The organism is Polaromonas sp. 39-63-25, assembly GCF_002278925.1.
In the GTDB taxonomy this organism is placed as follows: Bacteria; Pseudomonadota; Gammaproteobacteria; order Burkholderiales; family Burkholderiaceae_C; genus Polaromonas.
Genome location: NZ_NCJH01000004.1, coordinates 53,576 through 145,667, shown reverse-complemented (window position 1 = coordinate 145,667; position 92,092 = coordinate 53,576). Strand labels below are relative to the sequence as shown.

Sequence of the window (92,092 nt, the reverse complement as noted above, 5' to 3'; positions counted from 1 at the left end):
CATCGGGTCGCCTTCTCTTTGCTTACTTTCTCTTGGCGACGCAAGAGAAAGTGAGTCGCCCGCCGGGGCGAGACCCGGCTTGTCTGAAGCACCGCCAACTTTCAAGCTGGCACAGGCTTCGACCCTTCGACAAGCTCTGGACAGACCAAGCTCAGCCCGAACGGTGGTGGTCTTCGAACATGGATCCCGGATCAAGTCCGGGATGACAACCCGCGGAAGGAGGAGGGTGTTCACACCGAAGCCCTCCGCCTGAACCTCTGCCCCATCCGGTCAAACGCCAGATAAATCACCGGCGTGGTGAACAGCGTGAGCACCTGGCTGACGATGAGCCCGCCGAAGATGGCCAGCCCCAGCGGCCGGCGCAGTTCGGCCCCTTCGCCCCATCCGAGCATCAGCGGCACGGCGGCAAACAGGGCGGCCAGCGTGGTCATGAGGATGGGCCGGAAGCGCAGCAGCGCCGCCTGATGAATCGCTTCCTGCGGCGACTTGCCTTCGCTGCGTTCGGCGTCGATGGCGAAGTCGATCATCATGATCGCGTTCTTTTTCACGATGCCGATCAGCAAAATGATGCCGATGATGCCGATCACCCCAAGGTCGGAGCCGCTGATCATCAGCATCAGCAGCGCACCCACGCCGGCCGAAGGCAGGGTCGAGAGAATCGTCAGCGGGTGGATATAACTTTCATACAACACGCCGAGCACGATGTAGACGCAGATCACCGCCGCCAGGATCAGCCACAGCTGGCTGGACAGCGAGGTCTGGTAGGCCCCCGCCGCGCCGAGGAAGGTCAGGGTCACGCTGGCGGGCAGGGCGATGTCCTTCGCTGCCTGCTTGACCTCGCCCACCGCCTTGCCGAGCGAGACGCCCGGTGCTGTGTCGAAACCCAGCGTCGTCGCCGGGTACTGGGCCACGCGGGTGATCTGCAGCGGTGCGGGCTGCTCGGTGATGGTGGCGATGCTGGCCAGCGGGGTGGTGACGCCCGAGCCGGTTTTGAGCGGCAGGCTGCCCAGCGAGGCCGCGGTCATCAGGGGGTCGGGCAGGGCCTCGAGGATCACGCGGTACTGGTTGGTCTCGGTGAAAATCGTCGAGACGATGCGCTGGCCAAAAGCGCTGTACAGCGCGTCGTCAATCGCCGAGGTTGTCACGCCCACGCGTGAGGCGGTGTCGCGGTCCACCGAGATGTAGGCCGAGGTGCCGGTGGCACCGGCGTCCGAGGCGATGTTGCGCAGCGCCGGCAGCTCCTGCATGCGCTGCGCCAGCTTGTTGGCCCACAGCGTCACCGTGGCCGTGTCCGAACCTTCGAGCGAAACGCGGAACTGCGTCGGGCCGGTCTCGGCGTCGATGGTCAGGTCCTGCGTCGGCTGCAGATACATGGTGACGCCCGCCACCGCCCCGGCCCGGCGCTGCAGCCGGTCCATGGTCTCCTGCTGGCTGGTGCTGCGGCTGCTTTTCAGGTTGATCAGCATGCGGCCGGTGTGCAGCATGGTGTTGGAGGTCTCGATGCGGGCCTGCAGCTGGCCAGTGTCCTGCGTCGGGAACAGACCCTTGGGAATCAGCACATAGAGCAGCACGGTGAGCAGCAGCGTGGCCAGTGCCACCAGCAGCGTGGCGCCCTGGTGCCGCAGCACCCAGCTGAGCCAGCCGTCGTAACGCGTGATCACGCCATCGAAAAACTTCTGCAGTTTCGCGCCGGTCGGGCTGCCGCCGGTGTCCGGTTCATGTCTGAGCCAGCGCGCTGACATCATGGGCACAAGGGTCAACGAGACCACCGCCGAGATCAGGATGGTGATGGCCAGCGTGACCGCGAACTCGCGAAACAGCCGGCCGACCACGTCACCCATGAAGAGCAGCGGAATCAGCACGGCGATCAGCGAGACCGTCAGCGAGATGATGGTGAAGCCGATCTGCTGCGCGCCCTTGAGCGCGGCGGCCATCGGGGCCTCGCCTTTTTCGATGTAGCGCGAGATGTTTTCTATCATCACGATCGCGTCGTCCACCACAAAACCGGTGGCAATCGTCAGCGCCATCAGGCTCAGGTTGTTCAGGCTGTAGCCCAGCAGGTACATGGCGCCGCAGGTGCCTATCAGCGAAATCGGCACGGCCAGGCTGGCGATCACGGTGGCGCGGAGGTTGCGCAAAAACGCAAAAATCACCAGCACCACCATGACCACGGCCAGCAGCAGCTCGATCTCCACATGCAGCACCGAGGCGCGTATGCCGGTGGTGCGGTCGCTCAGCACATCGACCTTCATGGCGGTCGGCAGGCCGGCCTGCAACTCGGGCAGGCGTGCCTTGATCGCGTCCACGGTGGCAATCACGTTGGCGCCGGGCTGGCGCTGCACGTTCAGGATGATCGCCGGCTTCAGACCCGACCAGGCGCCGAGCTTGACGTTTTCAGCGCTGTCCACCACCTGCGCCACATCGGCCACACGCACCGCCGCGCCGTTGCGAAAGGCAATGATCAGGTTCTTGTACTCCGCCGCTGCCAGCAGCTGGTCGTTGGAATTGATGGAATATGAACGCGTCGGGCCGTCGATGCTGCCCTTGGCGCCGTTGGCATTGGCCGCCGCAATCGCCGTGCGCAGCGAATCGAGCCCGAGGCCGTAAGAAGCCAGGGCGCGCGTGTCCGCCTGGATGCGCACGGCGGGCCGCTGGCCGCCGCTCAGCGAGACCAGGCCGACGCCGCTGACCTGGCTGATCTTGAGCGCCAGCCGGGTGTTGACGATGTTCTGCACCTCGGTGAGCGGCAGGCTGTCGGAGGTGATCGCGAGCGTGAGCACCGGCGCGTCGGCCGGGTTGACCTTGGCGTACACCGGCGGCGCCGGCAGGTCGGCCGGCAGCAGCGAGCCGCCGGCATTGATGGCCGCTTGCACCTGCTGCTCGGCCACGTCCAGGCCCAGGCCGAGGCCGAACTGCAGCGTGACGATGGAGACGCCGGCCGCGCTGGTCGAACTCAGGCGCTGCAGCCCGGCCATCTGGCCGAACTGGCGCTCCAGCGGCGCGGTCACGGTCTGCGCCATCACCTCGGGGCTGGCGCCGGGGTACAGCGTCTGCACCTGGATGGTCGGGTAGTCCACCTGCGGCAGGGCCGACAGCGGCAAAAATTTGAACCCGACCAGGCCGGCCAGAACGATGGCCACCATCAGCAGCGCGGTGGCAACCGGCCGCTGAATGAAGGGACTCGACGGGCTCATGCGGGCAGTCGTCCGGGGGCCGTCATTGAGCCGGCGCCTGGGCGCCCTGGCGCCGCCGTTCCATGATCTGGTGCCAGCGCGCCAGCGCGGCGGCATCACCCCGGTCTATCGCTGCGAGCAGGCCGGTGCGCCGCGCCAGCGCTTCGGGGTCGTCTTTGACCTGTTCCAGAAAACGCTTGCGCTGCTCAGCGCCAGGCGGCGCGCCTGCGCTGACGGCTGGGGGTGCCGGCGGGGCCAGCGCAACCGGCGGGCCTGCCGTCGCCGGGGCAGCAGAAGCAGGTGCACCAGAGGCAGACCCAGCGGGCCGGGGTATCGGTGCGGCGCCGGGCGCGGGGTTGTCAGCGCGCGGTGCCGATGCGGCGCCCTGCGGCCTGCGCCCACCAGCCCGGCCAGCGCCGGGCGCATCGCCAGGCAGCACCACACGGGCGCCGTCCTTGAGCCGGTCGGCGCCTTCGGTGATGACGCGTTCGCCCACCTGCAGGCCGGAGGCGATCACGATTTTGTCCACCGTGGCCGGCCCGCGTTTGACGGGGCGCAGGCTCACGGTGCGCTCCGCCGCATTGAGCACATACACATAGTCGCCGCTGGCGCCCAGGCGTACGGCGGTGACCGGCACCACCACGGCGTTGTCGATGGTACGCACCAGCAGCTGCACATTGACGAACTGGCTGGGAAACAGCGTGAGCTTGCTGTTGGCAAAACGCGCCTTGGCCTTGACCGTGCCGGTGGTGGTGTCGATCTGGTTGTCGAGCGAGGCAAACACGCCGGTGTCCAGCGTGCCCGAGCGGGTGCGGTCCAGCGCGGTGACCTTCATCACGGTGCCGGCGCTGACGGCCTGCTGCAATTCGCCGACCTGGTCCTGCGGAATGGAAAACACCACGTCAATCGGGGTGACCTGGGTGATCAGGGCAATGCCATTGGCATCGCTGGGGTTCACCACATTGCCCACGTCCACCGCGCGCAGGCCGACGCGGCCGCTGACCGGTGCGACCACGCGGGTGTAGCCCAGGTTCAGGCGCGCCGCGCCTTCGTTGGCCTTGTCGATCACGACCGTGCCCTCGAGCTGCTTGACCAGCGCGGCCTGGGAGTCGACCTCCTGGCGGGCAATCGAGTCCTGGTCCAGCAGAGTCTTGAAACGCTGCAGCGTCACGCGCGCGCTGTCGAGTTGGGCTTCGTCGCGCTGGCGCTGGCCGCTGGCTTGCTGCAGGGCGAGCTCAAACTGGCGCGGGTCGATGGTGGCCATCAGTTCGCCCGCGCGCAGCATCTGCCCTTCCTTGAACAGCACTTTCTGCAACACGCCGGAGACCTGTGGACGCACCTTCACCGTGGCTTGCGGTGTGACCGTGCCCAGGGCGTCCAGAAGAATGGGAATGCTGGCCCGCTCGGCGGTGGCAACACCAACCGTGGTGGCTGGCGGTCCGCGGCGGGCTGCGCCGCCAGGGGCGGCGGTGCTGGCGTCTGCCGCGGGGTGGGTCAGGCGCCAGGCGAGCCAGCCGGTGCCGGCGAGAAGCAGCACCGCGATCAGGCTGCCAATCAGGATCGCGCGTCGGCTCAGGCGTTTGCGGGGGAGGGTCTCGGGGCCGACGGTCGGCGCCTCAGATTTCGGGTCCATCAGCTGTCCTTGTTGCCCACTGCACCAGCGGTCCGGCGCGGCACTTTTTTGTGTTTGATGGGTGTTGTCGCCAGCGGCGCCTTGGCGCTGCCAGCGTGTATTTTTCAGCTCGCTGAAGAATTATCACTGCAAGGCTTCGCGCTCAGGTGTAGCGCCGGAAAGGGCTTCGTAAATGTCCGGTAAAGAGCGGCGGCCCAGCATTCACCATGGCGGAAAGTGCTGGGGGCAACTGTCTGCCAGCGTACATTGCTCTGTTTTTGATAGCTGCCGGCGCTTTACCTGTCTGGGCTGGCGACCATTTTTATTGGTGATTCCAGAAGTGGTACTGCGCCGGACTCGTGGGTTGGCTGCTTAAAATCACCACATCCACCTTTCCACAGGGCTCCCCGCATGACAGCTATCGCCGCTTCCGGCCTGCGCATCAGCCGCGCTGACTACCGCAACCCCGCACACGCCGACGCGCTGGTAGCCCTGCTCGACGCCTACGCACGTGACAAGGCCGGCGGCGGGCAGCCCCTGAGCGACTTCGCCAGAACCCACCTGGTGGCGGAACTTGCCGCGCGGCCCCAGGCCTTCAGCGTGCTGGCCTTCGACGGCACGCAGCCGGTCGGGCTGGTCAACTGCATCGAGGGGTTTTCAACGTTTGCCTGCCGCCCGCTGGTCAATGTGCACGACGTGGTGGTGCTGGCCAGCCACCGCGGCCGGCGTGTCGGTGAGCTGATGCTGGCCGAGGTCGAGGCCATCGCGCGCGAGCGTGGCGCCTGCAAACTCACGCTGGAAGTGCTGCAGGGCAATGCGTCCGCCATCCGTCTGTATGAACGCATCGGTTTTGCCGCCTACCAGCTCGACCCGGCCATGGGTCAGGCGCAGTTTCTGCAGAAGTGGCTGGCCTGAGGGCGCGCTGAATCAGGCGGGCCGGACCGGTGCCCCGCGCGGGCCCTGCAGCAGCATCAAGGCCCCAAAAGCCAGCGCGCCCAGCGCCGCTGAAAACCACAAGGCGCCCGCGCCGAAGCGGTCAATCGCCAGGCCGAACAGCCAGGGCGAGAGAGCTTGCGCAAAACGCGCCGGCACCATCAGCAGGCCCTGGCGCGCGCCATAGTTCTTGGCGCCGAACAGCACCAGCGGCAGCGTGCCCTTGGCAATCGTCAGCACGCCGTTGCCGGCACCGTGCAGCACGGTGAACACCGCCCCCGCCGGCACACCGACAGCCAGGAACACCAGGGCGCCCAGCGTGTGCATGGCGCCGGCGACGCGCGCCGAGATCAGCGGATGGATGTTGCGCAGCAGCCCGTACTCGAGCAGCCGCCCGGCCACCTGCGCCGGGCCGACCAGCCCGGCAAACACCAGCGCGGTGGCCAGCGGCACGCCGTGCACCTGCAGCAGGCGCGGCAGGTGTGCGGCCATGGCGGTGCTGATGAACCAGGTCGCGGCAAACACAAAGGCCAGCAGCGCCACCATGCGCGTCGGGTTTTGTACGGACGCGGTTTCAGATGCGGAGAGGGTGCCGGCCGGCGCCGGTTCTGCTGGCATGGCCTGTACGGCCGGCGGCTCAGCTGGCGCTACCGGTGTGGAAGGCAGCATCAGGTTCAGCGGCAGCGCCACCAGCAGGTGCAGGCCGGCCCACACCCCGCAGGCGGCACGCCAGCCCCATTCGAGTTCCAGCCAGGCCGACAGCGGCCAGCCCACGGTGCTGGCAAAACCGGCCAGTAGCGTGATGCCGGTGATGGCGCCGCGCGCGTCCTTGCCGTACAGGTGCACCAGCGTGGCAAAGGCGGCTTCATACAGGCCGGCGGCCATGGCCACACCCAGAATGGCCCAGGCCACGAACAGGCCGACCGGTCCCTGCGCCAGGGCCAGGGCCGCCAGCCCGCCGGCAAAAATGAAGCTGGTGGCGGCCAGCACCGGCCGGCCGCCATAACGGTCAATCGCCTTGCCGGCAAAGGGGCCGAGCAGGGCGGACACCACCAGCGCTACGGAGAACCCGAGGAATACCGTCGGCGTGCTGACACCGAGGTCGCGCGCCATCGAGTTCGCGAGCATGGCCGGCAGGTAGTAGCTCGACGCCCACGCCAGGGTCTGGGCGATGCCGAGGCTGGCGACGGTGACGCTGCGGGGTTGGCTCATGGCGTGGCGAGGGTTTGCGTGCTATCAAAAACAGAGCTGTTGCCGCAGGTGGATAAAGGGCTGGAGGCCGATTTGATATGAAGAAATGGCCATGCAGCAGCAACGCCGCCGCCGGCCAGCCCCTCAAGCGCGCTGCGGTGCAAACCAGTGCTGCGTGCGGTTGATGATGGCCACCAGCGACAGCATCACCGGCACTTCGACCAGCACGCCGACCACCGTGGCCAGTGCCGCGCCCGATTGCAGGCCGAACAGCGAAATCGCCACGGCGACCGCCAGCTCGAAGAAGTTGGAGGTGCCGATCAGGCAGGCCGGGCCGGCCACGTTGTGCGGCAGGCTCAAGGCTTTGGCCGCGATGTAGCTGATGATGAAGATGCCGTAGCTCTGCACGATCAGCGGCACCGCGATCATGGCGATCACCAGCGGTTTGGCCACAATCGTTTCGGCCTGGAAGCCGAACAGCAGCACCACGGTGGCAATCAGCCCGATCACCGACCAGGGCTTGAGCTTGGCCACGAAGTCGGCCACCGCGTGGCTGGAGCGGCGCTGCAGCAGATGCCGCGTCGCCATGCCGGCCGCCAGCGGCAGCACCACGTACAGCACGGTGGAAAGCACCAGCGTTTCCCAGGGTACGGTGATGTTGGTCACGCCGAGCAGGAAGGCGGCGATGGGCGCAAAAGCCACCACCATGATCAGGTCGTTGACCGAGACCTGCACCAGCGTGTAGTTGGCGTCGCCCTTGACGAGCTGGCTCCAGACAAACACCATGGCCGTACAGGGCGCCACACCGAGCAGAATCATGCCGGCGATGTATTCGCTGGCCGATTGCGGATCGACCCAGGGCGCAAAAATGTACTGGAAGAACAGCACACCCAGCGCGGCCATGGTGAAGGGCTTGATCAGCCAGTTGACCACCAGCGTGAGGATCAGGCCGCGCGGTTTCTTGCCCACGTCTTTCACGGCCGACCAGTCGATCTGGATCATCATCGGGTAAATCATCACCCAGATGAACACGGCAACCACCAGGTTGACGTGGGCGATCTCCAGCGCGGCAATGCCCTGAAAGGCGGTTGGTGCCAGCAGGCCCAGGCCCACGCCGGCGGCGATGCCCAGTGCCACCCAGACGGTGAGGTAACGTTCAAACAATCCCATGACACTTCCTTTTTTTTGTGAATGGCTTTGCTCAGGCCTGCTTGGCCAGGTCCCGCGCGGCTTGCTGCACCATGGCCCGCGCGAGTTTTTCGGGCGGCAGGTTGATCAGGAGCTCCAGGCGGCGGCGTATCGCGAACAGGGTCTGACGGAAGGCTTCGAGTTTTTTCGCCTCATCACCCTCGACGTCCGAGGGATCGGCGTAACCCCAGTGCGCGGTGGCCGGCTGGCCGGGCCAGTACGGGCAGACCTCACCGGCAGCGTTGTCGCAGACCGTGATCACCAGATCCATCAAAGGTACGGCCCCCACGCTTTTCACTTCGTGTAATGCGCTGCCCCCCGAGGGGGCTGCGCTTGCTTGGGGCGGCCCGGCGCGGCGCGCGCGTGAATCCGGCTGGCCAAACTCGTCCCAGCTTTTACTGCGCAGGCCTTCGGTCGCGATGCCGGCGTTCTGCAGCACCTGCAGCGCCAGCGGGTTCGGCTGCTGGTTCTCACGCGGGCTGCTGCCGGCCGAAAAGGCCTGGAAGCGCCCCTTGCCGATGTGGTTCAGCGTGGCCTCGGCCAGGACGCTGCGGGCCGAATTGTGGGTGCATAAAAACAGGACGTTGAGGGGGCGCGCGGACATTGAAAGTTCTCCAGAAGAAAAGTTTTTGGGGCAGGACGATGGTTCAGAGACAGAGATGCCCTTCGCCCAAGCTGTCATTCCGGACCTGATCCGGAATCCACGGTGGGGGCATGGTGCAGGGCGAAGGCCTGGTGTGGCATGGATGGCGGGTCAGGCCCGCGGTGACAAGGAGGTGTGGCGTTTTCATGACCGTGCGGTGTCCCTGACTTGCTGGCGCTCTTGGGTTCAGCAAGGCGCGCCGGCTGTCGTGACGCACGTGTCCGCACCCGTGGGCCCGGCCAGGCCCGGCGCAGGCAGGCGACCCTCCAGCGCCGGCAGCACCACCACCGGCGAAAAGCCGCCGCCGGCCGTGCGGAAGTTGGTGGTCTGGCCGGTGTAGGTGCGTGCGGCCAGTAGTTGCACCCGGCCGCGGAAGGTGTAGGCGCGCAAGTCCAGCTTCAGGCGGGTGGCCACGCCATCGACATCGACCAGGCGTTCACTGGGCGGCACCAGCGCCTGCGCGATAAAGCCACCGGCCAGGATGTTGCTCCACACACCACGTGTAAGTTTGTCGCCGCGGTAGGCGGCCTTGGCGCCGTAACCCGCCACGGGTTTGAAGAAGAGTTGCCGGCGACGTGCCCAGAGGTCGTCCGCATGGTCGGCGGTAACGAGTTCGGTGTGCGGAACCACGGCTTGCAGCAGGCGCCGGTGTTCAGCCGACACGCCCCAGGAGGCCAGCAGCGCATCGTCACCGAGGGTGATGAGGTTGCGCTTGTCCGCATACAGCGCGTGGGCGCGCGGGTGCGGCGTGACCACCGCCGCGCCGGCCACATACGCGCTGCGCAGGGCTTCATGCGTTGGTTCGGACAGGCTGAAATCGGTCAGGCGGTTGTAGACCAGATCCACCGCCAGGCCCGCGGGCAGGGCGGGGTGCCACAGTGCGCCGTCTTTCCATTGAAGCTCGCACGCGTCGCCCACGGCGGCCGTGATGCCGTGCGCCAGAAAAAGCTGCCGTGCCAATGCAAATTCAGGTGCCAGGTATTGGGCCTCCGGCGCGTCGTCGGTGATCAATACGCTGCGCAGTGGCTGCGCGCCACGCTGGGCTTGCCACTCGGCGCGGAACATCGCCACAAAGGTCTGGTCGATTTGCGCCAGGTCGCTCGAAACATCCATCAGGCCCTGCATCGGTTCGCAGCATTCGCGGTGCGCACGTGCCAGCGCGGCGTTGAGCAGCGCGCCCCCGGCGTTGGTGTTGATCTCGATCAGGCGCGGGCCGTCGGCACCCAGGTGAAAGTCGTACGCCATGAAGACGCCGGCGGGGCCGAAATTCTGGCGGGCAATCCCGGGCGCGCTGGCCAGTGCCGCCTGCTGGTAAGCGGGCAGGGCGATCACGCCTTCAATCGCTGCAATCGCCTGGCCCAGGGTCGCGCGTATGGCCGGGTCCAGAAACACCGCCGTCTCGGAAAACAGGTGCGGGTGTGTCGTGGCCAGTCCGGCCAACATGCCTTGCAGGCTGGGGTCGGTTTCCAGCTGCTGGCGCAGGCGCTCGGGGTTCAGGGTGCGGCACAGGCAGCCCAGATTCAGGGCCTCGGCGAGGTTCATGGCGGTGCCCCGTTCAGCAGGCCGCGCAGGAGGCGGCGTCGGAGACTGCGCAGGCTTCGCCCTGGCAACAGTGTTTGGTCATGTAATTCATGAGCTCCACCATGTGGTCAAAGTTCGCGCGGTAAATCAGGTTGCGGCCGCGCGGCTCGCTGCTGACCAGGCCGGAATGCGCGAGTTCTTTCAGGTGAAAAGACAGCGCGCTGGGCGCTACTTCGAGCTGTTCGGCAATCGCGCCCGGTGTCAGCCCGTCGGGCCCGGCGACCACCAGCGCGCGGAAGGTGCGCAGGCGCTGCGTCTGCGCCAGTGCCGCCAGGGCTTTGACGGCGCCGGTATCATCGAGAGGTTTTGTTTCCATGTTTCAAATATAATTGAATAATCGAAACGAGGCAAGCCCAACCAGGAAAACAGCAATGGCCGACATCACGATTTACCACAACCCCCAGTGCGGCACCTCGCGCAACACGCTGGCGCTGATCCGCAACAGCGGGGTCGAACCCGAAGTCATCGAGTACCTGCAAACTCCGCCCAGCCGGGAAACCCTGGTCGCGCTGGTGGCCCGGACCGGGCAGCCGCTGCGCGCGCTGATCCGCAGCAAGGAAAAGCGCTACGCCGAACTCCAGCTCGACAACCCGGCGCTGACGGACGACCAGCTGCTGGACGCCATGCTGGCCCACCCCCTCCTGATCAACCGGCCCATCGTCGTGACGCCGCTGGGCACACGCCTGTGCCGGCCTTCTGAAGCCGTGCTCGACATCCTGCCTGCGCCGCAGCAGGGCGCTTTCACCAAGGAAGACGGCGAGCCGGTCATCAATGCCAAGGGAGAACGTGTTGCCGGCGCTTGAAGACCTTCCCAACGTAGATAAAGACCTGTTCGCGCTGCCCACAGCCAGCGCACTGCAGGCCTTCCGGCCGTCAGCGCACGCGCCGCGCATTTTGCTGCTCTACGGCTCGGTACGCGAGCGCTCCTACAGCCGCCTGCTCAGCGAGGAGGCCGCGCGCCTGCTGCAGGCCATGGGCGCCGAAACCAGAACCTTTGACCCGAGCGGCCTGCCGCTGCCCGACGACGCGCCCGACAGCCACCCCAAGGTGCAGGAGCTGCGGCAACTCGCGCAGTGGGCCGAAGGCATGGTCTGGACCTCGCCCGAGCGCCACGGCGCCATGACCGGCATCATGAAATCACAGATCGACTGGATCCCGCTGGCCGAGGGCGCGGTACGGCCGACCCAGGGCAAAACCCTGGCCGTGATGCAGGTCAGCGGCGGCTCGCAGTCCTTCAACGCGGTGAGCCAGCTGCGCGTGCTGGGCCGCTGGATGCGCATGCTGACCATTCCCAACCAGTCCTCGGTGGCCAAGGCCTTCCTGGAGTTCGACGAAGCCGGGCGCATGAAGCCTTCCGCCTATTACGACCGCGTGGTCGATGTGATGGAAGAACTCGTGAAGTTCACCTTGCTCACGCGTGATGTGGCGCCTTATCTGGTGGACCGGTACAGCGAGCGCAAGGAGAGTGCGGAGGCACTGTCGAAGCGGGTGAATCAGCGGAGTTTGTGAATCAAATCGGCCTCCAGCCCATGCCGGACAAGCGCAGGCAGCTATTGAATTAATAGCGACCGGTCAGTCTCTCTTTGAAGCAGGGCCTGCTGCTCCCTCCGCTTGCAGAAGGCTGCGAACCAGCCGGCGCGCCACAGGCGAAACCACCAGCACCGCCGGGAAGGCAAACAACCACGCCGTGAGCCAGGAAGTGATCCACAGTGACAGAAAGCCCGGCCCCATCCCGGCGGCGCGCAGCGTGGATATTCCTGCGACCAGCAGCGACATCAGGCCTGACAGAAAGAAGCCGAACAACATGGACTCAAATTTTCGGGGAATCATTGCGTCACCTCCAGATTGGCATTCGCTGCCATGCGCTGCAGTGCTTCAGCAACATTCGTGCCGAACATCCGCGCCGTCTTGATGTCCCCGGGTGCGAACGAATCCGCAGGCGCCGAATGCCCGGCCTGCGCCATCATTCCCGACCAGGAGCCGAGCCGGTTGGCGGCTTCTTCATACGGCACGCCGCTGTGCTGCTCGGGCAGGATGGCGTTGCCGACCCAGACCATGCCGTGTTGCATCGCGAAGACGAAGATGGACAGCAGCGTGGATTGCTTGTCGCCTGCCGGCAGGGACGACACGGTGAAGGCCGATGCCAGTTTTCCCTTGAGGGCGTGGCTTTTCCAGAGCCGGCCCGTCGAATCCATGAAGGTCTTGAAGGTGCCGGAGACACCGCCCAGGTAGGTGGGGGAACCGAAGACGAAGCCGTCATAGTCCAGCAGGTGTTCGGGAGTCTTTGCGAGTTCTTCGGCTTTCAGCAAATGCGCATCGATGCCGGGAACAGATCGCACACCCGCCAGGATGTGCCCGGCAATGTGGCCGGTATGGCCGTGGGCGCTGTGATAGATGACGGCAAGTTGTTTGTTCTTCATGGTGTGGTGTCCAGTTCAAGTTGAGTGAAGTTGAGTGAGTGAATCTCTGAAAAAAGGCTTCATCGCGAGATCCAGGCGATGACGACGGCGGCCAGGTACAGGCCGAGTCCAAAAACGCTGTGATTTACCAGGCTCCTGAGCCGGTTTTTTGCCGGTGCCGGCGTGCGCGACGACGCGATGCCCGCCCCCATGGCGGGCTGCATGACGAGCCAGGGCGCTGCGACTGTGGCTATGCCCACGCACAGCGCCGGCAGCAGCGTCGGGCTGTGCACCCAGTTCATGCCAAAGATGCCGGCCAGAAGGCCCGCGAAGCCGATGCCGGTTGCGTAGTGGACGAACCACCCCAAAACGCGTTCGCCTGGCACCGGCGCGGCCTTCGCGATCGCGTCATGCGTCCAGGTGCCGTTGCGCCAGTGGCCGACCCAGCGGCCGATCATTGCGAAGTTGAGCGTGGGCACGCCCAGGCGCTGGAGAAGCAGCAGCCAGGCGTCCATGACTGCGGTGGCGCCCATGCCGATGAGCAGGATGTGCGCCGCGCCTGCAGTAAATGTGTTCATGTGATTCCTCGTTGACAAAAAGTGACGGTGAGGGCACTCTACAAGTTCAAGTCAACTTGAAGTCAAGAGGTTTTTTCATGGACATCGCCGAAGTCGCCAAAAAGTCAGGCCTGCCTGCCTCCGCGCTGCGCTACTACGAAGAAAAAGGGCTGATCACCTCGGCCGGCCGGCAGGGCCTGCGCCGAACATTTGCACCGGGCGTGCTGGACCAGCTGGCACTGATTGCGCTCGGGCAGGCCGCCGGGTTTTCGCTGGACGACATCGGCGCCATGTTCTCGCCCGACGGTCAGGCCAGCATCGACAGGCAGTCGCTCAGCGCCAAGGCCGACGAGCTGGACAACACGATCAAGCGCCTGAAGGCGATGCGCAACGGGCTCAGACATGCGGCGGTGTGTCCCGCGCCCAGCCACGCCGAGTGCCCGACCTTTCAGCGACTGCTGCGCTCAGCGGCGGCCGGCGAGTTGACGCCACGCGTGAGGAAGCCCGTGCGCGTGCGGTCGAAGGCGTGAGCGCGCTGGCCAGGCTGGACGCGAGCTGCCGCGTTGGTGGGGCAACCAGGCTCATGGACCGACGCTTGCATGAGAAACAGGCCTGCAGCCCTTATGGATCGGTCGGTGTCAGCTATTGAATTGGTAGCGAATGGCCGTGCGCCTTGTTTTGCCAGCTGCGCGAGTGGCTCAGACCTCAGTCAAATAAATACTCCACCTCACCCAACCAGCGCTCCTCGATGCGCGTGAGGTTGGCCCGCTTTCCAACCTGCACCCGGTGGCCCACCGAGCTGCGAAAAGCGGTCCCCTCGATTTCTTCCAGCCACCTGTCGGCCGTCTCCTCGGGAAAGTCCAGGCCAAGCGCTTCAGCCGCGTCAATGCCGCTTTCGTACCCTTTGGCATAAGCGTACAGAAGTGACATCGTGTCGCGATGACGGCCTGGAACGCAGTAAAAAACGCCAAACGCCCTGTCGTAAACAAACGGACGGCTCAGGTCGGCAAGATGGAGCGGCTCCGGTTCGGAGGCGCCGGTTCTCTCGAGGGCCTGCAATTGTTGAGAGGTCAAACTTCGCATGGCTGTCTGGTTCAGGCCGCAGCCCGGTACTTCAAATCAAGCCGGGATGGGCGCTTGTGGTTCATGGCCTTTATCTTTTACACAACGATATATTCAGCCGCTGGGCGCGTCAACGTCTGGGGACGGTGCATTCGGTTTCATGCTAGTCCGCTTTGGAGGCGTTTGCACGGGTTCTGGGGATGTAAATAAGTCACACCAAAGTTGGGTGTGCGGCGGATCAACCTGCTGCGCGTGCTGACGATTCCCGATCAGTCGTCGGTGGTCGGTGTGGTGGACGTGATGGAAGAACTCGTCAAGTTCACGTTGCTTACTCGCGATGTCGCGCCCTACCTGGTGGACCGGTACAGCGAGCGCAAGGAGAGTGCGGAGGCGCTGTTCTGGCGGGTGAAGCAGCGGAGTTTGTGAATCTTATAAGTCTTACAGGGCGCTGGTTTTGCCCTTGGCGGGCGGGCGTTAGTAGCTATTGAGGTAGTAGCATACTGATTCATCCATGCTAAAGGATAAGGCGCAACAACCTCATCTGGATGGCGTAGTTAATGCGGCTTGAAACTATTGCCCGCTCTGCGTGTCCTGTCATAGGATACAACTACGAAATTGGTTCTCCGATTACGCAAGAAGCCGTCGTGAGCCTTTCGCAGCTTCAAATCGATCATTTCATATACCTTCTGGGTTTCGACGCTCACGGGTGCCACTATTGCACTTTCCCGGACTTCGCCGAACGCGCTGACAGCTTCCGGCATCCGGTCGTTGACCTCCCCGGCGCATAGTGCAATAAGTTTGCCTGGGTTAAATTGCAACTTCGCGGCGTCGAGCTTCCCCTGCATCGCAAAAACCTTCTCTACGGTGTGACCAAGCCACTTTGCGGAGAAATCGAATTGTTTCGCTTCGATCGAGAGGGCAGACGGATCAGATTCCGGACGGGCGCGACGTAAGCATCGTTCGATTAGACCCCCTACAAGTGCGAGCAGCATGGGTGATGAAAAACGACTCTGTTGCCTTTGGAGAAGGGCCAATGTCGCAGTGGCGGCAGCATCGTCTTGGCCCAATCTCAATACCTGTAAAAGAAATGCATCGAGTTGAGCTAACGTGGGGGAGCCGGGGGTCTTCGACTGGTGAGCCAGCACGATGATCGCCACCGTCCACATATCTACTTGCGCAGGTTGTCTAAGGGCGGTTTGTTCGATATTTTCAATTAGACGAGGGAACCTCGAGTAAAACAAAAGGTACGAAGGTGACAGTAGACCGGGGCTGGAACGCAGTGTGTCGTACCAGTCCATGACGTAGTCCAGATCTGGCGTTTGATTCAAAAATGAGATGATGTCCGGGGTGATATGTGCCGAGTACTCAGCGTGTGCATTCGGGTCGGGTTTTGCCAATCGTAGTCGTTCAGCTACCAAAAATTCCTGGAAAGAACGGTGTGCGAAGTACAAAACTCCAGAGTCTTTCTCCTCTGTAAGAGTGGAAACGATGTACTCGTTTCGCTTGCCCTCAAGATCAGTTGCGTTTCCGTCAGGCAACTCGGCCAACAAGGAGTTGGGTATTTCCTCTCGCCCGAAGCTGCCTTGCACTTTGCCTATGCGTCGCCAAGCCCACCAAGCCACATCACGCTGGAATTGCAAGCGATCACCGAGCGGAATAGCCTTGCGGGCACGCTTTTGCGTCGTGTCCCGCTCCACCATGGAACGAATGAAGTGATCGTAAAGTCGATATCGGGTGAAGTCGCCGAAATCAAAGCTTGGGTCAGCTGCAAGTTCGGAGATCAGTTGCACGTGAACTGGGCGCGCGAGCAGATCAGGTGGTACGCGATCCAACACTTCGGCCGTCCGTTCCTCCACGAACGAGCTCTTGTACGTAAAGCGTCCGGCTACCTGATAGCGACTAACGATATTTTTGAGATTGCTAAAAAGAAGGTCTTGGCGTTCGGCTTCATTGAAGAAGGCAAGTGTCAACTCCTGCCACTGATTGAACTCCGTGCTGGCGACGCTCTGTCCTCCGACCCTCCTAATGCCGCGAAAGACCAAATCTTGCGCATCTGAGGGGAGCGCATTGGGCCGGCCAAGCAAAATCACCTTGCTTTGGCCTTTTAACAGGCGATTGAATTCTCGAAAGTTTGAGAAGAAGTCAGAGGCCGTCATTGCGTGCTTCATTTCGTCGAAGCCGTCCAGAATCACTAGCAATCGTCCTGTCTGGTTTAGGTAGTCGAAGGTCTTGAACTGGTACCCGGGTGCCGGACTGTCGGCGGTAAATTCGGCTCCGAAGAGCGCTTCCAGGCGCGTTTCATGCACAACCTCGCCGAGTTTTTTGATGATGGGGATACGCTGAGTCGGATCAGCCAAGTAGGCATTGGCGTAATAACCCGCGACTCGTCGTGCCAAGCTGGTCTTTCCCTGACCATAGCTCCCCAAGATTGCAAGTCCGTTGCCTGCTGGCGAGGACACCCACGCTTGCAGTTTCTCAAGCGCGGCTCCATCGTGCCCATCGAATCGGGCTTCGACATACGACGCCTCCTCAATGGGCTGCAGACCTGCAAGCGTCTGGACGTACTTGCGTATCCCAAGAAGCGACTCTTCTAGTTCTTGAATGGTTAAGTGGCGCGCATACCGCCAGCCTTTAATGGAATCTGCTGCGGCGCTTCCAACAGGCTTTCTGCTGACGATAAGTACGCCGTCAATGTACCCGGCGTCAAGCAGTCGCTGGTACTTTGGCCAAATTTTCTCTTCGATGTACGTCTTGGTCAGAGGGGTCTCATAGCTCTTGCACTCGACGGCCATCCGATCAGTGCGACCGAAATCCACACGAGTGAAAAGCACGTCGACCTTCGTGCCATTCACGTACTGTTCTGGCTGTGCATCGGGGAACTGAGTGCGCAGTAGCTCGCAAACCAAGTCGCGGAAAGAGTCTCCAACTTCGGTCGTCGATGGTGATTTTTTATGTGTCACAACGGGGACTGTAACAGCGCGTGTTTATAACGTCTTGTGGTGCGTTTTTTTTCTTCGAGTTGTCTCTATATGCGAGGGAAGGCTATGGCAAGTGGTTTTGCTTTCACCCTAATCTCCAGTTCTCCAGATTGGTGCGAGCCGCCTTGTACTCAGTCTGGATCACACGTTCCTGCGAATCCCTGGCTGACATGTCAGGGGCGCTGGCTGTCGTTGCAATCAGCAGATCTGCCATCACCATTTCCGCCGTGACGACCCAGCAGCCCTGGGTGCGCATGTCCATCACTCACTTCCGGGCGAGCGAGACCGCGTCAGCACCCGCCGGATACCGCTGCGGCGCGGCCGAATCGTTCGCGGCGCGCCACACGGCTTCGGCCGCGTCGGCGGCCGTGGTCATGGCCGCCGGGTTGCCCAGCGTTACCGAATAAAATCAGCCTCCAGTCCTTGCTGCGAAAGCGCAAGCAGCTATCTATTTGGTAGCGGATGAAGTCACTGCAGCAGTGGCAGCACCACGCGTAGCGAGCAAGGCACCATGGCGTACCGCCACCAGATCCCCTTCGGCCAGCGGCTGCCAGGCCTCGTCGGTGAGCGGCACGCTTGCGATAAACAGGGCGTGGCGCTCCTCCTGCACGATCGCGACGCCGGCTTCGCGGGCTGTCGCCGGCTCCTCGGGTGGGCAATGCCGTTGCAGCATCCACAGGCCTGGCGGCCCGGGACGGCCGAGGTCGGGTTGCAGGCGCTTGTGGCCGTGTGCAAACAGGGTGTCGCCGTCGGCGTAAAGAAAGTTGGCCGGGCCGAGCGCGCGCAGGTCGGCGGCGAAGGACGCCAGCAGCGACAGGCGTGCGTCCAAGGATGGAGGCTCGGCCCCGTCCCACAGTGGCCGCAGGCGTTCCATCAGGGCGCAGAAAGCATGTTCCGAATCGGTCTGCCCCACGGGCCGGTAGGCGCCGAGCGTCAGCGTTTTGCAGCTTTCGATGCCGGGCAGGTCGCCGTTGTGGGCAAACACATGGGTGCGGCCACCCAGTTCCCGAACAAAGGGCTGCGTGTTCGAGAAGCTCACCGCGCCACGCGTGGCATGGCGGATGTGCGAGATGGCCAGTTGGGTGCTCGGCCCCTGGGTTTCGAGGTAGCGAACCAAGGGGCTGTCTCCGGCGGCCAGCGGTTCGCGGAACAGCGCCACGTCTTCGCCCTGGTAGAAGGCAACGCCCCAGCCGTCGCGCGAGCTGCCGGTTGCGCCGCCGCGCGAAGCCAGGGTGTGGAGCGAAAATGTCAGCCGGGTCGGCCCGGAAGTCGAGAGGGCCAGGAGCTCACACATCAGGTGGGGCGCAAGGCGCGGTGAAGGCTTGCTGCATGACCTGCAGCGTCACGTGCGTGATGTCGAAACGGTCGTGCAACTGGTCGGTCGCGTGTTTCAGGAAAGCGTCGTCTGCGTGTCCCTGCGGCATCACCAGATGCGCCGTCAGCGCGACTTGCGACGTGCCCATCGCCCAGATGTGCAGGTCGTGCACCCGTGTCACGCCTGGCAGCGCCGCCAGACATGCCTGAACGGCCTGCGGGTCCACGCTGTCGGGGACGCCGTCAAACAGCATGTGAAGCGACTGCTTGAAAAGGCTCGCGGTTCCCGCCAGGATGACGCCCGCAATCAGCAGGCTGACCACCGGGTCCAGCCACACCCAGCCCATCCACAATGTCAGCGCCCCCGCGACCACCACCCCGGCAGACACCAGGGCGTCGGCGGCCATGTGCATGAAGGCGCCGCGGATATTGAGGTCGTGCTCGCGCCCGCGCATGAACAGCAGGGCGGTGGCGGTGTTGATCACAATGCCGATGCCGGCCACCACCATGATGGTCACGCCCTCGGCACCGGCCAGCGGCTCGGGCGAGAAAAGGCGGCCCACCGCTTCCCAGGCCAGTGCACCCATCGCCATCAGGAGCAGCAGGGCATTGGCAAAAGCCGCCAGAATGGTGCCGCGCTTCCAGCCGTAGGTGTGGCGCGCGTTGGGGCGCAGCTTGCTGGCCAGTGCGCCGCCCCACGCCAGGACCAGACCCGCCACGTCGCTCAGGTTGTGCCCGGCGTCGGCCAGCAGGGCCAGCGAGTTGATTTTCCAGCCGTAAAACGCCTCGATCGCCACAAAGACGATGTTGAGCACAATGCCGATGGCAAAAGCCCGGTTGAAGTTGGCGGGCGCGTGCCCATGGTCGTGGTCGTGGTCAGCGCTCATGCGGCGGGGGCCTCCGGCATCACCGCGACACTGCCCGGCGGGAAATAGGCGGGTGGGTCCGACGCATCGAAGGATTCCTCGAATGCACGGCCCCAGGCGGCCATCATGGACTCGCGTTGACTGCCGGCTTCCTCACACATCCACGCCCTGATTTCTTTTGCGTATCCCATGCACATGTCGCTTGTCCTCTCGTTGCGATGTCGATGTTGCTTGCGGTTCAGCGCCGCCGCAGGACACCACTCAAGTCAGTTCCCGGCGCAACGGTATTGAACACCGTGCCGTATTTCTTCACATTTTCATGCAGCAAGTCCAGTCGCTGGTCCGACTCGTCGGTATCCACGATGATTTCGTAACGGATGGACTCCATTCGGGGCGGCACGTCCTGCCGCACGCCATCGACGATGACTTCAATACCGCGCATCCTGAACTTCAGAATAGGCGCCACCCGCTCCATTCCCTTGATCATGCAGGCCGAGAGGGCCGCCAGCAACAGCTCTGCCGGGTTGAATGCATCCGGGTTGCCCGCCAGGTCGGTATCCAGGGCGATTTCGGCGTTTTTGCAATTCGACAGGCTACCGTGCGCGTCGACGCGGCGCGACGCCACATGAAAAGTCATTTTGGCGGCGGGCTGGCTCATGAAGGGTGATCCTTGTCGGTTGCGTTCGTACTCAGGGCAGGCGCGGCACAAGCGTCAAGGTGCCCCCGACGACAGGGTAACCCTTTTGCAGCGGGGGAACGCGCTTTCGTTGCTCAAGCGGTGGCAGTAAGCCACTGCTCGATCTTGTCACGGCTGGGCACGCCGCCCGCATGGACCACCTTGCCATTGATGACAACACCGGGTGTGCTCATCACGCCGTAGCCCATGATGTCGCGCAATTCCTCCACTTTTTCCAGATGGATGGTGACGCCTTTGGCTTTTGCCACCTGGTCGATGAGGGCGATGGTGTTCTTGCAGTTGGCGCAGCCGGTGCCGAGTACCTTGATGTCCATGGTGTTTCCTTGAGATTGAAGTTGATGAAATAAAGCTGTGCCTACAGCACCGCGTTGAATACAAAACCTACCAGCAGGATGCCGCCGGACACCACCGCCACAAAGGTGACAATCAGCCGCAGCTTGAGCACCTTGCGCAGGATGATCAGCTCGGGCAGGGACAGCGCAATCACGCTCATCATGAAAGCCAGCACGGTGCCCAGGGCCGCGCCCTTGGCCAGCAGCGCCTGCACGATGGGAATCACGCCTGCTGCATTGGTGTACATCGGCACACCCATCAGCACCGCCAGCGGCACCGACCACCAGGCTTCCTTGCCCATGAAGCTGGCCATGAACGCTTCCGGCACATAGCCATGGATCAAAGCGCCCAGTGTTATGCCGCCCAGGATGTAGGGCCAGACCTTGCCCACGATCTCGCGTACCGCTGAAAAGCCGGCTTGAATGCGGTCAGCCAGCGTGGTCTGCGCGTCTTCAAACTGGGCCGAAGTTTTGGGCATGTCGCGCACCCAGTCTTCCAGCCAGGCTTCCATCTTGAGGCGGCCAATGACCCAGCCCGCGACGATGGCGACCGTCAGGCCCAGGCCCAGGTACAACAGCGCCACTTTCCAGCCGAACAGGCCAAACAGCAACGTCAGCGCCACTTCGTTGACCATGGGGGCAGAGATCAGGAAGGAGAACGTGACCCCCAGCGGCACCCCCGCCTGCACAAAACCGATGAACAGCGGCACCGCGGAGCATGAACAAAACGGCGTGACGATGCCCAGGGACGCGGCCATCACGTTGGCCACGCCCTCGCTGCGACCGGCCAGCAGGGCGCGGGTGCGCTCCGGCGTGAAGTAGCTGTTGATCATGCCCATGACAAACACCACGCCGGTCAGCAACATCAGCACCTTGGGCGTGTCGTAGAAGAAAAACTGCAGCGCACCACCCAGGTGGCTGGCCCGGTCTACCGGCAAGGCGGCGACCAGTGCTTCAGAGCCGGGAAGCAGTGTCTGGTAAAGGCCCAGCCAGACCAGAGCGGCCAGGATCAAAAAGATGACCGGCTGGCGCAGGGGCCAGGATTTTTGCGGCGTCGTGACGGTGTTCATACCCATGAAGACGAACGGAATCGGCAAAAGACGCACAAATCGCAGAAATAATGATGAAATATGCCTCCAGCCCTTATGCAGAAAGCGCAAGAAGCTATCAAAATAGTAGCAAAAGAGGGTGTAGGCACGGCTGCGGGGCCGGTGCTCAGCGTTCTTTCAAGCCGCCAGCTCTACGGACGCGGCACAAAATCCGCGACGTGCCCGGTATCGTCGATTTGCACCTGGCAAGCCACGGTCATGCGCTGCTTCAGGCGCTGGCGTGCGCGCTGCAGGCGCGATTTGGCGGCGCTGAGGTTCAGCCCCCTGGCGGCGGCGAACTCGGCTTGGGGCATGCCTTGCAGGTCACAGAGCGTGATGACCTCGCGGTCCTCGGCCGTCAGCTCAGAGAGCACGCGCGGCAGGCAGGCCGTGAGGGTGTCCACCGTGTCGGCTTCGTCGGCAGGTGCGGCCAGGTCGTCGGGTACTTCCACGGTCGCGCGGGCCACGCGCAGCCGATCGGCCAGTGTGTTGCGCGCCACCTCGAACAGCCAGGCGCGGGCGTTTTGCACCGAGCAGAAGCGTTCACCCTGGCGCAGGGCCTTGATGAACAGGTCCTGCAGCAGGTCGTCGGCCTCGGCAGGGTTGCCCAGCCGATGGCGCAGCCAGCCGCGCAACTCGGGCGCGTGGGTGGCCCAGGCGGTGGTCAGACAATTCGGTGCGGCTCCGTTCAACATGGTTTCCTCAGGCACTGATGGCCAGCCGCTTCATTTTCGCCCAAGGTGCCATGGGGTTGGTGACGTCATTGCTTTTCCTGCTGCAGGGCAGGAGCGATGCCGGAACGGACAGTTCACTGAAATCGCCTGAATTTCAAGTCAGTCAGCCCCCGCCCACGAAGGACGGGCGCAGGCAGCTACGCAATTCATAGTCTGCGCAGTCACCAACTGACTGTCATCAAACTGCCACCAAACCGACATGAACACGTCACCCTCGACTTCCAGAATCACCGCATCAGTCAAAAACACGATGGAGAGTGATTCATGGGTCAAGGTTTCGGCAGGGATTATGAGCAGGGTGAAGGCGTCAACACGACGTGCAATCCGTTCATTCATGAAGTAGACGGTGAGCGTCGCCATGTGCTGCGTTGCACGACGGCGGCGGTGGCGCTGCTGATGGGGTCGCACACGCTGACGGCCAGCGCCGCGGCGCCCGCCAAAGGCAGGCCGCTCGGTTTTACCGGCGTATCGACTTCCAGCGCCGACGCGCTGGTGGTGCCGCCCGAGTACGAAGCCCAGGTGCTGTACCGCTGGGGCGACGCGACCGGTATTGCCGGGGCTGCGGCACCGGCCTTCAGTGCGGATGCGTCGAACAGCTGGCAGGAGCAGCTGCTGCAGTCGGGCATGCACCACGACGGCATGGAGTTTTTCCCGCTGGACAAGAACCCGCGCCACGGCCTGCTGGCCATCAACCACGAATACACCGACGACGGCCTGCTGCACAGCGACGGCATGAAGACCTGGACCGCCGACAAGGTGCGCAAGTCGCAGGCGGCGCACGGCGTCAGCGTGATCGAGGTGGTGGAACGCGCCGGTGTCTGGCGCGTGATGCCCAACTCGCGTTATGCGCGCCGCATCACCGGCAACACACCCATGCAGTTCAGCGGCCCGGCCGCCGGGCATGCGCTGCTGAAAACTTCGGCCGATCCCGAGGGCATGCGCCCGCTGGGCACGCTGAACAACTGCGCCGCCGGCCAGACGCCCTGGGGCACCTTCCTGACCTGCGAGGAAAACTGGAACGGTTACTTCTCGGCGCAGGACAAGCCGAACCCGGACGAGGCGCGTTACGGCCTGCGTGCCAAGGGCTTTGGTTACCGCTGGCACGAGTTTGACGAACGTTTTGATGTGGCCAAACACCCGAACGAGCCACACCGCTTCGGCTGGGTGGTGGAGATCGATCCGCAGGACCCGACACAGACTCCGATCAAGCGCACGGCGCTGGGCCGCATCAAACATGAAGGGGCAACGGCGACGCTGTCCCGCGATGGCCGCGCGGTGGTCTACATGGGTGATGACGAGCGTTTTGAGTACATCTACAAGTTTGTCAGTCGCGACAAGGTCAAGCCCGGTGGTTACCGCGCCAACAAGGACATTCTGGACCACGGTACGCTGTATGTGGCGCGCTTTGATGCACAGGGTTACGGCCGCTGGCTGCCGCTGGTGCATGGCGAAGACGGCCTCAATGCCGCCAGCGGCTTTGCCAGCCAGGCCGACGTGGTGGTGAAGTGCCGTCAGGCGGCAGACGTGGTGGGTGCCACCAAAATGGACCGCCCCGAGTGGGTGGCGGTGCACCCCAACACCGGCGAGGTGTTTGTCACGCTGACCAACAACAGCCGCCGCGGCCAGGGCGGCCGCATGGCCGACGCTGCCAATCCGCGCAACGACAACATCATGGGCCACATCATCCGCTGGCGCGAAGGCAAGAGCCGTCAGGGCGACGCTGTCAGCCGGCTCGACGGCGACGCCAGCGCCACCGAGTTCCGCTGGATGCACTTTGCCCTGGCAGGTGACCCGAATGCCGACAAGGCCGAATACCGCGGCACCATCAAGGGCGACATGTACGGCAGCCCCGACGGCCTGCAGTTCGATGCGGGTGGCCTGCTCTGGATACAAACCGACATTTCGGGATCGGCCATGCACAAGGGTGCCTACAAAGGCATAGGCAACAACATGATGCTGTGCGCCGACCCGGCGACCGGCGAGACCAAACGCTTTTTGACCGGCCCGGCCGGTTGCGAGGTCACCGGGATGAGCTTCACGCCGGACCGCCGCGCGGTCTTCATCAACATCCAGCACCCCGGTGAAACCGCCGGCGCGCGCGGCAATCCGGCCCAGCCGAAGGCGGTGAGCCATTGGCCGGACGGCCCGGCGGGCGGACGGCCGCGCTCGGCCACCGTCGTCATCCGGCGCAAGGATGGCGGCATCGTCGGGACCTAGTTTCCAAGCAGCAACAGCCCCGACCTCCGGGGCTTTTTTACAGAATTTTTGAGTGCCGGTATCGAGAGTTGAGTGTCGAGAGTCATTTGCGAGAAGACAACCAGGAGTCCATCATGAAAGAACTGCCCAATCCCACCTTTGCATTGTCGCCAGTCGCAATGCCACGGGGGTCACTTCATCAAAGCTCTCATGCTGCCAATCCGGTCGCTGTTCAAGGGGCTGCGCCGGGGAAAATCCAGGTAGGCTGGGCCCGGCACCAGGACGAGGTCCGGCAGGCGCAGCGGCTGAGGTACCAGGTCTTCGCGCTGGAGATGGGGGCGACGCTGCCCAGCACGGTGCCGGGCCACGACATCGACCTGTTCGACGATTTCTGCGAACACCTGCTGGTGCGCGACGAAGCCAGCCAGGAAGTCATAGGCACCTACCGCGTGCTGACGCCGACCCAGGCCAAACGCGTGGGCAGCACCTACAGTGATACGGAGTTCGACCTCACGCGCCTGCGCGCCCTGCGCGAGCGCATGGTTGAGCTGGGGCGCAGCTGTGTGCATGCCGACTACCGCCACGGCGGTGTGATCCTGGCCTTGTGGGGCGCGCTGGCCGAGTTCATGGCGCGCAACCAGCTCGACACCATGATTGGCTGCGCCAGCATTCCGATGCAGCACAGCGGCCATCCGGAATACGGCAGCGGGCATGCCGCGGCCAGCATCTGGCGCCAGGTGCGGCAAAGCCACCTCGCCGCCATCGAATACCACGTGACGCCGCGCCTGGCCCTGCCGGTTGAGCAGCTCGACGACTCGCTGGACGTCGAGCCGCCCGCGCTGATCAAGGGTTACCTGCGCCTGGGCGCCAGGGTGCTGGGCGCGCCGGCCTGGGACCCGGACTTCAATTCAGCCGACCTGCCCATGATGATGCGTATTGCCGACCTGCCGCCGCGTTATCGCAAGCATTTTTCCGCGAGGGAGGCCTGATGCGTACGCTGTTCGACAAGCTTGGTTCGCTCAACCCCGGTCTCCCGCAAGGTGGGGACGATGCGCATGACGACGCCGCACTGCGCAAGCGTTACCGCAGCATCTTCATCTCCGACCTGCATCTGGGCACGCCAGGCTGCCAGGCCGCGGCGCTGCTGGATTTCCTCAAGGCGCACCCGAGCGACTACCTCTACCTGGTGGGCGACATCGTGGACGGCTGGCAACTGCGGCGCAAATGGTACTGGCCGCAGTCGCACAACGACGTGGTGCAAAAGCTGCTGCGGCGCGCACGCAAGGGCTGCCGGATTGTCTACGTGCCCGGCAACCATGATGAGTTTGCGCGTGAATTTATCGGCCACCAGTTCGGCGGCATCGAGGTCATGGAAGAAGCGGTCCACGTCACGGCCGATGGCCGCCACCTGTGGATCGTCCACGGCGACTATTTCGATGCTGTCGTGCAGTGCGCCCGCTGGCTGGCCTATGTGGGCGACAACCTGTATGAATTCACGCTCAAGCTCAACCGCCACCTCAACAGCCTGCGCGCGCGCATGGGCCTGCCGTACTGGTCGCTCTCGGCCTACCTCAAACACAAGGTCAAGAGCGCGCTGAACTACGTCACCGACTTTGAAGTCGCCGTGGCCAACGAGGCGCGCCGGCGCGGCCACCAGGGGGTGGTCTGCGGCCACATTCACCGCGCCGAAATGCGCGACATCAACGGCGTGCTGTATTGCAACGACGGCGACTGGGTCGAAAGCCGCACCGCGCTGGTGGAACACTACGACGGCAAGCTGGAGCTGCTGCACTGGGCGCCGTCCCATGAAACCCATCGAAGGGAGCCACTGAAAAGTGGAATTAGCGGAGAGGTCTCCCCTCTGTTCGAGCCGGGGCCGCGGAACTGGCTTGGCCAGGCCGCAGGCGCAGCGGCCCCCCCGGGGGGCAGGGCGCTACACGAAGTGAGCAACCGTGGGGGCCAGTTACAGTCATGAAGATAGCCCTTGTTACCGACGCCTGGCAGCCGCAGGTCAATGGCGTGGTGACCACGCTGGTGGAACTGGTGCGTGAACTGCAGGCCCTGGGCCACACGGTGGAAGTCATCCATCCCGGCCTGTTCAAAACGCGGCCTTGCCCGGGTTATGCCGGCATCGACCTGGCCGTGCGCCCAAAAGCCTTGCTGACCGGGCGGCTGGATGCCTTTGCGCCCGAAGCCATCCACATCGCCACCGAAGGCCCGCTGGGCTGGGCAGCGCGCAGCTATTGCCGCAAGCGGGGCCTGCGTTTTACCACTGCGTTCCACACCAAATTTCCGGAAATCCTCCATGCCGCGTTGAAAATACCGCTGTCCTGGGGTTATGCGCTGTTCCGGCACTTCCACAAGGCCTCCTCCGGGGTCATGGTTCCCACCCACGGTGTGTTGCGCATGCTGGAGCAGCGCGGTTTTCGCCAGCTGCGCAGCTGGACGCATGGGGTGGACACCGCCTTGTTCCCGTTTCATCCCGAGGCGCGGCTCTACCCCCGCATGGGCACGCTGGTGCGGCCGGTGTCGCTGTTTGTCGGCCGCGTGTCGTATGAGAAAAACATCGAGGCCTTCCTGGCACTGGACATTCCGGGGACCAAGGTGGTCTGCGGTGTCGGGCCGCTGGAGGCGTCGCTCAAGGAGCGTTATCCGCAGGTACGCTGGCTTGGCGTGCTGCCGCGCGACGAGCTGGCCAAGGTGTACGCCGCCGCCGATGTGTTTGTTTTCCCCAGCCGGTCGGAGACTTTCGGCCTGGTGATGCTCGAAGCCATGGCCAGCGGCACGCCGGTTGCGGCCTACCCGGTCGACGGTCCGCTGGAGGTGCTGGGCAAGCCGGACGGCAGCCGCCACGGCGGTGTGCTGGATGAGGACCTGAAGCACGCCTGTTACAGCGCGATGGCGGTGCCGCGCCATGAAGCGCGCGCCCGTTCGCTGGACTTCAGCTGGGCACATGCCGCCCAGCTGTTCGAAGGGTATCTGGTGCCGGTACGTGGCCAGGCCACCAGTCCCCTGGTGACGGCGCAAGCAGCCGCCTGAAACATTTGACATGATGTTGTCACGCATTTGTCATCAAACCAGCGCACACTGACAAGTCAGATTCATGACAATTACCAGTTCGGACCGCATGTTTCAAACTTCTGCCAATTCGCTCCCGGCTGTGAGCGCCCCTGCCGCGGCTGCAGCCGTCCAGTTTCTGGACCGGGATCACAGCATCCTGGCTTTCAATGAGCGGGTGCTGGACTGGGCCAGGCGGCCCGACGTGCCGCTGCTGGAGCGGCTGCGCTTCCTGTGCATTGTTTCGTCCAACCTGGACGAGTTTTTCGAGGTGCGCGCCGCACTGCACCTGACGGCTGCGCTCAATCAGGAGCAGAAGGCGCCTTACTCGGCCGAGTCTTTCAAGACCCTGTCTGCCGCCGCCCACGACATGGTGGCGCGTCAGTACGCGCTGTACAACGACGAGTTGATGCCTGAATTTGCGAAGCAGGGCATCCGGATCGTTTCCCACGGCGACCGCAGTGCGGCGCAGCGCCGCTGGGTCAAGGCCTACTTCGAGCGTGAGGTCCGGCCGCTGTTGATTCCGGTCGGGCTGGACCCTTCGCATCCGTTTCCGCAGGTGGCCAACAAGTCGCTCAATTTCATTGTCCGGCTCGGCGGGCGCGATGCCTTCGGCCGCGAGAACGACATCGCGATCGTCAAGGTGCCGCGGGTACTGCCGCGCCTGATCCACATGCCCGACAAGGGCTCGCAGAAAAAGCTGCTGTTTGTCTCGTTGTCGAGCATCATCCGGGCGCACCTGGCCGATCTGTTTCCGGGCCGCGAAGTCGGGGAGTTTTCGCAGTTTCGCGTGACGCGCCATTCCGACCTGGCGGTTGATGAGGACGACGTGAAAAACCTGCGCACCGCGTTGCGTCTGGGCCTGGAGCAGCGTCATTACGGGCAGGCGGTGCGGCTGGAGGTGTCGGCCGGTTGCTCGAAACATCTATCGGATTTTCTGCTGGGCCAGTTCAGCCTGCCGGAGGAAGCCTTGTACCGCGTACACGGTCCGGTCAACCTGGTGCGCCTGACCCAGCTGGTGGACCTGGTCAATGACCCGAAGCTGCTTTTTCCGCCCTACAAGGCCTGTTACCCGACGCAACTGGTGCCGGGGCAGTCGTTTTTTGAACGGCTCAAGCAAGGCGACGTGTCCATCCACCAGCCCTTCGAGAGTTTCAACGGCGTGCTCGATTTCCTGCGCGAGGCCGTGAACGACCCGCAGGTGCTGGCCATCCGGCAGACCATTTACCGAACCGGGCCCGACTCCGAACTCATGGTCCTGCTGCGCGAGGCGGTGCGTCGCGGCAAGGAAGTCACGGTGGTGCTCGAGCTCAAGGCGCGCTTCGACGAGGAAGCCAACATCAACTGGGCCGAGATGCTGGAGTCGATCGGGGCGCAGGTGGTGTATGGCGTGGTCGGGCTCAAGACCCACGCCAAGATGCTGCTGGTCACGCGGCGTGAAGGTCGCCAGCTGGTGCGTTATGCGCATCTTTCCACCGGCAACTACAACCCGAACACCGCGCGCCTTTACACCGATGTGAGTTACCTGACGGGCGACCCGACGTTGACGGCGGAAATCGACAGCGTCTTCGGGCATCTGGCCAGCCAGAGCAAATTGCCCAAGCTGCAGCGCCTGCTGGTGGCGCCTTTTCAGCTGCAGCGCAAGCTGATCGAAAAAATCGATGCCCTGGCGGAAGCCGCTGCGCTCGGCAAGGACACACGCCTGGTGGCCAAGATGAACGCCCTGACCGACGAAGGCCTGATGCTGGCCCTGGTCCGGGCAGGGCAACGCGGCGTGAAAATTGACCTGGTGGTGCGCGGCGCCTGCATGTTGCCTGCCGGCGTCCCGGGGGTGACGGACAACATCCGGGTGCGTTCCATCATCGGCCGCTTCCTGGAGCATTCACGCGTGTTCTATTTTCGCTGTGACGGGGAGGAAACCCTGTACCTGTCCAGCGCCGACTGGATGAACCGCAACATGCTGCGGCGCGTCGAGCTGGCCTGGTCGGTGACCGATCCCGCGCTGCGCCAGCGCATCATTGACGAATGCCTGGTCGCCTACCTGCATGACAGCCAGGACGCCTGGGACCTGCAGCCCGATGGCAGCTATTTGCAGGCGGGCGCATCGCAGCGGGGCGAGCAACACGGCGCGCAGGCTGCGCTGATGGCCCGTTACTCGGCCGGCGACGCCGTGATGGAAGCCTAGCGATGGACCTGATCCTGTGGCGTCATGCAGAGGCTGAAGAGTCGCCTGCCGACGCGCAGGGCGGGAACGACCTCGAACGTTCATTGACACCGAGAGGCGAGAAGCAGGCGGCCCGCATGGCGGCCTGGCTGGACCGCCAATTGCCGGAGCGGGCGCGCATTCTCGTGAGTCCGGCGCGCCGCTGCGAGCAGACGGCGCTGGCGCTGGGGCGCAAGTACAAGATCCGTGCCGAACTCGGGCCCGACGCGCCGCCGTCGCAACTGCTCGAACTGGTGCAATGGCCGGTCAACAAGCTGCCTATCCTGGTGATCGGCCATCAGCCGACGCTGGGACAAACCATCGCCCAGTTGCTGGGCCTCCAGGAAAGCGAATGCGCCGTGAAGAAGGGGGCGCTCTGGTGGCTGCGCACGCGTGAGCGCGAAGAGGGGTTGCAGACCGTGGTGGTCACGGTGCAATCACCCGAACTGCTCTGAGCCACGCCTGCCGGCTGGGCTGCGCTGGTTCAGGAAGACTTTGTCGGGCGACCGGTCTTGATCGCCGGCACATTGGCCAACGCCGTCAGAAAGGCTGCATCCTGCATGGCTGCCAGTGCCTTGATGCCGGCCCTGAGTAATTCACTTTTTTTGACCGGCTGGGTCAACTTGGCAGCGCGCTGCTTGAGCTCGTCAAGCACCACATATTCGGCCTTGGGAATGGTGAAGCTGTCGCGTACCAGTTTGGGTTTTTTAACCTTCTCGGGTTTTTCCGACGCGGTGGCAGCCCTGGGCTTGATCGTCTGGTTTTTGACGGGGGCGGTCGGGGTCATGGCCTTTTTGGCGACAGGGGCTCTGGCTTTCGTGACGGGTGTTGCCGCTTTCCTGACGGGCGCCTTGCGGGAGGCGGTGCCGGCTTTCACTGGGAGGCCGGATTTTTTCGCAGTTGCCATGTGAATGTCTTTCGGAGTAAACAGTATATACAGTTTATACCGTTCTTGAAAAACAGGTCAAGCCCCGTCCCTCAGGCCTTCAGAGTCCTTCGAGCGCCAGACTCCAGGGCGTTTTCTGCCAGGCCAGCACTTCTTCACGCAGCAGGTGCGCTGACTGGGGGTAGGCCTCGGCCCAACCCGGTCGGCAGACCAGCGAAAACTGGCGATTACCGGCGCTGGCGATCTGCACGCCCTTGACATCGGGGTCGCGACGCGCGTGGCACAGGATCACCGCCAGCCGCAGGCAAAGCAGCTGCAGCACGAAAACCTCGTCCTCGAAATCGGCCTCCAGCTTGCGCAGCTTGCCGCGGTGGCCCAGCACCAGCAGGCTCAGGCGGTGCAGTTCCTGCAGGGTGAAGCCCGGTGCATCGGCGTTGTCCAGGATGTAGGCGCCGTGCTTGTGGTAATCGCTGTGCGAGATGTGGCTGCCGATTTCATGCAGCAGGGCGGCCCAGTCGAGCTTGCGCTGGACACGCCCCAGTTCGGCCGGCGACAGGCCGGTGCTGGCTTGCGCGAAGAGGGCGCGGGCGATCCTGCTCACGCGCTGGGCCTGCGCGGTGTCGGTGTCGAACTTGCGGGTCAGCCGCTGCACGCTGGTCGAGCGCAGGTCGGTCGTTTCTTCCTCGCGGTCGAGCAGGTCGTACAGCACGCCATGACGCAGGGCGCCCTGGGCGGTCTGCATCTGCTTGATGCCCATCAGCTCGAACACCGCGCGCAGCACGCTGACGCCGCCGCCAATCACGGCACGCCGGTCGTCCTTCATGCCTTCGAGCTTGAGGCGCTCTGCGCTCTGGGCCTTGAGCAGGCGGTCCAGCAGCCAGTCCAGCCCTTCGCGCGTGACCAGGCCCTGGGGCCAGCCCCCGGCCATCAGCACATCGCTCACAGCACCGACCGTGCCCGACGAGCCGTAGGCCACGTCCCAGCCGCCGCGGTAGAGATTGATGGCTTCGTCCAGCACTGCCTTGGCGGCCACCTCGGCCGTCTGGAAGGCCCGCGCGGTGAACTGGCCGTCGGGGAAATACTTCATCGACCAGCCCACGCTGCCGACGCGGTAGGACTCCATGGTCACCGCGTCCAGGCCCTTGCCCAGGATCATTTCGGTGGACCGGCCCCCGATGTCCACGACCAGGCGGCGTTCGCCGGACTGCGGCAGCAGGTGCGCCACGCCCTGGTAGATCAGGCGGGCTTCCTCGCGTCCGGAGATCACGTCGATGGGAAAACCCAGCACCTTGTGGGCGCGCTGCAGAAAAACGTCGCGGTTGCGGGCTTCGCGCAGGGTCTGGGTGGCGACGGCGTGCACCTCCCCCTTTTTGAAGCCGGCGAGGCGCTCGCCAAACCGCGCCAGGCAGTCCCAGCCGCGCTGCATGGCTTCCGGCGTGAGGTTGCGATCCTCATCCAGGCCGTTGCCCTGGCGCACGGTTTCCTTGAGGTATTCGGTACGGTGGATCTGGCCGTGATCGAGACGGCCTATTTCGAGGCGGTAGCTGTTGGACCCAAGGTCCACGGCAGCCAGGCGGGTTCCATTTTGCATGTGTGAGTGATTGTTTGGGGCGCAGCCAGCATAGCATTCACGCGGAACGACAGTGCCGGGACGGGCATGGCGGCAGGGGCCCGGAAGGGCTACCTGCCGTTGGGAAACGACACAATCAGGCAGAGTGCCGGGCGCCGGTGACCGGGCTGTGAAACGCGGCCAATCCGGGCTGCGGACAGGGGGGGGGCCGGTTGTGGGAGCCACGAATGACCGATTGGTAAAATCGGGTCCTGTTTTTTCATGCGTTTGTCACGTACCTGTCACATTGAGCTTCTACAGTACAGCCTGTTGACCCGTTTATCCAACCGTAAGGAGCCACATGAAACACAAGCGCATTTTCCTCAAAGCAATGGCCGTCGCCGCTTTTGCCACTCTGGGCATGGGTTCCGCCATGGCCGCCGACATCACCGGCGCCGGCGCGACCTTCCCCTTCCCGATTTACGCCAAGTGGGCCGAAGCCTACAAAAAGGCGACCGGCACCGGCCTGAACTACCAGTCCATCGGTTCGTCGGGCGGCATCCGCCAGATTCGCGCCAAGACGGTTGCTTTCGGCGCGTCTGACGCACCCGTGCCCGGCGCGGACCTGGACAAGGATGGCATGGTCCAGTTTCCCGCCATCATCGGCGGCACCGTGCCCGTGATCAACCTCGAAGGCTTCAAGCCTGGCGAACTGCGCGTCACCGGCCCCGTGCTGGCCGAGATGTTCCTGGGCAAGGTTGTCAAGTGGAACGACCCCAAACTGGTAGCCCTGAACCCCGGCAAGACACTGCCTGACCAGAACATCACCGTGGTGCACCGCGCTGACGGATCCGGCACGACCTTCAACTGGACCGACTACCTGACAGTGGTCAGCAAGGAATGGGCCGACACCGTGGGCAAGGGTGCTGCCGTGAAGTGGCCTGCACCGTCTTCCGTCGGCGGCAAGGGCAACGAAGGCGTGGCCGCCAACGTGAACCGCGTCAAGGGCGCGCTGGGTTACGTGGAATACGCCTACGTGAAGAAGAACAAGATGAATTTCCTGCAGCTGCAGAATGCCGATGGCAAGTATGTGAGCCCGGACGATGCTGCATTTGCCTCCGCTGCCGCGGGTGCCGACTGGTTCAGCGTGCCCGGCATGGGCGTCTCCATGGTCAATGCCAAGGGCGCAGACAGCTGGCCCGTGAGCACGGCTTCCTTCATCCTGATGTACAAGAACCCAGCCGACAAAGCGCAGTCCGCCGAGGTGTTAAAGTTCTTTGACTGGGCCTTCAAAAACGGCAAAGGCATGGCTTCCGAGCTCGACTACGTGCCGCTCCCCGACGCGCTGACTGCCCAGATCCGCACCAAGGTGTGGTCGCAGATCGCGAAGTGAGTTGAACTGATCCTGAAATGACATCCGCCGTCCGGCAAGTCCGGCCGGCGGATGTCGGTTTATCAGATTGGATGACCTCACATGGGAGTCAAAATGAGCATGGAAATCGCCATGAATCCGCTAAATGCGCCTGTCGAGACCGTCAACCCCAACATGGCGTCGATCGCCAGGCGGCAACGCTTCCAGGACATCCTGTTTCACCGCGTCACCCAGAGCTTTTCGCTGCTGGTGCTGATTGCCCTGGTGGGCATCATCATCTCCTTGTTCATCAACGCCTGGCCCACGTTCCAGAAGTTCGGCTTCAACTTCATCTGGCGCGTTGAATGGGACATCATCAACGAGGAATTCGGCGCCGCGATTGCCATCGTTGGCACCATCGCCAGTTCCGGACTGGCCATGCTGATTGCAGTGCCGCTGGCTTTTGGCATCGCGCTGTTTCTCACCGAGACCTGTCCTGTCTGGCTGCGCCGTCCCCTGGGGATCGCAGTTGAGCTTTTGGCTGCGGTGCCCTCCATCATTTACGGCATGTTCGGCCTGTTTGTATTTGCGCCCCTGTTTGCCGACTACTTCCAGATGCCGGTGCAGCAACTGCTGGGCGGCATGCCGCTGATCGGTTTCCTGTTCGGCGGCAGCACCAACGGTTTCGGGATTCTGGCCGCCGGCATTGTGCTGGCCTTCATGGTCCTGCCGTTTGTGGCTGCAGTGATGCGCGATGTGTTCGAGATCGTGCCGCCCATCCTGCGCGAATCGGCCTACGGTCTGGGATGCACCACCTGGGAAGTGGTCAGGCGGGTGGTCCTGCCCTACACCCAGAAGGGCGTCATTGGCGGGATCATGCTTGGCCTGGGTCGTGCGCTGGGTGAGACCATGGCGGTAACCTTTGTGATCGGCAATGCCAACCGCATGCCCACCTCGCTGTTTTCGCCGGGCACATCGATTGCATCCACGCTGGCCAACGAGTTTGGGGAAGCGGCCGACTTCCACCTCTCCACCCTGTTTGCACTGGGTTTTCTGCTCTTCGTCATTACCTTCATCGTGCTTTCACTCGCCAAGATATTGATGTTGCGCGCCGAGAAGGCCAAGGGCCTCTGAGCCCCTGCCACACACTCCAACAAATCGGGAAGCCCTGATGAAACTCAACCAACAACTCTACACAAGCCGCAGGCGTTCCAATGCCATCGGCCTGACGCTTTCCATGGGCGCCATGGTGCTTGGTCTGGTCGTGCTGCTGTGGATCCTGAGTGTGCTGTTCGCCAACGGCTTTGCGGCGCTGGACTGGAACATGTTCACCCAGTCCACACCCGCGCCGGGCAGCGAAGGCGGGGGCCTGGCCAACGCCATCGTTGGCAGCCTGATGATGGTCGGCTTCGCGGTACTTGTATCCACGCCCATCGGGGTTTTTGCCGGCGTGTACCTGGCCGAGTACGGTGACCAGAGCAAAACCGCCGAACTGACACGTTTCGTCACGGACATCATGCTTTCCGCTCCCTCCATTGTGCTGGGACTGTTTGTGTACGCCATCGCGGTGGCCACCGTGGGCAATTTTTCCGGTTGGGCCGGCAGCCTGGCGCTGTCCCTGATCGCGGTGCCGGTGGTGGTGCGTACCACGGAAAACATGATGCGCCTGGTGCCCGGCAGTTTGCGTGAAGCGGCGTTTGCACTCGGTGCCCCCCGCTGGAAGGTGGCCACGCTGGTTACGCTTCGGGCGGCCAAAAGCGGCGTCATGACGGGTCTGCTGCTGGCGGTCGCGCGCATGAGCGGGGAGACTGCGCCTCTGCTGTTTACCGCGCTCAACAACCAGTTTTTCAGCACCGACATGGGTGCGCCCATGGCCAATCTGCCGGTGGTGATTTTCCAGTTTGCACTCAGCCCCTACGAGAACTGGATACGCCTGGCCTGGGGAGGCGCCTTGCTGATCACCCTGTCGGTACTCGTGCTCAACATCGTGGCACGTGTGTTCCTGCGTGAAAAGGCGCCGGGTTAATGCCGCCGTCCCTCCAAAACATCTGACCTTCTCAAGACCCGGAATCCACCATGCCAGATACTCCAGCCGCCGTGCAAGCAAAAAAAAATGCCCTTGAGCTGCGCAAGCTCCACTTTTTCTACGGTAAATTTCAGGGCCTCAAGAACGTGAACCTCGATATCGAGGAACGCAAGGTGACGGCCTTCATCGGCCCGTCGGGTTGCGGCAAGTCCACGCTGCTGCGCACGCTCAATCGCATGTACAGCCTCTACCCGGGCCAGCGCGCCGAAGGCCAGATCAACTTTTATGGGCAGAACATCCTGGACCCCAAGCAGGACATCAACCTGCTGAGGGCTCGCATTGGCATGGTCTTCCAGAAACCCACGCCGTTTCCGATGTCGATTTACGACAACATCGCGTTTGGCGTGAAGCTCTATGAAAACCTGAGCAAGGGCGAAATGGACGATCGCGTGGAGTGGGCCTTGTCCAAGGCGGCACTGTGGAATGAGGTCAAGGACAAACTCAGCCAGAGTGGCCTGTCGCTGTCCGGCGGCCAGCAGCAGCGACTTTGCATCGCACGCAGCGTGGCCGTCAAGCCGTCTGTGCTGCTGCTCGATGAACCCACATCCGCGCTGGACCCGATCTCCACGGGCAAGGTGGAGGAGTTGGTGCATGAACTGAAGCAGGACTACACCATTGCCATCGTCACCCACAACATGCAGCAGGCGGCGCGTTGCAGCGACTACACCGCGTACATGTACCTTGGCGAACTCATCGAGTTTGGCGAGACCGACCAGATATTCCTCAAGCCAAAACGGCAGGAAACTGAAGATTACATTACAGGAAGGTTTGGTTGATCATGAGTGATAAACATCTGTCCAGCCAGTTCGACAGCGAACTGACCAGCGTCTCCAGCCGCGTCATGGAAATGGGCGGGCTGGTCGAGTCCCAGATTCGCACTGCGGTTTATGCGCTCGCCCAATTCAGTGCCGAAGCCGCAACTGAAGTCACCGACATGGAGTCTCGCGTAAATGCCATGGAGATAGATATCGACAAGGAGCTGTCTTCCATCATCGCGCGCCGCCAGCCCACGGCCCGCGACCTGCGCCTGCTGATCGCCATTTCCAAAACCACCGCGAATCTCGAGCGTGCCGGCGATGAGGCGGAAAAGATCGCACGCATGGTGCGCTCCATCATCGACAGCGGCGCCACGCGCACCTTGCCGTCTTCCGAGCTGCGCATCGCTGCCGACCTGGCCTCCGGCCTGCTCCGCAAGGCACTGGATGCGTTTGCCCGGCTTGATGTCAATGTGGCCGTGTCCATCCTCAAGGAAGACGATGCCATCGACAAGGAGTTTGACGGTTTCGTGCGAAAGCTGATCACCTACATGATGGAAGATCCCCGCACCATTTCGTCCAGCCTGGACCTGCTGTTCGTGGCCAAGGCCATAGAGCGTATCGGTGACCACGCGAAAAACATCGCGGAGTTCATCATTTACGTGGTCAAGGGCGCCGACGTGCGCCACACCTCCATGGAGGCGATAGAGTCCGCGGTCCGCTGACCATGGATCGCTGCTTATGAAGACTGTACCCCGCGTATTGGTGGTGGAAGACGAGCCGGCGATCGCCGAGCTCGTTGCCGTCAACCTCAGGCACAACGGCTTCCAGCCCATCTGGGCGGCCGACGGCGATGCTGCCCAGCGCGAGCTCGATGCCGTGTTGCCGGATGTCATCCTGCTGGACTGGATGCTGCCTGGCCACAGCGGTCTGCAGCTGGCCAAGAAATGGCGCGCCAGCGCGCGCACCAAGGCCATCCCCATCCTGATGATCACGGCCAAGGGCGACGAGCCGGACAAGATCGCTGGTCTGGATGCCGGTGCGGACGACTACATCACCAAACCTTTTTCCACCCAGGAGTTGCTGGCCCGCATCCGCGCCGTGCTCAGGCGGCGTGCACCCGAGACCATGAATGACAGTGTGACGGTGGGAGCCCTGGTGCTCGATGCCGCCACACACCGCATTTCTTTTGAGAACGAAGAGCTCAAGCTGGGGCCGACGGAGTTCAAGCTGCTGCACTACCTGATGAAACATGTGGAGCGCGTTCACAGCCGGGGCCAGTTGCTCGACAAGGTCTGGGGTGACCATGTGTTCATTGAGGAGCGGACGGTGGATGTCCATGTCAAGCGCCTGCGCGAAGCCCTGGGCCCTGCCGGTGCACTGGTGGAAACAGTGCGAGGCGCGGGCTACCGGCTGACCGCTCGTCCCCGAACCTCATGAGGGATTGTTTTTCCCCCACAATCCGCGCATGACGTGGCGTCTTTTCCGTTTCTTCCTTTTCCAGCTGGCAGGCGCATCGCTGGGCCGGTTCCTGTTTCGCGGCAGCAGCCCTACGCAGGGCGCCATCCTGGGCTTGCTGGCTGCGAGTGCGTTGTGGGTGCTGATAGACCTGCGGCGCGGTGCCCGCCTGCTGCTTTGGCTCAAACGCGGCGAGACGGCTGTTCCGGCCAGGGTTGATGGCCTGTGGGGTGAAGTGGCCGACCGGACCTGGCGGCTGATCAGGGCGCGGGAGCAGAAAGCGGCAGACAGCGAGGCGCGGCTGCAGGAATTCCTTGCCGCCATTCAGGCTTCCCCGAACGGGGTGATCCTGCTCGACAAAAACAACCGCATCGAGTGGTGCAACGAGACCGCTGCGGTCCATTTCGGCTTCGACCCGAAAAAGGATGTCATGCAGCATGTCGGCAATCTGCTGCGGGACCCTCATTTTGCGGGCTATTTGGCGGGCGACGACTTCCTGCACGAAATCGTCATCATCGGCCCGCGCAGCACGGCCAGCCGGCCCGTCAGGCTGGCTGTGCATTTGCATCGTTACGGCGAAGGTCGCAAGTTGCTGCTGTCGCGTGACGTCACGGCGCTGGAACAGGCAGAAACCATGCGTCGCGATTTCGTGGCCAACGTGTCGCACGAAATCCGCACGCCACTGACCGTGCTCACAGGTTTTGTGGAAACTCTGCAGACCCTGCCGCTCGATGACGAGGAGCGCGCCCGTTACCTCGCCCTGATGGCCAGGCAGGCTGAGCGCATGCAGACGCTGGTCAACGACCTGCTGACGCTGTCGCGGCTGGAGGGTAGTCCGCCACCGGGAAGCAGTGAATGGGTATCCGTGCGTGCCCTGCTGACCCTGTGCGAGCAGGAAGGGCGGGCCTTGTCGGTCCTGCTTACCGACGGAAGCGGGAAAAAGCATGACTTGCGGGTGGAAGATGCGGCAGACGAGGAGATCGCCGGTTCGCAGGCGGAGTTGCTCAGTGCGATGTCCAATCTTCTCAATAACGCGGTTCGCTACACGCCGGCGGGTGGCCGCATCGAGGTCAGGTGGCAGACGCTGCCGGACGGTCGTGCCGAGTTTTCCGTCAAGGATTCCGGGCCCGGCATCGCGCCTGGGCACATCCCGCGCCTGACCGAGCGCTTCTATCGGGTCGACAGCAGCCGCTCACGCGAAACCGGTGGCACGGGGCTGGGCCTGGCGATTGTCAAACACGTCACGCAGCGTCATGGCGCCGAACTCCGCATCGAGAGCCAACCTGGCCAGGGTTCGCGCTTTTCCATCGTTTTTCCCGCCGGCCGGGTGCGCCCGCTCCAGCCGGTCTGATTCCTCCGGCGGGTGCGGCCTTGACCGGCTGTGTCAGACCGTGGAGACGATCTCGACATCGTTGGCGTAGACGTCGACCCGCTTGTCGTACAGGGGGATGGTGGTGCCGTTGACCCGGTTGCTGACCAGCTTGCCCAGGTCCACGTCGGCAATCACGATCTGCTCCATGTTGGGCACACCCTCGGCAGCGATGCCGTCCCGCGCGAAGGGAAAGTCGGACGGGGTGATGATCGCGGCCTGGCCAAAATGAAGACCCAGACCTTCGACGGCGAGATTGCCCACGGTCCCGGTCACGGCTACGTACACCTGGTTCTCGATGGCGCGCGCATGGCAGCAGTAGCGCACACGCCAGAAACCCTGCCTGTCGTCGGTGCAGGACGGCACGAAGATGATGTCGGCGCCCTGTTCGCACACCTTTCTCGAGAGTTCGGGGAATTCGATGTCGTAGCAGATCAGGATGCTGATGCGACCGTACGGCGTTTCAAACACCTTCAGTTCGTTGCCCGGGTCTCCCTTCCATTTCTCCTTTTCCCAGCGTGTCAGGTGAATCTTGTCCTGGGTGAACACCTTGCCGCCGGGCGTGAAAAGATAGGCGGTGTTGAGCAGGCGTCCGTTGGTGATGGTCGGGTGGCTGCCGCCGATGATGTGAACACCCCAATGCGCAGCCAGCTCGGTGAACAGCGCGATGTAGCGGCCCGTGTAGCTGTCCATTTCCCGCACGGCGCTGCGCAGGTCGCTGGTGTCCATGAAGGACAGCAGCTGGGTGGTGAAGATTTCCGGAAACATCACGAACTGGGGTTTGTAGTCGCCGGCTGCTTTCATCACGAAGCGGACCTGATTCTCGAAACCGTCCCAGTCGCTGATGGCGCGCAGCAGGTATTGCACCGCCGCGATGCGTACCGTGGTCTGCTGGGGTTTGTGCGCGGGGTCGCGCGCGAGGTCGGTGCTGCTCATGCTGTTGCCTCCTGCTGCAGGGCCGCAGCCAGCTGCAGGGTCGGTTTTCTCGTCGGGTCGTAGTCCGGGTTGACCCAGGCGATCAGTGCTGCGTGGCCGAGAGAGTCGCTGTCTTCGGGCAGGTAATTTTCCATGATGCCGCAGTAGCGGAATCCTTCACGCAGCTGAAAGCTCAGCACGGGGTCCACGAAATCCCCCCACAGCGTTTTTTTTGCATAGAGCTCAATCGACATCTGCTGCGCCACGACGCTGTACCCCGGCAGTCTGCCGCAGGCAATGATTCGCCGGAGGTTGAGTTGCCGGCAGATGCGGCGCCGGCCTTCGTACAGGGCGTGGCCTACCCGTTTGCCGCGCAGGCGCGGATCGACAAAAACTTCCGCGCCGTACAAGGTGAATCCTGCCGGGTTGTGCGTGTCGAAGGTGCCGGCGGCGGTGATCTGGGACCATGTGTGCTCGTCTGCCCATTCGTCCCAGGCAATCACCAGCGAGCTGGCGCAGCCGACAATGCGCTGGTCCAGCGTGGCGACCAGCTGTCCTTCGGGGAACAGGTCCAACTGGTGGGCCAGCTGATCGCGCCGCCAGGGGGCAATGGTGGGATAAACATGGGCCTGCAGCTTCAGCAAGGCGTCAATGTCTGCGGGAGAGGTCGAACGAACGGATAGCTTGGTCATGCATCATTTTTCCCGAGCGTCAACGCCTTCGCCAGAGCTTGTTGACGCAAACGGGCGTAGGAGAAGGGCCGCATTGCCCGTAGCGCGTCCTGCGCGTCTCCTTCCGGCGCAGGGCGGCAGGCCGCCTACGGTCGCTGGCGGGCAGGTGCCGTGCCCGGGTCTGCCCCCTGGCCGGCAGCCGCCACGCTGACTCTTTTGTACAGTGCCACGTTTTCGTTTTTGTCGGTGGGGCGGCTCAGGGTGGCCAGGTAGGCCCACTCTGGCATGTCCACGGTTTCGCTGAGCGCGCCCTGGGCGTCGGCATCGACCACCATGTAGGGGCAGACGGCTTTGGCGCCAGCCCGGCGCAGTTCCATGTGGCCGTGGTACTGGAAGGCGGCGACCTGGGCGCTGTTCAGGCCGTATACCTCGACGCAGGCACCGGGCTCGACGCGCGCCGCGACCTGCCGCGACAGCGGCGCGTAGCTGCGGGCATAGTCGAGCAGGGGCAGCCACAGCGTCATCAGCAGCAGCCAGCACAGCGTGGCGCCGCCAGCGGGCAAGACCATGGACTTCCACACCGCCGCGCGCTGGCGGCCGGCCCGCCACTTGACCAGCCAGGCCCAGGCCAGGGTGGCCAGCGCAGCGGCCAAAAATGCCAGCCACGAAAAGCTGGGCTCAAAGCCAGGCGCCAGCTTGGCGACGTTCGCGGCAGGCTGCCTGGGCATGCCGGTCTGCATGGCAATCCAGATCACCCAGATGATGATGGCGCAGCCGGTGAAAAACAGCAGCGTGAACCAGTCAATCAGCGAGGCCACGCTGCGCTTGAGGGTGGGCAAGGCAAAGGCGGCCAGTGCCGCCAGCGGCGGCAGGCTCAGCAGCAGGCTGCGGTCCGACGCGGTGGTGGTCACCGTGGCGGCCAGCGCCACCAGTGCAAACCACAGCGGCAGGGCCACATGCCGGCTGGTCAGCTGCCGGCGCCAGCGCCACAGGGTCCACGCGGCCAGTGGCCAGGTGGGCCAGGCGAACCAGATCAGCAGACGCGCCACGCTGCGCCATTCCTTGCGATCTGCCGGGCTTTCCAGACCGGGAATTTCGATGCGCCAGCGCCACAGATCCAGCCCCCAGGACAGAGCGGCCACCGCCAGGGTCAGACCCCCGGTCAGCAGCACCCAGCGCCAGGCATGGGCCGGGTTGTTGTCGGGCCGGGCGCTTTGCGCGTTGCCCCATGCCACCAGCGTGCTGCCGGCACCCAGGAGCGCGGCCACCGTGGGGGCGCCGCTCAGGGCCAGGCCGGCCAAGCCGACCACCAGCCCGAGGGCAGGACCCATCACTTTCCAGGCGTTGCGGTAGGCGCTGGCCGCCACGGCATAAAAAGCCAATGCCGTGAAACCGAGCTGCGCCAGCGCGGGTGTGGTTTCGTGGGATAGCTGGGCCAGGCCGAGGCTGGCGATCAGGGCCAGCAGGGCGGCATCGGCAATGGCCCGGGCGTAATCGACCGGGCTGGCTTCCCCGCCAAAGGCAAACGCCACGGGCTGGGCCTGCGGGCTGCGCGCCAGGTAATAGACGGCGTACCAGGTACACAGCAGCGTCAGCGCCAGCAGCAGGCCGAACGGTATCCGCACCGCAAAAGCAGGGTCGAGAAAGGGCAGGGCCTTGATCGCCAATGCGCCCATCCAGTAGGGCGCGAGCGCTTCAAACTCGCCGACCTGCCCCAGCAGCAGCGGATGCAGCCAGCTGGTGTTGCCGGCAGCCAGTTCGCGCATGGTGCCGAAGGCCGCAATGTCGGCGTTTTTCCAGGGGCCGCGACCGAGGAAGCCGGGCAGGATATAGGCCACGCAGAACAGCAGCAGCGCCAGCCGGGGCAGGCGGCGAACTGCAGACTGGGCGATGATGGCTGGCGAGGGTTTGTTCAAGGGAGGTCAGGCTGGACGGAAGGCCCGATTTTGGGGCAAAAAAAAAGCAGCCTGACATTCAGGCTGCTTTTTCGTGTGGCCGGAGCAGTTTTGCAGCTTACTCGGCAGCAGGTGCTGCAGCGTCTTTGGCAGCGGTCTTGCCAAAACGGTTGCGGAATTTCTCGACGCGGCCACCCATGTTGTCCACGGATTTCTGTGTGCCGGTGTAAAACGGATGCGATTCGCTCGACGTATCGAGTTTGTACAGCGGCAGTTCGCGGCCGTCTTCCATCTTCACCATTTCTTTGGTGTTGGCGCAGGAACGGGTCACAAACTTGAAGTTGTTGGACATGTCCAGGAAACAAACTTCGCGGTAGTTGGGGTGAATGCCTTCTTTCATGATCTTTCCTTGTTCGTTTCGGGAGCCACTCAAACCAGTTCTGAGCACTTTCCGTGAAGCCTCACATTATGCCATGGAATCAAGCACTTACGGGGCCCCCACGCTTTTTCACTGCGTGTAAACGCTGCCCCCCGAGGGGGCGCTGCGCCTGCGGCCCGGCAAAGCCGGTTCCGCGGCCCCGGCTGGACTAATTCAGTCAGCGGGCAGGGGGCTAACCACCCCGCCTCATCATGTCGAAGAACTCGTGGTTGTTCTTGGTGGCTTTCATGTTTTTGAGCATCAGTTCCATGGACTCGATTTCGTCCATGTTGTACATGAATTGGCGCAAAATCCGCGACTTTTGCAGGATTTCGGGGGCCAGCAGCAGTTCTTCCTTGCGGGTGCCGCTGCGGTTCAGGTGAATCGCCGGGAACACGCGTTTTTCGTAGAGGCGGCGGTCCAGGTGGATTTCGCAGTTGCCGGTGCCCTTGAATTCCTCGAAGATCACCTCGTCCATGCGGCTGCCGGTATCGACCAGCGCGGTGCCGATGATGGTCAGGCTGCCGCCTTCCTCGATCTTGCGCGCGGCGCCGAAGAAACGTTTCGGGCGCTGCAGCGCGTTGGCGTCCACACCGCCGGTCAGCACCTTGCCGGAAGAGGGCAGCACGTTGTTGTAGGCACGGGCCAGGCGGGTGATGGAGTCCAGCAGGATCACCACGTCCTTGCCGAGTTCGACCAGGCGCTTGGCGCGCTCGATCACCATTTCGGCCACGTGCACGTGGCGCGCGGCGGGTTCGTCAAAGGTCGAGGAGATCACTTCGCCGCGCACGCTGCGCTGCATTTCGGTGACCTCTTCAGGGCGCTCGTCGACCAGCAGCACCATCATGACCACTTCGGGGTAGTTGGCGGTGATGGCGTGGGCGATGTTCTGCATCATCACGGTCTTGCCGGACTTGGGCGGCGCCACCAGCAGGGCGCGCTGGCCCTTGCCGATGGGGGCGATGATGTCAATGATGCGGCTGGTCAGGTTTTCCTCGCCCTTGATGTCGCGCTCGAGCTTGAACTGCTCACGCGGGAACAGCGGCGTCAGGTTCTCGAACATCACCTTGTGCTTGTTGGCTTCAGGTGCGCCGTCGTTGACCTTGTCGAGCTTGTTCAGGGCAAAGTAGCGCTCGCCGTCTTTCGGGGTGCGCACTTCGCCTTCGATCATGTCGCCGGTGTGCAGGTTGAAGCGGCGGATCTGGCTCGGGCTGATGTAGATGTCGTCGGTGGAGGCGGTGTAGCTGGAGTCCGGCGCACGCAGGAAGCCGAAGCCGTCGGGCAGCACTTCGAGCACGCCGTCGGCAACGATGGTTTCACCCGTTTTGGAGCGCTTCTTGATGATCGCGAACATCAGCTCCTGCTTGCGCATGCGGCCGGTGTTTTCGATCTCAAGCTCTTCGGCCTGCTTGAGGACTTCAGACACGTGCAGTGCCTTGAGTTCGTTTAAGTGCATGGGGAAACCTTGCGTGAAGTCAACTCCTCGCGGAGTTCAGATAAAAAACGGGGGAGGTCTGAAAGGAAGCTAGAGGCGCTTCACAAACCGGGAACTCGAACCGGCCGGCAGCAGCCGGTCAGCGAACAGGGCCATTATGACAGGAAATTGGGGGTGGTTATCGGGGCGATGGAGGTGCGGGAGCAGGTCCTGCCGATCCGCTTCATGCCGGATGGCGCACCGGCAGGCTGTGCAGGGACAGCGCGCCGGTGGCTGGGGACAAGGCCGATCAGACCAGTTGCTGGTCGATGAAGGCGGTCAGTTGCGCCTTGCTCATGGCGCCGACCTTGGTGGCGGCCAGCTGGCCGTCCTTGAACAGCATCAGCGTCGGGATGCCGCGAATGCCGAACTTGGCGGGAATGTCGCGGTTTTCGTCCACATTCATCTTGGCGATCTGCAGGCGGCCGTCGTAACCGGTGGCGACTTCGTCCAGAATCGGGGCAATCATCTTGCAGGGGCCGCACCACTCGGCCCAGTAGTCGACCAGCACGGGTTTGGAGGCCTGCAGCACGTCGGCTTCGAAGGTGGCATCGGTGGTATGTTTGATCAGTTCGCTCGCCATGGCGGCTCCTTTGTCTGGTTAGGATGGTTACGATACGTTGGGGACTAAAGTTGCAGTCATTGTGGCAGAAAGCAAGTGGCCGGGTCGGACACGCCGGGGCTATGGCTCCGATAGCGATTATTCAATTTGCGGCGTTTGGCCACCGCGCCCGCTTCATTTCACGGACTTTGCCCATTTCTTTCCTGCGACCAGCCTATCTCCAACCCTGCCATGCCACTCGCCCCGACCGCCGACGCCGCCTTGCCTACGCCTGATGCGCTGTGCTGGCAGCAGGCGATGGGCCAGCTGGCAGCCGTGGTGCGGGCGCGGGAGGTCCACCCGGCAGAGGTCGTGGTGTTGCTGCCCTATGCCCAGCTGATCCAGCAGGCACGCCGGGCCTGGGCTGCGCAGGCGGGGGAGACTTTTTTTGTTCCCCGCTTTGAGACCACCATGAATTGGGCCAGCGGCCTGGGCGGCACGCTGGGCCTGCATGTCCCTTCGGGCGACGATGTGCGCATGGATGTGGCGGTCGACATGCTCACAGCCGCATCGCTGCTGGGCCGTGCGGGCCTGGGCGCCCAGCAGGACGCACTGGCCGGCCGGCTGGTCGAGGCGGCCTGGAGCCTGGCTGGTGTGGCCGCTGCCGTCGTGCCGGCCGGGCGCCGGGCCTGGAGCGAGCGGCTCGCGCTGACGCTGGGTGCGGGCCTGGATTCGCCGGTGCTGGCACTCGAGGCGGCCGTGGGGCGCATAGCGCTGGCTTGGGCGGCGGCTTCTTCCTATCCCACAGACCGCCTTTTCCAGGCGAACCCGCAGCTGTTTGCCGTGCTGGAAGGCTTTCAGGCCGACCCGCTCATTGAAGCCCTCGAGGCCCATTTCGGCGAACGTTCGGTTTCCATCCCGCTCTGCCTTTCCCTGGAAGAGTCCTCGGCACCCCCCGCGCTGCATATTGCGCAGGACGCAGAAGACGAAGCCGGCCGGGCTGCCGCCTGCGTGCTGGCGCACCTGGCGCAAGGCCGCAGCCCGGTGGCGTTGATTGCGCAGGACCGGCAACTCACGCGCCGTGTCGGCGCCATGCTGGCAGAGCGCGGTATCGCCATGCGTGACGAAACCGGCTGGAAGCTCTCGACCACCCGGGCTGCCGCCAGCCTGATGAGCCTGCTGCGCGCCATGCCCTGGGATGCATCGACGGACGCCGTGCTGGACTGGTTGAAAAACGCAGCGGCATTTGACGCCGCCCTGGTCACGGCTGCCGAAACCGAACTGCGCAAGACCGGTGTGCGCGCCTGGCGCGACCTGCCGGATTTTCCGGAAGAAGGCCTCCTGCCGACCGCCTTTGCGGCAACGGGGCCGTTGGCGCGCGAAGTGAACGCGTTGCGCAGCCCATTCGGCCGGGCCCGCCCTCTGGCGATATGGCTGCGCGACCTGCGCACCCTTTTGCAATCGGCGGGGCAGTGGGATGCGTTGGCGCAGGACGAGGCCGGGCAAACGGTGCTGGATGTGCTGCGCCTGCATGAAGGCGCCGAAACCGAATTTGAAGCATCGCCGGTGATGCGGCTGCATGACTTCACGCAGTGGGCCAACCAGGCGCTGGAAGGCGGCAAATTTTCCCCTGTGCATCCGCCCGCAGAACAAGTGGTCATCCTGCCGCTGCAGCAACTGCTTGGGCGGCCCATGCAGGCCGTGGTGCTGCCGGGCTGCGATGAAATCCGCCTGCCGGTGTCGCCGGAACCCGCCGGCCCCTGGACGCCCGGCCAGCGCGAGTTGCTGGGCCTGCCGTCGCGGGAAGTGCTTGCCGCCGGCCAGCGCCAGGCCTGGCACTATGCCCTGCACATGCCGCATCTCGATGTGCTTTGGCGTACCAGTGAGTCGGGCGAACACCTGATCCCCAGCGGCTTTGTGCAGGAGCTGCTGCTGGACCGGGACGCAGCACAGGGCATGGCCACCGACCCTCGCAGCCTGCGTGCCGTGGCCACCCAGCCCACGCTCCATCCCTTTCCGACCGGCGAGGCCTTGCCCGTCAACCGTCTTTCGGCCAGCGCCTATGAAGACCTGCGGCGTTGCCCTTACCGCTTTTTTGCGCTGCGCCAGCTGCGGCTGCAGGAGCCTGAAGAACTCGAAAGCGAGCTGGGCAAGCGCGACTTCGGCAACTGGCTGCACAGCCTGCTGCGGCATTTCCATGAAGCACTCAAGGCGGCGCCAACGACCGATGCATCAGCGCGGACAGCTATGATAAATATAGCGGCCGAGCGCGCCACGCAGGAGCTGGCACTCAGCGACAGCGAGTTTTTGCCCTTTGCCGCGGCCTGGCCCGGCGTACGCGAGGGCTATTTGAAATGGCTGGCCGACCACGAAGCCACCGGCGCGGTGTTCGATGAAGCCGAAGTCTGGCGCGAGGTGCCCGTCGGCACGCTCACGCTGCTCGGCAAACTTGACCGCATCGATCGCCAGCCCGACGGGCATGCTCTGGTGATTGACTACAAGACCGAGCCGCGCACCACCACGAGCGAGCGCATCAAGAACGGCCAGGAAGACACCCAACTGGCGTTTTATGCCGCCTTGATGAGCGACGACACGCTGGCAGCGGCCTACGTCAACCTGGGCGAGAAGGAACCCACCAAAACCTATGAGCAGCCCGACATCGTCGGCCTGCGCGACGAACTCATCGACAGCATCCTGACCGACATGGCACGTATTGAACGCGGTGCCAAACTGCCGGCGCTGGGCGAAGGCAAGGCCTGCGATTACTGCGCTGCCCGAGGACTCTGTCGTAAAGACTTCTGGAGTCTGGACGGGGAATCCACGGCAGGAGAGGGCGTATGAGCGCTTCAACCCCATCGCTGATTCCCCACACCGCCGCCTACGAGTGCAACGGCGCGCCGGTCTCCGCTGATGCGTTCTACGCCATCGCCTGCGACCCGCGGCGCAGCGTGGCGGTGGAGGCCTGCGCCGGTGCGGGCAAGACCTGGATGCTGGTGTCGCGCATCGTGCGCGCCTTGCTTGACGGGGCCACGGCTGCACCGGGGCAGCAGGTGCTGCCGCACGAGATTCTGGCCATCACCTTCACCAAAAAAGCCGCCGGCGAAATGCGCGAGCGGCTGGACGAATGGCTCAAGGCTTTTGCCCATGCCGATGACGCCACCCTTCAGCGCGAACTGGAGATGCGCGGCGTCCAGGCTGATTTTTCAAGCCAAAAAGGCCTGCAGTCCGCACAGGCCGTGCGCGAGCAGCTATCAAATTTATACCGATCCATTCTGGCCAGCGGCCGCTCGGTGCAGATCCGCACCTTCCACAGCTGGTTTGCGGCCCTGCTGCGCAGCGCGCCGGTGGCGGTGCTGCAGCGCCTGGAGCTGCCGGTGAACTACGAGCTGCTGGAAGACGACGCGCCGGCGCGCGCGCTGGTGTGGCGGCGCTTTTACGCAGCCGTTTCGGCTGATGCCGCGCTCAAGGCCGACTTTGAGGCGGTGGTGCTGGCCTATGGGCGCTTCCAGACCGACAAGGCGCTGCAGGCCGCACTCGACAAGCGCACCGAGTTCACGCTGGCCGATGAAAAAGGCGTGATCGACACCTCGGTGCAAGCCTTCAGCGCACAGTTCACCGAATTTGGCGGCCTTGATGAACCGGAAGAGTCGCTCAGCACCAACCGCTTTCACCGGCAAACCCTCAGTGACGCCGCCGTGGCGCTGGGCCGCGCGAGCGCGCCGACTTTTTCGGCCAAGGGGGTGGAGCTGGAGCGTGCGCTGACGGCCGGCGACTTCCCGGCGGCCATCGCGGCCCTGCTGACCGACAAGGGCACGCCCCGCAAGTTCGGCGAAAAAATCGTCGGCATCGAACAGGTACGCATGGCCCAGGATCTGGTGCTGCGCGTGGTGGCGGCCCGCCAGCAGCACGACGCCTGGCTCTACCAGCAGCGCATGGCGCGCCTGACGCGTGTGCTGATTGCCCAGTTCACCGGCTTGAAGCGCGACCGCGGCTGGGTCGACATGAACGATGTTGAACGCGCCGCGCTGCTGATGCTGGCCGACCCGGTGCTGTCGGGCTGGGTGCAGGAGCGGCTGGACGCGCGCATCCGGCATTTGATGATCGACGAGTTCCAGGACACCAACCCGCTGCAGTGGCAGGCGCTGTACGCCTGGCTCATCGGCTACTCGGGTGCCGGCACCGCACCCAGCGTGTTCCTGGTGGGTGACCCCAAACAAAGCATTTACCGCTTCCGCCGTGCCGAGCCGCAGGTGTTTCGTGCCGCGCAGGCTTTTGTGGTGCACGGCCTGGGCGGTGATCTGCTCAGCTGCGACCACACCCGGCGCAATGCAGAAGCCGTGATCGACACCGTCAACTCGGTCATGGCCACAGCGCGCGAAACCGACGCGTACGAGGGCTTTCGCGAACACACCACGGCCTCGGGCCTGGCCGGCGCCGTGGGCCGCCTGCCGCCCATCCCGCGGAACAAGGACGAAGAAGAAACCTCGCCGCTGGCCGCCGGCTGGCGCGACAGCCTGACAACGCCGCGCGAGCTGCCGGAAGAAACCCTGCGCACGCGCGAAGCGCGCCAGGCTGCTGCCTGGATTTCAGAACAGGTAGCGGGTGGCCTCAGGCCGCAAGACGTGATGGTCCTCTCGCGCAAGCGCGCCGGCCTGCTGCCGCTGCAGGATGAACTGCGTGCGCTGCACATCCCTGCACAAGTGGGTGAGAAAACCGAACTCATCGACTGCTGCGAAGTGCTGGATGTGGTGGCGCTGCTCGACGTGCTGGTGTCGCCGCAGCACGACCTGTCGCTGGCGCGCGCGTTGCGTTCCCCGCTGTTTGGCCTGGGCGATGAATGCCTGGTGCAACTGGCCCTGCTGCAGCGCGAGCACCACCTGCCGTGGTACAGCCTGCTACAAAAAGAGGAGCTGCTTGCGCCCGACCTGAAAGGGCTGGGTCCGGTTTTGACCAAGTGGAAGAGCTGGCTGGACCGCCTGCCGCCGCACGATGCGTTGCAGGGCATTTACGACGACGGCGACGTGCTGGCGCGTTTTGGCGCGGCGGCCCCGGCGGCGCAGCGCAGCGCGGTGCTGGCGAATCTGCGCGCGCTGCTGGGTGTGTCGCTGGCGCTGGATGGTGGGCGTTACGCCACGCCTTATGGTTTTGTGCGCGCGCTCAAGGCCGGTGGCACCCAGGCGCCGGCAGCCGTCAGCAGCGAGGCGGTCCGGCTACTGACGATTCATGGCGCCAAGGGACTCGAAGCCGAGGCCGTGCTGCTGCTGGACACCGACACCGTGGAACGCAACGCCGACAGCATGGGCGTGCTGGTCGACTGGCCCGGCGAGGCGACCGAGCCGCGCAAGTTTGTCTTCCTGGTCAGCGAAAGCCGGCCGCCGGCCTGCGCCGCCGACACGCTGGCCAGCGAGCTGGCCGCGCGCAAGCGCGAAGAACTCAACGCCCTGTATGTGGCGCTGACGCGCGCCCGCCATACGCTGGTGATTTCCTCCATAGCACCGCACCGCGTGACCACTGAAAGCTGGTGGCAGCGCTTGCAGGCACTGGTGGGCGAGCTGCCTGCACCGGTGGCCGACGAATCTGCCGCAGCGCGGCCGGACCTGGCGGACAGCGGCGTGTTTTACCTGCCCGAGCTGCCTGCCTTGCCCGAAGGTCTGGCGCCCGCTGCGCCTGCTGTGGAGCGGGTGGACGAAGACTCGCTGAAGGCACGCATCGGCAAGGCCATGCATCGCCTGCTGGAGTGGGGCGGTGCCTTGTCGACGGAACAGGTGAAGGCAGCGGCGCGCGAGTTTCGCCTGAGCCCGGCGCAGGCGGCCGAGGCTGCCGGACTGGCCGGGCGCATTCTGGCGGGCGAGGGTGCCTGGGCCTGGAGCGCGGAAACTGTGGCCTGGCAGGGCAACGAGGTGGATCTGGTCTATGCCGGCCAGGCACTGCGGCTGGACCGCCTGGTGCAGCGCAAGGACGCCGGCCATGAAGGCCACTGGTGGGTGCTTGACTACAAATCGGCAGCCGCGCCGGAGCTGCAGCCTGGGCTGATGGCCCAGTTGCAGGACTACCGGGCGGCGGTGCAACTGATTTACCCCGGCGCGCCAGTGAAGGCGGCTTTCCTGACGGGACGAGGAACGGTCGTCGAGCTTTCCGGCGAACTGCAATAATCAAGGCATCAGCGAATCGGCCTGCCACCGGCACCTTTGCCAGGCTTTAGGTCTTTTTGCATCGCAGCCCCTGAGGGACGGGCGCTGCCAGCTATAAAAAACAGAGCAAGCCGGCCCCGCCGGATGTGCTGCTTCCTGTGCCATTTCACATTGCCATCACGTGCAGACGGACATTTTCTTGAACGATTCAACTTCTCCCGCCCCGCCACGGCGTGTGGCCATCATTGGCGGCGGCCCAGCCGGACTCATGGCGGCCGAGGTGCTGGCCGGTGCCGGCGCGGCCCTGTCCGTGCAGGTGTACGACGCCATGCCTTCGGTGGGCCGCAAGTTCCTGCTGGCCGGCAAGGGCGGGCTGAACCTCACCCATTCCGAAGCCGCCGAACCTTTCCTCAGCCGTTACGGCGAGCGCAGTGCCCAGCTGCAGCCGCTGCTGGCCGCCTTCGGGCCCGCCGAGCTGCGCGCCTGGGCGCAAGCCCTGGGCGTGGAGACCTTTGTCGGCAGTTCGGGCCGCGTGTTTCCCAAGGACATGAAGGCCGCGCCGCTGCTGCGCGCCTGGCTGCAGCGCCTGCGCGCCGCGGGTGTGAAGTTCTCCATGCGGCACCGCTGGCTGGGCTGGGCCGAAGACGGTTCGCTGTCGTTTTCAACCCCCACAGGTCCGGTGCAGGTGCAGGCCGACGCGGTGGTGCTGGCCCTGGGCGGCGGCAGTTGGGCGCGGCTCGGTTCGGACGGCGCCTGGGTGCCGCTGCTGGCCGCACGCGGCGTGGCCGTGGCGCCGCTGCAGCCTTCGAACTGCGGCTTTGACGTGGGCCCCGAGCCGCACGCGCTGGCGGCCGCCGAACAGGGCGAAACCCGCCGCGAGTTTTTCAGGGAACTGGTGGGGCAGGGACCGTCGCAGCAGCCGGGCTGGACCGAACACTTCGCCAGCCGTTTTGCCGGTCAGCCTTTCAAGTCGGTGGCCATCAGTTTCACCGATTCGCAGGGCCGCAGCTTCAGCCGGAAGGGCGAGTTCGTCGCCACCGCCACCGGTGTCGAAGGCAGCCTGATCTACGCGGCCTCCAGCCTGCTGCGCGATGAAATTGCGCTGAAAGGCAGCGCAACTTTCCTGCTGGATCTGCTGCCCGACAAGTCGCCCGAGCAGGTGCTGGTCGAGGTGCGCCATCCGCGCGGCTCGCGCTCGCTGTCCAGCCATCTCAAGAGCCGGCTGGGCATCGAAGGCATCAAAGCGGCGATGCTGCATGAGCTGCTCGGCAAGGAAGCGATGAACGATCCGGTGCAACTGGCGCGTGCGATCAAGGCCTTGCCGGTGCGCGTGGTCGCGGCGCGCCCCATCGATGAAGCCATCAGCAGCGCCGGCGGCGTGTCTTTCGACGCCATGGACGGCCAGTTGCACCTGCAGACCTTGCAGGGCGTGGCGCAGCCGGTGTTCTGCGCCGGCGAAATGCTCGACTGGGAAGCGCCCACCGGCGGCTACCTGCTGAGCGCCTGTTTTGCCAGCGGGCGTATGGCCGGGCAGGGCGTTTTAAGCCATTTCGGCCTGTAGTCCATACTGTGCGGGCGAAGACAGCTATTGATTTGATAGCTAATCCAGTTTTTATTTTTGCAGGGGTATTGCCATGATCGTGCGTTTCCACATCGACCTGATGGAGCAGGACCAGTACGAATACCGCGTCAGCTACGAGGGCGAGGAGCTGTACAGCGACGCCGGGCTGGACAGCATCGAGGCCTGCATCGTGGCCGCCACCGAAGGGCTGGGGCAGGACGCCATCGCAGCCGAAGTGGCCTACAAGGGCATCATCAGCGGCACCTACGCGCTGGCTTCACTGGCCCTGGTGTCGGCGCAGATTGCCGAACATGCGCTGCAGACCACGGCGGCGATTGAAGAGGTTCTCGAAGGCTGATCTCCTTCATCTCCTAGATCACGCCTTCGCGCCGCTCGAAGTAGTTGCTCCAGGCGTGCAGCCGTTCCGACTCGACATGCAGCCGCAGGAAGTCGTCCGGCCCCACCTTCGACAACTCGTAGATTGCCTCCAGCCGTTGTGACTCCGCCTTGATCAGCCGGCCCAGTGCCTTCAGGTAGCGGGCCAGTTCCTCGTGGGTTGGTTTTTCAAATGTATCCATGCAAAAAATTCTAGGGAAAAGTTTGCGATGGAGAAAGCCCGAAACGGCAGGCAGGCGCCGCATCCGTTTGTAGGAATTTGGCGTGGCGGGGGCTGGATGTGAATTTTTTCACTGCATCAGCGTGCAGGTGAAAAAAAACAGGGCATCCATGGATGCCCTGTTCTTTGAAATAAGGTGACGGACCTCGACCCCGGCACTGGCTCGACAGTTAGGGCTGCTTGGTTCCCCATCTGACCCGGTTGGCCGCTTCACCATGCGGGAAGGCCCGTCACTCACTATTTTATGCGAGGCGCGGCGCCCCCGGCCCGAATATCATTGAATAGCTTAAAAATAGTCTGGCCTTTCAAGGAAAAAAACATGTCCTGGTTGTTGAAGGCCCTCGCGGGGGTGGCGATGTGTGGTGCAGGGCTTGTCGCGCAGGCGCAGGCACAGGCACAGGGTGAGGCCTTCACACCGGCCAGAAACCTGACAGCCTTTGTCGACGAGGCCGCCTTGCAGGCCTGGTTCGAGCCCTTTGTGGTGGAGCGCCAGCGCCGCGAGGAAGAACGCCGCAGGCAGGAAGAGGAACGCCGGCTGCGGCAGGAAGAAGTCCGGAAAAAATGGGAGGCCGAGAACCCGGGCAAGACCTGGGCCTCCCGGCCGAACCCTCCCGCCCCGACCGCCATGGCCATGGCTGCTCCGGCGCCTGCCGCGGCCGGCGCCGCCGAGTCCATCACCAACAACCAGACGGCCGGCGTGGATGAGGGCGGCATTGTCAAGGTGCATGGCAAGCACCTGGTCATCCTGCGCCGGGGACGCTTGTTCACGGTCGATGTGGACCGCCACCAACTGCTGCCGGTGTCGTCCATCAACGCCTACGCGCCGGATGTCAACCCATCGGGCGCCTGGTATGACGAGATGATGGTGTCCGGCAACACGGTGGCCGTGATCGGCTACAGCTATTCGCGCGGCGGGACGGAGCTTGGCCTGTTCAACATCGATGACGCGGGCCGGCTCAGCTACCGCGCCACATACCATGTGCGCTCCAGCGACTACTACTCCTCGCGCAACTACGCCAGCCGCCTGATTGGCAGCGAGCTCATCCTGTACACCCCCATTCCGCTGAACCTCTGGCATGCCGATCCGGCGGCACGCCTGCCCGCGATGCGGCGCTGGCAGCCGGGCGCGACACCCGCGGACTTCAAACGCATCGCCGACGCAACACGTATTTACCGCACGGACGAACCGCTGAACCCGCAGGAAGGCATCACCCTGCACACCATCGTGCGCTGCGACCTGGCCCTGCCTGAACTGGACTGCCGCTCCAGCGCCGTGCTGGGGCCGGCCGGCCGGGTGTTTTATGTCTCGAGCCGGGCGGTGTATGTGTGGACCACGCGCAACCAGCGCGATGCCGCCAGCGGGCGTGTCGCATCGCATTCGGCGGTGTTTCGCCTGCCGCTCGACGGCGCGGCGCCCAGCATGCTCAAAACGCAGGGCAGCCCGATCGACCAGATGTCGTTTCTGGAGGGCGACGACGGCTACCTGAATGTGCTGCTGCGCGCCAACGGCAACGGGGACGGCATGTGGCGCGGCGAAGGCAGCGGCGGCAACCTGTCCCTGCTGCGTGTGCCGGTGCGTGATTTCGGTGATGGCCAGACCCGTGCCGGTGAGCAGGCCTATACACGTTTGCCGGCCGCCGGGGACGGCAGCCTGCAGAACCGTTTTGTCGGCCAGCGCCTGCTCTACGGTGCGGGCAGCGGCTGGCGCCGGCCCGCGCCGGGCACGCTGGGCCAGTTGCAGGTGGTGCATCTGGCTGACCCCGCCAGAGGCGAAACCCTGGCGCTGCCGCACGGCGTGGACCGCATCGAGGCGCTGGGCGCCGATGCGATTGCCGTGGGCACGGACGGGCAGGACCTGCATTTTTCCAGTGTGCAACTGGCACCCCGGGCGCGCGTGGCCGGGCGTTACGTGCAGGCGCAGGCCGCGCAGGGCGAGACGCGCAGCCACGGTTTTTTCTACAAGCCCGATGACGCCACCTCCGGGGTGGTGGGCCTGCCGGTGCGCGGTGCGGGGCAGGGCGGCTACCGCCAGCTGTGGGACGAACCCGCCGGCATGCTGTACCTGCGCAACAACCGCCTGAAGTTGTCCGGTATCGGCAGCCTCGCGTCGCGGCCGGGTGTCGGCAGGGACGACGGCTGCCGCGCCTCCTGCACCGACTGGTATGGCAATGCCCGCCCGATTTTTCTGCGCAACCGGGTTTTTGCCCTGCTGGGGTATGAACTGGTGGAAGGCCGGATATTGACAGCCCCCGGCGGCTCCGGGCGCCTGGTGGAGACGCGGCGCATCAGTTTTGCGCCGGGTTCGGCCGATTACCCGCACTGAGGGGCTCCGGCGCAACCGTAGAATCAGGGAATGTCCTACCTCGTCCTTGCCCGCAAATACCGCCCCCGGAATTTTTCTGAAATGGTCGGGCAGTCGCATGTGGTGCAGGCGCTCAGCAACGCACTGGGCACGCAGCGGCTGCACCATGCCTACCTGTTCACCGGCACGCGCGGCGTGGGCAAGACCACGATCTCGCGCATCCTCGCCAAATCGCTCAATTGCCTGGGTGTGGACGGGCAGGGCGGCATCACCGCCACGCCGTGTGGCGTCTGCCAGGCCTGCACCGACATCGACAGCGGCCGGTTTGTCGATTACACCGAACTCGACGCCGCATCCAACCGCGGCGTCGACGAGATTGCGCAGTTGCTCGAGCAGGCGGTCTACAAGCCGGTGGTGGGACGCTTCAAGGTCTTCATGATCGACGAGGTTCACATGCTCACGAACACGGCGTTCAACGCCATGCTCAAGACGCTGGAAGAACCGCCCGAGTACCTCAAGTTTGTGCTGGCCACGACCGACCCGCAGAAAGTGCCGGCCACCGTGCTGTCGCGCTGCCTGCAGTTCAACCTGCGGCCGATGGCGCCGGAAACCATCCTCGAGCACCTGACGCAGGTGCTGCGGGCCGAAAACATCGAGTCGGAGCCGCAGGCCCTGCGCCTGCTGGCGCGCGCCGCACGCGGCTCCATGCGCGACGCGCTGTCGCTGACCGACCAGGCGATTGCCTTCGGCTCGGGCCAGCTGCAGGAAGCCAGCGTGCGCCAGATGCTGGGCAGCGTGGACCGCAGCTATGTGTTCCAGCTGCTCGATGCGCTGGCGCGCGGCGACGGCAAAAGTGTGATCGAGACTTCCGAGGTGCTGCGCCTGAACGGCCTGAGCGCCGCCTCCACCCTCGAGGAAATGGCTACCGTGCTGCAGCGCATGGCGGTGCTGCAGGCGGTGCCCGGCATGGATGCCGGGGACGACGACTCCGACCCCGAGATCGCCGCCACGGCGCGCCTGGCGCAGACCATGCCGGCCGACGAGACGCAGCTGCTGTACAGCCTGTGCCTGCACGGCCGCGCCGAGCTGGGGCTGGCGCCCGACGACTACGCGGCGCTGACCATGGTGCTGCTGCGCCTGCTGGCCTTCAAACCCCCGGGCGCGACGACGGCGGCCGCCGCACAGGGGGGCGCCGTCGAGCCCCCAAAAAAGCCGCAGCCTGAGAGTGTGCCGGCCAGCGTCGTGGCCGCCCGTCCCGTTGCGGCGTCTGTCGCGCCCCCGGCGCCGGTTCGCCCGCCGGTGGCTGCACCGCCTGTTCGTCCAAGCCTGGAGGAAAATCGGCCTTCTGCCCTTGTGCAGCGGACGCCACCAGCTCCTGATTTTGTAGCATCGAGGGAGCCCCTGCCATGGGAAGACGCCTTGCCCATGCCGGCTTCGGCGCTGCCAGCGGTGACGGCCCCAGCGCCCGCGCCTGTCGCCGCCCCGGTGCTGTCGCCAGCCGCCGCTGCGCCTCCCGCGCCCGTGGTCATGAACAGCCCCCTCGGCGACGTCTGGACGGCGCTGGTCAACCGCATGGTGGCCGCCGAAATGATAGGCGCGCTGGTGCGCGAACTGGCGCTGCAGTCCGAGTTGCGAACGCAGGCCGACGGGGTCTGGACCCTGCGCGTCGAACGCGAGTCACTGAACCAGGCCGCCGCGCGTGAAAAACTCCAGCTGGCGCTGCAGGCCGCGCTGCCGGACAGCGGCCAGGCACCGACTCTCGTGGTCGAACTCGGCCCGGTCGGCGACTCGCCGGCCCGGCGCAATGCCGCCGCTGCGCAGGAGCGGCAACGCCTGGCCGAGGAAACCATTCAGAACGACCCGTTTGTGCAGGACATGATGCGCGACTGGGGTGCCAGAATTGTCCCGGGCAGCATCAAACCGCTCGCCCCGGTGGCAGGCAAGCCGATATGATTGCTACCAAGTTTTAAAGGAAAAAAAGACATGTTCAACAAAGGACAACTCGCCGGCCTGATGAAGCAGGCGCAGGCCATGCAGGACAACCTGAAAAAGGCGCAGGACGAGCTGGCGTTCATCGAGGTGACGGCGGAGTCCGGCAACGGCCTGGTCAAGGTCACCATGACCTGCAAACACGACGTCAAGCGCGTCGAGATCGACCCCAGCCTGCTTGGCGACGACAAGGACATGCTCGAAGACCTGGTGGCCGCCGCTTTCAACGCGGCCGTGCGCAAGGCCGAGGACCTGAGCCAGGAAAAGATGGGCAAACTCACGGCCGGAATGCCAGGCCTTCCTGGTGGAATGAAACTGCCCTTCTAGAATTTTGGGCCCCCACGTTCGCTCGCTGCGCGTAGCTCTCTGCCCCCCGAGGGGGCCGCTGCGCCTGCGGCCCGGCAAAGCCGGTTCCGCGGCCCCGGCTGGTCTGGTGTCCAGGCCTGCATACGCCGCGGTTGCCCTCCACCATGGCTGATTCAAATGCCCTTGAAGGCCTGACCCAGGCGCTGCGCCGCCTGCCGGGTGTGGGTGCGAAGTCGGCCGCGCGCATGGCGTTTCACCTGCTGCAGCATGACAAGCCCGGCGCCCTGCAGATCGCCCGCGCGCTGGAGCATGCGGTGCACAGCGTCAAACACTGCGCGCTGTGCAACACGCTGACCGAGCTCGACATCTGCAGCACCTGCGCCAATCCAGCGCGCGACCGCAGCAAGCTCTGCGTGGTGGAAACCCCGGCCGACCAGGCGGCGCTGGAGCGCACGCTGGCCTACCGCGGCCTGTATTTCGTGCTGATGGGTAAGCTCAGCCCGCTCGACGGCATCGGCCCGCATGACATCGGCCTGCAAAAGCTGTTCGATCGGGTGTTGCCCAGGGACGCCCAGGGCGATCCGTCCGCTGCCGCGGAGCGCGAGGTGCAGGAAGTCATCCTGGCCACCAACTTCACCGCCGAAGGCGAGGCCACCGCGCATGTGATCGCGCAGGCGCTCAAAAGCCGCGGCGTGCAGGTCACCCGCCTGGCGCGGGGCGTGCCTGTGGGCAGTGAGCTCGAGTACGTGGACCTCGGCACGATTGCCCATGCGCTGGTGGATCGCCGTTAATGCGCGGTTGCGCGCCCATGTCCATGGTTACTGTTTTTATAGCTGACCGCGCCCGCCCATTCATGACTGCAAGCCAGAAAGGCACTTCACCATGACCTATGCTCGTTTCACCGTGGCCTATTGGTGCCTGCTGGCCGCTGCGCTGCTGCCGATCGCCTGCGCGGCGCTGGCCAAGTGGGGCACGATGACGACCCCGGCGAACAGAGGCGGCTTCGACAACCACAACCCGCGCGCCTGGCTGGCGCGGCAAACCGACTGGCGCGCGCGAGCCAATGCCGCGCAGGCCAACACCTTCGAAGCCTTGCCCTTCTTCTTTGCCGCCGTGATCATTGCGCACCAGTTGCAGGCCTCGCAGGTGCGGCTCGACGTGTTTGCGTTCGTGTTTGTCGTTCTGCGTATCGCCTACGTCATGATGTACGTGGCCGACATGGCCAAAAGCCGCAGCGTGATCTGGTTCCTGGCGCTGCTGGTGAATGTGGGCATTCTTTTTCTGGGCTACCGGTAACGTCTGGTAACCAGGGCGGGTGCCCGTTCCGTACAAACCCGCACGGGATGATACCGATGCGGGTTTTTTTCGGGCTGGCTATTCTCTTTTGAGTCCATAAAAAAATCAGAGAGAGAACCCGCCCCATGAAGCACCTCACCATCAACCGCAGAACTTTCGCCAGTGCGGCAGCACTCGGTGCCGCGTCGCTGGCCTTTCCGGCCTTGCGCGCGCAGGGCAAGCTGGAGAAAACAAAAATTGCGCTGGCGGTTGGCGGCAAGGCGGCGTTTTATTATCTGCCGCTGACCATCACCGAGCAACTCGGCTACTTCAAGGCCGAAGGCCTGGACGTCGAGATCAGCGACTTTGCCGGCGGCGCACGGGCCCTGCAGGCGGCAGTGGGTGGCTCGGCCGATGTGGTGTCGGGTGCTTACGAACACACCATCAACCTGCAGTCCAAGAACCAGATGTTCCAGGCCTTCGTGCTGCAGGGCCGGGCGCCGCAGATTGCCTTTGGCGTGTCGACCAAAAACATGCCCAACTACAAAACGGTGGCAGACCTGCGTGGCAAGAAGATCGGCGTGTCCGCACCAGGCTCGTCCACCAACATGATGGCCAACCTGGTGCTGTCGCGCGCCGGGCTCAAGCCGAGGGACGTGAGTTTCATCGGCGTCGGCACGGCGGCCGGTGCGCTGGCGGCCATGCGCTCGGGCCAGATCGATGCCATGAGCAACACCGACCCGGTGATGACCATGCTGGAGCAAAAAGGCGAGGTGAAGATCATCTCGGACACACGCACGCTCAAAGGCACGATCGACGTGTTTGGCGGCCCCATGCCGGCGGCCTGCCTGTACGCGCCCATGGACTTCATCCAGAAAAATCCCAACACCTGCCAGGCGCTGGCCAATGCCATCGTGCATGGCCTGAAATGGCTGCAAACCGCCGGCCCGGGCGACATTATCAAGACCGTGCCCGACAACTACCTGCTGGGGGATCGCGGCCTGTACCTCGCATCCTTCAACAAGGTGCGTGACGCGATCGCGCTGGACGGCCTGATTCCTGAAGAAGGTGCGAAGACGGCGCTCAAGGCCCTGGCCAGTTTTGACCCCAGCATCAAGGCCGACAGGATTGTCCTGGCCAAGACCTACACCAACGAGTTTGCCCGGCGCGCGAAAGACAAGTTCAAAGCATGAATGTGGCCCCCACGTTCGCTCGCTTCGAGCCTGCGGCAGCTCTCTGCCCCTTGCACTGAAAAAGGGGCCGCTGCGCCTGCGGCCCGGCAAAGCCGGTTCCGCGGCCCCGGCTGGTAAAAATTCACGCGACAATGCCTCAGTCTGTGTCCCTCGATCCTGCCTCTGACTACGCGCTTGAACTGCTGGATGTCACCTGTACCTTCCGCTCGCGGGACGATGCGGGCCAGGCCTACACCGCTGTCGGTGAAACCACGCTGCGCATACGCGCTGGCGAGTTTGTTTCCGTGGTCGGCCCGACCGGCTGCGGCAAGTCCACCTTGCTCAACATCGGCGCAGGCCTGTTGCCGCCGACCTCCGGCACGGTGAAGGTATTCGGCCAGCCGCTGAACGGCATCAACACCCGCGCCGGCTACATGTTCCAGACCGAGGCGCTGATGCCCTGGCGCAGTGCGGTCGACAACGTCATGGTTGGGCTGCAGTACCGCGGCGTGTCTGATGCCGAGGCGCGTGCGCAGGCGCAGGCCTGGCTGGAGCGCGTCGGCCTGAGCGGCTTCGGCGACCGTTACCCGCATCAGCTCTCCGGCGGCATGCGCAAGCGCACCGCACTGGCCCAGGTGCTGGCGCTGGACCCGGACATCATCCTGATGGACGAGCCTTTTTCGGCGCTCGACATCCAGACGCGCCAGCTCATGGAAAACGAGGTGCTGGACTTGTGGGCAGCCAAAAAGAAGGCGGTGCTGTTCATCACGCACGACCTCGACGAAGCCATTGCCATGAGCGACCGCGTGGTGGTGCTGTCGGCCGGCCCGGCCACGGTTCCCATGGGCGAGTTCGCGATTGACCTGCCGCGCCCGCGCAACGTCGCCGAGGTGCGCACCCAGCCGCGTTTCATCGAACTGCACACGCAGATCTGGGACGTGTTGCGCGATGAAGTGCTCAAGGGCTACGCGCAGCAACTCAAAAAAGCGGCATGACCGCCATGTGGAATTCCCTCAAACCTTCCGACAGAAATCTCCGCTACTGGCAAGTCGGGCTGCTGGCGGCTTTCCTGGGCCTGTGGCAACTCGCCTCGCGCGATCAGCAACTGGCGTTTTTCCTCGGCGAGCCGGTCAAGGTGGCGGGGCGTGTCTGGTCCTGGTTCATGCCTTTCGGCTTCGGGCCCAGCTTGCTGTTTCCCGATGGCCTGCCGGGCAACGCCGACATTTACCTGCACCTGGGCACGACGCTGCTCGAAACCGTACTCGCCTTCGGCATAGGCACCGTGCTGGGCCTGGCCTGCGGCCTGTGGCTGGCACTGGCGCCCATGGCCAGCGCGATCATGGATCCCTACATCAAGGCTGCCAACTCGATGCCGCGCGTGATCCTCGCGCCGATTTTTGCGATGTGGTTCGGCCTGGGCATCTGGAGCAAGGTGGCGTTGGCGGTCACGCTGGTGTTCTTCATCGTGTTTTTCAATGTCTACCAGGGCGTCAAGGAGGTCAGCCCGGTGGTGCTGGCCAATGCGAGGATGCTGGGTGCGAACCAAAGGCAGTTGCTGCGCACCGTCTACCTGCCCAGCGCCACCAGCTGGGTGTTTTCCAGCCTGCACACCTCGGTCGGCCTGGCCTTTGTCGGCGCCGTGGTGGGCGAGTACCTGGGGTCGGCGCGCGGCGTCGGTTACCTGATCCTGCAGGCTGAAGGCACCTTCGACGTCAACACCGTGTTTGCCGGGATCGTGGTGCTGACGGCGTTTGCGCTGGTGCTCGACGGCATCGTCGGCCGCATTGAACGCAAGCTCATGAAGTGGCAGCCGCGCAGCGGGGAGACGGAGAAGCTCTGATGCTGCTTTGCCCCACCGATGCGCCGACCAACCGGTGCTGATCTTCCATCTGGTCGTTTCGTCCTACATACACGCGCCAGGCCGGTCGCTACATTGGTGCCTGCCATGCCGCCGTACCCCGAGGACTGGCGGCATCCATTCACTCCCCGCAAGGAAACCCCATGAATCTCCATCTCAGCATCGGCCCTGTCGTCTCCCTGATTGCAGGCATCCTGATCCTGATCATGCCGCGCCTGCTCAACTTCATCGTTGCGATTTACCTGATCATCATTGGCCTGCTCGGCCTGTTCGGGACCGGCTCACTCAAGATCTAGGATTTCAGAAGGGAGCAGGCCGCGCTGCGGGGCACGGCTCTTCAGCGCTTATCCAGCGCCAGCGCCAAGAGTGCCTGTTGCTGGACGGGGGTACGCCCGGCAATCAGCGCCAGCAGCCCGGTGCGGTCCAGCAGGTTGATGCCGTTGTACTTCGCAAACTTGCGCGCATTCTCGCTGCACATGGAGGACGTCGCACAGGTGCCGCGCTTGAGTTCGCGGGAACGCATCAAGTCGAGCAGGGGGTGCAACTCGCGCACGCCCACCGGCTGGCCCGACCACTGCTTGCACCAGGCCACTGCCGCCGGGCTGTTCTTGCCCTGTTGTGCATGCCGCGAGTAAAGCCATAGCGTCACGCCACCGGCTGCGCCGTGCGACTGGCATCGGGTCTCAAAGCCGCCCTGCGCAAACAGCGCTTCACACACCGCGTCAAACTGCTGCGCCGACATCTGGTCAAACAGGGCTGGCGTCCACGAGGGCTGCGCCACAGGGGCTGGCGGTGGTACGCTGCGGGCTGGCTGAGCTGGCGGGGCTGGCTGGGCTGTCCGGGCGGGTCTGCTGGCAGTCGTGGCGGCGGGGAAGTCGATCAGCTTGTCGAGGGCAAAGGCTGTGCCGGGGGCGACGGCAAGCTTGCCGGGAGCGGGCAGCCGTGGAGGCCCCGCACCCCTTGCCAGCTTGCTCCAGGGTGGCTCGAAGGCCAGGGGGTCGACAAAAGCTTCGGCCTGGAGCCGGTCGGTCAGGTAAGTGCCCACCAGAACGACCCCGAGCAGCAGGGCCGCAGCACCCGCAGGCAGCCAGGCCCGCTCCTTCATGGACATCACCAGCAGGGTGACGCCGATGGCAACGGCCAGGAGTCCGATGGCGAAAAGATACCGGTAGACCGCGCTGGGCTTGACGGGCCTTCCTGGGGTGCTGACGGCCATGGCGTGTGTGATCCGATGGACTACTTAGCCGATCGCTGCTGACACAGGCTGGAGGTGGACCATGGCGCCATTTCCCGAGATATCTACTGCGCTAGCGCTTTTTGATCTTGATCACCGTTTTGCCCGGCACACGCCTGACCGCCTGGACCCTGACTTTGCCCGCCCTGGGCCTGGCCGCTCTGGCGGCCTTGACCGGCAGGAACAGCACCACCTGGTGCCCGAGCTTGAAAGCCGCGGAAGTACCGACCTTGTTCCACTCCGCAACGGCGTCCGCACTGAGACCGTAGCGCCTGGCGATGCTGGCCACGGTTTCGCCCTTGCGCGCCTTGACGGTGCTGCGGCGCGTGACGATTTCAGGCGCGAGCGTCATCTGGGCGTTGTCGGCGACATGGCTGGTCACGTCGTTGTCCATTTTTGCGCTGCGTGGCACCAGCAGGGTCGAGCCTGCCTTGATCAGCATGCGTGGTGGAATGTTGTTGACACCGCGCAGGTCGGTCTCGCTCATGCCGACGCGTCTGGCGGCGTCGCTGACGCTCAGGGTGGCGGGAGCGGTCCAGGCCGTCCAGCTGGCGTATTGCCCCTGGGTGTAGGCCTCGAAGTTGCGCTGGAAAATCTTGGCATTGTCCCAGGGCAGCAGGATGTGGGGCATGCCGGCCGCCAGAATCACGGGGCGATGGGCCGAAGGGTTGAGGGCCTTGAAGTCGCTGATTTCCACGTCGGCCAGTTTGGCGGCCAGCGCCACATCAATGTCCCGGGTGATCTGGACCTGCTGGAAGTAGGGATGGTTTTCAATCAGGGGCAGCTCGGCGCCGAAAGTCTGCGGGTTGGCCACGATGTTCTTGACCGCCTGCAGCTTGGGCACGTACAGGCGCGTCTCGTCCGGCATGCGCAGGTCCATGTAGGTGGTGCCCAGTCCATCCTTCCTGTTTCTGGCGATGGCGCGGCCCACGCTGCCTTCGCCCCAGTTGTAGGCGGCCAGCGCGAGGTGCCAGTCGCCAAACATGCCGTGGAGTTTCTGCAGGTAGTCCAGCGCGGCGCGCGTCGAAGCGAGTACATCACGGCGGTCGTCGCGGAAGGCGTTCTGTTTCAGGTCGAAGTACTTGCCGGTGGCCGGCATGAACTGCCACATGCCGGCGGCCTTGGCGCTGGAGACGGCCTGCGGATTGAAGGCGCTTTCGATATAGGGCAGCAGCGCGAGCTCGGTGGGCATGTTGCGGCGCTCAAGCTCTTCAACGATGTGGAACAGGTATTTGCTCGAGCGCTCCGTCATGCGCTGGATGTAGTCCGGCCGGCTGGCGTACCACTGCTCCCGGTCCGTCACCAGCTCGCCCTGGAGGTCGGGCATGGCGAAGCCGCGGCGAATGCGTTCCCACAAATCGGCAGGCGGCTGCAGGCTGGCCACGGCGCTGGAGGGGGTTTGCGCCGAATGGATGGGCGACAGGGGGCCGTTGGGGTAGACCGGCTGTGTCGAAGATGGGGAGGTGCTCAGGACCGGATCGCCGGGCATGCCGAGCTTGCTGTTGCTGCTGGCACAGCCGGCGAGCACGACCACGGCGAGGGACAGGGCGAAGGTTCTGAGCGGGGAGAGCAGCCGTGCAAAACGGTCAGGGAGAGCCGGGAAGGCGGGGGAGAGGGTGAAAAATGCTGGCTGCAGCTCGGTCATTTGAATTGGTTCTTCCACTGCCTGATGGCGGCAAATATGGTGTTGTCGTCATGCGCCGCCGGATCAAAGCGCCGGGCGGCGGCCATGACAGTGGCCTGTCGGGTACGCAAAAAGGGGTTGATCAGCAACTCCTGGGCTATCGAGGTGGGCAAGGTCGGTTCCCCATCGTCTCTTAAAGCAGCACAGCGTGCATGGTAACCAATCAGCTCGCGGTTGTCAGGTTCTACCGCGAGCGCAAAACGCAGATTGCCCATCGTGTATTCATGCGTGCAGCAGACGCGGGTGTCGCCGGGGAGGGCGGCGAGACGGTCCAGCGATGCCAGCATCTGCGCCGGCGTGCCCTCAAACAGGCGTCCGCAGCCGCCGGAAAACAGCGTGTCACCGCAAAACAGCAGGGGCCGCCCGTCCACACTGGGACTGTAAAACGCGATATGGCCCGCGGTGTGGCCCGGGACGTCGATCACCTGGAAATCAAGGTCCAGTGCCGGCACCGTGTCGCCATCCTGGAGGGGGGTGAAAGGTGAGGGGATGCGCTCGCGGGCCGGGCCGAACACCTTCGCACCGGTGGCTTCGCGCAGCACATCGACGCCGCCGGTGTGATCGGGGTGGTGGTGCGTGACTAAAATCGACTCTAATTGCAGTTGCCTGTCCTGCAGTATGCGAAGCACGGGCTGCGCGTCGCCCGGATCGACCACCACGGCGCGCCGGCCGTCGTGCAGCAGCCAGAGGTAGTTGTCGTCAAAAGCAGGGATGGGAATCAGGTACATGCAGCAGTCTCAGCAGTCTCGATGGGCTCTCAAATTATAGGTTTCACAAACTGGTTCAAAACCCCGCCCGGCGAGTATTTGCTGGCGTGGGAGCGTGAGCGATTCGACGAAGCCGTGGCCGACATGTTTGGCTACCATGCGCTGCAACTGGGCCTGCCCGAACTCGACGCGCTGCGCAGCAACCGCATGCCGCACAAGTGGCTGGCACTGCAGGGCACCGAGTCGGGGCTTACCGCCGGGCCAACCGAAGGCGGTGACGGCAGTCCGACCCCTGCACCTGCGGCAAGTTCCCCGCGTGTGGCCCTGATGACCCATTCGGCCGCCTTGCCCTTTCCCGAGAACAGCCTGGACCTGGTGCTGCTGCCGCACACACTGGAACTCAGCAGCGACCCCCATGCCACATTGCGCGAAGTCGAACGTGTGCTGGTGCCCGAGGGCCGCGTGGTGATCAGCGGTCTGAACCCGGCCAGCCTGTGGGGCTTGCGCCAGCGGCGCGCGCATTTTTACCGGCGCCTCGGTTACGGCGAACTTTTTTTGCCCGAAGCCGGTGAGTTCATCGGCTACTGGCGGCTGCGCGACTGGCTGCGGCTGCTCAGCTTTGAAGTCGAGTCCGGCCGGTTCGGCTGCTACCGGCCCGCCGTGAGCCGGCTTGCATCGCTGGAGCGTTTTGCCTGGATGGACAAGGCCGGCGAACGCTGGTGGCCTATTTTCGGCGCGATGTATTTTCTGGTGGCCGTCAAGCGCGTGCGTGGCATGCGCCTGCTCGAACCCAACTGGAAAACGCAGAAGGCCGCCGCGCAGGCCCCGGCGGTCATTGCCAACCAGGTACGCCGACCGGAATCCTTTTGACCACTTTTTCTTTTCCCAGACCAACAACCATGGATTCCTGCAACGCATGACTGATCTTCCGCAAACCACGGCACAACATGTGGTGATTTATACCGACGGCGCCTGCAAGGGCAACCCTGGCCCCGGCGGCTGGGGCGCGATGCTGACCAGCGGAGACACGGTCAAGGAACTGTTTGGCGGCGAACTGGGCACGACCAACAACCGCATGGAGATGATGGCGGTCATCGAAGCGCTGGCCGCGCTCAAGCGTCCCTGCCGCGTCACGCTGTACCTGGACAGCGAATACGTGCGCAAAGGCATCACCGAATGGATCAGCGGCTGGAAAGCACGCGGCTGGCGCACTGCTGCCAAACAGCCTGTGAAAAACATCGATCTCTGGCAAAAACTCGATAAGCTGATCACCAGCAGTGGCCACACCATCGAGTGGCGCTGGGTCAAGGGCCATGCCGGCGACCCCGGCAACGAACGCGCCGATGCCCTGGCCAACAAAGGTGTGGTTCTGGCCCTGTCCAGGGGCTGATCCTGCCGGCGGCGGGTGGTGGTGTCAATGTAAAGCCGGCCCCGATTTTGCTCGGGATTTCACCCCGGTGACCCGGGTGACGCAAGCTGCTGTTACATTGATCCATTGTCAGATTTTTGACCCCTCATCAACCGTTCCCCATGGCATCAAAAGCAATTTATTCTGTCGTCGCGGTGCTCGGCATTGCCGGCCTGTCCGGTGCCGCATGGTGGTACCAGAACAAGGCACCGGCCAGGGCTGCGTCGACGAGGGCATCGCAGCCGGCAGCCGGTGCGCGACCGACAGTTGAAGCCGCCAGGGTGAAAGTTGTGAAACTCGTGGATGACGCCCAGGCTGTCGGCAGCCTGCGTTCACGACGCAGCGTGGTGCTGCGCCCCGAGGTCAGCGGCCGCATCACCCAGCTCAATTTCACCGACGGCCAGCGCGTGCGCAAGGGGCAGGTGCTGGTGCAGCTTGACGACCAGCTGCCGTTGGCGCAGGTGCAGCAAAGCCTGGCCGAGTTGTCGATCGCCCAGGCCAACCAGAAGCGCAACCAGGAACTGGTCGCGCAGAACTTTGTCAGCCAGCGCTCCCTCGATGAAAGCGCCGCCAATCTGCAGGTGGCGCAGGCCAGGCTGTCGCTGGCGAGGGCCACGGCGGCCAGGCTGAAAATCGTCGCGCCCTTCGACGGCATTGCCGGCATCCGCCTGGTCAACCCCGGGGACTACCTCAAGGATGGGGCCGACATTGTCAATATTGAAGACATCGACGCGGTGTTTGTCGATTTCCGTCTGCCCGAGCGCTTTCAGAACAAGCTCAAGCGCGGCCAGACCGCCCTGGTGGACATGGACGCGCTGCCGGGCCGGACATACACAGCGGTGGTGCAGGCGATTGATCCGCTGATCGACGCCAACGGCCGCTCGGTGGCGGTGCGGGCCTGCATTGACAACCGTCAGCTGCAGTTGCGCCCCGGCATGTTTGCCCGTGTCAACGCGGTGTTCGGCGAGCGGGACAACGCCAGGGTCATTCCGGAAGAAGCGCTGGTGCCCCAGGGCGACAGGCAGTTTGTCATCAAGCTGCAGCCCGGACCGGAAGCCCAGACCTGGGTCGCGCGGCGGGTGGCGGTGCAGGTCGGTATCCGGCGGCCAGGCCAGGCGGAAATCACCAGTGGGCTGGAGCCCGGCGACATGGTGGTCACCACCGGCCAGCAACGCCTTCAGCGTGACGGCATGACCGTGCGGGTGGTGGACCTGAGCCCGCCCGCCGCCGCACGGTCGTCCAAGGGTGCGTCTGCCGCTGCGCCGGTGGCGGCGGCGGCGGCGCCTGAGGCTTCGCGCGTGCTGACGGAAAAAGCCCTGGGGGGTACCAATCCCTGCCTGGTGGGCATGCGTGAGGCGGGTCCCGCGCCTGCGGTGTCCGGAGCGACACGCGGCAGCTCCGCGCCAGCTCCGACCGAGGTCATGCCTGAAGCCAGGGCCCGGGCGACACGCAAGCCGGCCTGAGCACCAAGCCATCCCCTGACTGGACCCCTCTGATGCAACTGGCTGAAGTCTCGATACGCCGCCCGGTGTTTGCCACCGTGCTGTCCCTGCTGATCGTGCTGGTCGGCGCGGTCAGTTTCCAGCGCCTGGCGGTGCGCGAGTACCCGAAGATCGATGAGCCGGTGGTGACGGTTAGTGTGCGTTACCCCGGTGCCTCGGCCGAGGTGATCGAATCGCAGGTGACCAAGCCGCTCGAGGACTCGATTGCCGGCATCGACGCGGTGGATGTGCTGACCTCGATCAGTCGCGCCGACCAGAGCCAGATTTCCGTGCGTTTCCGTCTCGAGAAAGACGCCGATGCCGCGGCCGCCGAGGTGCGCGACCGCACCTCGCGCGTGCGCAACAAGTTGCCGCAGTCGATTGAAGAGCCGGTGATTGCCAAGGTCGAGGCCGATGCGTTTCCCGTGATCTGGCTGGCCTTCACCAGCGACAGCCTGACCCGGCTGCAGATCAACGACCTCGTCAACCGCATCGTCAAGCCACGCCTGCAAACCGTGACCGGCGTGGCCGATGTGCGCATCTTCGGTGAACGCAAATACGCGATGCGTGTCTGGCTCGATCCCCGGAAGATGGCCGCCTACCGCCTCACGACGCAGGACATCGAGGACGCCATACGTCGCAGCAACCTGGAGGTTCCCGCCGGCCGCATCGAGTCGCAGCAACGCGAGTTCAGCGTGACGTCCGAGACCGGCCTGGTGCGTCCCGAGCAGTTCGGCGAGGTGGTGATTCGCAGTGTCAATGGCTTTCCGGTCAAGGTGCGCGATGTGGCGCGTGTCGAGGAAGGTGCGGCCGACGAACGCAGCGGCGTGCGGCTCAATGGCCGCGCGGCCATCGGGGCCGGCGTGATCCGCCAAGCCACGGCCAACCCGCTGGACCTGTCGCAGGGCGTGCGCAACATGATTCCGCAGCTCAAGGCCGACCTGCCGCCGGAAGTCAACATCGACATCGCCAACGACAACTCGGTGTTCATCGACCGTTCGGTCAGGAACGTCTACACCACCATTGCCGAAGCGGTGGCCTTGGTGGCGCTGGTGATTTTTGTGTTCCTGCGCACCTTTCGCGCGTCCATCATTCCCATCATCACCATCCCGGTGAGCCTGATCGGCACCTTTGCCCTGATGGCGCTGGCGAGCTTCACCATCAACACGCTGACCCTGCTGGCGCTGGTGCTGGCCATCGGGCTGGTGGTGGACGATGCCATCGTGATGCTGGAAAACATCTTCCGCCACATCGAGGAAGGGCTGGATCCGTTTTCGGCGGCCATCAAGGGCGCGCGGGAAATCGGCTTTGCCGTGGTCACCATGACGGCGACGCTGGTGGCTGTTTACGCGCCGCTGGCCTTCACCCCGGGGCGGACCGGCCGGTTGTTTGTCGAGTTTGCGCTGGCGCTGGCCGGCGCGGTGGTCGTGTCGGGCTTTGTGGCGCTGACCCTGACGCCCATGCTGTGCGCCAAGCTGCTCAAACACAACCCGGCACCGAATGTGTTTGACCGCGGCATGGAGAGCTTCCTCAATGCGGTCTCCGACCGCTACGCCAGCGTGCTGCGCTGGGTGCTTACGCGGCGTTATCAGCCGGTGGCCGGCCAGGGCGGCGGGGTCAAGGCGTGGGTGCTGCAGGCGCGCTGGATCGTGGTGGGTGTCATGCTGGCCAGTGCGCTGGCCATTTTGCTGATCTTCCCGACCATGAAGCAGGAGCTGTCGCCGCTGGAAGACCGGGGCACCATCCTGGCCACCGTCAATGCGCCCGACGGCGCCACGCTGGACTACACCAACCGTTATGCGCAGGCGCTGGAGAAAATGGGCCAGCCCTACAAGGAGTTCGACCGGATTTTTGCCAGCGTTGGCAACCCCACCGTGTCGCAGGCCAGCGTCATCTACCGCACGGTGGACTGGGACGAACGCAAGCGCAGCACGCTGGAGATGGCACGCGAACTGCAGCCCAAGTTCGCCAGCCTGCCGGGCGTCACGGCGTTTCCGATCACGCCGCCCTCGCTGGGCCAGGGCTTTCGCGAGCGGCCGCTCAATTTTGTGATCCAGACCTCGGACAGCTACGAGAACCTGGACCGGGTGGTGGAGCAGATCCTCGCGGAGGTCGCCAAAAACCCGGGCATCCAGTCGCCGGTGTCGGACCTGCGCCTGAACAAGCCCGAGTTGCGCATCGACGTTAACCGCGACAAGGCGGCCGATCTGGGCGTCAGCGTGGAAGTGGTGGCCAAGGCGATTGAAACCATGCTGGGCGGTCGCAACGTGACGCGGTACAAGCGCGACGCCGAGCAGTACGACGTGATCGTGCAGACCGAGGCCAGCGGCCGCAGCACGCCGGAAGACATCGAGGGCATTTATGTGCGCGGCCGCAACGACGCGATGATTCCGTTGTCCAGCCTGGTCACGGTGCGCGAGGCGGTCTCGCCGCGCGAGCTCAATCACTTCGGCCAGCGGCGGGCCGCCTCCATCACCGCCAACCTGGCCCCCGATTATTCGCTGGGCCAGGCGCTGACCTTCATGAACGCGACCTCGGCCAGGGTGCTCAAGCCCGGCTACAGCACCGACCTGAACGGCACCTCGCGCGAGTTCAAGAATTCCCAGGGCGCCTTGGCCATTGTGTTTGTGCTGGCGCTGGTCTTCATTTTCCTGGTGCTGGCCGCGCAGTTTGAAAGCTTCATCGACCCGCTGGTGATCATGCTGTCTGTGCCGCTGTCGATGATAGGTGCGCTGATTGCGCTCAAGTTGTCGGGCGGCTCGCTCAACGTCTATTCGCAGATCGGGCTGATCACGCTGGTCGGGCTGATCACCAAACACGGCATCCTGATTGTCGAGTTCACGAACCAGCTGCGCGGGCAGGGCATGGACATGCTGGAGGCGCTGGTCAAGGCGTCCGCGCAGCGCCTGCGCCCCATCCTGATGACCACCGGCGCCATGGTGCTGGGCGCCTTGCCGCTGGCGCTGGCCACCGGTGCCGGCGCCGAAAGCCGCATCCAGATCGGCTGGGTGATTGTGGGTGGCATGTCGCTGGGCACGCTGCTCACCGTGTTCGTGGTGCCGACCATGTACGCGCTGTTTGCCCGCAGCAAGATTCCGGGCGCCAACAAGGCCGTGGCGAAAGAGCTGCCCGCCGACGTCCACGGCGAACTCATCGCCAAATAAGCCGGTGCCGCAACAGCACCGGCCGGCTGTTCTGTAGATTCAGCGTGTGCCGCCCTCGGTGGCGGTATCACGCCGGCTGCTTTCGTAGCCGATTCTTACTACAGACCCAGGAAAAACCATGTTGCTCAAGCAAACCAATGGACACGTCCAGCTTCAACCGAAACCCGCGCCGCTGCCGCAGCCGCAGGTAGCGGCTTCGAAAACCTTCCACCACACCATCGACATCTACCTCAAGGATTCGAACGCCTATGCCAACACTTATTTTTCGCGCTACTTCGAGTGGCAGGGTGTTTGCCGCGAGCGCTGGTTTCACCGCTGCATTTCCGCCGACATGCTGCAGGCCAGCGGTGTATTCATCACCAAGTGTGCCCACCAGGACTATGTGCACGAGACATTTCCCTTCCAGGCGGTGGAGTGCCAGCTCAATACCTTCGAGGTCAGGCACTGTTCGTTTTACCTGCTTTTCCAGTTCATGGTGGACGGCCAGCTCGTGTCCACCGGCTACCAGCAGGTGGTGTTTGCCAGCCATGACAAACGCATCCAGCGGCTGCCCGAGGACATCCTGCGCAAGGTGAGGGAGTATGAGTTGCCGACCGCCGTCCTGAAAAGCTGATCGGCGGCGCCGGTTTCACGCGGCGAGCGCTCCCGGGTGCTCGCTGCCTGGTTCGGTTGCCGGCAGTTCGGCTGGAAACTCCATGGCGAACAGGGTGTATTGCCCCTCGACCGATTCGCAGCGCATTTTCCCGCCGAAAGAAGCCATGACACGCCGGCAGAAGGCCAGCCCGATGCCGGCACCCGCGGATTTTTTGGTGGTGAAGAAGGTGTCGAATATTTTCGGCAGGGTGGACGCGGCGATGCCGGTGCCGGTGTCGACAAAGGTCAGGGTGTGAACAGGTGTGCCGGCATTGAGGGTGATGGTGATCGAGCCCTTGCCCGCCGCCTTCAGCGCATACAGCGAATTTTTCAGAAGATTGAACAGCACAAAGACAAAAAGCGGGCTGGAACCATGGAACTCGAAGTCGCCCACGACGTGGACACTGACCCGCTCGCGCTCGCCCCTGGAAAAGGGGTAGGTCTCCAGCGCCTCCGTCACGCAGTCGCCGGCCCGGTGCCGCCTGAATGTGCTGGTGTCTATCTGCTCCATCCGGGCCGAGGCCAGCATCATGTCGATCACGGCATTGGAGCGGTCCACCTGGTGCCGGATGCCGTGTGACAGGTCGGAGATTTTCTGCGAGGCCCCGGGGCTGAATGCGGACTCGCACAGTCCGTGGGACACGGCCAGCTCGTACCCCCTGCTCAGTTCGGGAAGGAATTGCGCCAGCGCTTCTGCCTGCAGACGTATGGTGGCCAGCGGCGTGCGCATTTCATGGGCCACGGTGGCGGCCACTACCACCGGGCTCATCAGGTCGTACTTCATCACGGCAACGGCGATCAGTCCCAGGCTGATGGCGATGAATACGACGCCAGGCGGGTAGAACTCGACGCCGTAGTTGCACAGGTAGTCGATGGCGGCGAAAAAGTAGATCAGCACGCTGGCAATGCAAAGCCGCAGGCGGATGCGCTGGCCTTGCGGTGCAACTTGCTGTTGCCGGAAGGTGATGTACAGGCCCCGGGAAACCACCAGCACCGTCTGCAGGACATGCAGGGGGTGGAGGATGCCGGCTTTGGGATAGTAGCCAAAGAAGTAGTGGTGGTAGCCGTCGACGATCCAGTTGGTGCCCAGATCCAGCACGGCCAGCACGGCAGCGATGGCATACGAGGTGAAGACCAGCCGGCGTTCGCCCTGGCGCTCCGAGATTTCAGTCAGGAACTGGTACAGGCTGGTCGGCAGGAAAAGGATCAGCAGGTAGCCGGCCTTGACCAGGATAGCGGCCCACTGCGTGTTGTCGACCTGGAACAATATCGCCCAGGTGGTCTGCCAGAAGACGGTGGTGATGCAGAGAATCAGGAAGCTGGTGCTGACGCGGGTAAAGCCCTTTTCCGCGACGACGTACAGCCCATACCCCAGAAACAGGGCGGACACGAGGGCGGGCATGATGGAATACATGAGGTCTCCTGGCCGCGCCGTCAGGACGGGCGGCTGCTGGTCAGGTGCACGGCTTCAGAGCACACCCTCGAACATCATGACATCGACCTCTTCGCCCACATTCACGCTGCCCTGGGCATGGTGCAGCACGATCAGGCCATTGGCCTGCGCCATGGAACTGAGCACGCCCGAGCCCTGGTTGCCGGTGGTCCTGACCTGCAGTGAACCGTCGGCGGTCGTGGACACCCAGCCGCGCTGGTACTCGGTGCGACCCGGCTTCTTGCGCATGGGCTCCAGGCTGCGGGCCTTGAGCAGCGGAGCGTCCGGGGCCGTGTTACCCATCATCTGCAGCAGGGCCGGACGCACAAAAGCCAGAAAGGTCACCATCACCGCGACCGGGTTGCCCGGCAGCCCAAAAAGAATCGCCCCGTTCGGATTGCTATTGTTTTGGAAGCTGCTTGCGCCCGCAGTCATTGGGCTGGAGGCCGATTTTTCTTGAGGGATCCGGCCCACCGCCATGGGCCGCCCGGGCCGCATGGCAATTTTCCAGAAGGCCACGTCGCCGAGCTTTTTCATCATGGCCTTGGTGTAATCGGCCTCGCCGACACTGACACCGCCGGACGTGATGATGGCGTCGGCCTGCGCCGCAGCACGCGTGAAGGCCGCCTCCAGCAGGGCCGGGTCGTCGCGCACCACGCCCATGTCGATCACCTCGCAGCCCAGCCGCGTGAGCATGCCGAACACCGTGTAGCGGTTGCTGTCGTAGACCGCACCTTCGCGCGGCGCCTCGCCCAGCGACAGGATTTCATCGCCGGTGGAAAAGTAGGCGACGCGCAGCGCCCGCCGGGTGGTCACGCTTTTCAGGCCTAAAGAGGCCACCAGCCCAAGCCGGGCGGGCGTGAGAAGCTCACCTTTTGATAGCGCCGGCCGACCCTGCATGAGGTCTTCGCCGCGCAGCCGGCGGTTGTCGCCGGGCTGCAGCAGTTGGGCGGGCAGGGTGACGGTGTCCGCCTGAACGCTGACAAATTCCTGCGGCACCACGGTGTCCAGCCCGGCCGGCATGATGGCGCCGGTCATGATCTTCACGCACTCGCCGGTGCCGACCGAGCCCTGCCAGGCTTTGCCGGCCAGCGCCGTACCGACTACCTTGAGCGTCAATGCCGTGCCTGATGCAAGCTGGCTGCCGTCGAAGGCATAACCGTCCATGGCCGAGTTGTCGTGCGGCGGCACGTCGAACGGCGACACCACGTCGGCCGCCAGCACCCGGCCCAGGGCCTCGAACAGCGGCAGTTCCACGACGTCCTGCACTGGCTCCACCAGCAGCGACAGAAACCGCAGCACATCAGCGGCGGACAGGGCCTGCGGATCGTAGCCCTGCAGTTCGGCGGCGATCTGGGCGATGCTTTTCACGGTCGCAGGGCTTCGAGCTGGTGCAACTCGGCCAGCGTGTTGGCGTTGAAGAAGGCGCGCGGGTCGTCGCCCGGCTGGTTGAAGGGCACGAGCACGGTTTTGTGCTGTGCCGTCCACGCATCGATCTTGCGCCCGCCGCTGGTGGTGAACAGCATCAGGCTTTCCAGCAGGCGGGTGTGCAGCAGGCAGAAGACCGGCTGCGCGCGCAACTGGCCGTCTTCCTCGGGGGCGGCCACCACGGCGATGTCGGCATCCTCGCGCACCATCGCCTCGGCCAGGCGGGCGACCAGGTCCTCGCTGAACAGCGGGGTGTCGCAGGGCACGGTCAGCAGGTAGGGTGTCTCGCAGCGTTCCAGCCCGGTCAGAAAGCCAGCCAGCGGACCCGAAAATTCGCCGAGCCCGGCCGCATCGGGCCAGACTGGCACGCCAAACGATTCGTAGGCCGCCAGGTTTCGGTTGGCATTGACCATCACCTCGCCGACTTGCGGCGACAGCCGCAGCAGGGTGTGCAGCGCCAGCGGCACGCCGTTGAAGCTTTGCAGCCCCTTGTCGGCGCCGCCCATGCGCGAGCCGCGTCCACCGGCAAGGATGATGCCGGTGATTTCTGCGCCGTCTATCGTGTCAATCATTTATTTGTCGGGCCTAGCCGCCTATGTAACTCATCTCGACGCGTTTTGCGTTGCTGTCTGGCATGCCGGTATCCGCAGGCAGTGCCGCACGCAGTTCCGAATAACGGTCGTCGCGGCCCTGCCAGATGTGAGCGACGGCGCCGGAAATCTGTTCGTCCGAATAGTGGCTGTCGCGCAGCAGCGCACGCAGGTCGTGGCCCTGGTGGGCGAACAGGCACAAGAACAGCTTGCCTTCGGTGGACAGGCGGGCCCGGTTGCAGTCGCCGCAAAAGGCCTTGGTCACGCTGCTGATGACACCGATTTCGCCGCCGCCGTCGGTATAACGCCAGCGTTCGGCGGTTTCGCCCAGGTAGTTGGGGTCGATGGCGTCGAGCGCAAACTCCTGCTGCAGGCGCTGGATGACTTCGGCCGAGGGCATCACCTCGTCCATGCGCCAGCCGTTGGTGGCGCCCACATCCATGTATTCGATGAAGCGCAGCACCACCCCGGAGTTGCGGAAGTGCCGGGCCATGGGCAGGATCTCGGCGTCATTGGTGCCGCGCTTGACCACCATGTTGACCTTGATGGGCGCCAGGCCCACCTTGTGCGCCACCTCGATGCCCTTGAGCACGTCGGCCACCGGAAAATCCACATCGTTCATGCGCCGGAACACCGCGTCGTCCAGCCCATCCAGGCTCACGGTGACGCGCTGCAGGCCGGCGTCTTTCAGGGCCTGGGCCTTTTTGACCAGCAGCGAACCGTTGGTCGTCAGGGTGATATCCAGCGGTTTGCCCTGCGGTGTTTCGAGCCGGGCCAGCATCCCGATCAGCACTTCCAGGTGTTTGCGCAGCAGCGGCTCGCCGCCGGTCAACCGGATTTTTTCGACACCGTGCGCGACGAAAATTTTCGTCAGGCGCGTGATCTCTTCAAAACTGAGCAGCGAGGTCTGCGGCAAAAAAGCGTAGTCCTTGTTGAAGACTTCGCTGGGCATGCAGTAACTGCAGCGGAAGTTGCAGCGGTCGGTCACGCTGATGCGCAGGTCGCGCAGCGGCCGCGCCAACCTGTCGGCCAGCAGGCCGGTGGGCGCCTGCAGCTGGGCAGGGATGTGCGGCACGCGCGCGGCGTAGCGGATGTCTGCGAGGGGAATGATTTTTTTCTCGGTCATGTGCACCTTCTTACCCGCAATTTAACGCATTGGGGCCGTGCCGGCCGTTTGGCTGCCGCTTGCCCCTGCTGACCGCGCTTAAACGCAGCGCCCGCCGTCCACCTCGATACACACGCCGCTGATGAATGCCGCTTCGTCGCTGGCCAGGTAGAGCGCGGCGTTGGCCACGTCGAGCGCCGTTGAAAAACGCCCGAGCGGAATGCTGGACAAAAATTTGGCGCGGCGCGCTTCGCCTTCGGGGCCGGTAACCGTGCCGCCGGCAAACTGGGTGGACAGCGCGGTGTCGGGGTTGAACACCGGGTTGATGCAGTTGACGCGGATGTTGTCCGGGCCGAGTTCGGCCGCCAGCGACTTCGATGTGGTGATGACGGCACCCTTGGAGCCGTTGTACCAGGTCAGGCCGGGGCGCGGACGCACGCCGGCGGTGGATGCGATGTTGATGAAGCTGCCGCCGCCCTGGGCGCGGAACACCGGCGTGGCGTGGATGGTCGAGAGGTAAATGCTTTTCACGTTGATCGCGTAGCAGCGGTCGAATTCTTCTTCGGTGGTTTCCAGCGCGGGCTGATTGCGGTGCGTCCAGCCGGCGTTGTTGACCATCACGTCGAGCTTGCCGTAACGCTGCACGGCCGCAGCCACCAGCGCCTTGACCTCGGCGGTTTTGGTCACGTCGGCCGCAAAGAAGGACGCGGTGCCTCCGGCCTTCACGATGTCGGCCACGACTTTTTCACCCAGGGCGGTGTTGATGTCGTTGACGATGACTTTCGCGCCTTCAGCGGCCAGGCGTTTGGCAATGCCTTCGCCGATGCCGCCGCCCGAACCGGTGACGATGATGGATTTGTCCTGGAGTCGCATGGTGTTTCCTTGGGTGCTATTAATTCAGTAGCTGCTGGCGCCCTATGGGAAAGGGCTGCAGCCTGTTTTTTCTTGAGAAAAGGGGGGCGGGTTCAGCCGTGCCGGATGGCGACGGTTTTCAGTGTGGTGAAGCCGTACAGCGCCTCAAAGCCTTTTTCGCGCCCATAACCCGATGACTTGACGCCGCCAAAGGGCAGCTCCACACCACCGCCGGCGCCGTAGTTGTTGATGAAGACCTGGCCGCTCTGCACACGTTTGGCCATGCGGAACTGGCGGCCGCCGTCGCGGGTCCAGATGCCGGCTACCAGACCGAACTGGGTGGCATTGGCGAGTTCGACCGCGTGGTCCTCGTCGCTGAAACTCATGGCGCACAGCACCGGGCCGAAGACCTCTTCCTGAGCCAGGCGGTGTTTCACCGGCACATCGCGCAGCAAGGTGGGGGCCTGGTAAAAACCAGTGTCCGGCGCTTCGTCGACGATCTGGCCCTGCGCGACCATGGGGATGCCTGCCACCTGCGCGTCGCTCAGAAAGTCCCAGACGCGTTGCTGCTGGGTCTGGCGGATCAGCGGTCCCACGTCCAGATCCATCGTGGCGGGACCGACGCGCAGCTTCTCGAAAGCCAGACCCAGGCGCTCCAGCAGCGGTTCATAAATGTGCTGGTCAATCAGCAGGCGTGAGCCGGCCGAACAGGTCTGGCCGGCGTTTTGCACAATCGCGTTGACGAGTGCCGGAATCGCCATGTCCAGATCGGCGTCGGCAAAAACGATTTGCGGGCTTTTGCCGCCGAGTTCCAGCGTCACCGGGCAATGGCGCTCGGCCGCCACCTGCTGGATCAGGGTGCCCACCGTCGGGCTGCCGGTGAAGCTGATGTGGTGGATGCCCTTGTGGCGGGCCAGGGCGTCACCGACCTCATGGCCGTAACCCGTCACGATGTTGATCGCACCGGCCGGAAAACCGACCTCGGCGGCCAGCTGGGCCACGCGGATCAGCGACAGGCAGGCGTCTTCGGCCGGCTTGACCACGCAGACGTTGCCGGCGGCCAGGGCGCCGCCGACGCTGCGGCCGAAAATCTGCATCGGGTAGTTCCAGGGAATGATGTGGCCGGTCACGCCATGCGGCTCGCGCCAGGTCATCACGCTGTAGCCGTCCAGATAGGGCAGGGTCTCGCCGTGCAGCTTGTCGCAGGCGCCGGCGTAGAACTCGAAATAACGCACCAGCGCGGCGGCATCGGCCTTGGCCTGCTTGGTGGGTTTGCCGCAGTCGCGCTGCTCGATCAGGGCCAGTTCGTCGGCATGTTCGGCCACCTTGCGTGACAGGGCCATCAGCAGCCGGCCACGTTCGGCTGCTGTGACCTTGTGCCAGACGGTGTGCAGGCAGTCGTGGGCGGCCTGAACCGCCGTGTCAATGTCCTGCGCGTTGCTGCGCTGGATCTCTTCGAACACCTGTCCGTCGGACGGATCGATCACAGGAATGGTTTTGCCCGAGGCGGAGCGGACCGACGCGTTGGCGATGTAATTGAGTTGCATGCATATGATTTTCCGCGAAAACGCAGGGTTCGCAAAAAATCAGGCCGGATCGGGCCGCAGCCCCCTTTTCAGGAGGGGAATACGCTATGAAATGAATAGCTGTTGAGCTACGGCTGCGCGGGCTTATGCCCCGACCGGGGTGTAGGCGCTGGTGTTGCTCGCCAGCCAGCGCGCCGACAGGTCACTGGCCTGCTGGTTGGGGTGAAAGTCGGTGCGCAGATAGTCGCGCCAGGGTTTGAAGGTCTGGCGCACCAGACCGCGCTGGCCGAACAGGAAGCCGGCGGCGCTTTTCCAGGTGCGCCACTGCCACAAGGTGCCGTCGTGCTGCAGGTTGTTGACGGTCTGGCGCAAGGTGTCGGTCAGGAACACGAAGGTGATGCGGCGGAACCACTTGATGCGCCACTCGTGGCTGCCGCCCAGTGCGGTGTACACGTCGAAGGCCGTGTTCTTGTGCTCCGACTCTTCGGCGCAATGCCACAGCCACATGGTTTTCAGGCGCGGCTCGCAGCCGTCGAGCAGGTCGTGGTTGCTCAGCATCCATTCGGCCAGAATCGCGGTGAAGTGTTCGTTGGCTGCGGTGATGGCCAGCGCATGGCGCGGGTTGGTGCCGGCCAGCAACTGCATGTTTTTTTCAGCGCGCGGCGCCCAGTCGTTGACCAGGCCCTGGTTTTCGAGGTGCTTGTTGAAGAGACCGTGAACGCGGCGATGCGTGGCCTCCTGCCCGATAAACCCCTGGACCTCCGCCTTGTACTGGTCCTGCAGTTCAGGCGACAGGGCTTTGAGGCCGTTGCGCACCGAATCGATAAAAAACTGCTCACCGACCGGAAAACTCATGGACAGCGCGTTGAAAAACGCGGTGCGAAACGCGTCGCCGCCACACCAGTGCCGCGGCAGGGGTGTCTCAAGGTCAATCAGCAGGCGGCGCACAACCAGTTCACTCATGTTTTCTCCCATGGAAACAGTTTGGTACCCGTTGGTACCAGAAAGGGAAACTATAGGGTGGCGCTGTGGTACTGTCAAGTACCGCCATGGTTTTAACTTTGTATGGAGGATGGCTGACCCATGTATTCCGAGGACATCTCCGCCGCCGGCATGGAAGCGGCCAGGGCCTATCGTTCGCGCCTGCTCGAAGGCATGGCGCACAGCGTGGCCCTGAAGGGCTACGCCGACACCACCGTGGCGGACATCGTGCGTGAAGCCGGCGTTTCCAAACGCACCTTCTACGAATGTTTTGTCACCAAGAAAGACTGCCTGATTGCGTTGTACATGGCCTCCAGCCATGGCGCGTTCAAAGTGCTCAAGGATGCGATTGACCCGACACGGGACTGGCAAACGCAGGTTGATCACGCACTCAATGCCTATCTGGGCTGCCTGGCCAGTAATCCGGCGCTGCTGCGCACCCTCTTCATTGAGATCCTCGGTTTGGGCGCGGAGGGCTTGCAGGTCAGGCGCAGGATGAACCAGGAACTGGCCGACTTTGTGGTGCAGGTTGTTCATGCCGGCCACCGGCACAGCCCTCAGGACGCTGCGTTGACGGCGGCCATGGCGATGGCCGTGGTCGGCGGCATCAATGAACTGGTGTTGCAGGCCATTGAAGGCAATCGCACAGCAGAGCTGGCAGCCCTGACACCGGCCTGCAGCACACTGGTGCGTGCAGTGCTTGCTGGGCCGCACCCATAAAAAAAGCCCGCCGAAGCGGGCCGAAGTAAAGCGTGGCTTTTTCTTCTTTTATTTCGCTGGGGTCGGCGTCGCCGCTGCCCCGGGTGCCTGGGTGGGCGCCGGTGCGGGCATGGCCGGTGCCACCGGCGTTGCAACAGGTGCGGCCGGCGCGCTCATCGCAGCGGGGGCTGCCACCGGGGTGGCCGGCGCTGCATTGGCATTGCCGCCATGGAACTTCATCATCAGCGGCACGATCAGCAGCGCCACGATGTTGATGATCTTGATCAGCGGGTTGACGGCCGGGCCGGCGGTGTCCTTGTAGGGGTCGCCCACGGTGTCGCCGGTCACGGCGGCCTTGTGCGTCTCGGAACCCTTGCCGCCGTGGTTGCCGTCTTCAATGTATTTCTTGGCGTTGTCCCAGGCACCGCCGCCGGTACACATGGAGATCGCCACGAACAGGCCGGTCACGATGGTGCCCATCAGCAGGCCGCCCAGCGCAGCGGGGCCCAGCAGCAGGCCGACCAGGATCGGCACCACCACCGGCAGCAGCGAGGGGATCATCATTTCCTTGATGGCGGCCGTTGTCAGCATGTCCACTGCCTTGCCGTATTCAGGCTTGGCCGTGCCTTCCATGATGCCCTTGATCTCGCGGAACTGGCGGCGTACCTCGACCACCACCGCACCGGCGGCGCGGCCCACGGCTTCCATGGCCATCGCACCGAACAGGTAGGGGATCAGCCCGCCGATGAACAGGCCGATGATCACCATCGGGTCGCTCAGATCAAAGCTGATGGCCTTGCCGTAGGCTTCGAGTTTGTGCGTGTAGTCGGCAAACAGCACCAGTGCGGCCAGGCCGGCGGAGCCGATGGCGTAACCCTTGGTCACGGCCTTGGTGGTGTTGCCCACCGCGTCCAGCGGGTCGGTGATGTCGCGCACGCTGCTGGGCATGTCCGCCATCTCGGCGATGCCGCCGGCGTTGTCGGTGATCGGGCCGTAGGCGTCGAGCGCCACCACGATGCCGGCCATGCTCAGCATGGAGGTTGCAGCAATCGCAATGCCGTACAGGCCGGCCAGCTGGAACGAGACCCAGATCGCGATGCAGACAAAAATCACAGGCCAGGCGGTCGAACGCATGGACACGCCGAGGCCGGCAATGATGTTGGTGCCGTGGCCGGTGGTGGAGGCTTGCGCAATATGGCGCACCGGGGCGTACTGCGTGCCGGTGTAGTACTCGGTGATCCAGACCAGCGCGCCGGTCAGCACCAGGCCCACGGCGCAGGCGCCGAACAGGGCCATCTGCGTGCCCGCCGCCTTGATGGCGTTGTCGGGCATCAGCCAGGTGGTCACGAAGTAGAAGGCAATCAGCGACAGGCCGCCGGCCACCGCCAGGCCCTTGTACAGCGCCGGCATCACGTTGGTCATGCCGGGCGAGGCTTTGACGAAGAAGCAGCCGATGATGGACGCGATGATGGAGACCGCGCCGAGCGCCAGCGGATAGACCACCGCGCTGGTGCCGGCGTTGGTGACGAGCAGGGCGCCCAGCACCATGGTGGCGATCAGCGTCACCGCGTAGGTTTCAAACAGGTCGGCAGCCATGCCGGCGCAGTCGCCCACGTTGTCGCCCACGTTGTCGGCGATCACCGCCGGGTTGCGCGGGTCGTCTTCCGGAATGCCGGCTTCGACCTTGCCCACCAGGTCGGCGCCGACGTCAGCGCCCTTGGTGAAAATGCCGCCGCCCAGGCGCGCAAAAATCGAGATCAGCGAGGAGCCGAAGGCAAAACCGATCAGCGGATTGAGCAGGTTGGCCAGGTTGGCATTGGGCGTGTAGTTGCCGTTGCCCACCAGGAACCAGTAAAAGGCCGTCACGCCCAGCAGGCCCAGGCCGACCACCAGCATGCCGGTGATCGCGCCGCCACGGAAGGCGACATCGAGGGCGGGGCCAATGCCGCGGGTGGCCGCCTGTGCGGTGCGCACGTTGGCACGCACCGAGACGTTCATGCCGATGAAGCCGCAAGCGCCCGAAAGCACGGCGCCGACGACAAAACCGATGGCACTCGGCACATCGAGGAAGATGCCGATCAAAATCGCCAGCACGACGCCGACGATGGCAATGGTTTTGTATTGACGCGCCAGGTAGGCGGCGGCGCCGGTTTGAATCGCGGCTGCAATTTCCTGCATGCGCGCGTTGCCTGCGTCCTGGGAAAGAATCCAGCTGCGGGCCCAGAAGCCGTAAGCCACGGCGGCCAGTCCGCAGACGAGCGCAAGAATAAGCGCTGGGTTGCCTGTCATAGAGAGATCTCCTACGTTGTTTTTCGCTTGGAGGAGGCGCCACGCTAGCGGTGCCCCCGCTGCGTTGCTTCCTCGTTGCTCGTGTCCTACGTAGAGACAAGACGATTGGCCAACCTTTGAAATTTAACGCCAAATCGTGACAAGTTCGCGAAGCGTCAGGTCCGAATCAGTAAAATGAGGGTAAATACTGACTGAGCCATCCACCTTTTCATTACTTCAACACAAAGAGACCATGTCCCTCGATAAAGTTACCCCCGGTAAAAACGCCCCCGACGCTTTCAACGTGATCATCGAAATCCCGATGAATGCCGACCCGGTCAAGTACGAGGTGGACAAGGAGTCCGGCGCCATTTTTGTGGACCGCTTCATGAGCACGTCCATGCATTACCCGACCAACTACGGTTATGTGCCCAAGACGCTCAGCGGTGACGGCGATCCGGTCGATGTGCTGGTGATCACGCCGGTGCCGCTGATCCCTGGTGTGGTGGTAACCTGCCGCGCCATCGGCATCCTGAAGATGACCGACGAAGCCGGCGAAGACGGCAAGGTGTTGGCCGTGCCGGTGGACAAGAAATGCTCGCTGTACACCCAGTGGCAAAAGCCCGAGGACATGAACCCGCTGCGCCTGAAAACCATTGCCCATTTCTTTGAGCACTACAAGGACCTCGAAGACGGCAAGTGGGTCAAGATCCAGGGCTGGGAAGGTCCGGACGCGGCGCGCAAGGAAATCATGGACGGTATTGCCAACTACCAGAAAGAGCATCCCGAAGCCACCTGATTTAAAGCGTTTTTTGCCTCCAGCCCTTGCCAGTCAAGCGCAGGTAGCTATCAAAAAAAGAGCGCCTGCAGTTCATGCTGCAGGCGCTCTTTTTCTTTTTGATGGGCGACGCTCAGGCGGCGCGGGCCGGGTCCGGGTAAATCAGCCCGTGCCAGAACGTGCCCTTGCGCTCAAAGGCTTGCCAGCGGCCTTCGGGTTGTGCCAGCCGGTCGGCCACGGCCCACCAGGCGCTGGGGTTCAGGCCCAGGCCGACGTGGCTGGCCACCACTTCGACGTTTTCTGTCTGCTGGTTGTCCGGCGAGGATTGCTGAATACTGCCTTGCCAGGCCACGATGCCGTCGCTGCGTGAATAAATGCTGGTGGTGGGCACCGGTGGTGCGGCGGGCAGGTCGTAGTTCTCGCTTTCCCGCGCCACCTTGCGCCCGCTGGCCAGCTCGTAGATACGCCAGGCGTTGGTAGAGCGGTGCGAGCCGGCAAACGGCGTGCCCAGGGTGATCACGCCACGCACCATATGCTGCAGCTCCTTGGCCAGTTCGCGCGCATACACGCCGCCCAGGCTCCAGCCGATCAGGCTGACCTTGCGGCCGCTGTCCTCGAACGCGCGCCGCACCTGGGCGCGTGCCGCCTCCAGCACGCCCGCGCGCGGGCCGAAGTTGAAGCCTTGTTCCCAGCCGCTGGTCTGGTAGCCCAGCGAATCGAGGTAGCGGCGCAGCGGCATGGTCGAGCCGTCGCTGGCCGACAGGCCGGGGAACACCACCACGCTGTGGCCGTCTCCGCGGGGCGCCCGGGCCAGCACGGGCCACGCGGGCAGCAACGCGCCGAATTCCCAGAAAGCGCGAAATTCCAGCGCCAGCAGCCAGGCGCTAGGCGCTGGGCCTTCGTGCGGGCTTTGTCGTGCTTTTTCGGGCGACTTTTTCTGTGCTGGAGACCGGGGTGAGGGTACTGCCATGGGGTGAGTATTGATATTGGCGTTGTTGTTCCGGATTGTTCCAGTATTGGGGCGGCAGATCGGCTTCACAAAGGGAGACTTCCCTAAAGTCGTCTCCTGCGTGACAAAGGAGGATAAATAGAGACGGGGTTTGGCGGATTTTCACCGGCGCAGCAGCCTTGGTGCTTGCTTGAGCTTGCCCCCTGTTGTTGTCGGCGTCCGGGGCCCGGGCTGTCTGGCCCGCCGGATGCGGCCCATAATTGAATTCATTCGCAGCGTCCGCAAGAAAGCCAGAAACCATGCCAACCCATATCCGCCTTCCCGGCGCCGCCTTGCTCATCGTGGTGGTGGCAGCGCTGATGGCTTGGGCCGGCTGGCACTTCTATCCTGCAACAACGACCCGCATCGAGACCACGGTGATCGCGCCCGAGGTTCCGGTCGTCATCCGTACCGAGGGTGGTTTGCTGGAAGTGGCCACGGTGATTGCCCAGGAGCGTTTCACACGCTCGGACACTCGGGAGTTCTGGGGCATCCACCTTGGCACGACGGTGTCGCACATCCAGGCACCCGTGCATTACCGTTATCACATCGCGCTGGCCCGGGAGTGGCATGTGGTGATCCGCGGCAAGACCTGTATTGTCCAGGCGCCCGCCATCAAGCCCAGCCTGCCCGTGGCCTTCGACACCTCGGCCATGCAGATGTACACCCACAACGGCTGGGCGCGCCTGAACAAGCAGGACAATCTGGCGGCGCTGGCGCAGTCGATCACGCCCGAGCTGGAAAAACGCGCGTTATCAGCCGGCTACCAGCAACTGGTGATCGAGCCGGCGCGCCAGACGGTGCGGGAGTTCGTCATGCAGTGGCTGATCAAGGAACAGAAGTGGTCACGCGAGCCGGGGTACACCGTGGAAGTGCTGTTCCCCGGGGAGGTCTTGCGAGCACGGCCGCCGGCCAGTTCGCCCAACCAGGACAGCCAGCTTTGACGGGTGGGATGGCGTCCCCCCAGGCAGACCGAGTGTTTCCTCGTTTCTGCGGACAGACGAGGGTTGACTGTGCCTTAAACTGAAGCTACAAATTGTAAAAAGGCGCAGGCGCATGGAGGCTGGTTCTTGATGATTCCCCACGCTTTATACCGGCGACCACTGATGCTGGTTTCCGGCGTCTGGCTGGTCAACGCTGCCCTGCTTCTCGCGTTTGTGCTGGTCCCCTCGCTGCATTTTGAGCTGCCTGCCGCGGTTCACACGAATTTGCACACCCTGTTCGAGACGGTGTCCATCATTGTGTCGATGCTGGTTTTTTCCGCCGGCTGGTTCACTTTCTCGCGGGAGGGCCGCAGCAATGTAGCGCTGCTTTGCACCATCTTCTTCGGCGTGGCCATTCTTGATTTTGTCCACCTGCTGTCCTACGAGGGCATGCCGGCGTTCTTCATCCCGGCCAAAGACGGCAAGTCAATCTCGTTTTTCCTGGCAGCACGCCTGCTGGTGGCGGGCGCCTTGCTGGCGATTGCGTTCCAGCCCTGGAACCGCCGTATTGGAAACACCGAACGCCACTGGCTGCTGGGCCTGAGCCTGGTTTTTGCGCTGGGGGTCTCGGTGTACGGGCTGGTCGAGCCGGCCATCAAAACCTGGTTTTTTGTACCCGGTTCCGGGCTGACGACCACCAAGATTACGGTGGAATACTTTGTCATTGTTCTCAACCTCGCGGCGGCCGCGGGTTTTTACCTGCGCATGCGCAAGCCGCAGCCCTATCCGCTGATTCCGCTTTTTGCCGCCGCCTGCCTGATGGCCCTGTCGGAACTGTGTTTCACCCTGTATGCAACGTTCCACGACCAGTACTCGATGGTGGGCCATGTCATCAAGGTGGAGGCCTACCTCTTCGTTTTTCGGGCCATCTTCATCGAGTTCCTCGAGGGGCCTTACCGGCAGCTGGAAAGTGCACGTGCTGATCTGGTGGAAAGCGAGGAAAAGTACAGGCTGCTGTTTGAGAACAGTCCGGATGCCTACCTGATGGCCAATGCAGACGGCTCCTTTCACACGGCCAACCCGGCAGCTTCCGCCATGTTCGGCATCACGCGCCAGGACCTGTGGCGGATTGGGCGCAACGATGTAACCAGCGACCCCCGGCTGGCAGGCTTCCTGGAGGAGCGCAGCAGGACCGGTTTTGCCCGCGGGGAGTTGGTCCTGCGGCGCGGTGACGGGACCACTTTCCTGGCCGAGCTTTCTTCATCGTCTTACACGGACAGCCGGGGCCGGCAGATGAGCAGTACCTTTATTCGCGACATCACAGCGAAAAGGCAAGCGGAAGAAGAAGTCCTCAGGCTCAATGCGACGCTGGAGCACCGTGTGCGTGATCGCACGGCAGAACTGCAGACGGCCAACGAGGATCTCGAGCGTTTCTCGCATGTGATGGCGCATGACCTGCGTTCTCCGCTGGTGGCGATCGAGGGCTTTGCCGGCCTGCTCAGACGCGGCTGCGGCGAGTCGATGGACGACAAGCAGAAGCACTACCTGGACCGCATCCAGGCCGGCGTGGCCCGCATGGCTGAGATGATCGATGCCCTTCTCGAACTCGCCGACGTGTCCCGGGCGCCCCTGAATACCCAGACCCTGGACCTGTCCGCGATTGCCGACAAGGCGTTGTCAGCCTGCCGGCAGCGCGACCCGCAGCGACAGGTCAAGGCCGTGGTCGAAAACTCGCTGCTCGGCCAGGGCGATGCGCGCCTGATCGCCACCGTCATGGGAAACCTGATTGGCAACGCCTGGAAACACACCGCACGCAATCCGGAGGCCGAAATCGTCGTTGGCGTGGAGCCATCGGCGCAAGGACGGGTGGTTTACTTCGTCAGGGACAACGGCTCCGGCATGACGTCCGGCGCTGTCGAGACGGCGGCGGACGAGTCCGGGACTCCGCGGAGCCCGACGGAATCCCCACGTGCTGGTGTTGTCCTGGCCAGTGTGCGCAGGATCATTGGCCGCCACGGCGGCACGGTGTGGGCGGAGCCGGTGCCCGGACAAGGTGTGGTTTTCCGCTTTACGCTGGAGCCGGCGCCTGTGCGAGGGTGAACCCTAGTCTTCGAACAGGTACTCCACCTCGCCCAGCCAGCGTTTTTCGATGATGGTCAGGCTGGCCCGCTTGCCGGCCTGAACCTTGCGACCCACGGAACTGCGAAAAGCCACTCCCGGCGTTTCTTCCAGCCACCGGTCGGCCGTGTCGTCCGGAAATTCCAGTCCAAGCTTGTCGCCGACCTCAATGCCGCTGTCGCAGCCGTGCCTGAAGGCCAGCAGCAGTGACATGGCAAGGCGATGGCGACCGGCCGCGCAGTGAATCACGCCAATCATCCTGTCGTACACAAAAGGCTGGCTCAGGTCGGCAAGGTGCAATGGCTGGGGATCCCGGGCACCGGCCTCGACCAGCATTTGCCATTGTTGCGGCGTGAAATTGATCATGGCTCCTTTCCTGGGCGGCGGCCTTGCGGCTTTGGCGAGAACAGACCTTGCATAAACGGTGATGCCTCAGTGTAGGGGCTTGTCAGGTTTTGTCCCCGTCGGGCAGGCCTCAGGAAGTCTTCGATGGGCATTATTGCCATGGATCCCCGGTGGCTTTTCCCGCCATGTTAGGGTGAACACCTGATGTTCGCACGCTGCCTGGTGCAGGCGGTCTGTGTGGAGAATTCCCGAAAGGTGGCTTTATGGCGATAGGCTGGTTGACTGTGTTGCAAAGTGTCCCGTGGGCCGAGGTGGTGAGCAACGCACCCAAGGTCGCGGCTGGCGCGAAAAAATTGTGGAACGCGGTGGGCAGGAAGCCTTCCGCCGGCGCGCAGGTGGACGATGCCAGCCAGGCGGCGCTGTCGCCCGAGGCCCGGGCCATCGCCACCCTGACCGCGCATGTCAGTGAACTGGAAACGGCGACGAAAGAACTGCAGGAACAGATGCTCGCTTCCTCGGAGCTGATCAAGGCGCTGGCCGAGCAGAACACGCAGCTGATTCTGCGCATCGAGACGCAGCGTCGCCGCATGCAATGGCTGGCGGGCGCGCTGGTGCTCGTCGGCATGGCGGCGCTGGCCAGCCTGGTCCTGCTGCTTGCGCGCTGAAGGCGGTGGACTATAGCGGAACGATTTCGAAGCGGGCATCACCCATGTCCCGGTTCAAGGGGCGAAATGCCGCGAGGATCGCGTCTTCTTCGGCGTTCTCCCACAGCGCGATGACCTGTTCCTCCGCTTCCGACGCATCCCCGCCCAGCGGCAAGTCCTCGTTGAGCGATTGCACCAGCAGGTAGGCTTGCAGGGAAGGGAGTACCTGGTCGGGGCCGCCCAGGGAAAATTCAAGCGACATGCGAAAACGCAGCTCCGCCGCAGCGCGTTCGTCGGGGCTGAGGCTGGGGCACTCGACGAGCTTGACCTGGTAATGGCCGGCGGGTTGTTTGTTCATGATGGTTTTTTCTCCCCAGGGTGGATGTCGGCATCGCCCAGCAGGCCCTGTTCGTCATCGCGCAGGCCGGCGACGGGCGTGGCCTTGGCCAGCGCGACCCACACGCCGAAAGGCAATGCCTGCCGGGGCCGCCGCGGCGCAGCGCGGGCCACCACCAGCCGCTCGCCTTCGACCTGCATCACGCCGCATTTCGGCGGAACTTCATCGGCGGTGGCAATCGGCCTGCCTTTGGCGTCGCAGCCCAGGACGTACCAGCACTCGCCGCCCAGATCGAGGTAGGCGCCGCGTTTTTCTGGCCGGCGCAGGTCGCCCAGCAGGTCGGAGCGTCGCACCTTGATCTCGTGGACAACGGGTTCGACATAGGCTTCCACCGAGGTATTGCGGATCGAAAACACGTCGGGCCGCACCAAACACCAGCGGGCGGCGGCGCTGTCGGCCGGCGGCGGCAGCTGCGCGCGCAGGCTCAACGCCCGCCAGGTGATGCGGCCGGCACGCGCCATCTCGCAGGCCACGCGTTCGACCAGCGCCTCGTGCGCCGACAGGGCTGCGCGGTTGCGCACCAGTGCGGCGGCCAGGCAGGTGACGCCGGCATCGGTGACGCGCAGGGTTTCGTGGCCTGACGGGCCGGCGACACGCTGCAGCAAGCCGGCGGCCAGCAACTCGATTTCCAGCAGGTCCTGGCAGGGCCAGCCGGCGGAGCGGTAGATCTCGCGCAGTCGCCGCGCATGGGCGCGGCCCAGCGAAGCGGGCGGGTCGGCCGGCGTTGTGGGGCCGGGGGCGTCGGTGGCATCGAGCATGAAAAAAACCGTCAAAAAAGGGTGTGGAGCAGGATGTCAGAAAAAGCTTGAATCAACTGTCCTTATACGCCAAATCAGCCTCCAGCCCAATGAGGGCAAGCGCTGGCAGCTATGAATACTGTAGCGTCACGAGGGGGCATTGCCGCCGGGCTCGATCTGCCGGAACGGATTGCGCCGCTCCAGCTCTTCCATGTAGCCGGCCATGCCTTCGCCCTCGCGTTCCAGGAAGCGCTCCACCGCGTCGGCAAAGGCCGGGTGCGCCAGCCAGTGGGCGCTGGTGGTCTTGACCGGCAGCAGGGCGCGCGCCATTTTGTGCTCGCCCTGGGCGCCGCCTTCGAAGCGCTGGTAGCCGTGTTCCATGCACCATTGCAGAGGCTGGTAATAACAGGCCTCGAAGTGCAGGCAGTCGACCCGTTCCAGCGCCCCCCAGTAGCGGCCGTAGGCGACCCGGGTCGATGTTATGGAGTTAAATTGGCCTCCAGCCCTTGTTCCGCCTGCGCTGACAGCTATCAAACTTGTAGCAATTGGGCGTCCGTCCCGCTCTGCCACAAACAGCAGCCAGTTCTCCGGCATGGTGTCCTGCATGCGCTGGAAGAAGTCACGGCTCAGGTAGGGCGCGTTGCCGTGTTCGTAGTAGGTGCGCTCGTAACAGCGGTAGAAAAAGTCCCAGTCGGCAGTGCTGATGCCTTTGCCCAGCGACCATCGAAAGCGCACGCCGGCCTCCAGCACCTTGCGCCGCTCCTGGCGGATTTTCTTGCGTTTTTCCTGGCTCAGCGACATCAGGAAGTCGTCGAAGTCACGAAACGGGCGAGGCTCCCCGTATTCACCAGCCGGGGCCGCGGATCCGGCTTCGCCGGTCCGCAGGCGCAGCGCCCCCTCGGGGGGCAGCGCAGTACGCGAAGCGACAAGCGTGGGGGCTTTGTCTTCACCAGCCGGGGCCGCGGATCCGGCTTCGCCGGTCCGCAGGCGCAGCGCCCCCCCGGGGGGCAGCGAGGACACGTCAGTGCCGAGCGTGGGGGCCCTATTTGTCCAGTGGAATTGCACGTTGTGCCGCAGCATCAACCCGGCTTCCTCGCAGGCGGCGACATCCTCGTCACTGGCAAACAGCAGGTGCAGCGAGGACAGCCCTTCTTCGGCGCACCAGGCCAGCAGCGCCTGCACCAGCAGCGTTCGGGTGGCGGCATCACGTGCCAGCAGCCGCGGGCCGGGCACCGGCGTAAAGGGCGGCGCCACCAGGGCCTTGGGGTAATAGGGCAGGCCATGCTGGTGGTAGGCATTGGCCCAGGCGTGGTCGAACACGTATTCGCCGTAGGAGTGGTCTTTCAGGTACAGCGCGCAGGCGCCGACCAGCTGCGTGCCCAGGGACAGCGTGACAAAACGCGCCGTCCAGCCGGTTTGCGGGGTGGCACTGCCGCTTTCCAGCATGGCGGCGAGGTACTCGTGGCGCATGAAGGGGTTCAGGCTGCCGTCGCCCGGCTGCGCCGCAAGCAAGGCGTTCCAGTCGGCGGCCTGCACCTGTAGCGGCGAATCCAGCACGCGGATGACATAATCGTTTTCAGTCACAGCA

85 protein-coding genes, 1 other RNA gene and 1 pseudogene are annotated in these 92,092 nt (G+C 64.1%); 41 read left to right on the top strand and 46 right to left on the bottom strand.

Annotation, left to right across the window (positions count from 1 at the left end; all coding sequences use genetic code 11):
- Positions 1–230: 230 nt before the first annotated feature.
- Together B7X65_RS05955 and B7X65_RS05950 are read right to left on the bottom strand one after the other, a co-directional pair.
- Entirely contained in the window at positions 231–3,194 is a 2,964-nt protein-coding gene (locus B7X65_RS05955) for an efflux RND transporter permease subunit (protein WP_293593377.1), read from the bottom strand.
- Positions 3,195–3,216: 22 nt separating this feature from the next.
- Positions 3,217–4,806, bottom strand: coding sequence for an efflux RND transporter periplasmic adaptor subunit (locus tag B7X65_RS05950; RefSeq protein ID WP_293593376.1), 1,590 nt, complete (start codon positions 4,804–4,806; stop codon positions 3,217–3,219).
- A 390-nt stretch (positions 4,807–5,196) separates the two neighbouring features.
- Between B7X65_RS05950 and B7X65_RS05945 the strand changes: the two genes are divergently transcribed.
- The gene (locus B7X65_RS05945; RefSeq protein ID WP_293593375.1) at positions 5,197–5,700 is read left to right on the top strand and encodes a GNAT family N-acetyltransferase; all 504 of its coding nucleotides are present in this window, start codon (positions 5,197–5,199) and stop codon (positions 5,698–5,700) included.
- Positions 5,701–5,712: 12 nt separating this feature from the next.
- Here the strand turns inward: B7X65_RS05945 and B7X65_RS05940 are convergent, their stop codons facing one another.
- The 5 genes from B7X65_RS05940 to B7X65_RS05920 form a co-directional block, all read right to left on the bottom strand.
- The gene (locus B7X65_RS05940; protein ID WP_293593374.1) at positions 5,713–6,930 is read right to left on the bottom strand and encodes an MFS transporter; all 1,218 of its coding nucleotides are present in this window, start codon (positions 6,928–6,930) and stop codon (positions 5,713–5,715) included.
- A 123-nt stretch (positions 6,931–7,053) separates the two neighbouring features.
- On the bottom strand, positions 7,054–8,079 hold the full coding sequence (arsB, locus tag B7X65_RS05935; protein ID WP_293593373.1) for an ACR3 family arsenite efflux transporter: 1,026 nt from the start codon (positions 8,077–8,079) through the stop codon (positions 7,054–7,056).
- 31 nt (positions 8,080–8,110) lie between these two features.
- A complete protein-coding gene (locus B7X65_RS05930; RefSeq protein WP_293593372.1) occupies positions 8,111–8,701 on the bottom strand; it encodes an arsenate reductase ArsC in 591 nt (196 codons plus the stop codon).
- A gap of 225 nt (positions 8,702–8,926) precedes the next feature.
- Positions 8,927–10,282 (bottom strand): hypothetical protein, encoded by a 1,356-nt coding sequence (locus B7X65_RS05925; RefSeq protein ID WP_293593371.1) that lies wholly within the window; start codon positions 10,280–10,282, stop codon positions 8,927–8,929.
- 13 nt (positions 10,283–10,295) lie between these two features.
- Positions 10,296–10,637, bottom strand: a complete 342-nt coding sequence (locus tag B7X65_RS05920) for a metalloregulator ArsR/SmtB family transcription factor (RefSeq protein ID WP_293593370.1) — start codon at positions 10,635–10,637, stop codon at positions 10,296–10,298.
- A 55-nt stretch (positions 10,638–10,692) separates the two neighbouring features.
- Here B7X65_RS05920 and arsC point away from each other — a divergent pair, with 55 nt between their 5' ends.
- Positions 10,693–11,124, top strand: coding sequence for an arsenate reductase (glutaredoxin) (gene arsC, locus B7X65_RS05915; protein WP_293593369.1), 432 nt, complete (start codon positions 10,693–10,695; stop codon positions 11,122–11,124).
- Positions 11,093–11,830, top strand: coding sequence for an arsenical resistance protein ArsH (gene arsH, locus B7X65_RS05910; RefSeq protein WP_293593368.1), 738 nt, complete (start codon positions 11,093–11,095; stop codon positions 11,828–11,830). Before arsC ends, arsH begins: the two co-directional genes overlap by 32 nt.
- Positions 11,831–11,893: 63 nt before the next feature.
- On the opposite strand, the gene B7X65_RS05905 is transcribed toward arsH, so the two are convergent.
- Genes B7X65_RS05905 through B7X65_RS05895 form a run of 3 tightly spaced genes read right to left on the bottom strand, consistent with a single transcriptional unit; the run spans position 11,894 to position 13,298 of the window.
- Positions 11,894–12,151: a DUF2798 domain-containing protein gene (locus tag B7X65_RS05905; RefSeq protein WP_293593367.1), complete on the bottom strand. Its 258-nt coding sequence runs from the start codon at positions 12,149–12,151 to the stop codon at positions 11,894–11,896.
- Positions 12,148–12,741, bottom strand: coding sequence for a flavodoxin family protein (locus B7X65_RS05900; RefSeq protein WP_293593366.1), 594 nt, complete (start codon positions 12,739–12,741; stop codon positions 12,148–12,150). The genes B7X65_RS05905 and B7X65_RS05900 overlap by 4 nt, the downstream gene beginning before the upstream one ends.
- 59 nt (positions 12,742–12,800) lie before the next feature.
- On the bottom strand, positions 12,801–13,298 hold the full coding sequence (locus tag B7X65_RS05895) for a DUF2938 domain-containing protein (RefSeq protein WP_293593365.1): 498 nt from the start codon (positions 13,296–13,298) through the stop codon (positions 12,801–12,803).
- A gap of 77 nt (positions 13,299–13,375) precedes the next feature.
- On the opposite strand from B7X65_RS05895, the gene B7X65_RS05890 reads away from it, so the two are divergent.
- A complete protein-coding gene (locus tag B7X65_RS05890) occupies positions 13,376–13,807 on the top strand; it encodes a helix-turn-helix domain-containing protein (RefSeq protein WP_293593364.1) in 432 nt (143 codons plus the stop codon).
- 175 nt (positions 13,808–13,982) lie between these two features.
- Here the strand turns inward: B7X65_RS05890 and B7X65_RS05885 are convergent, their stop codons facing one another.
- Positions 13,983–14,360, bottom strand: a complete 378-nt coding sequence (locus B7X65_RS05885) for a hypothetical protein (protein ID WP_293593363.1) — start codon at positions 14,358–14,360, stop codon at positions 13,983–13,985.
- Positions 14,361–14,627: 267 nt separating this feature from the next.
- Here B7X65_RS05885 and B7X65_RS05880 point away from each other — a divergent pair.
- Positions 14,628–14,765, top strand: a pseudogene (locus tag B7X65_RS05880) (arsenical resistance protein ArsH); the annotation flags it as partial.
- 128 nt (positions 14,766–14,893) lie between these two features.
- On the opposite strand, the gene B7X65_RS05875 reads toward B7X65_RS05880, so the two are convergent.
- The 9 genes from B7X65_RS05875 to B7X65_RS05830 all read right to left on the bottom strand — a co-directional run bounded on the left by B7X65_RS05875 (position 14,894) and on the right by B7X65_RS05830 (position 22,309).
- Positions 14,894–17,299 (bottom strand): NACHT domain-containing protein, encoded by a 2,406-nt coding sequence (locus B7X65_RS05875; protein WP_293593362.1) that lies wholly within the window; start codon positions 17,297–17,299, stop codon positions 14,894–14,896.
- Positions 17,300–17,402: 103 nt separating this feature from the next.
- Positions 17,403–17,579, bottom strand: coding sequence for a hypothetical protein (locus tag B7X65_RS05870; protein WP_293593361.1), 177 nt, complete (start codon positions 17,577–17,579; stop codon positions 17,403–17,405).
- 186 nt (positions 17,580–17,765) lie between these two features.
- The gene (locus tag B7X65_RS05860) at positions 17,766–18,611 is read right to left on the bottom strand and encodes a class II glutamine amidotransferase (protein ID WP_293593360.1); all 846 of its coding nucleotides are present in this window, start codon (positions 18,609–18,611) and stop codon (positions 17,766–17,768) included.
- A complete protein-coding gene (locus B7X65_RS05855; protein ID WP_293593359.1) occupies positions 18,604–19,518 on the bottom strand; it encodes a cation diffusion facilitator family transporter in 915 nt (304 codons plus the stop codon). Before B7X65_RS05855 ends, B7X65_RS05860 begins: the two co-directional genes overlap by 8 nt.
- Positions 19,515–19,688 carry a hypothetical protein gene (locus B7X65_RS05850; protein ID WP_293593358.1) on the bottom strand — a complete coding sequence of 58 codons (174 nt, stop codon included), beginning with the start codon at positions 19,686–19,688 and terminating at the stop codon, positions 19,515–19,517. The genes B7X65_RS05855 and B7X65_RS05850 overlap by 4 nt, the downstream gene beginning before the upstream one ends.
- A 47-nt stretch (positions 19,689–19,735) precedes the next feature.
- Complete coding sequence (locus tag B7X65_RS05845; RefSeq protein WP_293593357.1) at positions 19,736–20,155, bottom strand: OsmC family protein; 420 nt, start codon at positions 20,153–20,155, stop codon at positions 19,736–19,738.
- Between the two features lie 113 nt (positions 20,156–20,268).
- Positions 20,269–20,508, bottom strand: a complete 240-nt coding sequence (locus B7X65_RS05840) for a thioredoxin family protein (RefSeq protein ID WP_293593356.1) — start codon at positions 20,506–20,508, stop codon at positions 20,269–20,271.
- 41 nt (positions 20,509–20,549) lie between these two features.
- On the bottom strand, positions 20,550–21,596 hold the full coding sequence (locus B7X65_RS05835) for a permease (RefSeq protein ID WP_293593355.1): 1,047 nt from the start codon (positions 21,594–21,596) through the stop codon (positions 20,550–20,552).
- Positions 21,597–21,766: 170 nt separating this feature from the next.
- Complete coding sequence (locus B7X65_RS05830; protein ID WP_293593354.1) at positions 21,767–22,309, bottom strand: sigma-70 family RNA polymerase sigma factor; 543 nt, start codon at positions 22,307–22,309, stop codon at positions 21,767–21,769.
- Between the two features lie 303 nt (positions 22,310–22,612).
- Here B7X65_RS05830 and B7X65_RS05825 point away from each other — a divergent pair, with 303 nt between their 5' ends.
- From B7X65_RS05825 to B7X65_RS05800, 6 genes are all read left to right on the top strand, one after another.
- Positions 22,613–24,565 (top strand): PhoX family phosphatase, encoded by a 1,953-nt coding sequence (locus B7X65_RS05825; RefSeq protein ID WP_293593353.1) that lies wholly within the window; start codon positions 22,613–22,615, stop codon positions 24,563–24,565.
- A 113-nt stretch (positions 24,566–24,678) separates the two neighbouring features.
- A complete protein-coding gene (locus B7X65_RS05820; protein WP_293593352.1) occupies positions 24,679–25,533 on the top strand; it encodes a GNAT family N-acyltransferase in 855 nt (284 codons plus the stop codon).
- Positions 25,533–26,519: a UDP-2,3-diacylglucosamine diphosphatase gene (locus tag B7X65_RS05815; protein ID WP_293593351.1), complete on the top strand. Its 987-nt coding sequence runs from the start codon at positions 25,533–25,535 to the stop codon at positions 26,517–26,519. The genes B7X65_RS05820 and B7X65_RS05815 overlap by 1 nt, the downstream gene beginning before the upstream one ends.
- Positions 26,516–27,583, top strand: a complete 1,068-nt coding sequence (locus B7X65_RS05810; RefSeq protein ID WP_293593350.1) for a glycosyltransferase family 1 protein — start codon at positions 26,516–26,518, stop codon at positions 27,581–27,583. The genes B7X65_RS05815 and B7X65_RS05810 overlap by 4 nt, the downstream gene beginning before the upstream one ends.
- Positions 27,584–27,671: 88 nt before the next feature.
- A complete protein-coding gene (gene ppk1 / locus B7X65_RS05805) occupies positions 27,672–29,786 on the top strand; it encodes a polyphosphate kinase 1 (RefSeq protein ID WP_293593382.1) in 2,115 nt (704 codons plus the stop codon).
- Between the two features lie 2 nt (positions 29,787–29,788).
- Positions 29,789–30,259, top strand: a complete 471-nt coding sequence (locus B7X65_RS05800) for a histidine phosphatase family protein (RefSeq protein ID WP_293593349.1) — start codon at positions 29,789–29,791, stop codon at positions 30,257–30,259.
- A 29-nt stretch (positions 30,260–30,288) separates the two neighbouring features.
- Here B7X65_RS05800 and B7X65_RS05795 read toward each other — a convergent pair whose 3' ends face one another.
- Together B7X65_RS05795 and ppx are read right to left on the bottom strand one after the other, a co-directional pair.
- The gene (locus B7X65_RS05795; RefSeq protein WP_293593348.1) at positions 30,289–30,711 is read right to left on the bottom strand and encodes a hypothetical protein; all 423 of its coding nucleotides are present in this window, start codon (positions 30,709–30,711) and stop codon (positions 30,289–30,291) included.
- A gap of 79 nt (positions 30,712–30,790) precedes the next feature.
- Positions 30,791–32,281: an exopolyphosphatase gene (gene ppx, locus B7X65_RS05790; protein ID WP_293593347.1), complete on the bottom strand. Its 1,491-nt coding sequence runs from the start codon at positions 32,279–32,281 to the stop codon at positions 30,791–30,793.
- A 319-nt stretch (positions 32,282–32,600) separates the two neighbouring features.
- Here ppx and pstS point away from each other — a divergent pair, with 319 nt between their 5' ends.
- From pstS to phoR, 7 genes are all read left to right on the top strand, one after another.
- Positions 32,601–33,632, top strand: a complete 1,032-nt coding sequence (gene pstS / locus B7X65_RS05785; RefSeq protein WP_293593346.1) for a phosphate ABC transporter substrate-binding protein PstS — start codon at positions 32,601–32,603, stop codon at positions 33,630–33,632.
- Positions 33,633–33,743: 111 nt separating this feature from the next.
- On the top strand, positions 33,744–34,724 hold the full coding sequence (gene pstC, locus B7X65_RS05780) for a phosphate ABC transporter permease subunit PstC (protein ID WP_293602617.1): 981 nt from the start codon (positions 33,744–33,746) through the stop codon (positions 34,722–34,724).
- Positions 34,725–34,761: 37 nt separating this feature from the next.
- Positions 34,762–35,616, top strand: a complete 855-nt coding sequence (gene pstA / locus B7X65_RS05775; protein ID WP_293593344.1) for a phosphate ABC transporter permease PstA — start codon at positions 34,762–34,764, stop codon at positions 35,614–35,616.
- Positions 35,617–35,666: 50 nt separating this feature from the next.
- Positions 35,667–36,452, top strand: coding sequence for a phosphate ABC transporter ATP-binding protein PstB (gene pstB, locus B7X65_RS05770; RefSeq protein WP_293593343.1), 786 nt, complete (start codon positions 35,667–35,669; stop codon positions 36,450–36,452).
- A gap of 2 nt (positions 36,453–36,454) precedes the next feature.
- On the top strand, positions 36,455–37,156 hold the full coding sequence (gene phoU / locus B7X65_RS05765; RefSeq protein ID WP_293593342.1) for a phosphate signaling complex protein PhoU: 702 nt from the start codon (positions 36,455–36,457) through the stop codon (positions 37,154–37,156).
- Positions 37,157–37,172: 16 nt separating this feature from the next.
- Positions 37,173–37,871: a phosphate regulon transcriptional regulator PhoB gene (gene phoB, locus B7X65_RS05760; RefSeq protein WP_293593341.1), complete on the top strand. Its 699-nt coding sequence runs from the start codon at positions 37,173–37,175 to the stop codon at positions 37,869–37,871.
- Between the two features lie 28 nt (positions 37,872–37,899).
- Positions 37,900–39,240 carry a phosphate regulon sensor histidine kinase PhoR gene (gene phoR / locus B7X65_RS05755; protein ID WP_293593340.1) on the top strand — a complete coding sequence of 447 codons (1,341 nt, stop codon included), beginning with the start codon at positions 37,900–37,902 and terminating at the stop codon, positions 39,238–39,240.
- A 33-nt stretch (positions 39,241–39,273) separates the two neighbouring features.
- On the opposite strand, the gene B7X65_RS05750 is transcribed toward phoR, so the two are convergent.
- From B7X65_RS05750 to trxA, 6 genes are all read right to left on the bottom strand, one after another.
- Positions 39,274–40,194: a carbon-nitrogen hydrolase family protein gene (locus tag B7X65_RS05750; RefSeq protein ID WP_293593339.1), complete on the bottom strand. Its 921-nt coding sequence runs from the start codon at positions 40,192–40,194 to the stop codon at positions 39,274–39,276.
- Positions 40,191–40,865, bottom strand: coding sequence for a GNAT family N-acetyltransferase (locus tag B7X65_RS05745; RefSeq protein ID WP_293593338.1), 675 nt, complete (start codon positions 40,863–40,865; stop codon positions 40,191–40,193). Before B7X65_RS05745 ends, B7X65_RS05750 begins: the two co-directional genes overlap by 4 nt.
- A gap of 125 nt (positions 40,866–40,990) precedes the next feature.
- On the bottom strand, positions 40,991–42,760 hold the full coding sequence (locus B7X65_RS05740; RefSeq protein WP_293593337.1) for a hypothetical protein: 1,770 nt from the start codon (positions 42,758–42,760) through the stop codon (positions 40,991–40,993).
- Positions 42,761–42,857: 97 nt separating this feature from the next.
- Complete coding sequence (locus B7X65_RS05735) at positions 42,858–43,139, bottom strand: type B 50S ribosomal protein L31 (RefSeq protein ID WP_096695864.1); 282 nt, start codon at positions 43,137–43,139, stop codon at positions 42,858–42,860.
- Positions 43,140–43,350: 211 nt separating this feature from the next.
- Positions 43,351–44,613, bottom strand: a complete 1,263-nt coding sequence (gene rho, locus B7X65_RS05730; RefSeq protein ID WP_096662678.1) for a transcription termination factor Rho — start codon at positions 44,611–44,613, stop codon at positions 43,351–43,353.
- Between the two features lie 268 nt (positions 44,614–44,881).
- On the bottom strand, positions 44,882–45,214 hold the full coding sequence (trxA, locus tag B7X65_RS05725) for a thioredoxin TrxA (protein ID WP_293593336.1): 333 nt from the start codon (positions 45,212–45,214) through the stop codon (positions 44,882–44,884).
- Positions 45,215–45,424: 210 nt separating this feature from the next.
- Here trxA and B7X65_RS05720 point away from each other — a divergent pair, with 210 nt between their 5' ends.
- The 4 genes from B7X65_RS05720 (at position 45,425) to B7X65_RS05705 (ending at position 53,222) form a co-directional block, all read left to right on the top strand.
- On the top strand, positions 45,425–48,013 hold the full coding sequence (locus B7X65_RS05720) for a PD-(D/E)XK nuclease family protein (RefSeq protein WP_293593335.1): 2,589 nt from the start codon (positions 45,425–45,427) through the stop codon (positions 48,011–48,013).
- A complete protein-coding gene (locus tag B7X65_RS05715) occupies positions 48,010–51,324 on the top strand; it encodes an exodeoxyribonuclease V subunit beta (protein WP_293593334.1) in 3,315 nt (1,104 codons plus the stop codon). Before B7X65_RS05720 ends, B7X65_RS05715 begins: the two co-directional genes overlap by 4 nt.
- Before the next feature lie 178 nt (positions 51,325–51,502).
- Complete coding sequence (locus B7X65_RS05710) at positions 51,503–52,864, top strand: TIGR03862 family flavoprotein (RefSeq protein WP_293593333.1); 1,362 nt, start codon at positions 51,503–51,505, stop codon at positions 52,862–52,864.
- A 73-nt stretch (positions 52,865–52,937) separates the two neighbouring features.
- Positions 52,938–53,222, top strand: coding sequence for a hypothetical protein (locus B7X65_RS05705; RefSeq protein WP_293593332.1), 285 nt, complete (start codon positions 52,938–52,940; stop codon positions 53,220–53,222).
- A gap of 13 nt (positions 53,223–53,235) precedes the next feature.
- On the opposite strand, the gene B7X65_RS05700 is transcribed toward B7X65_RS05705, so the two are convergent.
- A complete protein-coding gene (locus tag B7X65_RS05700) occupies positions 53,236–53,442 on the bottom strand; it encodes a hypothetical protein (protein ID WP_293593331.1) in 207 nt (68 codons plus the stop codon).
- A gap of 173 nt (positions 53,443–53,615) precedes the next feature.
- Positions 53,616–53,712, bottom strand: an RNA gene (ffs, locus tag B7X65_RS05695) — signal recognition particle sRNA small type.
- Between the two features lie 87 nt (positions 53,713–53,799).
- Here ffs and B7X65_RS05690 point away from each other — a divergent pair.
- The 9 genes from B7X65_RS05690 to B7X65_RS05650 all read left to right on the top strand — a co-directional run bounded on the left by B7X65_RS05690 (position 53,800) and on the right by B7X65_RS05650 (position 62,678).
- Entirely contained in the window at positions 53,800–55,803 is a 2,004-nt protein-coding gene (locus tag B7X65_RS05690) for a beta-propeller domain-containing protein (RefSeq protein WP_293593330.1), read from the top strand.
- 30 nt (positions 55,804–55,833) lie between these two features.
- A complete protein-coding gene (dnaX, locus tag B7X65_RS05685; protein ID WP_293593329.1) occupies positions 55,834–57,735 on the top strand; it encodes a DNA polymerase III subunit gamma/tau in 1,902 nt (633 codons plus the stop codon).
- A 30-nt stretch (positions 57,736–57,765) separates the two neighbouring features.
- On the top strand, positions 57,766–58,098 hold the full coding sequence (locus B7X65_RS05680) for a YbaB/EbfC family nucleoid-associated protein (RefSeq protein ID WP_077594521.1): 333 nt from the start codon (positions 57,766–57,768) through the stop codon (positions 58,096–58,098).
- Positions 58,099–58,241: 143 nt separating this feature from the next.
- A complete protein-coding gene (gene recR, locus B7X65_RS05675; RefSeq protein ID WP_293593328.1) occupies positions 58,242–58,868 on the top strand; it encodes a recombination mediator RecR in 627 nt (208 codons plus the stop codon).
- 91 nt (positions 58,869–58,959) lie between these two features.
- Entirely contained in the window at positions 58,960–59,373 is a 414-nt protein-coding gene (locus tag B7X65_RS05670) for an MAPEG family protein (protein ID WP_293593327.1), read from the top strand.
- Positions 59,374–59,498: 125 nt separating this feature from the next.
- Positions 59,499–60,545 carry an ABC transporter substrate-binding protein gene (locus tag B7X65_RS05665; RefSeq protein WP_293593326.1) on the top strand — a complete coding sequence of 349 codons (1,047 nt, stop codon included), beginning with the start codon at positions 59,499–59,501 and terminating at the stop codon, positions 60,543–60,545.
- A 143-nt stretch (positions 60,546–60,688) separates the two neighbouring features.
- On the top strand, positions 60,689–61,519 hold the full coding sequence (locus B7X65_RS05660) for an ABC transporter ATP-binding protein (RefSeq protein ID WP_293593325.1): 831 nt from the start codon (positions 60,689–60,691) through the stop codon (positions 61,517–61,519).
- A 5-nt stretch (positions 61,520–61,524) separates the two neighbouring features.
- Positions 61,525–62,364 carry an ABC transporter permease gene (locus tag B7X65_RS05655; RefSeq protein WP_293593381.1) on the top strand — a complete coding sequence of 280 codons (840 nt, stop codon included), beginning with the start codon at positions 61,525–61,527 and terminating at the stop codon, positions 62,362–62,364.
- Positions 62,365–62,525: 161 nt separating this feature from the next.
- Positions 62,526–62,678, top strand: coding sequence for a DUF3096 domain-containing protein (locus B7X65_RS05650; RefSeq protein WP_293593324.1), 153 nt, complete (start codon positions 62,526–62,528; stop codon positions 62,676–62,678).
- 41 nt (positions 62,679–62,719) lie between these two features.
- On the opposite strand, the gene B7X65_RS05645 is transcribed toward B7X65_RS05650, so the two are convergent.
- From B7X65_RS05645 to gloB, 3 genes are all read right to left on the bottom strand, one after another.
- Positions 62,720–63,598 (bottom strand): restriction endonuclease, encoded by an 879-nt coding sequence (locus B7X65_RS05645; RefSeq protein ID WP_293593323.1) that lies wholly within the window; start codon positions 63,596–63,598, stop codon positions 62,720–62,722.
- A 91-nt stretch (positions 63,599–63,689) separates the two neighbouring features.
- On the bottom strand, positions 63,690–65,105 hold the full coding sequence (locus tag B7X65_RS05640) for a transglycosylase SLT domain-containing protein (RefSeq protein ID WP_293593380.1): 1,416 nt from the start codon (positions 65,103–65,105) through the stop codon (positions 63,690–63,692).
- Positions 65,106–65,257: 152 nt separating this feature from the next.
- Complete coding sequence (gene gloB / locus B7X65_RS05635) at positions 65,258–66,028, bottom strand: hydroxyacylglutathione hydrolase (RefSeq protein WP_293593322.1); 771 nt, start codon at positions 66,026–66,028, stop codon at positions 65,258–65,260.
- A 21-nt stretch (positions 66,029–66,049) separates the two neighbouring features.
- On the opposite strand from gloB, the gene B7X65_RS05630 reads away from it, so the two are divergent.
- The 5 genes from B7X65_RS05630 (at position 66,050) to B7X65_RS05610 (ending at position 72,673) form a co-directional block, all read left to right on the top strand.
- On the top strand, positions 66,050–66,877 hold the full coding sequence (locus tag B7X65_RS05630) for a methyltransferase domain-containing protein (RefSeq protein WP_293593321.1): 828 nt from the start codon (positions 66,050–66,052) through the stop codon (positions 66,875–66,877).
- A 46-nt stretch (positions 66,878–66,923) separates the two neighbouring features.
- A complete protein-coding gene (gene rnhA / locus B7X65_RS05625) occupies positions 66,924–67,397 on the top strand; it encodes a ribonuclease HI (protein ID WP_293593320.1) in 474 nt (157 codons plus the stop codon).
- Between the two features lie 140 nt (positions 67,398–67,537).
- Positions 67,538–68,878 (top strand): efflux RND transporter periplasmic adaptor subunit, encoded by a 1,341-nt coding sequence (locus B7X65_RS05620; RefSeq protein ID WP_293593319.1) that lies wholly within the window; start codon positions 67,538–67,540, stop codon positions 68,876–68,878.
- A gap of 32 nt (positions 68,879–68,910) precedes the next feature.
- Entirely contained in the window at positions 68,911–72,060 is a 3,150-nt protein-coding gene (locus B7X65_RS05615; protein ID WP_293593318.1) for an efflux RND transporter permease subunit, read from the top strand.
- 118 nt (positions 72,061–72,178) lie between these two features.
- Positions 72,179–72,673 (top strand): thioesterase family protein, encoded by a 495-nt coding sequence (locus tag B7X65_RS05610; RefSeq protein ID WP_293593317.1) that lies wholly within the window; start codon positions 72,179–72,181, stop codon positions 72,671–72,673.
- 15 nt (positions 72,674–72,688) lie between these two features.
- Here B7X65_RS05610 and B7X65_RS05605 read toward each other — a convergent pair whose 3' ends face one another.
- From B7X65_RS05605 to B7X65_RS05575, 7 genes are all read right to left on the bottom strand, one after another.
- Entirely contained in the window at positions 72,689–74,107 is a 1,419-nt protein-coding gene (locus B7X65_RS05605) for a sensor histidine kinase (RefSeq protein WP_293593316.1), read from the bottom strand.
- 54 nt (positions 74,108–74,161) lie between these two features.
- Positions 74,162–75,496, bottom strand: coding sequence for a gephyrin-like molybdotransferase Glp (glp, locus tag B7X65_RS05600; RefSeq protein ID WP_293593315.1), 1,335 nt, complete (start codon positions 75,494–75,496; stop codon positions 74,162–74,164).
- Positions 75,493–76,125, bottom strand: coding sequence for a molybdenum cofactor guanylyltransferase MobA (gene mobA, locus B7X65_RS05595; RefSeq protein ID WP_293593314.1), 633 nt, complete (start codon positions 76,123–76,125; stop codon positions 75,493–75,495). Before mobA ends, glp begins: the two co-directional genes overlap by 4 nt.
- Before the next feature lie 13 nt (positions 76,126–76,138).
- Entirely contained in the window at positions 76,139–77,269 is a 1,131-nt protein-coding gene (gene moaA / locus B7X65_RS05590) for a GTP 3',8-cyclase MoaA (protein WP_293593313.1), read from the bottom strand.
- A 78-nt stretch (positions 77,270–77,347) separates the two neighbouring features.
- Positions 77,348–78,121, bottom strand: coding sequence for an SDR family oxidoreductase (locus tag B7X65_RS05585; protein WP_293593312.1), 774 nt, complete (start codon positions 78,119–78,121; stop codon positions 77,348–77,350).
- A 92-nt stretch (positions 78,122–78,213) separates the two neighbouring features.
- Complete coding sequence (locus B7X65_RS05580; RefSeq protein ID WP_293593311.1) at positions 78,214–79,647, bottom strand: aldehyde dehydrogenase family protein; 1,434 nt, start codon at positions 79,645–79,647, stop codon at positions 78,214–78,216.
- 123 nt (positions 79,648–79,770) lie between these two features.
- Entirely contained in the window at positions 79,771–80,589 is an 819-nt protein-coding gene (locus B7X65_RS05575) for a metal-dependent hydrolase (RefSeq protein ID WP_293593310.1), read from the bottom strand.
- A gap of 120 nt (positions 80,590–80,709) precedes the next feature.
- On the opposite strand from B7X65_RS05575, the gene B7X65_RS05570 reads away from it, so the two are divergent.
- A complete protein-coding gene (locus B7X65_RS05570; protein ID WP_293593309.1) occupies positions 80,710–81,327 on the top strand; it encodes a TetR/AcrR family transcriptional regulator in 618 nt (205 codons plus the stop codon).
- 48 nt (positions 81,328–81,375) lie between these two features.
- On the opposite strand, the gene B7X65_RS05565 is transcribed toward B7X65_RS05570, so the two are convergent.
- Positions 81,376–83,595, bottom strand: a complete 2,220-nt coding sequence (locus tag B7X65_RS05565) for a sodium-translocating pyrophosphatase (protein ID WP_293593308.1) — start codon at positions 83,593–83,595, stop codon at positions 81,376–81,378.
- A gap of 232 nt (positions 83,596–83,827) precedes the next feature.
- Here B7X65_RS05565 and ppa point away from each other — a divergent pair, with 232 nt between their 5' ends.
- Positions 83,828–84,373, top strand: a complete 546-nt coding sequence (ppa, locus tag B7X65_RS05560) for an inorganic diphosphatase (protein ID WP_293593307.1) — start codon at positions 83,828–83,830, stop codon at positions 84,371–84,373.
- Between the two features lie 112 nt (positions 84,374–84,485).
- On the opposite strand, the gene B7X65_RS05555 is transcribed toward ppa, so the two are convergent.
- Positions 84,486–85,322, bottom strand: a complete 837-nt coding sequence (locus tag B7X65_RS05555) for an alpha/beta hydrolase (RefSeq protein ID WP_293593306.1) — start codon at positions 85,320–85,322, stop codon at positions 84,486–84,488.
- A 278-nt stretch (positions 85,323–85,600) separates the two neighbouring features.
- On the opposite strand from B7X65_RS05555, the gene B7X65_RS05550 reads away from it, so the two are divergent.
- Both B7X65_RS05550 and B7X65_RS05545 read left to right on the top strand, forming a co-directional pair.
- A complete protein-coding gene (locus B7X65_RS05550) occupies positions 85,601–86,284 on the top strand; it encodes a hypothetical protein (protein WP_293593305.1) in 684 nt (227 codons plus the stop codon).
- A gap of 162 nt (positions 86,285–86,446) precedes the next feature.
- On the top strand, positions 86,447–88,363 hold the full coding sequence (locus B7X65_RS05545) for an MASE3 domain-containing protein (RefSeq protein WP_293593304.1): 1,917 nt from the start codon (positions 86,447–86,449) through the stop codon (positions 88,361–88,363).
- Positions 88,364–88,366: 3 nt separating this feature from the next.
- Here the strand turns inward: B7X65_RS05545 and B7X65_RS05540 are convergent, their stop codons facing one another.
- Complete coding sequence (locus B7X65_RS05540) at positions 88,367–88,747, bottom strand: hypothetical protein (RefSeq protein WP_293593303.1); 381 nt, start codon at positions 88,745–88,747, stop codon at positions 88,367–88,369.
- Positions 88,748–88,989: 242 nt separating this feature from the next.
- Between B7X65_RS05540 and B7X65_RS05535 the strand changes: the two genes are divergently transcribed.
- Positions 88,990–89,391, top strand: coding sequence for a hypothetical protein (locus tag B7X65_RS05535; RefSeq protein WP_293593302.1), 402 nt, complete (start codon positions 88,990–88,992; stop codon positions 89,389–89,391).
- 10 nt (positions 89,392–89,401) lie between these two features.
- Here B7X65_RS05535 and B7X65_RS05530 read toward each other — a convergent pair whose 3' ends face one another.
- The 3 genes from B7X65_RS05530 to B7X65_RS05520 all read right to left on the bottom strand — a co-directional run bounded on the left by B7X65_RS05530 (position 89,402) and on the right by B7X65_RS05520 (position 92,088).
- Positions 89,402–89,728 carry a hypothetical protein gene (locus B7X65_RS05530; RefSeq protein WP_293593301.1) on the bottom strand — a complete coding sequence of 109 codons (327 nt, stop codon included), beginning with the start codon at positions 89,726–89,728 and terminating at the stop codon, positions 89,402–89,404.
- The gene (locus tag B7X65_RS05525) at positions 89,725–90,525 is read right to left on the bottom strand and encodes a hypothetical protein (RefSeq protein ID WP_293593379.1); all 801 of its coding nucleotides are present in this window, start codon (positions 90,523–90,525) and stop codon (positions 89,725–89,727) included. The genes B7X65_RS05530 and B7X65_RS05525 overlap by 4 nt, the downstream gene beginning before the upstream one ends.
- 126 nt (positions 90,526–90,651) lie before the next feature.
- Complete coding sequence (locus B7X65_RS05520) at positions 90,652–92,088, bottom strand: GNAT family N-acetyltransferase (RefSeq protein WP_293593300.1); 1,437 nt, start codon at positions 92,086–92,088, stop codon at positions 90,652–90,654.
- Between the last annotated feature and the right edge of the window lie 4 nt (positions 92,089–92,092).

What these genes read in the sequence shown, in the direction of transcription:
- B7X65_RS05610 (WP_293593317.1), top strand. Translation starts at nt 72,179, where the DNA reads ATGTTGCTCAAGCAAACCAATGGACACGTCCAGCTTCAACCGAAACCC.
- B7X65_RS05700 (WP_293593331.1), bottom strand. Translation starts at nt 53,442, where the DNA reads ATGGATACATTTGAAAAACCAACCCACGAGGAACTGGCCCGCTACCTG.
- B7X65_RS05825 (WP_293593353.1), top strand. Translation starts at nt 22,613, where the DNA reads ATGGGTCAAGGTTTCGGCAGGGATTATGAGCAGGGTGAAGGCGTCAAC.
- B7X65_RS05670 (WP_293593327.1), top strand. Translation starts at nt 58,960, where the DNA reads ATGACCTATGCTCGTTTCACCGTGGCCTATTGGTGCCTGCTGGCCGCT.
- arsB (WP_293593373.1), bottom strand. Translation starts at nt 8,079, where the DNA reads ATGGGATTGTTTGAACGTTACCTCACCGTCTGGGTGGCACTGGGCATC.
- B7X65_RS05840 (WP_293593356.1), bottom strand. Translation starts at nt 20,508, where the DNA reads ATGGACATCAAGGTACTCGGCACCGGCTGCGCCAACTGCAAGAACACC.
- B7X65_RS05735 (WP_096695864.1), bottom strand. Translation starts at nt 43,139, where the DNA reads ATGAAAGAAGGCATTCACCCCAACTACCGCGAAGTTTGTTTCCTGGAC.
- ppk1 (WP_293593382.1), top strand. Translation starts at nt 27,672, where the DNA reads ATGTTTCAAACTTCTGCCAATTCGCTCCCGGCTGTGAGCGCCCCTGCC.
- B7X65_RS05945 (WP_293593375.1), top strand. Translation starts at nt 5,197, where the DNA reads ATGACAGCTATCGCCGCTTCCGGCCTGCGCATCAGCCGCGCTGACTAC.
- B7X65_RS05650 (WP_293593324.1), top strand. Translation starts at nt 62,526, where the DNA reads ATGAATCTCCATCTCAGCATCGGCCCTGTCGTCTCCCTGATTGCAGGC.
- phoB (WP_293593341.1), top strand. Translation starts at nt 37,173, where the DNA reads ATGAAGACTGTACCCCGCGTATTGGTGGTGGAAGACGAGCCGGCGATC.
- B7X65_RS05655 (WP_293593381.1), top strand. Translation starts at nt 61,525, where the DNA reads ATGTGGAATTCCCTCAAACCTTCCGACAGAAATCTCCGCTACTGGCAA.
- B7X65_RS05535 (WP_293593302.1), top strand. Translation starts at nt 88,990, where the DNA reads ATGGCGATAGGCTGGTTGACTGTGTTGCAAAGTGTCCCGTGGGCCGAG.
- B7X65_RS05550 (WP_293593305.1), top strand. Translation starts at nt 85,601, where the DNA reads ATGCCAACCCATATCCGCCTTCCCGGCGCCGCCTTGCTCATCGTGGTG.
- B7X65_RS05620 (WP_293593319.1), top strand. Translation starts at nt 67,538, where the DNA reads ATGGCATCAAAAGCAATTTATTCTGTCGTCGCGGTGCTCGGCATTGCC.
- ppx (WP_293593347.1), bottom strand. Translation starts at nt 32,281, where the DNA reads ATGCAAAATGGAACCCGCCTGGCTGCCGTGGACCTTGGGTCCAACAGC.
- B7X65_RS05835 (WP_293593355.1), bottom strand. Translation starts at nt 21,596, where the DNA reads ATGAACACCGTCACGACGCCGCAAAAATCCTGGCCCCTGCGCCAGCCG.
- B7X65_RS05745 (WP_293593338.1), bottom strand. Translation starts at nt 40,865, where the DNA reads ATGACCAAGCTATCCGTTCGTTCGACCTCTCCCGCAGACATTGACGCC.
- pstA (WP_293593344.1), top strand. Translation starts at nt 34,762, where the DNA reads ATGAAACTCAACCAACAACTCTACACAAGCCGCAGGCGTTCCAATGCC.
- B7X65_RS05545 (WP_293593304.1), top strand. Translation starts at nt 86,447, where the DNA reads ATGCTGGTTTCCGGCGTCTGGCTGGTCAACGCTGCCCTGCTTCTCGCG.
- recR (WP_293593328.1), top strand. Translation starts at nt 58,242, where the DNA reads ATGGCTGATTCAAATGCCCTTGAAGGCCTGACCCAGGCGCTGCGCCGC.
- B7X65_RS05570 (WP_293593309.1), top strand. Translation starts at nt 80,710, where the DNA reads ATGTATTCCGAGGACATCTCCGCCGCCGGCATGGAAGCGGCCAGGGCC.
- dnaX (WP_293593329.1), top strand. Translation starts at nt 55,834, where the DNA reads ATGTCCTACCTCGTCCTTGCCCGCAAATACCGCCCCCGGAATTTTTCT.
- B7X65_RS05855 (WP_293593359.1), bottom strand. Translation starts at nt 19,518, where the DNA reads ATGAGCGCTGACCACGACCACGACCATGGGCACGCGCCCGCCAACTTC.
- B7X65_RS05800 (WP_293593349.1), top strand. Translation starts at nt 29,789, where the DNA reads ATGGACCTGATCCTGTGGCGTCATGCAGAGGCTGAAGAGTCGCCTGCC.
- B7X65_RS05940 (WP_293593374.1), bottom strand. Translation starts at nt 6,930, where the DNA reads ATGAGCCAACCCCGCAGCGTCACCGTCGCCAGCCTCGGCATCGCCCAG.
- B7X65_RS05920 (WP_293593370.1), bottom strand. Translation starts at nt 10,637, where the DNA reads ATGGAAACAAAACCTCTCGATGATACCGGCGCCGTCAAAGCCCTGGCG.
- B7X65_RS05555 (WP_293593306.1), bottom strand. Translation starts at nt 85,322, where the DNA reads ATGGCAGTACCCTCACCCCGGTCTCCAGCACAGAAAAAGTCGCCCGAA.
- B7X65_RS05705 (WP_293593332.1), top strand. Translation starts at nt 52,938, where the DNA reads ATGATCGTGCGTTTCCACATCGACCTGATGGAGCAGGACCAGTACGAA.
- rho (WP_096662678.1), bottom strand. Translation starts at nt 44,613, where the DNA reads ATGCACTTAAACGAACTCAAGGCACTGCACGTGTCTGAAGTCCTCAAG.
- B7X65_RS05530 (WP_293593301.1), bottom strand. Translation starts at nt 89,728, where the DNA reads ATGAACAAACAACCCGCCGGCCATTACCAGGTCAAGCTCGTCGAGTGC.
- B7X65_RS05715 (WP_293593334.1), top strand. Translation starts at nt 48,010, where the DNA reads ATGAGCGCTTCAACCCCATCGCTGATTCCCCACACCGCCGCCTACGAG.
- phoR (WP_293593340.1), top strand. Translation starts at nt 37,900, where the DNA reads ATGACGTGGCGTCTTTTCCGTTTCTTCCTTTTCCAGCTGGCAGGCGCA.
- rnhA (WP_293593320.1), top strand. Translation starts at nt 66,924, where the DNA reads ATGACTGATCTTCCGCAAACCACGGCACAACATGTGGTGATTTATACC.
- B7X65_RS05885 (WP_293593363.1), bottom strand. Translation starts at nt 14,360, where the DNA reads ATGCGAAGTTTGACCTCTCAACAATTGCAGGCCCTCGAGAGAACCGGC.
- B7X65_RS05870 (WP_293593361.1), bottom strand. Translation starts at nt 17,579, where the DNA reads ATGGACATGCGCACCCAGGGCTGCTGGGTCGTCACGGCGGAAATGGTG.
- B7X65_RS05830 (WP_293593354.1), bottom strand. Translation starts at nt 22,309, where the DNA reads ATGTTGAACGGAGCCGCACCGAATTGTCTGACCACCGCCTGGGCCACC.
- B7X65_RS05580 (WP_293593311.1), bottom strand. Translation starts at nt 79,647, where the DNA reads ATGCAACTCAATTACATCGCCAACGCGTCGGTCCGCTCCGCCTCGGGC.
- B7X65_RS05750 (WP_293593339.1), bottom strand. Translation starts at nt 40,194, where the DNA reads ATGAGCAGCACCGACCTCGCGCGCGACCCCGCGCACAAACCCCAGCAG.
- B7X65_RS05640 (WP_293593380.1), bottom strand. Translation starts at nt 65,105, where the DNA reads ATGCCCGGCGATCCGGTCCTGAGCACCTCCCCATCTTCGACACAGCCG.
- B7X65_RS05895 (WP_293593365.1), bottom strand. Translation starts at nt 13,298, where the DNA reads ATGAACACATTTACTGCAGGCGCGGCGCACATCCTGCTCATCGGCATG.
- B7X65_RS05845 (WP_293593357.1), bottom strand. Translation starts at nt 20,155, where the DNA reads ATGAGCCAGCCCGCCGCCAAAATGACTTTTCATGTGGCGTCGCGCCGC.
- B7X65_RS05930 (WP_293593372.1), bottom strand. Translation starts at nt 8,701, where the DNA reads ATGTCCGCGCGCCCCCTCAACGTCCTGTTTTTATGCACCCACAATTCG.
- B7X65_RS05645 (WP_293593323.1), bottom strand. Translation starts at nt 63,598, where the DNA reads ATGGCCGTCAGCACCCCAGGAAGGCCCGTCAAGCCCAGCGCGGTCTAC.
- B7X65_RS05680 (WP_077594521.1), top strand. Translation starts at nt 57,766, where the DNA reads ATGTTCAACAAAGGACAACTCGCCGGCCTGATGAAGCAGGCGCAGGCC.
- pstC (WP_293602617.1), top strand. Translation starts at nt 33,744, where the DNA reads ATGAATCCGCTAAATGCGCCTGTCGAGACCGTCAACCCCAACATGGCG.
- pstS (WP_293593346.1), top strand. Translation starts at nt 32,601, where the DNA reads ATGAAACACAAGCGCATTTTCCTCAAAGCAATGGCCGTCGCCGCTTTT.
- B7X65_RS05665 (WP_293593326.1), top strand. Translation starts at nt 59,499, where the DNA reads ATGAAGCACCTCACCATCAACCGCAGAACTTTCGCCAGTGCGGCAGCA.
- pstB (WP_293593343.1), top strand. Translation starts at nt 35,667, where the DNA reads ATGCCAGATACTCCAGCCGCCGTGCAAGCAAAAAAAAATGCCCTTGAG.
- arsH (WP_293593368.1), top strand. Translation starts at nt 11,093, where the DNA reads ATGCCAAGGGAGAACGTGTTGCCGGCGCTTGAAGACCTTCCCAACGTA.
- B7X65_RS05815 (WP_293593351.1), top strand. Translation starts at nt 25,533, where the DNA reads ATGCGTACGCTGTTCGACAAGCTTGGTTCGCTCAACCCCGGTCTCCCG.
- B7X65_RS05925 (WP_293593371.1), bottom strand. Translation starts at nt 10,282, where the DNA reads ATGAACCTCGCCGAGGCCCTGAATCTGGGCTGCCTGTGCCGCACCCTG.
- B7X65_RS05525 (WP_293593379.1), bottom strand. Translation starts at nt 90,525, where the DNA reads ATGCTCGATGCCACCGACGCCCCCGGCCCCACAACGCCGGCCGACCCG.
- moaA (WP_293593313.1), bottom strand. Translation starts at nt 77,269, where the DNA reads ATGACCGAGAAAAAAATCATTCCCCTCGCAGACATCCGCTACGCCGCG.
- B7X65_RS05860 (WP_293593360.1), bottom strand. Translation starts at nt 18,611, where the DNA reads ATGTGTGAGCTCCTGGCCCTCTCGACTTCCGGGCCGACCCGGCTGACA.
- B7X65_RS05900 (WP_293593366.1), bottom strand. Translation starts at nt 12,741, where the DNA reads ATGAAGAACAAACAACTTGCCGTCATCTATCACAGCGCCCACGGCCAT.
- ppa (WP_293593307.1), top strand. Translation starts at nt 83,828, where the DNA reads ATGTCCCTCGATAAAGTTACCCCCGGTAAAAACGCCCCCGACGCTTTC.
- B7X65_RS05820 (WP_293593352.1), top strand. Translation starts at nt 24,679, where the DNA reads ATGAAAGAACTGCCCAATCCCACCTTTGCATTGTCGCCAGTCGCAATG.
- gloB (WP_293593322.1), bottom strand. Translation starts at nt 66,028, where the DNA reads ATGTACCTGATTCCCATCCCTGCTTTTGACGACAACTACCTCTGGCTG.
- B7X65_RS05690 (WP_293593330.1), top strand. Translation starts at nt 53,800, where the DNA reads ATGTCCTGGTTGTTGAAGGCCCTCGCGGGGGTGGCGATGTGTGGTGCA.
- B7X65_RS05950 (WP_293593376.1), bottom strand. Translation starts at nt 4,806, where the DNA reads ATGGACCCGAAATCTGAGGCGCCGACCGTCGGCCCCGAGACCCTCCCC.
- B7X65_RS05905 (WP_293593367.1), bottom strand. Translation starts at nt 12,151, where the DNA reads ATGATTCCCCGAAAATTTGAGTCCATGTTGTTCGGCTTCTTTCTGTCA.
- B7X65_RS05575 (WP_293593310.1), bottom strand. Translation starts at nt 80,589, where the DNA reads ATGAGTGAACTGGTTGTGCGCCGCCTGCTGATTGACCTTGAGACACCC.
- B7X65_RS05810 (WP_293593350.1), top strand. Translation starts at nt 26,516, where the DNA reads ATGAAGATAGCCCTTGTTACCGACGCCTGGCAGCCGCAGGTCAATGGC.
- B7X65_RS05795 (WP_293593348.1), bottom strand. Translation starts at nt 30,711, where the DNA reads ATGGCAACTGCGAAAAAATCCGGCCTCCCAGTGAAAGCCGGCACCGCC.
- B7X65_RS05630 (WP_293593321.1), top strand. Translation starts at nt 66,050, where the DNA reads ATGGGCTCTCAAATTATAGGTTTCACAAACTGGTTCAAAACCCCGCCC.
- B7X65_RS05615 (WP_293593318.1), top strand. Translation starts at nt 68,911, where the DNA reads ATGCAACTGGCTGAAGTCTCGATACGCCGCCCGGTGTTTGCCACCGTG.
- B7X65_RS05565 (WP_293593308.1), bottom strand. Translation starts at nt 83,595, where the DNA reads ATGACAGGCAACCCAGCGCTTATTCTTGCGCTCGTCTGCGGACTGGCC.
- B7X65_RS05850 (WP_293593358.1), bottom strand. Translation starts at nt 19,688, where the DNA reads ATGGGATACGCAAAAGAAATCAGGGCGTGGATGTGTGAGGAAGCCGGC.
- B7X65_RS05540 (WP_293593303.1), bottom strand. Translation starts at nt 88,747, where the DNA reads ATGATCAATTTCACGCCGCAACAATGGCAAATGCTGGTCGAGGCCGGT.
- B7X65_RS05585 (WP_293593312.1), bottom strand. Translation starts at nt 78,121, where the DNA reads ATGCGACTCCAGGACAAATCCATCATCGTCACCGGTTCGGGCGGCGGC.
- B7X65_RS05955 (WP_293593377.1), bottom strand. Translation starts at nt 3,194, where the DNA reads ATGAGCCCGTCGAGTCCCTTCATTCAGCGGCCGGTTGCCACCGCGCTG.
- B7X65_RS05605 (WP_293593316.1), bottom strand. Translation starts at nt 74,107, where the DNA reads ATGTATTCCATCATGCCCGCCCTCGTGTCCGCCCTGTTTCTGGGGTAT.
- phoU (WP_293593342.1), top strand. Translation starts at nt 36,455, where the DNA reads ATGAGTGATAAACATCTGTCCAGCCAGTTCGACAGCGAACTGACCAGC.
- mobA (WP_293593314.1), bottom strand. Translation starts at nt 76,125, where the DNA reads ATGATTGACACGATAGACGGCGCAGAAATCACCGGCATCATCCTTGCC.
- B7X65_RS05720 (WP_293593335.1), top strand. Translation starts at nt 45,425, where the DNA reads ATGCCACTCGCCCCGACCGCCGACGCCGCCTTGCCTACGCCTGATGCG.
- trxA (WP_293593336.1), bottom strand. Translation starts at nt 45,214, where the DNA reads ATGGCGAGCGAACTGATCAAACATACCACCGATGCCACCTTCGAAGCC.
- B7X65_RS05890 (WP_293593364.1), top strand. Translation starts at nt 13,376, where the DNA reads ATGGACATCGCCGAAGTCGCCAAAAAGTCAGGCCTGCCTGCCTCCGCG.
- arsC (WP_293593369.1), top strand. Translation starts at nt 10,693, where the DNA reads ATGGCCGACATCACGATTTACCACAACCCCCAGTGCGGCACCTCGCGC.